Genomic DNA, 114,581 nt, shown 5'->3' on the forward strand with positions numbered 1-114,581 from the left:
GCGCCTCGTAGGCCATGGCGGGGCCGAGGTCGGAGCCGCCGATGCCGATGTTGACGACGTTGCGGATGCGCCTGCCGGTGTGGCCGGTCCACTCGCCGGCGCGGACCCGGTCGGCGAAGTCGGCCATCTTGTCGAGCACGGCGTGCACCCGGGGGACGACGTTCTCGCCGTCGACCTCGATCACCGCGTCCCTCGGGGCGCGCAGCGCGGTGTGCAGCACCGCCCGGTCCTCGGTGATGTTGATGCGCTCACCGCGGAACATCGCGTCGCGCAGTCCGAACACGTCGGTCGCGGCGGCCAGCTCCTGGAGCAGGGCGAGCGTCTCGTCGGTGACGAGGTGCTTGGAGTAGTCGATGTACAGGTCACCCACGCGGAGCGTCCAGCCGGCGCCGCGCCCCGGGTCCGCGGCGAACAGCTCACGCAGCCGCACCTCGCCGAGCTGCTCGCGGTGCTTGGCCAGCGCGGCCCATTCGGGCCTCTGGTGGAGCCTGGTACGGCCGTCTGCGTTCATGTCGGACGTCAGCCTTCTTCCTTGAGGTGTCCCAGCTGTCCCGGCTGTACAGCTGTTCCAACCTAAATGATCAGGAGTGAAGGCGTCCGACGGAGGCGGAACTAGATCTCGCCGCGCAGTTTCGCGAGTGCCTCGGCGAGGATCGCCTCGCCGTCCGCGTCGCTGCGGCGCTCGCGCACGTACGCGAGGTGGGTCTTGTAGGGCTCGGTGCGCGGCGGGTCCGGCGGGTTGTCCCGGTCCTGTCCGGCGGGGAAGCCGCAGCGCGGGCAGTCCCAGGTCTCCGGGACCTGGGCGTCGCTCGCGAAGCTCGGCTGTGTCTCGTGTCCGTTGGAGCACCAGAAGGAGATGCGCAGACGCGGTGCGGACTCGCCGCGCTCGGCCTCGCCCATCGGCCCCGCCCCGACCCGGCTTCCCCGGATCGCGTTGCCACTTGCCACGGTCGTAACTCCCTGCGTGATGGTGCCGCGAAGCGAGTCGGCGTTTCGCTTCACTGCGAGAGCGCCTCAGTCTACGTAAGGCCCAACGCACGTCCAGTATTTGGAGTTACAAGCTCCAGCGCACAGACGCAAGCCCCATGATAGGCGGCGCGCCGAGGCGCGTACCGGACATGGGGCTTTACGTGCACAAGTGCCGACGGAGCAGCGTGACGGCCGCAGGGACGCGTCAGCTGTTGGCCTTCATCAGCAGGCCGAGCACCATGATGCAGGCGAACCAGCACAGACCGACCACCACGGTGATCCGGTCGAGGTTGCGCTCGGCGACCGAGGAGCCGCCGACGGACGACTGCATGCCGCCACCGAACATGTCGGAGAGGCCGCCGCCCTTCCCCTTGTGCATCAGCACCAGCAGCATCAGCAGCAGGCTGAAGACGATCAGGGCGATCGAGAACCCCAAAACCACGGCTGGACCAACTTCCTCGGATTCGGATGAACGACGGGGGCACGGTGACAGCAGGCCACCATGCCCCCGCAAGGGTACGACGTATCGCCGCTAGCGCATACTCACTGGTCGATCTGCCTCTCGACCGGGCGCCTGCTACTGGTCGCGGAAGCGGACGATCTTGACGAACTCGTCCGAGTCCAGCGAGGCCCCGCCGACCAGGGCGCCGTCGATGTCGGGCTTCGCCATGATCTCGGCGACGTTGCCGGACTTGACGGAGCCGCCGTACTGGATGCGGACCCGGTCGGCCAGCTCCTGGGAGTACAGCTCGGCGAGCTTGCCGCGGATCGCCGCGCAGACCTCCTGGGCGTCGTCGGCGCCGCAGACCTTGCCGGTGCCGATGGCCCACACGGGCTCGTAGGCGATCACGACGGACTCGGCCTGCTCGGCCGCGAGGTCCTTCAGACCGCCCTCGACCTGGGTGAGGGTGTGCTCGACGTGGTTGCCCGCCTCGCGGACGTCCAGCTCCTCGCCGACGCACAGGATCGGGGTCAGGCCGTGCTTGTAGGCGGCCTTGACCTTGGCGTTCACGATCTCGTCGGTCTCGGCGTGGTACTGCCGGCGCTCGGAGTGGCCGACGGCCACGTACGTGCACTTCAGCTTGGCCAGCATGGGGCCGGAGATCTCGCCGGTGTAGGCGCCGCCGTCGTGCGCGGAGATGTCCTGGGCGCCGTACTTGATCTTGAGCTTGTCCCCGTCGACCAGGGTCTGCACGGAGCGCAGGTCGGTGAAGGGGGCGAGGACGGCGACCTCGACGGCGTCGTAGTCCTTGTCCGCGAGGGCGAAGGCGAGCTTCTGGACGTGGGCGATGGCCTCCAGGTGGTTGAGGTTCATCTTCCAGTTGCCCGCCATCAGCGGTGTGCGGGTGGTCATCGGGGTCAGTCCTCCAGTGCGGCGAGGCCGGGGAGCGTCTTGCCCTCGAGGTATTCGAGGGAGGCGCCGCCGCCGGTCGAGATGTGGCCGAATGCGTTCTCGTCGAAGCCGAGCGTGCGCACGGCCGCGGCGGAGTCGCCGCCGCCCACCACGGTGAAGCCCGGGGCGTCGACGAGGGCCTGGGCGACCGCTTTGGTGCCCTCGGCGTAGTCGGGGTGCTCGAAGACGCCCATGGGCCCGTTCCAGAAGACGGTGGCGGCGTCGGCGAGCTTCGATGCGTACAGCTTGCGGGTCTCGGGACCGATGTCCAGACCCTCCTGGTCGGCCGGGATGGCGTCCGCGGCGACGGTGGTGGGGTTGGCCGGGGCCTTGGTCTTCAGGTCCGGGAACTCGGGCGCGACCAGCACGTCGACGGGCAGGACCAGCTCGACGCCGTTCTTCTCGGCGCGCTCGATGTACTCCTGGACCGGCGGGATCTGGTCCTCCTGGAGCAGCGAGATGCCGACCTCGTACCCCTTGGCCTTGAGGAAGGTGTACGCCATGCCGCCGCCGATGAGGAGCCGGTCGGCCTTGCCGAGCAGCTGGTCGATGACGGCGAGCTTGTCGGAGACCTTGGCGCCGCCGAGGGCGACCACGTACGGGCGCCGCACGTCGTCGGTGAGCTTCTTGAGCACGCCGACCTCGGTGGCGATGAGGTACCCGGCGTAGTGCGGGAGCCGCTTCGGCAGGTCGAAGACGGACGCGTGCCCCCGGTGCACCGCGCCGAAGCCGTCGCCGACGTAGACGTCCGCGAGGCCGGCCAGCCGGTCGGCGAAGGCGGCGCGCTCGGCGTCGTCCTTGCTGGTCTCGCCCGCGTTGAAGCGCAGGTTCTCGATGACGGCCACCCGGCCGTCGGCGAGGCCCGAGACGGCGGCCTCGGCGGCGGGGCCGACCGTGTCCTCGGCGAAGGAGACGTCGGCGCCGAGCAGTTCACCGAGGCGGGCGGCGGCCGGGGCGAGGGAGAAGGCGGGGTCCGGGGCGCCCTTGGGGCGGCCCAGGTGCGAGGCGACGATCACGCGGGCGCCCGCGTCGGCCAGCGCCTTGACGGTGGGCACCACGGCGCGGATGCGGCCGTCGTCGGTGATGGTGGTGCCGTCCAGCGGGACGTTCAGGTCGGCGCGGACGAAGACGCGCTTTCCCGCGACGCCTTCGGAGAGCAGTTCGTCGATCGTCTTCAAGAGGGCTCCTGGGTTCTCGGATCGCTCGTGATCCTACGAGGGCTGGTGGCGGTGGACGCGACGCAGGGCCCGGGCAGCGCGACCTTGCGCTGTCCGAGCCCTGCTACCGCATCGAGGTGCCTTGCTGAACTCGATCAGAGCTGGTTGCCGACGAAGACCGTGAGGTCGACGAGGCGGTTCGAGTAGCCCCACTCGTTGTCGTACCAGCCGAGGATCTTCACCGACTTGCCGTCCTGGACCATGGTCAGGGACGAGTCGAAGGTGCAGGAGGCCGGGTCGCCGACGATGTCCGAGGAGACGATCGCGTCCTCGGTGTAGAACAGGTAGCCCTTGAGGTCGCCGTCGTCGGCGGCCTTCTTGAACGCGGCGTTGACCTCGTCCTTGGTGACCTCGCGCTGGAGCTCCACGACCAGGTCGGTGGCCGAGCCGGTCGGGACCGGGACGCGCATCGCGATGCCGTCGAGCTTGCCCTTGAGCTGCGGCAGGACCAGCGCGGTGGCCTTGGCGGCACCCGTGGTGGTCGGGATGATGTTCTCCGCGGCGGCACGGGCGCGGCGCAGGTCCTTGTGCGGGAAGTCCAGGATGCGCTGGTCGTTCGTGTACGCGTGGACCGTCGTCATCAGGCCCTTGACGATGCCGAAGTTCTCGTCGAGGACCTTGGCCATCGGCGCCACGCAGTTGGTGGTGCAGGAGGCGTTGGAGATGACGTGGTGGTTCGCCGGGTCGTACTTGTCCTGGTTGACGCCCATCACGATGGTGATGTCCTCGTCCTTGGCCGGAGCCGAGATGAGGACCTTCTTCGCGCCACCGGCGATGTGCTTCTCCGCGTCGGCCTTCTTGGTGAAGATGCCGGTCGACTCGATCACGATGTCGACGCCCAGCTCGCCCCACGGGATGTCGGCCGGGTTGCGCTCGGAGAGGACCTTGATGGTCTTCCCGTCGACGGTGATGGTGTCCTCGGTGTGCGAGACCTCCGCCTTGAGGCGGCCGAGAATGGTGTCGTACTTCAGCAGATGGGCGGTGGTCGCGGTGTCACCCAGGTCGTTGACAGCCACGATCTCGATGTCCGCACCCTGCTCCAGCAGCGCGCGGAAGTAGTTGCGACCGATGCGGCCAAAGCCGTTGATGCCTACGCGGATCGTCACGAACCGATCTCCTCGTTGGTACGCCGGCCCGATGTGCCGGCGAGCTGTATTTGGGATGTCCCCGACCACCTCCGACCCTACCTCCCTACGGCGTCGGGGGTGACATCGAGACGGCCCATACCCGGCAGGGCGGTCCGTACCCGCCAGTAGGGGTACGGACCGCCCTGGGCGACGGGGACCGATCACCCGATCTCGCTACACCGGGTCAGTCCCCCGCACACCGGAGTTCACTCGTCCAGGGCATGCAGCGCCTGCCGGACCAGTGCCGCGCGGGCGGCCGGTTCGGCGAGGTGCTCCAGGCCGAAGCCGAGCAGCACGGTGTCGTCCGTGGTGACCGCGCCGTAGGTCTGGAACAGCGTCCCGGTGCGGGTCCAGTCCTTCAGGACGGCGGGGCTGCCCGCGGGCGGTCCGGAGACCTGCCAGGCGCCCAGCGAGCTCTCGAAGCCCTCGGTCTGCGCCGCCGTGCCCCCGACGACCAGGGAGGCCTCGTCGGCGAGGACGCCGCGGCCGCCGCTGCCGGGGTCGGTGACGTAGGCGATCGACAGCTCGACGGACTTCCCGGCGTAGGCGCTCAGGTCGAACTCGACCTGCTTCCAGCCGCCGGAGGAGCCGGTGAGGCTGTTCCACTGCCCGGTGGTGCCGGTGGCGGCGCAGCCGTCGTCGGAGAGGGTCAGGTAGTGCGCCAGCCAGGGGTGCTCGCCCATGTAGAACCCGGCCGCGCACTCGGCGGGCACGGCGGTGGAGGTGGCACCGTTCGCCTCGGGCAGCGTGGTCCAGTCCTCGGCGCCGGTGGTGTGCGCCTCGACGAGGGCGTGGTCGTAGCCGCGCTCGGTGTCCCACAGCAGCTGGGTGCGGAGCGTGGGACGGTCGGCGGCGGTGACCTGGGTGAGGTCGACGGTGCGGGTGAGGCGCTTGTAGGCGTCGTCGGTGTGGACGGCGGCTGCCATCCGTTCCCCCGCGTAGGGCCCGTACGGGTTGACGGTCCCGGCGAACTTCCCGGCCCCCTCGCTCGCGAACTGCGGGTAGGTGCCGGGGTCCAGCTCGTCGGAGGTCACGCTGTAGGTGCCCGCGGCGTCCAGCGGGTTGCCGGGGGCGTCGCCGAGGGTGCCGCCCGCCTTGTCGAGCCTGCCGGAGCCGGTGAAGCCGGTGGCGCCGGAGGTGGAGGTGCGGGTGTAGGCGCCCAGGTAGTACTGGCTGAAGTCGTCGGAGAGGGTGCCGCCACCGAGGTCGACGTCGCCGCCGGCCTGCTCGCCGGCCTCGATCAGCTTGCCGCCCTCGTTGAGGAAGGCGCGCAACTGGAGCTGGGTGGCGTTGCCGGGCACCGCGGCGCCCGTGTAGTGGACGACGGTGCCGAAGTGGCCGAGGACGCCGAGCGCGTCGGGAGCGCCCTGCGTGGCGACGTCCCAGACGGCCGCGCGCCGGCCGTTGGCCTTGAGCGCGTCCACGTACGTCTGGGTCTGCGTGGCCTTCGCGCCCTCCTCGGCGACGACGAGGACGTCGGCGCGGGGCCGCTCGGCGACCGTGTACGTGAAGTGCCCGCTCTCGGTGCGCTTGCCGTGCCGGTCGTGGCCGCCGCGCGGCGTCTGGCCGGTGAACCAGACCTCGACGCGGTCGCCGGGGCCGGCGCCCTCGACCTCGGCCCGGTACTCGTCGAAGTAGAGGTTGTCCTCACCGCCGTACGTCTCGCCGCCCCGCCAGGGCCGCAGCGCCACGTCGTGGGTGCGTCCGCCGTTGACGCGGTACTTCAGCTCCTTGTCGCGCATGGACTTGCGGACGACGACGGAGACCTCCTGGTCCGCGCCGCGCGCGTAGGAGGTGGTGAAGGGGGCCGGGGTGAAGTCGGCGGCGTCCAGACCGACCGAGGAGGACGGCCGGTCGGGGTGGGCGGCGGACTCGGCGACGGAGAGCGCGAAGGGGACGTTCTTGGCGAACTCCTCCTGGATCAGCTTCTCGTCGTCGGGGAAGTTGAAGCCCGACTGACAGTCGCGCGCGTTCCACTGGTCGTCGGGGTCCACGTCGGAGGCCGTCTGGCAGGTCGACATCTCCGGGGTGAACATCGCCATGCCGTTGACGTTGGCCGCGTGCCCGTCGGCCTCGCCGTTGGTGGTGTACAGCTCCGAGGAGACCTGCGGGTGGTAACCGGGGATCGCGGAGTTGTCGGGCGTGCCGGCCAGCGCCTTGTAGAGGACGTCGTCCGGGGTGTTGGTGGCCACCTGCCAGCCGACGCCGTAGAGGAGGAGCTCGGCGGCGGAGTGGTAGTTGATGCCGTAGGTGAAGCCGATCCGCTTCTGGAAGGCGTCGAGCGCCTTGGTCTCGGGCTCGGAGCCGGGGCTCGCGCCGCGGTAGGTCTCGCTGGTGGGGTTGGGGGACGAGCCCTCGTCGTCGTAGCCCCACTTGTAGGCGAAGTTGCGGTTCAGGTCGACGCCGTCGCCGGTGCTGATGGTGCCGTCGCCGTTGACGTCGCGCAGGTTCTTGCGCCAGAGGCGGTTGTCGGTGCTCTCGAAGGTGTAGTCGTAGCCGTCGGGGTTGGCCGACAGGACGAACCACAGCTCGGTGGAGTCGACGATCCCCCTGATCCGCCGGTCCTTCTTGTAGTTGTCCAGGTAGTGGTGCATCAGCCGCCGGGTCATCTCCGGGGTGATCCACTCGCGCGCGTGCTGGTTGGACATGTAGAGGACGGACGGCTTGGAGCCGTCCCTCGACGTCTTCGCGTGCCTGGTGAGCTTGAGCGCCAGGATGTCCTGGCCGTTCACCGTCTTGCCGATGGAGACGACCTTGGTGAGGCCGGGGTTCTCCTGGGCGGTCCGCAGGATCTCCTCGCGCAGTCCGCCGCTGCCGCTGTAGGGGCGGAAGACGCCGTCGGCGGCGGTCTCGACCCGCTTCTCGGCCTGGGCGGACAGGGTGCGCTCGGTGAGGTCGACGCCCTGCTTCTCCAGCGTGCCGGCCTGTTTCCCGGTGAGGTACAGCTCGACGGCCGCCGTGCCGCGGTCGGGAACCCGCTCGCCGAGTTCGTGGCCGTCCTGCCCGGCGGCCAGCAGCAGGGGGACCTGCTCCCGGCTGACGTCGGCGCGGTAGACCTTCACTTCGTTCGCGTCCGGGGTCCCCGGGTCCGCGGGTCGTGCCTGGGCGACGGGCGTGACGCTCGCTCCGCCGATCAGGAGCGCGCCGACGGCGAGGATCGATCTCGCTCTTCGTCTCATGAACCCCCCTAGATGGGGCCTGTCCGACAGGCCTGGGTTCGCCACAGCAGCGAACAGATGCCAGGCTCATGACAGCTCATGATCGAGTCAAGAGTGCGGCACGGACACGCGAAAGCCGGTGCCGGTCACCCAAGTGGGCGACGGCACCGGCTCGTTGGCGCTCCCGCCGGAACGGTCAGCCGACCAGGTTGTCGGCCAGCTCCTCGCCGAGGTTGGCATCCGTGCCGGCGATGCCGAGGTCCGAGGCCCGCTTGTCGGCCATGGCCAGCAGGCGGCGGATGCGCCCTGCGACGGCGTCCTTGGTCAGCGGCGGGTCGGCGAGGGCACCCAGCTCCTCCAGGGAGGCCTGCTTGTGCTCCATGCGCAGGCGGCCCGCGGCGGCGAGGTGCTCGGGCACGTCGTCGGCGAGGATCTCCAGGGCGCGCTGCACCCGGGCGCCGGCGGCGACGGCCGCGCGGGCGGAGCGGCGCAGGTTGGCGTCGTCGAAGTTGGCGAGCCGGTTGGCGGTGGCGCGGACCTCGCGCCGCAGCCGGCGCTCCTCCCAGGCCAGCACCGAGTCGTGGGCGCCGAGCCGGGTGAGCAGGGCGCCGATCGCGTCCCCGTCGCGGACCACGACGCGGTCCACGCCGCGCACCTCGCGGGCCTTGGCGGGGATCGACAGCCGCCGGGCGGCACCGACCAGGGCGAGCGCCGCCTCGGGGCCGGGGCAGGTCACCTCCAGAGAGGAGGACCGGCCGGGCTCGGTGAGCGAGCCGTGCGCCAGGAAGGCCCCGCGCCAGGCGGCCTCGGCATCACAGGTGGCCCCCGAGACCACCTGCGGCGGCAGGCCCCGGATCGGGCGGCCCCGGCCGTCCACCAGACCGGTCTGCCGGGCCAGCTGGTCACCGCCCGCGACCACCCGGACCACGAAACGCGAACCGCGGCGCAGCCCGCCCGGCGCCATCACGATCAGCTCCGAGCTGTGCCCGAAGATCTCCAGGATGTCCCGCTTGAGCCGTCGCGCCGCGTTCCCGGTGTCCAGCTCCGCCTCGATCACGATGCGTCCGCTCACCAGGTGGAGGCCGCCGGCGAACCGCAGGACGGCGGAGACCTCCGCCTTTCTGCAGCAGGTCCGGGTGACGGGGAGCTGGGAGATCTCGCTCTTCACCGCTGCCGTCATCGCCATGGGCCGATCCTTCCATGCATCCGAAAAATACGGTCGTACGCGGCGGCCAGCAGCTCCGGGTCGTGCCTCGGGGTCCCGTCGGTCCGGGCGACCGGAGCCAGCTCGACCGCGGCGCCGAACCGTTTCGCGGCGTCGGTGAGCGAGTCACGGTCGGGCACGGCGGCCTCGTCGGCCAGCACCACGTCCAGGGCGAGTTTAGGGGCGTGTCGTCCCAAAACCTCCAAATGACGCTGCGGGGAGAAGCCCTCAGTTTCTCCGGGCTGCGGGGCCAGGTTCAGCGAGAGCACCCGGCGCGCCTTCGTCTCGACCAGCGCGTCCAGCAGATCCGGCACGAGCAGGTGCGGGATGACCGAGGAGAACCAGGAGCCGGGGCCGAGCACCACCCAGTCGGCGTCCAGGACGGCGTCGACCGCCTCGTGGACGGCCGGCGGGTCGCTGGGCACCAGGTGCACGGACTGCACCTCGCCGGGGGTGAGCGCCACGGTCGCCTGCCCCCGTACGGTGTCCACCTCGTCGGGCCGCTCCGGGTCGTGGCCCCTGACCAGGGCCTGGAGCTCCAGCGGGACGGCGGACATGGGCAGCACCCGCCCGTGCGCGCCGAGCAGCTTGCCCACCAGGTCCAGTGCCTGGACGTGATCGCCGAGCTGCTCCCACAGGGCGACGATCAGCAGATTGCCGACCGCGTGTTCGTGCAGGTCGCCCTGGGACTGGAAGCGGTGCTGGATGACGCGGGCCCAGGTCTGGCCCCAGTCGTCGTCGCCGCACAGTGCGGCGAGCGCCTTGCGCAGGTCGCCGGGAGGCAGGACACCCAGCTCGTCGCGCAGCCGCCCGCTGGAGCCGCCGTCGTCGGCGACGGTGACGACGGCGGTGAGGTCGCCGGTGATCCGGCGCAGCGCGGCGAGCGAGGCGGACAGGCCCATGCCGCCGCCGAGCGCGACGACCTTGGGCTGGGCGCCCCGGCGGCGCGGCTTGCCGCCGCGCGCCTGTTCGGGCCGGGCGGCGCGGGCGTCGGCGGGTCTGCCGCCGCGCCCCTCGGGCACCACCCGGCGCAGCCTGCTCAGCCGCGGAGTACGTCCTGTCATTCCCGTCCCATGTCCCGGTGGACGACCACCGTCTCCACGCCCTCGGCGGCGAGCCGGGCGGCGAGCTTCTCCGACATGGCCACGGACCGGTGCTTGCCGCCGGTGCAACCGACGGCGACGGTCACGTAGCGCTTGCCCTCCCGACGGTAGCCCGCGGCGATCAGCTGGAGCAGCTCGGCGTAGCGGTCGAGGAACTCCTTGGCCCCGGGCTGGTTGAGGACGTAGCTCGACACCTCCTCGTTGAGGCCGGTGAAGGGGCGCAGCTCCGGGACCCAGTGCGGGTTGGGCAGGAAGCGCATGTCGACGACGAGGTCGGCGTCGACCGGGAGGCCGTACTTGAAGCCGAAGGACATCACCGTGGCCCGCAGCTCGGGCTCCTCCTCGCCGGCGAACTGGGCGTCCATCTTGGCGCGCAGCTCGTGCACGTTGAGGCTGGAGGTGTCGATCACCAGGTCGGCGTCGCCGCGCAGCTCGCGCAGGAGCTCGCGCTCGGCGGCGATGCCGTCGACGATCCGGCCGTCGCCCTGGAGGGGGTGCGGGCGGCGCACCGACTCGAAGCGGCGCACCAGGGCGTCGTCGGAGGACTCCAGGAAGACGATCCGGCGGGTGACGCCGCGGGCGTCGAGGTCCGCGAGGGATTCGCGCAGGTTGTCGAAGAAGCGCCGGCCGCGGACGTCGACGACCACCGCGATGCGGGCCACGTTGCCCTGGGAGCGGGCTCCCAGCTCGACCATGGTGGGGATCAGCGCGGGCGGGAGGTTGTCGACGACGAACCAGCCCAGGTCCTCCAGACACTTCGCGGCGGTCGAGCGGCCGGCTCCGGACATGCCGGAGATGATCACCAGCTCGGGGATGGCCGCCTCGTGCGCCCCTGCTGTTTCCTTGCCCGTACTCACCTGTGCTCCGTCGTCGCGGGTCTGTTCCCGTTCGGCCGCGGGCCCGGTAGGTTCCCGTCCCGTCGCGGGCTGTGCCTGTTCTCGTCCGGCCGCGGGCCTCGCCTGTTCTCGCTCCGCTGCGGGCTGTGCCTCGTGCTCGGTCATCTCTCCTGCCCCCGTCGTTCGTCCGGGGTGCCCGCGGACACGGGCTCCCCCGGGGCATCCGCGGTCGTCTCGGGTGCCCCGTCGTCGTCATCCATGATCTCTCCGGTCGCCGTGTTCACGGCGGGCGCGGCCGGGGTGGCCCGGGCGAGGGCCACGGCGACCGTCTCGGCCGTCTTGCGGCCTATGCCGGGCACCTCGCAGATCTGGTCGATCGTCGCCGACCGCAGCTTCTTCACCGAACCGAAGTGCTTGATCAGCGCCTGTTTACGGGTCTCCCCCAGGCCGGGCACGTCGTCCAGCGGGCTGGAGCGGAAGCGCTTGGCGCGCTTGGCGCGCTGGTAGGTGATCGCGAAGCGGTGCGCCTCGTCGCGGACCCGCTGCAGCAGGTAGAGGCCCTCGCTGGTGCGGGGCAGGACGACCGGGTCGTCCTCCCCGGGCAGCCAGACCTCCTCCAGGCGCTTGGCGAGCCCGCACACGGCGATGTCGTCGATGCCCAGCTCGTCCAGCGCCCGCTGGGCCGCCGCGACCTGCGGCTGCCCGCCGTCGACGACGACGAGCTGGGGCGGGTAGGCGAAGCGCTTGGGCCGGCCGTCGTCGTCCTTGAGCGCCGGGGCCTCGATGAGGGCCGGGCCGTCCGCGAGGACCGGGCCGTCGCCCGCGGCGGCCCCGCTGCCGGTGTGCCGGTCGCCGTCGGTCGGCTCCTCGCCCTCCGCCCACTCGCCGGTCTTCTCCTTCTCGGCGAGGTAGCGGCGGAAGCGGCGCGTGATCACCTCGTGCATGGAACGGACGTCGTCCTGTCCCGCGAAGCCCTTGATCTGGAACCGTCGGTATTCGCTCTTCCGGGCCAGCCCGTCCTCGAAGACGACCATGGAGGCCACGACGTCGTCGCCCTGGAGGTGCGAGATGTCGTAGCACTCGATCCTGAGCGGGGCACTGTCCAGGCCGAGGGCCTCGGCGATCTCCTCCAGCGCGCGCGAGCGTGTCGTCAGGTCGGAGGCGCGCTTGGTCTTGTGCAGGACGAGGGCCTGCTGGGCGTTGCGCTGGACGGTCTCCATCAGCGCCTTCTTGTCGCCGCGCTGCGGGATGCGCAGCGACACTCCCGAGCCGCGGCGCTCGGTCAGCCACTCCTGGACCGGGTCGACCGGGTCGGGCAGCGCAGGGACCAGGACCTCCTTGGGGACGGCGTCGCCCCTCTCCTCGCCGTACAGCTGCTGGAGGGCGTGCTCGACGAGGGCGCCGGTGGTGATCTCCTCCACCTTGTCGGTGACCCAGCCGCGCTGCCCGCGCACGCGTCCGCCGCGCACGTGGAAGATCTGGACGGCCGCCTCCAGCTCGTCCTCGGCGACCGCGATCAGGTCGGCGTCGGTGGCGTCGGCGAGTACCACCGCGCTCTTCTCCATCGCCTTCTTCAGGGCCCCGATGTCGTCCCGCAGGCGCGCCGCCCGCTCGTACTCCATGTCCTCGGCCGCCTCGGCCATCTGCCGCTCCAGGCGGCGCAGGTAGGTACCGGTGCGGCCGGCCATGAAGTCGCAGAACTCGTCGGCCAGGTCCCAGTGGTCGTCGGGGTCGATGCGGCCGACGCAGGGCGCCGAGCACTTGCCGATGTACCCGAGCAGGCAGGGGCGGCCCGTGCGGGCGGCGTTCTTGAAGACACCCGCCGAGCAGGTACGCACCGGGAAGACGCGCAGCAAGAGGTCGACCGTGTCGCGGATCGCCCAGGCGTGCCCGTACGGCCCGAAGTAGCGCACGCCCTTCTTCTTCTGGCCGCGCATCACCTGGACGCGCGGAAACTCCTCGTTCATCGTCACCGCGAGGTACGGGTAGCTCTTGTCGTCGCGGTACTTGACGTTGAACCGGGGGTCGTACTCCTTGATCCAGGAGTACTCCAGCTGAAGCGCCTCGACCTCCGTGGACACCACCGTCCATTCCACGGACGCGGCCGTCGTGACCATGGTGCGGGTGCGCGGGTGCAGGTTCGCCAGGTCCTGGAAGTAGTTCGCCAGGCGCTGGCGCAGGCTCTTCGCCTTTCCGACGTAGATCACCCGGCGGTGCTCGTCACGGAACCTGTACACCCCCGGGGAGTCCGGGATCTCTCCCGGCCTGGGGCGGTAGCTGGAGGGGTCGGCCATGACTCACACCCTACTGGCGCGGACCGACACTTCGGCGGGGCTGTGGACGACGGCCGGACCCCTGTGGACAACCCGCGGGGAGGGTCGGCGAGGACGGTGCGGGTCCGCCCGGTCACACCGGGTGGCCGTCGGGAGGCGGGCCGGTGCGTTCTCGGCCAGGAGCACACGGCGGTCGGGTGTCAGGTGTTGTCGGGGCTAGGTCAACACGCTTCAATGCGGGGGGACTCGGGGCCCTGGAGCGCGGCGTACGGATGTGAAGACCTCTGCGTCGCGACGGGGGTGGCGGCCCCGGCCGATCCGTGTCGCCGGCCTGACCAGCCGTCGTGAACTTCACAGAAGGGCCCCTGCATGCCGCACGCCACACAGCACGCGGACGTCGCCACCGCGCAACTCGACTCCGCCCTGCGCGGTGGCCCCTTCCACGTCGCCCTGCGGGCGGCGATCGCCGCCCGCGGCCTGCCGCTGCAGCGGGTGCAGCACCACCTGTCGCGCCACGGGGTGAAGGTGGGCGTCACGAGTCTGAGCTACTGGCAGCAGGGCGCCCGCCGTCCGCAGCGTCCGGAGTCCCTGCGGGCCGTACGGGCCCTGGAGGAGATACTCCAGCTGCCCGAGGAGTCGCTGATACGCCTGCTCTCCGAGGCCGACGAGGACACCTCGCAGCGTCGGCCCGCGGGCCGCTCCTACCGCGCCCACCTGGCGGCCTCGGGCGTCCTGGACCGGCTGCTGGCCGAGCTGGGGCACCCGGATCCGGACGGCGGGGTGCACACCCTCGGGCACCACGAACAGGTCCGGATCGGTCCCGGCCGGGAGCTGACCGGACGCGAGTCGCACCTCATCGTCCGCGCCCACCGCGACGGCGTCGACCGATTCGTCGCCGTCCATTACGGCGATCCGGGTTGCGTCCCCGCGCGGATGACCGTCCACGCGCTGGAGAACTGCCGCACAGGACGCGTCCGCACCCACGACGAGACCGGTGTCCTCGTGGCGGAGCTGCTCTTCGACACGCGACTGCGGACGGGCGACACCCACCTCTTCCACTACCGCGTCGAGGACGGCACCGCCGGTGTGTCGCGCGAGTACGTCCGCGGGTTCGGCACGACGGGCGGGCAGTACGCGCTCCAGGTGCGCTTCGACACCTCGGCCCTTCCGGTGCGCTGCCACCGGTTCACGCAGCACTCTCCGGCCGCCCCGCGCGGCGGTCGGCAGGATCTGGCGCTCAGCGGTCGGCACCACTCGGTGCACCTCGTGGAGCCGCGGGTCAGGTCGGGGATGCTGGGGATCGGCTGGGACTGGGAGTAGGAGGACGAGTCCGGGCCCGTCGGCCGCTTGGGCCCGGTCAGGTCCCCGGGCTCGCGACGATCCGGCCCTGCTTCACCTCGACGGGCAGTTCGATGAGCGGCGCGGTCGCGGGGGCGTGCAGCACCTCGCCGGTACGGGCGTCGAACTCGCTGCCGTGGCAGTTGCAGACGAGCTTGGTCCCCTCCAGCTTCTTGATGGGACACCCCGCGTGCGTGCACACCGTGCTGAACGCCTTCAGGGAACCGTCCGCGGCCCGGCTGACCACCACGTTCCCGTCCGGGAAGAGCTTGGTCGCGCCCTTGGCGACCTCTCCGTCCGCGCCGAGGTCCACGGGCGCGGTCGGCCTGGCCGGCGCGGCGCCGTCGTCACCCGGGGAGCAGGCGGCCAGGCCGAGGCCGACGACGGGCGTGGCGGCCGCCGAACGCAGGACGGTACGGCGGCTCGGGGCGGGACGGCCGGACATGGAATCTCCACTGGTCGGGACGGGCAGGACCGCGATTGCGCGGGTGCGCGGGTGCGCGGGTGCGCGATTGCGCGGGTGCGCGGGTGCGCGGGTGCGCGGGTGCGCGGGTGCGCGGGTGCGCGGGTGCAGGGCGACGATATCCGGCGGGCCGGGCCGTTCCGTGGGCCGGGTGGCCCGGGCGCGAGAGAGCGCGGCCAGGTCTCCCCCGAGAACCGCGTAAACGCTTGCGCAAGCGTTTACGCCGCCCGGGGCCATGGGGTACGGTCCGGCCACAGCGACCAGACGGGAGGGGGTACGCCGGTGGTGACCATGGCCGACGTCGCACGGAGCGCCGGGGTCTCCGTGGCGACCGTCTCGCACGTCCTCAACGACACCCGCCCGGTGCTGCCGCACACCCGTCAGGCGGTGCTGGACGCCGTCGAGGAGCTGGGGTACACCCCGAACGGCCTGGCCCGATCCCTGGTGACCTCCCGCACCCGCTCCATCGGACTCGCGGTGTCGGCGATCAGCAACCCGTACGTCACGGAGATCCTTCAGGGCGTCGAGGCCGGCGCCCTGGAGCACGGTTACAGCCTGCTCATCGCCGATCCGCACGACGACCCCGGGCACGAGCGCAAAGTGGTCCAGCTGCTGCACGAACGCCGGGTGGACGGCATGATCGTCGCGCCCTCCGCCGACCCCCGGGACCTCGTCGCCTACCTCACGCGCCACCGGGTGCCGACCGTGTTCCTCGACCGGGTCCTCGACGTGCCGGAGGGCGAGGACGCCCCGCGCTTCGACCAGGTCTGCGCCGAGGGCGCCGAGCCGACGACCCGGCTGGTGGGCCATCTCGCCGGGCTGGGCCACCGCCGCATCGGGCTGGTCGCGGGCCGCCCGGGGCTCAGCACGACCCGCGAGCGGATCACCGGGTACCGGCACGGCCTCGCCGCCGCCGGGCTGCCGTTCGACGAGCGGCTGCTGGTCCACGGCGACTCCGAGGTGGCCGGCGGCGAACGGGCCACGGCGGAGCTGCTCTCCCTGGCGGTGCCGCCCACCGCACTGGTCACCGCCAACAACGCCATGACCCTCGGCGCCCTGCGCGCCCTGCGGTGCCGGGGCCTGTCCGTGCCCGGTGACCTCGCGCTGTGCTGTTTCGACGACTTCGCCTGGGCGGACCTCTTCTCGCCGCGGCTCACCGCCGTCGCCCAGCCCAGCAGGGACATCGGGGCGCGAGCCGTCCGGCTGCTCCTCGATCGACTCGCCGCGCCGGACCGGCCCGCGCAGACCCTGCGGCTGCCCTGCTCCTTCGTCCACCGCGACTCCTGCGGCTGCGCCGAGCAGCCCGCAACGCCCTTCAGCCCGTCCGGAAAAGCCCGTGCCAAGGCCAACGAAAGGACCCTCCCGTGATCGTCGTCGCCGGTGAGGCACTGATCGACCTGGTACCGCAGGGCACGGGCGCCCTCGCCGCGCTGCGGCCCGCGCTCGGCGGCGGTCCCTACAACACGGCCGTCGCACTGGGCCGCCTCGGCTCACCCGTCGCTTTCTGCTCCCGGGTGTCGTACGACGGCTTCGGCGAGGCGCTGCTCGACCGGCTGCGCGAGACCGGCGTGGACGTCTCGCCGGTGCAGCGCGGGACCGAGCCCACGACCCTCGCCGTGGCCTCGCTCGACGCGGACGGCTCGGCCGCGTACTCCTTCTACGTGGACGGGACGGCCGACCGGCTGTTCTCGCTGCCCGCCGGTCTGCCGCCCGGCACCCGGGCCGTCTCCTTCGGGACCTGTTCCCTGGTGCTGGAGCCGGGCGCGAGCGCCTACGAGGAACTGCTGCGCGAGACGGCCGCTCGGGGCGTGTTCACGGCGCTGGACCCGAACATCCGGGCCGGGCTGATCCCGGACCCGGACGCCTACCGGGCCCGGTTCAAGAGCTGGCTGCCGTCGGTGTCGCTGCTGAAGCTGTCCGCCGAGGACGCCGAGTGGCTCGGCGGCACGCCCCGTGAGTGGCTCGCGGCGGGGCCGGCCGCGGTCGTGGTCACCCGGGGCGGCGACGGCCTGACGGCGTTCACCCGGGACGGGGGCGAGTACACGGTGCCGGGCGAGCGCGTCGAGGTGGTGGACACGATCGGCGCGGGTGACACGGTGAACGCGGCCCTCCTGCACGGCCTCGCGGCACGGGACGCCCTCGGCGACGCGGCGGTGGCGGCTCTGGGAGCGGACGGCTGGGCGGGGCTGCTGGGCTTCGCCGCCCGCGCGGCGGCGGTCACCTGTTCCCGCGCGGGCGCGGAACCGCCGTACGCCCACGAAGTCGCCGTCTGACGGCGCGGGGCGGGAGCGGGTAGCCGGTACGGCAACGGCCGTGGCTGAGCGGACGGCGACGGGGCCCCACGGATGATCCCGTGAGGCCCCGGTGCCGTCGGGACTCAGGCCTTGCTCGTCCGCGTGGTCTTCTTCGCGGCGGGCTTGGCGGTCTTCTTGGCCGCCGTCCTGGCCGTCTTGGCGGCGGTCGTCTTCTTGACGGCCGTGCCGGTGACCGTCTTCGTGGCGGTCTTCTTGACGGCCGTGCCGGTGACTGTCTTCGTGGCGGTCTTCTTGGCGGCGGCCTTGGCCGCCACGGTCTTCTGCGCCTTGCGCGGCCTGGTCACCGGGGCCGCGTCGCTGACCCGGTCGGCACCGAGGACGTCCCGCAGGAACTTGCCGGTGTGGCTGGCGGGTACGCCCGCGACCTGCTCGGGCGTGCCCTCGGCGACCACCAGGCCACCACCGGCGCCGCCCTCGGGACCCATGTCGACCACCCAGTCGGCGGTCTTGATCACGTCGAGGTTGTGCTCGATGACGATGACCGTGTTGCCCTTGTCGACCAGTCCGCCGAGGACCGTCAGCAGCTTGCTGATGTCCTCGAAGTGCAGACCGGTGGTCGGCTCGTCCAGGACGTAGACCGTGCGCCCGGTGGAGCGGCGCTGCAGCTCGCTGGCAAGCTTGACGCGCTGGGCCTCGCCGCCGGACAGGGTGGTCGCGGACTGGCCGAGCCGGACGTAGCCGAGGCCGACGTCCTTCAGGGTCTTCATGTGCCGGGAGATGGCGGGCACCGCCTCGAAGAAGTCGGTCGCCTCCTCGATCGGCATGTTCAGGACGTCGGCGATGGACTTGCCCTTGTAGTGGACCTCCAGGGTCTCCCGGTTGTACCGGGCGCCGTGGCAGACCTCGCACGGGACGTAGACGTCCGGGAGGAAGTTCATCTCGATCTTGATCGTGCCGTCGCCCGCGCAGTTCTCGCAGCGGCCGCCCTTGACGTTGAAGGAGAACCTGCCGGGCAGGTAGCCCCGCACCTTCGCCTCCGTCGTCTCCGCGAACAGCTTGCGGATGTGGTCGAAGACCCCGGTGTACGTCGCCGGGTTCGACCGCGGGGTGCGGCCGATGGGCGACTGGTCGACGTGGACGACCTTGTCGACGAGGTCGTCGCCGTCCACGCGCGTGTGCCTGCCCGGGACGTTCCGCGCGCCGTTCAGCTCGCGGGCCAGGTGGGTGTACAGGATGTCGTTGACCAGCGTCGACTTGCCGGATCCCGAGACGCCGGTGACGGCCGTGAACACGCCCAGCGGGAAGGACACGTCGATGTCCTGGAGGTTGTTCTCCCGGGCGCCGTGCACGGTCAGCCGCCGGGAGGGGTCGTGCGGGCGCCTGATGTCGGGCAGCGGGATGGCCTTCCGCCCGGACAGGTACAGGCCGGTCTGCGACTCGGCGTTGTCGAGCAGCTCCTTGACGGAGCCGCTGTGCACCACCTTGCCGCCGTGCTCACCGGCGCCGGGGCCGATGTCGACGATCCAGTCGGCGACCTTGATGGTGTCCTCGTCGTGCTCGACGACGATGAGCGTGTTGCCCATGTCCCGGAGTCGGACGAGCGTCTCGATGAGCCGGTGGTTGTCGCGCTGGTGCAGGCCGATGGACGGCTCGTCGAGGACGTACAGCACGCCGACGAGTCCGGAGCCGATCTGGGTCGCCAGCCGGATGCGCTGGGCCTCGCCGCCGGAGAGGGTGCCCGCCGCGCGGTTGAGCGAGAGGTAGTCCAGGCCGACGTCGACCAGGAACCGCAGCCGTTCGTTGACCTCCTTCAGCACGCGCTCGGCGATCTTCTTGTCGCGGGCGTTGAGCTTCAGCTCGCCCAGGAAGTCGGCGCAGTCGCTGATGGACATCGCCGAGACCTCGGCGATCGACTTGTCCATGACGGTGACCGCGAGGACGAGCGGCTTGAGGCGGGTGCCCTCGCAGGTGGGGCAGGGCACCTCGCGCATGTAGCCCTCGAAGCGCTCGCGGCTGGAGTCGCTCTCGGCCTCGCTGTGGCGGCGCTTGACGAAGGGAATGGCTCCCTCGAAGGCCGTGGTGTACCGGCGCTCGCGCCCGTACCGGTTGCGGTAGCGGACCTCGACCTGGGTCTTGTGGCCGTTCAGCAGGGCCTTGCGGGCGCGCAGCGGCAGGCCCGCGAAGGGGATGTCCGTACGGAAGCCGAGCGCGTCCGCGAGGGCACCGATCAGGCGGCCGAAGTAGTCCTTGGTGTGCCCGTGCGACCAGGGGTGGATGGCGCCCTCGTCGAGGGACTTGTCCTCGTCGGGGACGATCAGCTCCGGGTCGACCTCCATGCGCGTGCCAATGCCGGAGCAGTCGGGGCAGGCGCCGAAGGGCGAGTTGAAGGAGAAGGAACGGGGCTCCAGCTCCTCGAAGGACAGGTCGTCGTACGGGCAGTACAGGTGCTCCGAGAACATGCGCTCGCGCTCGGGGTCGTCCTCGGGGAGGTCGACGAAGTCGAGCACGACCATGCCGCCGGACAGGCCGAGCGCGGTCTCCACGGAGTCGGTCAGGCGCCGCTTGGCGGAGTCCTTCACGGTGAGGCGGTCGACGACCACCTCGATGGTGTGCTTCTCCTGCTTCTTCAGCGTGGGCGGGTTGGACAGCTGGACGGTCTCGCCGTCCACCCGCGCGCGGGAGTAGCCCTTGGTCTGGAGGTCGGCGAAGAGGTCGACGAACTCGCCCTTGCGCTCGCGCACCAGCGGCGACAGCACCTGGAAGCGGCTGCCCTCCGGCAGCTCCAGGACCCTGTCCACGATGGCCTGCGGCGACTGGCGCGAGATCGGCCGGCCGCACTCGGGACAGTGCGGCTTGCCGATGCGGGCGAAGAGCAGGCGCAGGTAGTCGTAGACCTCGGTGATGGTGCCGACCGTGGAGCGCGGGTTGCGCGAGGTCGACTTCTGGTCGATGGAGACCGCCGGGGAGAGGCCCTCGATGAAGTCGACGTCCGGCTTGTCCATCTGACCGAGGAACTGCCGGGCGTAGGACGAGAGGGACTCCACGTAGCGCCGCTGGCCCTCGGCGAAGATCGTGTCGAAGGCCAGGGAGGACTTGCCCGACCCGGACAGGCCCGTGAAGACGATGAGCGAGTCGCGAGGCAGGTCGAGCGAGACGTTCTTCAGGTTGTGCTCGCGCGCGCCACGGACGATGAGACGGTCGGCCACGCCGGTCCGCACCTTTCTTGAGAGAAGTGACAGGGGCGGGGCCCCCGTCCTTCTCAGACTAGGGGGAGCCACTGACAACGCCGGTCGGATTCACCAGTTGTCAACAAACCCCGACTTCCCAGCATGCCCGACGCCGCTGTCGACCTTATAGCACGTGCATTCGAATTGAGGGGGTCGTCCATCACCTTCACCCGAAGGTGTGGTGCGGTTTAGGGTCAGCACCATGATTGATCACGCGCATGACCTGGCGTCTGTACGTGACGCGACCGAACGGCTGCTCACCGCGCTCGGGAAACTGGACAACGCGTCCGTGACGCAGTCGTCACGGCTTCCCGGCTGGAGCCGCGGCCATGTCCTCGCCCACATCGCCCGCAACGCCGACGCCCTCGTGAACGTCCTCGAAGGACGCCCCATGTACGTCTCCGGCGAGGCCCGGGACGCCGACATCGAGCGGGACGCCCCTCGCCCCCTGGCGGCACAGCTCGCGGACGTGCGCGAGAGCGCCGCCCGGTTCCAGGACGCCTCGGCCCTCCCCGCGGACTGGTCGCGCACCGTGGAATTGCGCAACGGGATCACGGACTCGGCCTCCAGGGTGCCCTTCCGGCGGTGGGCCGAGGTGGAGCTGCACCACGTGGACCTGGGCATCGGCTACGAGCTGGAGGATCTTCCGGCGGCGTTCACCGAACGGGAGACCGACTTCCTCGCCACCCGGTTCGCCGGTCACCCCGAGGTGCCGCCGACCCGGCTCACGGACGGCACGCGCGTGTGGCGCACGGGAAGGGAGGCGGACGTCCCCGAGGTGACCGTCACCGGTCCCCCGGCCGATCTGCTGGGCTGGCTCGCCGGTCGCCGGGAGGGCTCCGCACTCGCGGTGGAGGGCGGTCCCCTGCCGGTGCCGCCTCCCCTGTAGACGGGCGCACGCGTACGGCCCGCGACCTCCCGGCGCTAGGCTGGCGGTCATGACGTACAGCGGAGAGGTGTCGGTCGGCGGACCCGCCGACGTGCACGAGCTCAAGGACCTGATGATCACCAAGGTCGCGATCGGCCCGATGGACAACAACGCCTATCTGCTGCGCTGCCGGGCCACCGACGAGCAGCTGCTGATCGACGCCGCCAACGACGCGCACACCCTGCTCGGCACGATCGGTGACGACGGCATCGCGTCCGTCGTCACCACCCACCGGCACGGCGACCACTGGCAGGCGCTCGCCGAGATCGTCGCGGCGACCGGCGCGCGCACCCACGCCGGACGGCACGACGCCGAGGGCATCCCGGTGCCGACCGACGTCCTGGTCGACGACGGCGACACGATCAGGGTGGGCCAGGTGGAGCTCACCGCACGCCACCTCGTGGGACACACCCCGGGCTCCATCGTCCTCGTCTACGACGACCCGCACGGGCATCCCCACGTGTTCACCGGGGACTGCCTGTTCCCGGGCGGTGTGGGGAACACCTTCAAGGACCCCGAGGCCTTCGCCAGCCTCATCCACGACGTGGAGACCAAGATCTTCGACACGCTCCCGGACGAGACGTGGGTCTACCCCGGGCACGGCAACGACACGACGCTCGGCGCGGAGCGGCCGCACCTGCCGCAATGGCAGGCGCGCGGCTGGTGACGACCGGGGGCGCCGGCCGCGGGCCCGCGCCCTCGCGTCCGCGTACGCGCCCCGTGTGAAGCGTTCGCACACACCCGCGGTCCGCGCGCGCTCCCCGCGCACCGGTGCGGCGCGGTCGACTGGTGGCGGCCCCGCGCGGGAACGACGGCTCCTGGGCGGTACGGGCCGCCGGCCTCCCGATCCCCGCCCCCCGGTCGGCGGCCCCGGCTTCTCAGGCCTTGGCCGAGCCCGCCCCGGCCAGGGCCGCGATCCGCTCCACGCCGAAGACGTACCCCTGCACACCGCACCCCGCGACGACTCCGTCGGCGCGCTGCGAGACGTAGGAGTGGTGCCGGAACGGCTCACGCTGGTGGATGTTGGAGATGTGGACCTCCACCACCGGCAGTCCGTCGCATGTGTTGAGCGCATCCAGGATGGCGACGGACGTGTGCGAGTAGGCGGCGGGGTTGATCACGATGCCGCAGTGGTGCAGCCGGGCCTCGTGGATCCAGTCGACCAGTTCGCCCTCGTGGTTGGACTGCCGGAAGTCCACGGTGCCGCCGTGCGTGGCCGCCGCCTTCACGCACAGCGCCTCGACGTCGGCGAGGGTGTCGGAGCCGTAGATCTCCGGCTGGCGCTGGCCGAGCAGGTTCAGGTTGGGCCCGTTCAGGATCATGATCGGGGCGTTGGCCAGGGTGCGGGGCACGGTTCCTCCGGTCCGTGAGGGGTGCGGCGGCCCATGCGCGACCGCTGCTCGGTCCCCGGTCTATCACGGTGCGCCGAGGGCCCGGCCCCGGCCTACGGGTTGACGGCCAGTTCCAGGTAGGCCGCGAACAGCACCAGGTGGACGCCTCCTTGCAGGGGCGTGGCCCGGCCCGGCACGACCGTCAGGGAGGCCACCACCACGGTCAGGGCGAGCAGCACCATGTGGACGGAGCCGAGGCCGAGGACCAGCGGCCCGCTCAGCCACACGGAGGCCAGGGCGACCGCGGGGATGGTCAGTCCGATGCTGGCCATGGCCGAGCCGAGCGCCAGGTTCAGGCTCGTCTGCACCCGGTCACGGCGCGCGGAACGCACCGCGGCGATGGTCTCGGGGAGCAGGACCAGCAACGCGATGATGACGCCGACGACGGCGTGGTGGAGCCCGGCGGCGGCCACCCCGTCCTCGATGGTCGGCGACACGCCCTTGGCGAGGCCGACGACCCCGATCAGGGCCAGGCACAGCATCCCCAGGCTGATCAGGGCCGTGCGCGAGGACGGTGCGCGGGCGTGTTCCTCGGCCGTGATCACTTCGCCCTGTCGGGTGATCGGCAGGAAGTAGTCCCGGTGCCGCACGGTCAGGGTCGCGATGAACAGGCCGTAGAGGACGAGCGAGGACAGCGCCGCGAAGGTCAGCTGCACGGTCGAGAACTCCGGGCCGGGCGCGCTGGTGGTGAAGGTCGGCAGGACCAGGCTGAGGGTGGCCAGGGTCGCCACCGTGGCGAGGGCGGCGCCGGTGCCCTCCGGGTTGAACACCGCGATCCCGTGCCGCAGGGAGGCGACCAGGAGGCTGATGCCGACGACTCCGTTGCAGGTGATCATGACGGCCGCGAAGACCGTGTCCCGGGCCAGGGTCGCGCTCTTGTCGCCGCCGTCCGCCATCAGGGTCACGATGAGCGCGACCTCGATGACCGTGACCGCGATGGCGAGGACCAGGGAGCCGAAGGGTTCGCCGACCCGGTGGGCGACCACCTCGGCGTGGTGCACCGCGGCCAGGACGGACGCCGCCAGGACGAATCGTGAGCAGCGCGACGACCGCGCCGGGCAGCGAACGGCCCCAGGTGAGGGCCAGCAGGACGACCGCGATCACGGGGGTGGCGGTCGTCCAGTGAACGAGGAGCGCCCTGGGACCGGTGAGCATGCGGTGATCGTCGCAGAGGGCGACGGGCGCCGCATTCCGGATCTCCGGCACCGCACACGCGGGGAGCGGCGAACGGCTGGAGCCGTTCGCCGCTCCTGGGCCAGGTGGATCAGGCCTCGACGCTGTCCTTCGACGTGTCGCCGCTCTCGGCCGCCGCCGCCTCCGCCTCGGCCTGCTTCTTCGAGGCGCGGAGGCTGGTGATCGTGGTGACGATCAGGACGGAGCAGATCACGCCGAGGGAGACCGGGATGCTGATCTCCGGGACATGGACGCCGGACTCGTGCAGGGCGTGCAGCACCAGCTTGACACCGATGAAGCCCAGGATCACGGACAGGCCGTAGGACAGGTGGACCAGCTTCTTCAGCAGACCCCCGATGAGGAAGTACAGCTGACGCAGGCCCATCAGGGCGAACGCGTTGGCCGTGAACACGATGTACGGGTCCTGCGTCAGGCCGAAGATCGCCGGGATGGAGTCGAGCGCGAAGAGCACGTCGGTGGTGCCGATGGCGAGCATCACGACCAGCATCGGGGTCATGATCCGCTTGCCGTTCTCCTCGATCCACAGCTTGGTGCCGTGGTACCGGTCGGCGACACCGAAGCGTCGCTCGGCGGCCTTGAGGAGCTTGTTCTCCTCGAACTCCTCGTCCTCCTCGTCGGCCCGGGCCTCCTGGATGAGCTTCCAGGCGGTGTAGATGAGGAAGGCACCGAAGAGGTAGAAGACCCAGGCGAAGCTGGCGAGGATCGCGGCACCCGCGGCGATGAAGACGGCCCTCAGGACCAGGGCTATGAGGACACCGATGAGCAGAACCCGCTGCTGGTACTGCGAGGGCACCGCGAACTTCGCCATGATCAGGACGAAGACGAAGAGGTTGTCCACGCTCAGCGACTTCTCGGTGATGAAGCCCGCGAAGAACTCGCCGGCGGGTTCACCGCCCCCGAAGAGGAGCAGGCCGAGCCCGAAGAGGCCCGCCAGGGCGATCCAGACGCCGGTCCAGATGCCGGCTTCCTTGATCGATACGTCATGCGGTTTGCGGCCGATGAAGAAATCGACCGCGATGAGGGCGGCAAGGCCCACGATGGTCAGGACCCACAGGGTCACCGAAACGTCCACTACGCCTCCGGCAGTACGTCACACGGCAGATGTCAGCGTCGTCGCTGCCGGAGGTCTCTTCCACCCGGGAGTCCGGGACGCGCGATGCGCCCGGAACCACGGGCCGACGCCCCGGGATCTGGCCTGATCCGTATTGACGGGTACGCCGCACAGACGGGGAGTACTCCCCTCCGTACGAACGACAGTACCCCAATCACCAAGGAAAGGTAAAGAGATTTGCAAATTAAGCTCAAAAGCCCAGCTCGGAGACGGTCACCGGCCCCATGAACGGCGGGCGGCGGCAACCTGGGCGAGTACCTGCTGGAGCACCTGGCTGCCGGGCGGCACGAGCGGGGGCTCGTACGTCCAGGCGTGCCCGACCCACGGGTCGGCGAGGTGGTCGTCGGCCACCGGCGTCAGCCGGAGCAGCGAGCGCCACAGCGGGTCCAGCAGCGGCCCGAACCCGGCGGACTCCTCGCGGTCGGCGACCATCATCAGGTGGACCCCGACGGCCGGCCCCTCGTCCGCGAGGTAGCGCAGCTGGTTGACGGCCCGGTCGTCGAAACCGTGGGGGAAGTCGTTGACGACCAGCAGCTGCTGCGAGGTGTCGACGCCGGGCGGGAGCGCGTCCGGAGCCCCTGCGCGCAACGCCATCTGGACCAGGTCGACGCGCTGGGTGAGACGGGCCAGTACCTCCGCCACCCCCGCGGCGCCCTGGGCGGGCGGCGCGGCGAGCACCCCGCTCTGCACCAGCGGCGCCAGGGCCTGCGCCCCGGATCCGGCCGGATCGACGACGTGCACGGTGAACTCGCCCGCCGGGTAGACGGCGAGCAGCCGAGCCGCATGGGCGACGGCCGTCTCCAGGCCCAGCCGCCGCATCTCGTGGGAGTCGGCGAACGAACCGTCGAGCGAGGCGGAGCGCCCGCTGTCGATCCACAGGCCGCGCTCGAGCGGCAGCCTGATCAGCATCGGAATGCGTATGCGGTCGGCCTCCGGCAGATGGAGATCGCCCAGCCGCAGGGCCATCGGAATCTCCATGGGGACGCGGTAGGCGTGCCAGACGGGGTTGTCCCAGCGCGCGAAGGCCGTCGGCAGCGCGGGCTCGACGACCTCGGCCTCGGCGACGAGCTGGGCGACGTCCCGGTCCAGGACCTCCCGGGCCTGGGACACGAGCAGGCCGTGCCGGGAGCGCGCCGCTTCCCGGGCGGCGTCACCCTGCCCGCCGATCCTGCTGCGGGGATCGGACAGTGCCTGGTCGAGTTCCTTCTCCCTGCGGGACTCGGCGAAGTCGACGGCGCTGCGGTAGGCGGCCGTGGTGCGGGCCAGGTCCTCGAACATGCCCCACACCTGGTTGTAGAGCCGCTCCTCCATGGACCAGCCGGAGGCGTCGCCCGCGACGGGCCGGGCGGGCCGGCCGGGCTCGGCGGGGGGCACGGCCGGCGGCGGCGGGGGCGGCGCCGCGTTCTGCCGGCGCGGGTGGCTGTAGTCGATCGGGCCGCCCGCGGTGGGCGCGGACGGCCGGCCGGAGTCGGCCGGTTCCCCCGGCCCGTCCTGGTAAGGCCGCGGCACCCCGGGCGTCTGCGGGCCGGGAACGGAAGCGCCCTGGGGGTCGTACGCGGACACCGGCGGTACGGGAGTGCCGGGGCCGCCCTGGGGCGCGGTGCCCTGGTCCGGGCGGTGCGCCGGGGCGGCTGCCGGAGGGGCCGGTACCGAACGGGCCAGGCCGCTCGCCACCGCCTCGTGGATGCTCGCCGCGAGCTGGTGGGCCTGGGACAGCTTCTGGTCGGCGAGAAGCTCGGCGAGCCCGCCCGCGTAGCCCTGGCCTACGGCGCGGACCTTCCAGGCGCCCTGGCGCCGGTAGAGCTCCAGGGCGACGACGGCGGTCTCGGCCTCCAGGCCGGTGATGGTGTAACGGGCGACCTCGTCGCCGTCGAGGTCGGTGACGGCCACGAAGGGGGCGGCGACGGCACCGAACCGGGCCGGGCCTGTCCCGCCGACGGGGAGCGCGAGCAGCACACTGACGCGGTGCACCGCGTCGGGCACGGCGTCCAGGTCCACCGCGAGGCGGTGGTCGGCGGCGGCCTGCCGGGAGACCTCCAGGCCCGGCAGGGTGGGCGCGCCCGGGTGGGCCACCCGGTCGACGCCGTGGATGGTGCCTTTCTCGTCGCCGAGCGTGGCCCCGGCCACGACCGGCGTGCCGGCCGAGACGCGGATCTCGAGACGAGCCCGGGGAAGCGGATGGTTCTGTCCCCGCGTCAGCTCGGCCGTCATCGCCTCTCCCCCTGTGTCATTCGTGTGTCACCCGCGAGGCGCCATGCGGGTCTGGCCGGTCCCGCGAACGGGACCGGCCGGTTGGCGTCGGACTGCCGCGGCCGGACTGCCGCGGACCGGCCGCTAGAGGACCGGCAGGATCGCCGGCATCAGGTCCTGGAAGGTGCGGCCGTTGGCCGGGGTGCCGATGGCGGTCATCGCCCAGCCCTGGCCCGCGCGGTTCACCTTGGCCATGATCTGGGCCGTGAAGGCTCCGCCGCCGGCCAGCGTGTAGCGGGCGAGCTCCTGGCCGTTGGTCTCGTCGACCAGGCGGCAGAAGGCGTTCTGCACCTCCTGGAAGGTCTGGCCGGTGAAGGAGTTCACCGTGAAGACGATCTGGTCGATGTGGACCGGAACGCGCTGGAGGTCGACGAGGATCGCCTCGTCGTCGCCGCCCTGGCCGACCCCGCCGACCAGGTTGTCCCCGGTGTGGCGCACCGAGCCGTCGTCACTCACCAGGTGGCGGAAGAAGACGACGTCGACCGGCTGCTTGTCCGCGAAGAGGACCGCGGAGGCGTCCAGGTCGATCTCCCGGGTGCGCGAACCGAACAGGCCGCGCCGGGGAGCCGCCTGCCAGCCGAGACCCATGCGCACCGACGTCAGGCTGCCGCCGTCGCTCTTCTGCAGACTGATGGCCTGACCCTTGGTCATGTTGACGGTCACGCGCTGATCCCCTCTCGAACTGTCCCCTGTTGCCGCGGTCTCCGCGGTTGACCAGAACCCTACGCAGGGGCACTGACAGCGCCCCACCCCGGTTCGTGCTTTGTGTCGGTCTTGCAACACAGCGCGTGCCCGGGACGGGCCGTCAGGCCAGGCCCGCCTCCTTCATCTGGCGCAGTTCCTTCTTCATCTCGGAGACCTCGTCGCGCAGCCGGGCCGCGATCTCGAACTGGAGGTCGGCCGCGGCCGCCCGCATACGGGTGGTCAGGTCCTCGATCTGCTCGGCCAGCTCCGCCGCGGGACGGTCGGTCACCGCCGTCTCCTTGGCCCTGCCCCGGGCCGCCTTGGCTCCGCCCGTCGCCTGGCCGCCCAGTGCGGGCACGGGGGCCTTGGCGCCCTTGCCCTCCTTCGCCTGGCGGTAGCCCGAGCCGAGGAGCTGCTCGGTGTCGACGTCCTCGCGGGCGATCTGCGCGACGATGTCGTTGATCTTCTTGCGGAGCGGCTGCGGGTCGATGCCGTTCGCCTTGTTGAACGCGACCTGCTTCTCGCGCCGGCGGTTGGTCTCGTCGATGGCTCTCTCCATCGCCGGTGTGATCTTGTCCGCGTACATGTGGACCTGACCGGAGACGTTGCGCGCCGCGCGGCCGATGGTCTGGATCAGGGAGGTGCCGGAGCGCAGGAAGCCCTCCTTGTCGGCGTCGAGGATCGCCACCAGGGACACCTCCGGCAGGTCGAGACCCTCGCGCAGCAGGTTGATGCCGACCAGGACGTCGTACTCGCCGGCGCGCAGCTCGCGCAGCAGCTCGACGCGGCGCAGCGTGTCGACGTCGCTGTGGAGGTAGCGGACCTGGATGCCGAGCTCCAGGAAGTAGTCGGTGAGGTCCTCGGCCATCTTCTTGGTGAGGGTGGTGACCAGGACGCGCTCGTCCTTCTCGGTCCGCTTGCGGATCTCGTGCACCAGGTCGTCGATCTGGCCCTCGGTGGGCTTGACGACGACCTCCGGGTCGACCAGGCCGGTGGGGCGGATGATCTGCTCGACGGCGCCGTCCGAGCGGGAGAGCTCGTAGGTGCCCGGGGTGGCCGACAGGTACACGGTCTGCCCGATGCGCTCCTGGAACTCCTCCCACTTCAGTGGGCGGTTGTCCAGCGCGGAGGGCAGCCGGAAGCCGTGGTCGACCAGGGTCCGCTTGCGGGACGCGTCGCCCTCGTACATGGCGCCGATCTGCGGGACGGTGACGTGCGACTCGTCGATGACGAGCAGGAAGTCGTCCGGGAAGTAGTCCAGCAGGGTGTTCGGAGGAGAGCCCGGCGAGCGGCCGTCGAAGTGCATCGAGTAGTTCTCCACGCCGGAGCAGGAACCGATCTGGCGGAGCATCTCGATGTCGTACGTGGTGCGCATCCGCAGCCGCTGGGCCTCCAGGAGCTTGCCCTGCTTCTCCAGCTCGGTCAGGCGCTCGGCCAGCTCCTTCTCGATGTCGTTGACCGCCCGCTCCAGGCGCTCGGGGCCGGCGACGTAGTGGGAGGCCGGGAAGACGTACAGCTGCTGGTCGTCGCTGATGATCTCGCCGGTGACCGGGTGGAGGGTGGAGAGGGCCTCGATCTCGTCGCCGAACATCTCGATGCGGACGGCCAGCTCCTCGTAGACCGGGAAGATCTCGATGGTGTCGCCGCGCACCCGGAAGGTGCCGCGGGCGAAGGCCATGTCGTTGCGCGTGTACTGGATGTCGACGAAGCGGCGCAGCAGCTCGTCCCGGTCGTGCTCCTCGCCGACCCGCAACGGGACCATGCGGTCGACGTACTCCTGCGGAGTGCCGAGGCCGTAGATGCAGGACACGGAGGCGACCACGACGACGTCGCGTCGGGTGAGCAGCGAGTTGGTGGCGGAGTGGCGCAGCCGCTCCACCTCCTCGTTGATCGAGGAGTCCTTCTCGATGTAGGTGTCCGACTGGGGGACGTAGGCCTCGGGCTGGTAGTAGTCGTAGTACGAGACGAAGTACTCGACGGCGTTGTTGGGCAGCAGCTCGCGGAACTCGTTCGCCAGCTGGGCGGCCAGGGTCTTGTTCGGCGCCATCACCAGGGTGGGGCGCTGGAGCTTCTCGATCATCCACGCGGTGGTGGCGGACTTGCCGGTGCCGGTCGCGCCGAGCAGGACGACGTCCTTCTCGCCTGCCTGGACGCGCCGGGCCAGCTCGGCGATGGCCGCCGGCTGGTCGCCGTTGGGCTGGTACGGGCTGACGACCTCGAAGGGCGCCACCGTGCGTTCGATCTGGGAAACGGGCCGCATGGGTTCCACCGTACGACCCCGCACTGACAACGGGTCCCGGTCAGCGGTTCTGCGGGGTGCGGGGGCGCCGGTGGACGAGGGGGCGGCGGGCGCGGCGCGCGGGGTGGCGGGTCGTGCGCGTGCCATCGGTGTGTGCGGGGATGCCCGGCTTCCGCTCGACGGGCGCCGCGGTGGGCCCGCCCATGACCATCAGCGGGTCGAGCACCACGACGACGCCGGCGAGGAGGAGGAAGGCGAGGGGACCGATCAGCATGGGGGCGAGCAGTTCGGCGGGCGAGCCGCCCGTGGAGGGCTCGGCCGTGCCGCTGACGTGGACCTCGACGGCGGCCATCCCCGTGTAGTGCATGCCGGTGACGGCCAGTCCCATGATCAGGGCGGCGCCCACGCTCCACAGGAAGCCCCGGACCTGTCCGGCCGCCCACAGGGCGGCGGTGGCGGCGGCCATGGCTATGACCACGGACACGGCGACGGTGAGGGTGTTGTACGTCAGCTGCCCGTCCAGGTGCATCCCGGCCATTCCCAGGTAGTGCATCGAGGCGATGCCCAGGCCGGTGATGGTGCCGCCGGTGAACAGAGCTGTCCCGCTCGCGCCCCGGTAGCCGACGATGAAGATCCCGACGCCCACCATGACGACGGCGACGGCGAGGCTGGCGAAGGTCATCAGCCAGTCGTAGCGGATCGGCGTGTGCTCGATCGTGAAGCCCATCATCGCGACGAAGTGCATGGTCCAGATGCCGGAGCCGATGGCCGCCGAGCCGAGGGCGAGCCATCCGGGGCGCCAGGAACGGGTGACCAGCATGGCCCTGGCGGTGCAGCGCAGGCCGAGGGCGCCGCCGAGGCACGCCATGAGGTAGGCGGCCAGCGGTGTGACGAGTCCGTAGCCGAATCCGTGGACCGTGGTGTGCATGTGCGGCTGCCCTTCCGCCTTCTTACGCCCCGGTGATGTCCCGGATTCTCCTGATGTGCGCCCCTCCCAGGACCGCGCGAACGATCAGGGTCGAGGCAGAGAGTATGGCTTCCACCGGAATGGTCGAACGATTCTCCGGCAAAGAATCACGGTCTCGCCCCACTTGTGCCGCCCCCGTGAGCGTAGTTGAGCAACTCCATTCAGCCTGTGGCCACTCCGCACCCCTCTTTTGTTGACTCTCTGATGTCACAGTGGTGCTTTCCGTGATCGTTCGACGCGAGGAGTACGCATGCACGTGCGCGCAGTAGCCGTCACGACCACCGCCCTTCTTGGAGTCGCCCTCACGGCTCCCCTCTCGCACGCCCGGGCCGACGGGGCGGGCGACGACGGGCCCACGGTCGTCGCCCACCGGGGCGCTTCCGGATACGCGCCGGAGAACACGCTGGCCGCTGTCGACCGGGCGGCCGAGCTGGGGATCCGCTGGGTGGAGAACGACGTCCAGCGCACCCGGGACGGGGAACTCGTCGTCCTGCACGACGAGACCCTGGACCGTACGACCGACGTGGAGCAGGTCTTCCCGGACCGGTCGCCGTGGAAGGTGAAGGACTTCACGGCCGCCGAGATCGCGCGGCTGGACGCGGGGAGCTGGTTCGGGCCGGAGTACGCGGGCGCGCGCGTGCCGACGCTGGAGCAGTACGTGGACCGGCTGGAGCTCCACCACCAGAAGCTGCTGCTGGAGCTGAAGAGCCCCGGCCTCTACCCGGGCATCGAGCGGCAGACCCTCAAGGTCCTGGCCAACGAGGGCTGGCTCGACCGGCGGCACGTGGCGGGGCGGCTGGTCGTGCAGAGCTTCGACGCCGACAGCATCCGGACGGTCCACGACCTCAAGCCCGCCGTGAAGACCGGGCTCCTCGGCACCCCGGCCGTCTCGGACCTGCCGGCGTACGCGGAGTTCGCCGACCAGATCAACCCGTCCCACGGCTCGCTCTCCCTGAGCTACGTGTCCGCGGTCCACGCGTTCACCGGGCCGCACGGCAGGCCGCTGGAGGTCCTCACCTGGACGGTGAACGACGCGGACACCGCACGCCGGGTCACCGGGTACGACGTCGACGGCATCATCACCAACAAGCCCGACGTGGTGCGCGACGCCGTGGACTGACCCGGCGTTGTCAGTGGCGGGCCGTACGGTGGGCGCATGGACAGCCCTGGGCAGGACGAAGAGCGGGTCGTGTGGACGGTGGTCGGGACCGACATCGGTCCGCTGCTGCTGGCCGCCACCCGCGAGGGTCTGGTCAACGTGGTGTTCCACGCCACCGACGCCACCCGTGACCGGGCGCTCGAAAGACTCGCGGCCCGGCTGGGCACGGAGCCCGTCGAGGCGCCCGGTTCGCCGCTGCTGGCCGAGGCGATACGCCAGGTGGAGGCGTACTTCGCGGGCCGCAGGCGCGACTTCGAGCTGCCGTTGGACTGGTCGCTGATCTCGGGCTTCAACCGGCAGGTGCTGCGCGAGCTGGCGTCCGGCGTGCCCTACGGCCAGGTCGTCGGCTACGGCGACCTGGCCGGCCGGGTGGGGCAGCCGGGCGCCGCGCAGGCGGTGGGCACGGCCATGGGGGCCAATCCACTGCCGGTCGTGGTGCCGTGCCACCGGGTCGTGGAGAGCCACGGCGGCATCGGGGGGTTCGGCGGCGGCGTGGACACCAAGCGGCGGCTGCTCGCGCTGGAGGGTGTGCTGCCCGAGCCGTTGTTCTGAGCGGCGGAGAGCGGCCGGGCGGGGTCACTCGTAGTGCCGGGCCTCGATGACGTTGCCGTCCGGGTCGGCGAAGTAGAAGCTTCGCCTGGCCATGCCGCGGGCGCCGTAGGAGTCGTGGGAGAGGTCGGATACAGGGACGGACCGCTCCTCCAGCCGGGTGCGCAGGTCATCGAAGTCGTGCGGGGACAGGGACACGCAGATGTGGTTGACGGGATGCCCCGCACTGGCGTCGGCGCCGGGCACCATCCGCATGCGGTCCGCCATGGCGCGCGGAGCGAGGTCGAGGATGGTCTCGTCGTTGAGACGCACGGAGGGGAAGCTCACGGTCCCCGCGGCGTATTCGGTGACGCGCAGTGGTTCGAGGCCCAGGTACTTCTCGTAGAAGCCGGCCGCGGCCACCGGATCGCGCACCCAGAGGACGACGTGGTCGAGGCGTTTCGTGTTGTCCGTCATGGCTCCCAGGCTCGTGGCCCGTTCGGGGAGCCGCAAGGGGCCCGTTCGGGCACCGTCGGGGGGTTTGACCCGGCCCTGCGCCCGCCAGGGATGAGGGAGACCGGAGCCGAGGGAGACCGTCGACAGGGAGGCAGGCGCGTGATGCTGGTGGTGTCGCAAGAGGTACGGGAGGCGCTGGACGCCCGCCGCCCCGTGGTGGCCCTGGAGTCCACGATCATCGCGCACGGCTTGCCGCGCCCGCGCAACCTGATGGTCGCGAGGGAGCTGGAGGAGGCGGTGCGGCGGGAGGGCGCCGTACCGGCGACGATCGCCGTGCTGGACGGGCGGCCGCATGTCGGCCTGGACAAGGAGCAGCTGGAGCGGGTCGCCAACGAGGACGGCATCCGCAAGCTGGGGCACCGGGACCTGCCGCTCGCGGTGGCCTCCGGCGCGAGCGGGGCGACCACCGTGTCGGCCACCGCCCTGCTGGCCGCCCTCGCGGGCGTGCGGGTGTTCGCGACCGGTGGGCTGGGCGGCGTCCACCGGGAGTGGGCGGTGACGCAGGACGAGTCGGCCGACCTCGGCCTGCTGGCCCGCACCCGGATCACGGTGGTCTGCGCGGGCGTGAAGTCCATCCTGGACGTACCGGCGACCCTGCAGCGGCTGGAGACGCTGGGGGTCGCCGTGGCCGGGTACCGGACGGACCGCTTCCCCGGCTTCTACCTGTCCGACTCGGGACATCCGGTGGACTGGACGCTGGACGACCCGGAGCAGGTGGCGGCGGTCATGCGGGCACAGGACGCGCTGGACGGGCCGCCGTCCGCCCTCGTGGTCGCCAACCCCGTGCCCGAGGAGGAGCAGCTCGATCCCGCGCTCCACGCGCGCGTGCTCGCCGACGCGCTGCACGCCTGCGAGGCGGAGGGGGTCACGGGCCAGGCGGTCACACCGTTCCTCCTCGATCGCCTGGTACGGCTCACGGACGGCGCCTCGCTCAGCGCCAACCTGGCGGCCGTGCGGGGGAACGTACGGCTGGCGGCCCGGATCGCCGCGGCCTGGACCGGGGCGTGACCGTGGCGTCGGGCGGTGCGCTGCTGGTCGTCGGGGACGTGGTCACGGACGTCGTCGCCCGGCACCGGGGACCGCTGGCCGCCGGCACCGACACCGCCGCGTCGGTCCGGCGGCTGCCCGGCGGGGCGGGTGCCAACGTGGCCTGCTGGGCCGCGCACGCGGGGTACGGGGAGGTACGGCTGCTGGGCCGGGTGGGCACCGACGCCTTCGCCTGGCACGAACGGGAGCTGGCGGCGTGCGGGGTGCGGCCGCTCCTCGTCGTCGACGCGGCGGCGCCCACGGGGACGGTGATCTGCCTGGTCGACACCGCCGACTCGGCCGAGCGGACGTTCCTCACCGACAGCGGGGCGTCGCTGCGGATCGGGCCGGACGACTGGTCGGACACGCTGCTCGACGGCGTGGGCCGGCTGCACCTCTCGGGCTACCTGCTGTTCTCGGAACCGAGCCGCGCCCTGGTGTCGGTCGCGCTGTCGGCGGCCCGCGCGCGCGGGGTGCCGGTCAGCCTGGACCCGGCGTCGACCGGTTTCCTCGCCGAGCTGGGCGTCGACCGCTTCCTCGGTCTCGTCGAGGGCGTGGACGTGCTGCTGCCCAACAGGGACGAGGCGTGTCTGCTCACCGGCCTGCCCGACGCGGCGGACGCGGCCGCGAAGCTCAGCCGCCACGTTCCGCTGGTGATCGTCAAGCAGGGGGCGGAAGGGGCCCTGGTGGCCGGGTCCGGCACCGTGCGCGCGCGGGTCGCCGCGGTCACGGCGACGCCCCGGGACAGTACGGGAGCCGGTGACGCCTTCACCGGCGCCTTCCTCGCCGCGCTGCTCGCGGGCGCGGAGCCCGAGGCGGCGGCGGCCGCCGGATGCCGGGCGGGAGCACGGGCGGTCGAACGGGTGGGCGGGAGACCGCCGGGAACAGCCGACCGGCGAAAGGGCGGCAAGTAGCCGGGGTCAGGCCTTGCGCCCCCACGCCGAGATCATCGGGGCGGTCGCGAGGTCCATGCCGCCGGCCGCGACGTTCGCGAGGTGGCGGTCGATGTCGTCGTGGGTGGCGACCTTGGCGGCGACCAGCTGGTCGCGGATCTGTCGTACCGTCGCGGACTCCAGCACGGCGCACGCCGGCGAGGTGAGGGGGAAGTGGGCGTCGGCCTCCACGCGGCGCAGCCCCGCCTCGCGGAGCAGCCGGGGCAGCCGGCGGCCGTAGGAGAGGTCCGCGCCGCGGTCGGACAGCAGTTGGCGGAAGCCGTGCCGGAGCCTGTTCGCCAGCTGCTGCTCGGGTCCGTGCTCTTCGGGGCAGATCAGGGGCTGGAGCGCCGGGTCGGCGTCCTCGACCAGGAGGCGGCCACCGGGACGCAGGGCCCTGATCATCGACCGCAACGCCCTGTCCCGGTCGGGGACGTGGACGAGGACGAGCCGTGCGTGCACCAGGTCGAAGCCCTCCCCCGGCGGTTCCTCCGCACCCACGTCGTGCACGCGCACCTCCACCGGCGGCCGGCCCGCCGGGGCGACCCGTGAGGTGTCGATGTCCGTCGCGAGGACCTTGCCGGTCGGCCCGACCCGCTTGGCCAGCCACGACACCACGGAGGTGCCTCCGGCTCCGACCTCCCAGCAGCGCCAGCCGGGGCCGACACCGAGTGCCTCGAGGTGCCGGAACGTCGTGGGGTCGAAGAGCGTGGCGAAGGCGTCGAAGCGCTCCGCCGCCTCGGACCGGCCGTTGTCGAGGAGGTATGCGTCGGTTCGCGTCATGCGGCGATCATCCCAGTTGTACCGCTTGTGCGAAGGGGGCGACGCTCCGGCACGAGGGGCACCCTCCGGGCGGCCGGGGCCGTCGGGGCGGGGGCGGGGCGGGCACCGAGCGAGCTGTCCACAGGCGGGAACAAAGCGGAACCCGCCGTTTCCACAGGCCCGTTCACCCCGCCCGCCGGGCTGGCAAACTGGCGTGCCAAGGCGCGGGAAGCACGGCGCGAGGGGATCCACGCGAGGAGATCCGGATGACCATGGCGGGGAATCTGCGGAAGGTCACAGGGCTGGGAAGGGCAGGCGGCCTGCGGAAGGTGGCACGGCTGGCCCGCCGACGGCCGCGGGTGGACCTGAGCCACCACGCCCGTTCCCCGCTGGGTTCCTCGGTGGTGAACTGCGTGACCTACCGGGACGGTGTCCGCACGCCCGAGGGCGGCGATCCGGCCGAGGCCGTGGCCCGGATGCGCAGGCGCGGAGGGGGTTTCGTCTGGCTCGGCCTGCACGAGCCGACGAACCTGGAGTTCGCGGGGGTCGCGGAGCTCTTCGAGCTGCATCCCCTCGCGGTCGAGGACGCGGTCGAGGCGCATCAGCGGCCCAAGGTGGAGCGGTACGGAGAGACGCTCTTCGCCGTGTTCAAGACGGTCTGCTACGTGGAGCACGAGGAACTCACGGCCACGAGCGAGGTGGTGAGCACCGGCGAGATCATGGTGTTCGCCGGGCCCGACTTCGTGATCACCGTGCGGCACGGACGGCACGGCTCACTGGGTCCGCTGCGGGAAGGGCTGGAGGCCGATCCGGCGCAGCTCGCCAAGGGGCCGTCGGCGGTGCTGCACGCGATCGCGGACCATGTGGTGGACGACTTCCTGAGCGTCATCGAGTCGGTCCAGGAGGACATCGACCACGTCGAGACGGAGGTGTTCGCGGAGAACGGCGCGCGGGTCGACCCCGGCCGCATCTACCAGCTCAAGCGCGAACTCCTGGAGCTGCGGCGGGCCGTGGTGCCGCTCGGTCGGCCGCTGGAGGAACTGGCCACGCGGCCCTTCCGTGTGGTCGAGCCGGAGATACGGGCCTACTTCCGCGATGTCGCCGACCACCTGCTGCGGGCCACCGAGCAGATCGCCGCGTTCGACGAACTCCTCAACTCGATCCTCCAGGCGCACCTCGCCCGGGTGACGGTCGCGCAGAACGAGGACATGCGGAAGATCACCGCCTGGGCCGCCATCATCGCGGTGCCCACGATGGTCTGCGGGGTGTACGGCATGAACTTCGACCACATGCCGGAGCTGGGCTGGCGGTACGGCTACGGCCTGGTCATAGGCGTGATAGCCGTCGGCTGCCTGGCGCTGCACCGGGGCTTCAGGCGCAACGGCTGGCTCTGAGGAGCAGGCCGCTCCAGGTCAGCCGTGCCCTGCCGGCCGCTCCAGGTCAGCCGTTCCAGGCGGGATGCCGCGGGTCGTCGGCGCGGACCAGGACGTCGGCGGTGCCCGACGGGTCGGTCTCCTCGTCGTAGCGCTCGAAGGCGGGCAGGGTCCACTGCTCGGTCTCGGGGGTGCGGCGGCGCAGGGCGCCGGGGGTGAGGACGAGATGGACGCTCAGGTCGAGGGGGAACCAGTGGCGCAGCAGGAAGGGCCCGTGGAGCAGCAGCGCACCGCCGGGAGGGAGTGGGACGTAGGAGCTGCGGGTGGCTCGGTCGGTGACCGGGTCCCAGAGGTCGGGCAGTACCCGTCCGTCGCCGCCGGGGCCGACGGGGTCGAAGACCTCGCGCCACAGTGCGCCGGTGTCGTACCAGCCGTTGTAGTAGGACTCGACGTCCTGGTGGCCGTACTCCAGACGGAGCGAGGCGGGTCGCAGGAAGCCCTCCGTTCCGACGACGAGGGAGGGGCGGCCGCGGACGCGCAACGCCTCGGCGACCCGTTGGGCGAGGTCGCCGGGGCGGGCGGCCGGGGCACCGTCGAGGGCGACGCGCGTCCAGGCACTGCCGTCGGCGGGTTCCAGTTCGAGCAGTCGCTCGGCGAGCCGGTCGCCGAGCCGGTCCCAGGTGATCGCTTCCAGTCGCACCCGCCCATGATGCGTCAGTTCCCGCGGCGGTCGGCACGACGGTCGCGCCGCCGGCCGCCGGCCTGCCCACCTGGACGCTCGCGCATGGGTCCGCGCCGCTCGGCCATGGTCACCGTGCCGGTGCCGGGGTTGACTTGGGGTGATCGACGGGCGGTGGCGCCGGGAGGGCGGTCACTCGACGGGTGGGAGTTGACAGGACATGATCGACGGACCGTACTTCGTGCTGACGGTGCTGGGCGTGCTCGGGACCGGTGTGATGGCCGGTGTCTTCTGCGCCTTCTCCAGCTTCGTCGTGCGGGGACTCGCCGCACTCCCGCCCGCACAGGGGATCGCCGCCATGAACGCGATCAACAGGGCCGCGGTACGGCCGGCCTTCATGTCCGTGTTCCTCGGGACGGCGGTGCTGGCCGTGGTGATCGCCGTGGTCACGTCGGTGCGGTGGCCGCAGGATGCGGCGGTGGAGCTGCTGCTGGGCAGTGGGCTGTACCTGGTCGGGGCGTTCGCGGTCACCGCGGCGGCCAACGTGCCGCGCAACGACGCGCTGCTCCGGCTCGACCCGGGTTCGGCGGAGGCGGCCGACCGCTGGACCGCGTACGTGCGCGAGTGGACCTCCTGGAACCACGTGCGTACGGGCGCCTCGGCCGCCGCGGCGGTGGCGTACGTGCTGGCCCTCGGCTGAGCGGGGCATGGCGTGGCGGCGGCCCGGGCCGGAGGGACTTTGTCCGGCCCCGGCGAGGGGCAGCGCGGGCGAGGGGGCTTTTTCCGGCGTTCTGCGCGCGGGGCGGGCCGGTCGTATCGTGGAGCGGGAGAGCGCCGCGTCACGGCGCACGGCCAGCCCCCGCACGCAAGGAAGTCGGCCATGGCCGATCCCAAGGGTTTTCTGACGACGCCCCGCGAGGAGTGGCCCCGCAGGCCATCCGGGGAGCGGACCCGGGACTGGGACGAGGTGTACGTGCCGGGGGCGCTGCTGCCGATCGTCGGCCGGCAGGCCGACCGCTGCATGGACTGCGGCGTCCCCTTCTGCCACGAGGCCTGTCCCCTGGGCAATCTGATCCCGGAGTGGAACGACCTGGTCTCGCGGTCGGACTGGCGGGCGGCGAGCGACCGGCTGCACGCCACGAACAACTTCCCGGAGTTCACCGGCCGGTTGTGCCCGGCACCGTGCGAGGCGGGCTGTGTGCTCGCCATCAACCAGCCGGCCGTCACCATCAAGAACGTCGAGTGCGCCATCGCCGACCTGGCCTGGGAGGAGGGTTTCACCCCGCCGCGGCCACCGGAGCGGCTGTCCGGGCGGACGGTGGCGGTGGTCGGCTCGGGGCCCGCGGGGCTCGCGGCGGCGCAGCAGCTGACCCGGGCGGGGCACACGGTCGCCGTGTACGAGCGGGACGACCGGATCGGCGGTCTGCTGCGGTACGGGATCCCCGAGTTCAAGATGGAGAAGCAGCACCTGGAGCGGCGCATCGGCCAGATGCGGGCGGAGGGGACGCTGTTCCGTACGTCGACGGCGGTCGGACGGGACGTGGACGTCGCCGGGCTGCGGGCCCGTTACGACGCGGTGGTGATCGCCAGCGGGGCGACCGCGTGGCACGAGCTGGCCGTGCCCGGCCGGGAGCTGGCGGGGATCCACCAGGCGATGGAGTACCTGCCGCTGGCCAACCGGGTGTGCGAGGGCGACCTCGAGCACTCTCCGCTGTCCGCCGCCGGGCGGCATGTCGTCATCGTCGGCGGTGGCGACACGGGCGCGGACTGTCTCGGTACGGCGGTGCGGGAGCGGGCGGCGTCCGTGACGCAGCTGGACATCTACGCGCAGCCGGGTGCGGAACGCGACGAGGAGGCCGAACCCTGGCCGACGTATCCGCGCCTGTACCGGCTGTCGGCGGCGCACGAGGAGGCCCGCGAGCTGCGGTCCGCGCCCGCCGCGGACGCGGACGCCCGGCTGTTCGCGGCGTCCACGCTCCGCTTCACCGGCGACGAGCGGGGCCATGTGCGTGCGCTGCACCTGGTCGGGGTGGACGCCGGCCGCCGGCCGAAGCCCGGCACCGAGCGGTCGCTCCCCGCGGATCTGGTCCTCCTCGCGCTCGGCTTCTCGGGACCCGACCGGCGGGACGGGCTAGTCGACGGTCTCGGACTGGAGCTGGAGCCGCGCGGCACGATCGCCCGGGACCGGGACTTCGCGACCAACGTCCCGGGGGTGTTCGCCGCCGGGGACGCGGCACGCGGACAGTCCCTCGTCGTCTGGGCGATAGCGGAGGGGCGGGCGGTGGCGGCGGCCGTCGACCGCCATCTGTCCGGCGGCACCACCCGGCTGCCGGCGCCGGTCGGCCCGTATGACCGGCCGATGACGGCCTGATTCCTCCGGCCCCTCGGAACGTCCGGCCACTCAGAACGTCTGGCCACTACGTCCGGCGGCCCGCTCCCGCCGCCCTCGCCCGCCGCGTGCGGCGGGCGAGGGCGCCGCACCTCTACGGCTTACTACGGCTCGCTACGGCTTACGGGCCACCGCCCCGTATCCGGGGATGACGCCGTCGTCCTGACCGGCGACCGGATCGCCCAGTTCGGGGTGCCACAGGTGCGGCACCCCGACTCCGGGCTCCACCAGTTCGAGGCCGGTGAAGAAGCGGGCGAACTCCTCGCGCGAGCGCAGCGCCAGGGTGACCCCCGCGGCACGGAGCTTCTCAGTGGCCGCCCGCGACTCCTCCGGGGTGAAGTCGGCCGTCGCGTGGGTCATCACCAGGTGGCTGCCGGAGGGCAGCGCGTCCAGCAGCCGGCGGACCAGGTCGTGCGCCCCGTCCTCGTCCGGGACGAAGTGCAGCAGCGCGACCAGGGACAGCGCGACGGGCCGGTCGAAGTCCAGGATCTTCCTGGCCCCCTCCAGGACGGCGTCCGGATCCCGGACGTCGGCCTGGAGGTACTCGGTCTCCCCCTCGGGCGTACCGCGCAGCAGGGCCGCCGCGTGGGCCAGCACGATGGGGTCGTTGTCGCAGTAGACGACGCGGGCGTCGGGCACGATCTCCTGGGCGACCTGGTGCAGGTTGGGCTCGGTCGGTATACCGGTGCCGACGTCCAGGAACTGCCGTGTGCCGTGGCCCGCCAGCCATCGGGTGGCACGGTGCATGAAAGCGCGGTTGACCCGCGCCATCACCGGCACCCTCGGGTCGAGGGTGAGCATCTGCCGGCCCATCGCCTCGTCGACCGGGTAGTTGTCCTTTCCGCCGAGATACCAGTCGTACATCCGCGCGGGGTGCGGCTTGCTCGTGTCGATCCCGGCGGGGCCGTGCTGCCCGGTCATGACGCACTCCCAGGTGTCGGGTCCTCGTTGCGACGGGTGATCAACTCAGTGCCAAACAGCTTAAAAAGAACAAGCAAACGGGGTACGTGTTTCAGGACAGAAGAAAGTCCGCCTCTCCCGCCTTCGCTCCCTCGATGAACGCCGTCATCTCGGCCGAGGTGTAGATGAGCGCCGGCCCGTCGGGGTCGGTGGACTGCCGTACCGCGATCCGGCCGTCGGCGAGCTTCATGGCCTCCAGGCAGTTGCCTCCGTTTCCGCCGCTCCACGGCTTGTGCCAGCCCTCGCTGCCCAGTTCGCGGGCGGGCATGCCGTTGTAGATCCGCGCACCGCGGGTGAGGGGCGGACGCTGGGCCTTGATGCGGTTCATTCACAGCTCCTTGCGGAGATCCCGGAGGATCTCCTTCGTGCGATGTGCCGTGGCGGCCTGCGCCGCCATGCGGTCCATGACCTCGAGGTGGGTCGCCACCTCGGCACGCGCGTCGAGGTAGACGGCGCCGGTCAGGTACTCGCTGTAGACCATGTCCGGCAGTTCCGGCATGGCGAATCGGAACAGCACGAAGGGCCCGTACGTGCCGGGGTGCGGCCCGCTGGAGAACGGCGCGATCTGCAGCGTCACGTTGGGCAGCTTCGTGGCCTCGAGCAGCCGGTCGATCTGGGCACGCATCACCTCCGGCCCACCGACGGGGCGGCGCAGCGCGGTTTCGTCCATCACGACCCACAGCCGGGGTGCGTCCTCACGGGTGAGCAGTTCCTGGCGCTGCATGCGCAGGTCGACGTGGCGCTCGATGTCGTCGGGGCGGGTCTGCCCGATGGCGCCCGAGCGCAGTACGCCGCGCGCGTAGTCCTCGGTCTGCAGCACTCCGGGGACGAAGTGGGGCTCGTAGGCGCGGATCAGGGCGGCCGCGCCCTCCAGGCTGACGTACAGCGAGAACCAGCCGGGGAGGATGTCGTGGAAGCGCTGCCACCACCCGGGCTTGTTGGCGTCCTCGGCCAGCCGGACGAAGGCCTCGGCCTCCTCGTCGCCGACGCCGTAGGCCTTCAACAGGAGCTGGAGGTACGGGATCTTGAGGGCGACCTCGGCCATCTCCATGCGGCGGACCGTGGCGGGGGCGACGCGCAGGATGCGGGCGGCTTCCTCGCGCTTGAGACCGGCACGTTCCCGCAGGTCCAGCAGGCGCCGGCCGAGTACGACCTGGCCGACCGTCGGCGCGGACCGCGGCTCGCTCACCGCCCACCTCCTGAAGAGTCCGAAAGAGTCCTTGCGTCCCGTTCCCCTGTACGGACAGCCGCGGCGAATCCCGGCGTGTCCCGGTGCGGACAGCCCGGCGGCGCCATTCGAAGGTCTGTTCGAAAACCTGGAAAGGCCTTATAGGACCCGAAGTGGCGCCGCTCGACGTGCTGTTGCGAGCAGTGTGCCACGGCCGCCCAGAACGTCACACAGCACTCTGCATTTTTCAGAGTGACACTTGCCAAGTGTTCACGGCGGGGCGATAGTGGCAAGCGTGATTCCGTCCGCGCCCTTAGGAACAGACGCCACCGCGGGCTCCCTGGGCCTCGGTGCCGCCATGGGAGCCGGCTCCTCGGGAGCCTCCGCCGCCGAGCGCCGGTTCCGTTTCGAGCTGGCCGCTCATCCGGGCTCTCCCTCGCAGGCCAGACGCCTGACACGGGCCCGCCTGAGCGGCTGGGCGGTGTGCGAGGACACCTGCGACACCGCGGCCCTGGTGGTCTCCGAGCTGGTGACCAACGCGATCGTGCACACGGCGAGCAGACACATAGTGTGCGAGCTGCACGACGGCGACGACCTGGTCCGCATAGCCGTGCGCGACGAGGGCTGCGCCCCGGGCCAGCCCCACCCCTCGGCGGATCAGCAGCCCGAGGACGAGCACGGCAGGGGCCTGCTCCTCGTCGACGCCCTGTGCGACGCCTGGGGCGCCCACGAGCACGGTCCCGGACTCCTGGTCTGGGCCGAACTGCCGCGCGGGGCCGAGGGACCGCTCGACCTCGCGGAGCCCCGCAACGACCTGGGCTGGGGCGCCCGGCCGAAGCCCGCCCCCACGGACGACAGGGGGGACGAGGACGAGGTCGAGTCCCGCCGCAGGGGAGACCGGGAGCCACGGGGCGCCCGGCAGGTCCGGGTGACCGAACAGAGCCGCAAGAGCCTGGAGACACTGCGCGGAACGGGGACCGAATGGCTATGAGGGCCGCGTCCGGCGTCCGACCACTCGGTCTGGACACGATGGTCCGCCTCCAGCGCGGACGGCACACCGCCGGGACGCCTCTGAGACTGACCGTGCCGGACGGCATGACGGCACCGCTGGGCTTCGACGCGGTGGCGGTCCCCTCCCTCCTCGGCCAGCAGGTGCTGCCCCGGCTGCCCCGCGTGGGGTGCGTCTACGCCGATGAGACGCACTGGTGGTGGATCGTTCCGTCCGACTCCGACTACGCCCTGGAGTGGCCCGCGCCCGCGCGCTACGCCACCGGCGCGGTCGTGCCCGGCGGCGCGGACCTGCCCGCCCTCCTCCACCGCTCGGACGGCACGGTTCCCTACACGCCGCCCATCCCGCTGTACCTGGCCGTGTGCCGGCTGACGAACACGACGCCGACCTGGTCGCGGGCGGTCAGCGCGTAGGCGCCGGCCCCCGGGGGCGTCAGGCCGCCGCGTCCCGCGCGGCGTCGCCGCCGCGCACGACCACCAGGAACATGTCCGTGGCGAGGTCCATCACGACCTCGGCGGGCAGCCCTTCCAGGCGCCGCGCCTGGGCGAACTCCTCCGCCGGCCAGGATCCTCGTGGTCCACCGGCGGGAAAGCGTTCGAGCACCGTTCGCCCGTTCACTCCGCACCTCCATGTAGCGCTGTACTCGTAGAGTTAAACGCCAACCATGGAGCGAACGCCTTGCCGGGTGATGGTACTGAGACATAGTTGACACCCGTTCACCGCAAAGTGTGAGCGGCGCCTCGGCCGTTCGGCCGTTTTCGCCACTGAGGGTCTCAGTCCGGGTACTCGTCGTGATAGCGCACTCTCCCGCTGCCCGCGGGCGCCCCGAGCGCCGACGCGCGCCCCTCGGGTTTCTCCCACGGCTCCTGCCGGCCGAGCGCGGTCAGGTCGAGCAGGCTGGTGGTCGAGCCGAGCCCGTCCAGGCCGCGCTCGTACGTCGAGTAGGTGTGGAAGACCCGTTCGCGGTCCCGCAGGAAGCAGCTGAGCCCCGGCCGCTCCACCAGCTCGCCCTCGTGCTCCAGGGTCACCTCGAAGTCGGTGTTGAAGTCGCTGACGTACGACGAGTACCAGGGCAGCGTCCAGCCCATCCGGGCCTTGAACGGCAGGATCCTCGGATACGGCGCCCGGGAGACGGCCGCGAACGAGGTGCCGCGGACCCTGAGGTGCGCGAGGTGCCCGATCTGGTCCAGGAACGCCGAGCAGCTGCGGCAGCCGGCGTCCCACTCGGGCGCGAACATGAAGTGGTAGACGACGAGCTGTTCGCGGCCCTCGAAGAGGTCGAGCAGCGTGGCCTTGCCGTCGCCGCCCTCGAACACGTACTCCTTGTCGACCTCCACCATGGGCAGCCCGCGCCGCTCGGCGTTGAGCGCGTCACGCGCACGGGTGGCCGCCTTCTCCTTGGCCAGTAAGGCCTCGCGCGCCGCGCGCCACTGGGCGCGGGTGACGATCTCGGGCAGCGACATGGCTCCAGCCTCCTGTGCGACGTGTCTCGTGCGTCGTGCTTCGGTCCGACGGCCGTCGGTCCGAGGTCCGAGGTCCGAGGTCCGAAGCGGTCGGGCCCGGGCCGTCCAGGTGGTGACCGAAGGCCGGGGCGGAACTCATCGCTGCCCGGCAAGATTCTTTTCAGCAGGTCGCTGAGCAGCCTCTGAACAGGCCTTTCAGGTGTCGTACTCCCGGACGCGCCGACCGTGTCCCCGCTCGGTCAGGGCGGGCAGCCGCTCCCCCGGCTCCCGCACCACCGCGAGCAGGTCGGCGGAGCGCGCACTGCGCGCCAGGGTGGCGGCGAGGCCGTCCCCGTGGGCGCTCTGCACGGCGAACTTGATCAGCCGCGGGGCGCGGTCGCCACCGCCGTACGGCCGCCCGCGCGCGCGAGGAGCCGCAGGTCGCCCTCGGTGATGACGGTGCCGTGGGCGATGAGCACGTCGGTGTCGAGGACGCCGGTGCGTTCCAGGACCTCGATGGGGTGAGCCCGTGCCGGGCGAGGCTGGTGTCGGTCTGGTCGCGGTTCTCGGCGGCGTGCAGGTGCACGGGCAGGCCGTGGTCGCGGGCGGTACCCACCGCCGACCGCATCGACGCCCGCGGCCAGGTCGCCCTTCCCGGGCTGATCAACTGCCACACGCACGCGCCCGTGGTCGCCCTGCGCGGCCTCGCCGAGGACCTGCCGACCCAGGAGTCCACTCGGACGCCGCGGCGGCACCGGCGGCGGCCGTGGTCACCGAGTCGACGACGCCGTCGCGTACGACGACGGCCGCGTCCTGCTCGAAGCCGATCCGTTCGCGGTCGTCGTGCACGAGGACGGTGCAGCCGGTGACGACGAGGTCGGCGGGCCCGGCGGAGGAAGGCGTCATCCGGCCAACGTACGGTGCCGTCCCACCCGCCCGCGCCGCTCGGCGAGTTCGTCCCGCAGGGCGGCGAGCCGCTCGGTGTGGCGGGCAGTGAGCCGCCCGGTGTCGTCGAGGTGCACGGCGCAGGCGGTGGTGGTGTCGACGAGCCGTTCGAGGACCGCGGCCACCTCGTCGGTGCCCCGGGAGTGCCGGGCGAGGGCGGGCAGTTCGGCCGCGGCGCGGGCGCCGGCGGCGCGGGCCTCGGCGAGCGTGCGGTAGGCCTCCCGGCGCAGCGTCCACCGGGTGGTGCGGTCGTCGGACTCGCCCAGCACGTGCGTGAGGTAGGCCTGTGCGGCGGCGTCGGCGGCGTCGATGCCCGCCCGGATGCCGGCGCCCCGCTGCCCCGGCAGCGGCAGGTGCCCGACCACCAGCACGATCGCGCAGGCCAGCAGCGTCTCCCCGATGCGGCCCGCGGATGCCTGCGGTTCGCCGCCGACCATGACCAGGGCGAGGACCAGGACGGTGACGACGGTGGTCTGGGCGGCGAAGTGCCGCGCGGCGACCGGCACCAGGGCACCGCAGACGGCGACCAGCGCCACGAGCCCCTCCGGCCGGGGCAGCACGGACGCGAACCCGGCGAGGAGCAGCGCACCGAGCACCGTCCCGGCCGCCCGGCACAGCACCCGGGACACGAGCGGGCCGAGGTCGGGCTTGACGAGGAACACGGCGGTGGCGGGCAGCCAGTACCAGTGCTGGTGGGAGCCGTGCCAGTGACCGTGGTGCAACGCCTGGGCGACGGCGGCACTGGCGCCGAAGCACAGCGCGACCCGCAGCCCGTACTCCCGCCCGGCCGGACCGAGCACGGCGCGCGCCGAGGAGCGGGGCGATCGCCTGCGGACGTGCAGGTCGGGGCCCTTGCCCCGGTCGAAGGCGTCCGCCGCGTGCAGCAGGGCGTCGTCCAGGGCGCGCAGGGCGGGATCGGTGCGGCTGGGCGCGGGCAGCGGCCCGGCGGGGGTGTTGGCGCGGACGGCCGCCGCGAGCCGCCGGGGCCCTTCGACGGCCCGCGCGGGCACGGCCCGCTCCGCCCACGCGAGCGCGGTCGCGGCCTCACCGAGGGGCAGCGCGGCGGCGTACTGGGCGTGCAGCCGGCGTTCGGCGGCGGTGGAGGCACGGCGCCGCAGCCTGGGTCCGGCGAGCGCGTCCTGCGCGTGGTCGAGGGCGGCGGTGAGCGCGGCCCGGCGGGCCACGGCCTGCTCCGTGCCGACGGCGTCGAGCAGCGCGGCGACGGCCTCGTAGACGTCGGCGACGGCCGCCCGTTCCCCGTCGAAGCGGAAGTCGAGACGGAGGTCGCCGGCCAGCGAGGTGGGCGTCGGCAGCACCAGCCGCAGCAGGAGCAGCCAGCCGGCCCCGGCGAGGAAGGCGAGCACGCGCAGCCACCCGGGGTCGGGCAGCGGCATCCCGGCGCCCACCGCCGCGGTGACCAGCAGCTGCGTCCCCGCCCCGGACGCCACGGGCCCGACGGCGCTGACGGACCCGGCGACCAGTCCGAGCCCGGTCAGCACCAGGGTCAGCGCCACGGCTGCGAGATGCTGCCCGGCGTACGTCCCGACGAGCAGCCCGACCGCCCCCGCGAGCGCGGGTACGCCGATCCTGCGCACGGAGGTACGGCGGCTGCCCGGCCGGTCGTTGATGCCGGCCAGCATGGCGGCGATCGCGGCGACGGCTCCGAGGGAGGACCGCCCGGCGGCCAGGGACACGATCAGCAGCGGCCCGCCGGCCAGGGCGCCCCGGACCACCGCGTTCCAGGGCACGGGACCGCGCTGGGCGTTCAGGGCGTGGCCGAGCCAGGGCGGGAGCGCGTGGGCTGCGGTGCGGAACACGGGGTGCGGGCTCCTGTCGTCCGGTCGAGGCGGTGGTGAGCCTTCGGGCGACGGTGGCCGGGCTGTGCGGTGCGCTGTCAAGCGTACGACGGGTTTTCGAAGGCGCGGAAACGGGCCTGTTTCGGGAGGATGACGCCCCCGGCCACCGTGGAGCACCGTGGCGCGGTGCGCTCGCTCAGGAGCGGGCGGCCTCCAGACACTCGCGCACCAGGGTCCCGGCCCGCGCCACCGCGTCGGCCAGGGACCGCGGCTCCGGCGTCAGACGGGCGAGCAGCGCGTCCATCGCGTCGAGTCCGGCCCGCGCGAGCAGCCCCTTCTCGTTCGTCACCCACTCCCCCCGCGCCGCCGGCACCGCGTGTGCCGTCTGGGTCGCGGCGAGGGCGAGGGCGCCGGCGACCTGGGTGAGGGCGCCCCTGGGGGCGTGGCCGAGCCTGGCATGGGCGAGGGTGGCGGTGGCCGCTCCGTACCATCGTTCGGGCGCGGTGGTGCGCAGGGCCTCCGGATAGCCGGCGGGGCGGGGCAGGTCGCCGCGCAGCACCTGGTTGACCGCCGGCTCGGCGAGAACGAGGCAGGTCGGGATGCCCGCGAGGTGGAAATCAGCGGCTCGATGCCGAAGCGGCACGCCTGAGCCCGCGTCACCTCCTGCTCGACCACGTCGAGGTCGCGGTAGTGCGCGTCGACCCGGCGCTCGTCGACGGTCAGCCAGGCGCCCCCGTTGAAGACGCCGCCGCCCCAGGCGCCGAGCTCCGAGACCTCGCCCTCCCAGCCGATGGCGCGCAGGTCCGCCGGACTCCCAGCCGACGGCGCGCAGGTCCGCCGGGTCGAACGCGCCCCGGTAGTAGACCGCCAGATCCCAGTCGCTGTCCGGTCCGTGGGTGCCCTGGGCCCGGGAGCCGCCGAGGGTGACCGCGCGGACCGCGGGCAGGGCGGCGAGCCGGTCGGCCGTGGTGTCGAGGAAGGCCTGGTCGGTGAGGGTGGGCGTGGGCACGGGCGCGGGCGCGGGCTCCAGAACGGTGCGGCGGGCGGGGTGCGGCCGACACGGGGAGCCTGGGCGGCCGGGGGCGCGGGCCGCGAGCGAAATTCGGGTGCGCGACGCGGGCGGAGAACCGACCATCAGGAGGTTGCCCGCCCGCCTTCCAGGAGTCCGCATGATCCAGCGCGTCACCGTGCCCGGTCTCTTCCCGCCGCCGGTCTACTCGCACGCCTCCGTCGTCGAGGCCGGGACCAGGATCGCGTTCCTCGCCGGTTCCGTCCCGCTCGACGCGGAGGGGAAGCTGGTCGGCGAGGGCGATCCGGTCCGGCAGGCCGGCAGGTGATCGCGAACCTCACGGAGCAGCTGCGCGCCGTGGGGAGCGGGCTGGAGCAGGTGCTGTCGACCGATGTGTACGTCGTGAGCACCGAGACCGCCGCGCTGTCCGCCGTCTGGGACGTCGTCGAGGCGTCGGGGCTCAGCACCGGGCCGCACTCCTCGACGCTGCTCGGGGTGAGCTGCCTCGGCTACCCGGGACAGCTGGTCGAGATCACCGCCACCGCGGTCGTGCCGCAGACCGGCCGCGCGTGAACCGGGAGGCGGGAGCCGGCGCGGGTGCTGGGGCCGGTGCCGGGGCGGTCGTCCTGCGGCGGGCCCGCGCCGCCGACGCGCGTGCGGCGGCCGACGTCTGGCTGCGTTCCTTCGCCGCCGCGCTGCCGACCGTGGTCCGGCCCCGTTCCGACACCGAGGTCCGTGCGTACTTCCGGCACGTGGTGGTGGAGCGGTACGAGACCTGGGTGGCGGAGGAGGCCGACGGTGCGGTGGCCGGTGTGATGGTGCTGGAGGGCGAGGAGCTGTCCCAGCTCTACCTCGCCCCCGAGCGGCGCGGGTGCGGGATCGGGGACCGGTTCGTCGCCCTGGCCAAGGAGCGCCGGGCGGCCGGGCTGTCGCTGTGGACCTTCCAGGTCAACGCGCCCGCGAGGCGCTTCTACGAGCGGCACGGCTTCACGCCCGTGGAGTGGACGGACGGCGACCGGAACGAGGAGCGGGAGCCGGACGTGCGCTACCGGTGGCGTCCTTAGTCCGTTACGCCCGGGGTGTCGCCGCGGGCGTACTGGTCCGTTGCCGCGATCAGCGCGTCGTCACCGCCCTCCCCGGCGTCGTGCCCGGCCTCGTCCACGACCACCAGCTCGCTGTCCGGCCAGGCATGGTGCAGCCGCCAGACGATGCCGAGGAGGTTGCCGAAGTCGAGGCTGCCCTGGACCAGGGTGCCGGGGATGCCCTTCAGCAGGTGCGCGTCCCTGAGAACCACGCCGTCGCCGCCGTCGCCGTCCGCGTCGCCGCCGTCGCCGTCCGCGCCGTCGCCGTCCGCGCCGTCGCCGTCGCCCAGGAAGTGGCCGTTGCCCCAGTAGTGCGTGACGGTGCGGGCGAACCCCATCCGGAACTCCGGGTCCTGGAACCGGGCGACCGAGCCGGGCGGTGCCGGGATCGTCGCCGTCTCCCAGTCGGTCCAGGCCCGCGCGGCCCGCTCGCGCACCGCCTCGTCCGGGGACTCCAGCAGGCGGTTGTACGCGGCGGCCAGGTTCCCCTCGCGTTCCTCCGGCGGCAGCTCGGCGAGGAACCGCGCGTGCGCCTCGGGGAAGATGTTCCCCAGCCCTCGCGTCAGGAGGCCCACCTCGGCGTCGGAGCCGGTGGCGACCCCGGTCAGCACCAGCTCGGTCACCACGCCCGGGTGCGTCTGCGCGTACCGCAGGCCCAGGACCGAGCCCCAGGACACGCCCCACACGAGCCAGCGCCCGATGCCCAGGTGGGCGCGGAGCAGCTCCAGGTCGGCCAGGAGGTGGGCGGTCGTGTTGACGCTCATGTCGGTGTCGTAGGCACTCGCGCGGGGCCGTGAGCGTCCGGCGCCGCGCTGGTCGAGGAGGACGATCCGGTAGGCGGCGGGGTCGAAGTAGCGCCGGAGCCCCGGACTCGCCCGGCTGCCGGGTCCGCCGTGCAGTACCAGCGCGGGCTTGCCGTGCGGGTTTCCGCAGGTCTCCCAGTACACGTGGTTGCCGTCGCCGACGTCGAGCATGCCGTGGTCGTACGGTTCGATCTCCGGATACAGGCCCATCGGAGCACCGTAGCCGCGGCGCCCCCGGGCGCTCATCCCTTTTTGCGGCCGGGGCCTCGTCCGGCGGGCAGTCCCGCCGTGTCCGCCGCCGTGCGCAGCACGTCGCGCAGCATCTCGGGGGTGAGGCGGCCGGTGAAGGTGTTGCGCTGGCTGACGTGGAAGCAGCCGTAGAGGTGCAGGCCCGGCCCGCCGGCGGCGTCCAGCCTCACGTGCCCGCCGTGCGCGAAGGCCGGACGGGGGCGGGGCACGCTCCAGCCCGCCCCGGCGAACGCGGGCAGCGCGGCCTGCCAGCCGAAGGCGCCGAGGACGACCACCGCCCGCAGCGTCGGCCTCAGCAGCTCCAGCTCCTGGACGAGCCAGGGACGGCAGGTGTCCCGTTCGCCGGGGGTGGGCTTGTTGGCGGGCGGGGCGCAGTGCACCGGCGAGGTGACGCGCACGCCGTACAGCTCCAGGCCGTCGTCGACCCGGACCGCGGTGGGCTGCGAGGCGAGGCCCACGTCGTACAGCGCCTGGTACAGGACGTCTCCGGAGCGGTCGCCGGTGAACATCCGGCCGGTGCGGTTGCCTCCGTGGGCGGCGGGGGCGAGCCCGACGATCAGCAGGCGGGCGTCCGGCGGGCCGAAACCGGGCACCGGCCTCCCCCAGTACGTCCAGTCGGCGAAGGCGGCCCGCTTCGTGACCGCGACCTCCTCGCGCCACTCGACCAGCCGTGGGCAGGCCCGGCACCCCGCGATGCGCTGGTCGAGTACGGAGAGGCCGCCGGTGTCCATGCCTCCACCGTAAGACCCCGCCGGCGCATGCCTCTCGCGCGAGGGGCCGGGTGCTCGAAGGGTTCGGACGGGCCGACGGCGAAATTGCGGTCCGTAGCGCCGCTCCGGGCGGTTAGGGTCGAAGCATGGCTTCCGAGCATGACGAAGGCGGGAGCGGCCGGGTGGCCGCCCCGCAGGACGGCTCCGCCGCCTCGGCCGGGGCGCCCGACCCGAAGACGGCGGCGGCGACCGCCGCCGCCGAGGCGGCCGGGCCGCAGCACGGCGAGAGCGTCCGCGTGGACAGCTGGATCTGGGCCGTCCGCCTGATCAAGACCCGTTCCCTGGGCGCGACCGCCTGCCGCGGCGGCCATGTCCGGGTGAACGGCGAGCGGGTGAAGCCCGCCCACTCGCTCCGCGTCGGCGACGAGGTGCGCCTGCGGCAGGAGGGCGTGGAGCGGATCGTCGTGGTGAAGCGGCTGATCCGCAAGCGCGTCGGTGCCCCGGTCGCCGTGCAGTGCTACGTCGACAACTCCCCGCCGCCCCCGCCCCGCGAGGCCGTCGCCCCGGCCGGCATCCGCGACCGCGGTGCCGGGCGCCCGACCAAGCGGGACCGTCGCGAGATGGACCGGCTGCGCGGGCTGGAGGCCCTGAGCAGCTCCCGGAGGGACGCCTCGACCAGGCACTGAGCACACCGAGCGGTCCAGGGGCGGGGCCCGCTCGGTCAGCCGCGCCGGACCCCGTCCCGCACCAGCCGGCGCAGCTCCTGGTTGGACCCGCGCCGGGCCCGGGCGAGGACCAGGAGCGGCACCATCAGGACGAGCGGCGTCGCCGCGTTCGCACCGTCGAAGTAGGTGAGCTGGACGACGAACGCGCCCACCATCAACGCGCTCAGCGCCGTCGCCGCCACCGACTGAAGCACCGGGACGACCAGGGCGACCGCGCCCGCCAGCTCCAGGACACCGATCGCGTACACGCCCGCCTCGCCCCAGCCCATCTCCGCGAAGGTGTCGGCCGCCGAGGAGTGCTCGATCAGCTTGGGCAAGGCGCTCGCGAGGGCGAAGAACAGCGCGAGGAGCACCTGCACCACACGCAGGGCGACGCGGAGACCACGTCCACGGGCCGACAGGGTGGAGGCGGGGGAAGCGGTGGTCTCGGACATGGCGGTGGTCTCGGACATGGCGGTCTCCTCGGCTGGGCGGTCCGTGCCGCTGTCGGGGATACAGACCGCTCCTTCCTCCGGAACTCATCGCCGGTCCCCGGCCCGTCCTGCCGCTACCCCTGCCGCCGCACGGGCACGGCCCTCACCCACGTCCCGTCCTCGGTGAGATACCGGTCCACCGCCAGCCCCGCCTCCCCCAGCGCCTCCTCGAACTGCTCCCTGGTCAGGGGCCGGGCCCGGAAGGTCTGGGTCCACACGGCGTCCGGGAACTCGTACTCCGCCCGGACCGAGTTGACGCCGTGGCCCACCGGGTCCGCCGACAGGATCCGGACGGTGAAGCCGCTGGGGTCCACCCGCTCCCTGGGCAGGTCCGTGTGGTAGTCCGCCCCCTCGCGCTGGATCAGTACGCAGCCCTCGTCCTCGACATGCCTGGCACAGGTGCGCAGCAGCCCACGCCGCACCTCGACGTCCCCGGTGTGCACGAGGAACGACGCCAACAGCACCGCGTCGAAGCGCTCGCCGAGGTCGAGAGTCTCGATCGGGCTGCACAGGGTGCGCGCCCCGCGCACGCGCTCCAGCATCTGTGCGGACTCGTCCACCGCGGTGACGGTGAACCCGCGCTCCAGCAGCGGGTGGGTCATGCGCCCCACCCCGCTGCCCAGCTCCAGCACCCGCGCGCCCTCGGGCACGGCGGCGGCGACGATGTCCGGCTCGGCCCCGGCGGGCAGCCGCGAATAGAGCTCGACCGCGCAGCCGTCCGGCGTGATGGCTCCGGGTCCCGTCCCCTGGTGTCCCTCTCGCATTCTCAGCTCCATGCCCGTCCAACGGGCCGCCCCCGCACACCCGTTCCCCCTCGACGTCGTTTCACCCGACCGAGTGAACGCGCCCGATCCCGGCTGTTCGCCGGTCCGGCGGTACGGCTCGCTTCCCCCTCCGTGTCCGCCGCAGTACGTTCGATAGAGGAGTGGTGAACGGATGCGTACGGGCAGTGAACCGGCGACCGCGCGCAGTGCCCTGCGGGCGCGGTTCTGGCTGAGCCTGTGGGGGCTCGTCTGGGCCGTCTTCGGCACGGCAGTCTTCGCGCTCACGGGGCGGTTCGGCTGGGCGCTCGCCTGCGGGGTGCTGTGGCTCGTCATCACGGTCGACCTGACCGTGATCCTCCGGCACATCCGCCAGGGCCCGCACTACCAGCCGGGCCGGAACATTCCGCCGTACCCGCCGCCGAGACGCTGACCGTCAGGAGTCGAAGCGCGCCTGCTGGAGGTACTCCGGGTTCGGGTCCAGCGCCGCCGCCAGCCGGAAGTGACGGCGGGCCTGGTCGGGACAGCCCCGGCGCTCGTAGGTGCGGGCGAGGGCGAAGTGCGCGAACGCGTTGTCGGGCTCGCGCTCCAGGACGATGGTGAACTCCAGCTCGGCCGACCGCAGTTGCGCCGCCGCGAAGAAGGCACGCGCGCGCAGCAGCCGCGCTGCGGTGTTCTCGGGGTGGGCGCCGATGACCTTGTCGAGAAGCTTCACCGCGCCGCGCGGGTCCCGCGCCGCGAGCAACTGCTCGGCGGCACGGAAGTCGATGACATCCGTCTCCGGGGTACGTCCGGTGGGACTGCTTGTCTCGGGCACGGCTGAGTCCTTCCCTCGCTGGAAGGGATCAACGCCCGCGCGGGATCCGCTATTCCGTGTGCGCCCTGCGCACCAGTTCGTCCCAGACCTCCTCGACGCGGCGCCGCAGCTCCGTGAGCGGTACGTCGTTGTCGACGACCACGTCCGCGATCTCCCGGCGCTGCTCGCGCGTCGCCTGGGCTGCCATGCGGGCCCGGGCGTCCTGCTCGGTCATGCCGCGCAGCCGGACCAGCCGGTCGAGCCGGGTGGCCGGGTCGGCGTCCACGACGACCACGAGGTCGTACAGCGGGGCCAGGCCGTTCTCCGTGAGCAGCGGGACGTCGTGGACGACGACGGCGTCCTCGGCCGCGGCCTCCTCCAGCGCGCGGGAGCGCTCACCGACCAGGGGGTGCACGATGCCGTTCAGGACGGCCAGCTTCTCCGGGTCGGCGAACACGATCGAGCCCAGCTTTGGCCGGTCCAGACTGCCGTCCCCGGCCAGGACGTCCTCGCCGAACGCCTTCACGACCGCGGCGAGCCCCGGTGTCCCCGGGGCGACGACCTCGCGGGCGATCCGGTCGGCGTCGATCAGTACGGCGCCGTGCTCGACGAGGAGCCGGGACACCTCGCTCTTGCCGGCGCCGATCCCGCCGGTCAGGCCCACCTTCAGCATGGCGGAAGCTTAGAGGGTGCGGCTCAGGGCGTCAGTTGTCGCCCTCCCGCTCGGCGAGGAACCGTTCGAACTCGAGGCCGATCTCGTCGGCGGAGGGGATCTCGACGGGCTCGGCGAGCATGTTCCCCCGGGTCTCGGCGCCGGCCGCCGCGTCGTACTGGTGCTCGAGGCCCTGGACGAGGGCGGTGAGCTCCTCGTCGCCCTCCTGGATCTGCCGGTCGATCTCCGTCTGGGTGCGGTGGGCGTCCGTGCGCAGGGAGTGCGCGATGCCCGGCAGGACCAGGCCGGTCGCCGCGGTGATCGCCTCCAGGACGGTCAGCGCCGCGTCCGGGTAGGCCGAGCGGGCGATGTAGTGCGGGACGTGCGCGGCGACGCCGAGCACGTCGTGGCCGGCCTGCGCGAGGCGGTACTCGACGAGCGCCTCCGCGCTTCCGGGGACCTGCGCCTCCTCGAAGGGGCTGCGATGACCCGGCACGAGGTCGGTGCGGCTGCCGTGCGGGGTGATGCCGACGGGACGGGTGTGCGGGACGCCCATCGGGATGCCGTGGAAGCTCACCGACAGGCGGACGCCGAGCCGCTCCACGATCTGCCGTACGGCGGCGGCGAAGCGCTCCCACTCGACGTCCGGCTCGGGGCCCGACAGGAGCAGGAAGGGCGCCCCGGTGGCGTCCTGGACGAGCCGCACCTCGATGGTGGGCTCCTCGTAGTCCGCCCAGGTGTCCCGCTTGAAGGTGAGCAGCGGCCGACGCGCCCGGTAGTCCACGAGCCGGTCGTGGTCGAAGCGGGCGACGACCTGGTGGGGCAGCGAGTCGAGCACCTGGTCGACGATCTGGTCGCCGGTCTCCCCGGCGTCGATGTATCCGTCGAAGTGGTACAGCATGACCAGTCCGGCCGATTCCTGGGCGAGTGCCATGTCGACGACGGCAAGGCCCTTCGGCTCCCAGGCGTACAAATCCTGCGGATCAAGCACGGTGACCGCTCCCCTCCTCGTGTTCATAGGTCACAACGCCCTTGCGGGGTGGGGCATTCCCGCCCGGACACACCGAAGGGGCCGCACCTCGGAAGGTGCGGCCCCTCGGCTACCGCTGTACTTCAACCGCCGTGTGTCGGCGGCCGGTGTTCAGAGCGTCAGCTCTGGCCGCCGGCCAGCTTCTCGCGCAGCGCGGCCAGCGCCTCGTCCGACGCGAGGGCGCCGGAGTTGTCGCCACCCTCGGAGGAGTAGGAGCCGCCACCACCGCCACCGGAGGTGGTCTGAGCCGCACCCGCGGTGTCGACACCCTCGGCAGCGGCCTTCTCGTCCGCCTCGCGGGACTTGATGACCTGCGCCTGGTGCTGCTCGAAGCGCTGCTGGGCCTCGGCGTACTGCGTCTCCCAGGCCTCGCGCTGGGTCTCGTAGCCCTCGAGCCAGTCGTTGGTCTCGGGGTCGAAGCCCTCGGGGTAGATGTAGTTGCCCTGGTCGTCGTAGGACGCGGCCATGCCGTACAGGGTCGGGTCGAACTCGACCGTGGACGGGTCGGCACCGAAGGCCTCGTTGGCCTGCTTCAGCGAGAGGCTGATGCGGCGACGCTCGAGGTCGATGTCGATGACCTTGACGAAGATCTCGTCGTTGACCTGGACGACCTGCTCCGGGATCTCCACGTGGCGCTCGGCCAGCTCGGAGATGTGGACCAGACCCTCGATGCCCTCGTCCACGCGGACGAACGCACCGAACGGAACCAGCTTCGTGACCTTGCCGGGGACGACCTGGCCGATCTGGTGGGTGCGGGCGAACTGCTGCCACGGGTCTTCCTGGGTCGCCTTCAGCGACAGGGAGACACGCTCGCGGTCCATGTCGACGTCGAGGACCTCGACGGTGACCTCCTGGCCGACCTCGACGACCTCGGACGGGTGGTCGATGTGCTTCCAGGACAGCTCGGAGACGTGGACCAGACCGTCGACGCCACCCAGGTCCACGAAGGCACCGAAGTTGACGATCGAGGAGACGACGCCGGAACGGACCTGACCCTTCTGGAGGGTGGTGAGGAACGTCTGGCGGACCTCGGACTGGGTCTGCTCCAGCCAGGCACGGCGGGACAGGACCACGTTGTTGCGGTTCTTGTCCAGCTCGATGATCTTGGCCTCGAGCTCCTTGCCCACGTAGGGCTGGAGGTCGCGGACGCGGCGCATCTCGACCAGGGAGGCCGGGAGGAAGCCGCGGAGGCCGATGTCGAGGATGAGACCACCCTTGACGACCTCGATGACGGTACCGGTGACGATCCCGTCCTCTTCCTTGATCTTCTCGATGGTGCCCCAGGCACGCTCGTACTGGGCGCGCTTCTTCGAGAGGATCAGGCGGCCTTCCTTGTCCTCCTTCTGGAGGACAAGGGCCTCGATCTCGTCACCGACGGCGACGACCTCGTTGGGGTCGACGTCGTGCTTGATGGAGAGCTCGCGGCTCGGGATAACGCCTTCGGTCTTGTAACCGATGTCGAGCAGGACCTCGTCCCGGTCGACCTTCACGATGACGCCGTCGACGATGTCGCCGTCGTTGAAGTACTTGATCGTCTCGTCGATCGCGGCGAGGAAGGCTTCCTCGTTACCGATGTCGTTGACCGCTACCTGCGGGGTGGTGGCGGTGGTCTCGGTGCTGCTCGTCATGTGGGAAAGGGCTCCGGTACGGACATTGAAGTCGTAGGTACTGCTTACGCCGGGAGCCCGTTTCGCTCTGCCGAAGCCGGACAGCCAAGGAAGCGACACCGAAATCCACTGGTGACGCCTCGAGAACCGAGGGGACATACAACAGATGCGAGCGCGACCTGCTACGTCTGAGGTGCGCAGGCCCGCAGCGCAACTTGTAGCATACGGGGGCGGCCGGGCAGGGTCAATGCGCGAAGCCGCACACCCGGGGCGGATCGCCGCATACCCGGCACAAGAGCCGTCTCCCGAGGCCCCATGGACCCCTGGACGCCCCTTGCGCGACACGCGGGGCGGGCGGCACGGAAGAGCCCGCAGACTAGTACGAGGGAGCCGGTCATCCAAGAGCCCGTAACGTCCGAGGCCGAGGGAACCGACGGACCAGAGCCCGAGGCCACCCGGCGTGCCGCCGGTGTCACGGAGAGTTCCCGCGCCAACCGCGGCTGGTGGGACCGGAACGCGGACGAGTACCAGACCGAGCACGGCACCTTCCTCGGCGACGACCGCTTCGTGTGGTGTCCCGAGGGGCTGGACGAGGTGGAGGCCGAGCTGCTCGGCCCGGCGGAGGAGCTGAAGGGCAAGGACGTCCTGGAGATCGGCGCCGGCGCCGCGCAGTGCGCGCGCTGGCTGACCGCCCAGGGGGCCCGTCCGGTGGCCCTGGACCTCTCCCACCGCCAGCTCCAGCACGCCCTGCGCATCGGCGTCTCCTTCCCCCTGGTGTGCGCCGACGCGTCGGTGCTGCCCTTCGCGGACGCCTCCTTCGACCTGGCGTGCTCGGCCTACGGGGCGCTGCCCTTCGTCGCCGACCCGCGGCTGGTGCTGCGGGAGGTGCGCCGGGTGCTGCGGCCCGGCGGCCGCTTCGTCTTCTCCGTCACGCACCCGGTGCGCTGGGCGTTCCCGGACGAGCCGGGCCCGGAGGGGCTGTCGGTGTCCGCGTCGTACTTCGACCGCACGCCCTACGTCGAGCAGGACGACGAGGGTCTCGCGGTGTACGTCGAGCACCACAGGACGCTCGGTGACCGCGTGCGGGACGTGGTGACGTCGGGGTTCCGGCTGGTGGACCTCGTCGAGCCGGAGTGGCCGGACTGGAACACCTCGGAGTGGGGCGGCTGGTCGCCGCTGCGCGGGCACCTGATCCCGGGGACGGCGATCTTCGTCTGCGAGCGCGACTGAGCCGTACCCGGGGCGCGGGGCCCCGTGCGCGCGGAGGGCGGTTTCCGGGACGTACGACACTGGGGGCGTGATCCGTTACGACGCTCTGGACGCGCTGCCCGTGCGCGGTGCCCTGCCCGCCCTGCACGAGGCCCTGGAGGGGCACGGCACGGCGGTGCTGGTCGCGCCGCCCGGTACCGGCAAGACGACGCTGGTGCCGCTGGCCCTGGCGGGGCTGCTCGGCGGGGAGGAGGCTCCCGCGCGGCGCGTGGTCGTGGCCGAGCCGCGGCGGATCGCGGCGCGGGCGGCGGCCCGGCGGATGGCGTGGCTGCTGGGTGAGAGGCCGGGCGCGAGTGTCGGGTACACCGTGCGCGGGGAGCGGGTCGTCGGGCGCCGCACGCGCGTGGAGGTCGTCACGACCGGTGTGCTGCTGCAGCGGCTCCAGCGGGACCAGGAGCTGACGGGCGTGGACGCGGTGGTGCTGGACGAGTGCCACGAGCGGCATCTGGACGCGGACACGTCGGCGGCGTTCCTGTGGGACGTGCGGCAGACCCTGCGGCCGGACCTGCGGCTGGTGGCCGCGTCCGCCACGACCGACGCGGAGGGCTGGTCGCGGCTGCTGGGCGACGCGCCGGTCGTCGAGGCGCACGGTGTGTCCCACCCCGTCGAGGTCGTGTGGGCGCCGCCGGTGCGCCCGCTGCGCCCGCCGCACGGGATGCGGGTGGACCCGGCGCTGCCGGCGCACGTGGCCTCGGTGGTACGGCGGGCGCTGGCCGAGCGGGACGGGGACGTCCTGTGCTTCCTGCCGGGGGTCGGGGAGATCTCGCGCGTGGCGGGCCGGTTGGCGGGCCTCGGGGACGTGGACGTGCTCCAGGTGCACGGGCGGGCGCCCGCGGCCGTGCAGGACGAGGTGCTGGCGCCCGGGGCGCGGCGCAGGGTGGTGCTGGCGACCTCGGTGGCCGAGTCGTCGCTGACGGTCCCGGGCGTCCGGGTGGTCGTGGACGCGGGGCTGGCGCGGGAGCCGCGGGTGGACCACGCGCGCGGGCTCAGCGCGCTGACGACGGTACGGGCCTCCCGCGCGGCGGCGCGTCAGCGGGCCGGCCGGGCGGGCCGCGAGGCACCGGGGGTGGTGTACCGCTGCTGGGCACAGGCGGAGGACGCCCGTCTGCCGCGGTTCCCGGCGCCGGAGATCAAGGTGGCCGACCTGACGGCGTTCGCGTTGCAGGCGGCCTGCTGGGGCGATCCGGACGCCTCCGGTCTGGCGCTGCTCGATCCGCCGCCGGGCGGGGCGATGGCGGCGGCCCGATCGGTGCTGGAGGCGGTCGGCGCGGTGGACTCGGCCGGCCGGGCGACGGAGCGAGGCGCACGACTGGCCCGCCTCGGTCTGCACCCCAGGCTGGGCCGCGCCCTCCTGGACGCGGCCCGGCCGGGCGCGGCCCTCCCGCCCCGGGCCGGCTCGGCAGCGGCGGCGCCCCCGGAACACTCCGGCGCACGCCCCCCGGCGACGGGTGACTTCCCGGCGAGGAGCACGGCCCCCGGCGTTCCCGGGACGGACGGGGCCCGGGCCGGTGGGCCCGGAGGCGGGGGGCGCGGGGGCGAGGTGGTGGCCGAGGTGGCGGGCCTGTTGAGCGAGGAGGCGCCGCGGGAGTACGGGGACGACCTCGTGTCCGTACTGCGGGCGGCTCGTCGGGGCGGGGACGCGTACAGGGCGCGGTGGCGGGCGGAGGTGCGGCGGCTGCGGGCCGCCGTGGAGGGCGGGGGCGGCGGGCCGGGAGGGCCGGTCGGCGACGCCGCCGTCGCCGGGCTGGTGGCCGCTCTGGCGTTTCCCGAGCGGGTGGCCAGGAAGGACGGCGGTTCGTACCTGATGGTCTCCGGTACGCGGGCGGAGCTGCCGGAGGCGTCCGCGCTGCGGGGAGCGCCGTGGATCGCCGTCGCCGTGGCCGACCGGCCCGTGGGCCGGGGGCACGCGCGCGTGCAGCTCGGCGCGGCCGTCGACGAGGAGGTCGCCCGGCTCGCGGCCGGAGCGCTGCTGACCGAGCGGGACGAGGTGCACTGGGCCGACGGTGACGTGGTGGCCCGGCGGGTCGAACGGCTCGGGGCGGTGGAACTGGCGGTGCGGCCCCTCACCGACGCCGACCCCGTTCTCGTACGGCGTGCGCTGCTGGAGGGGTTGCGGCGGGAGGGGTTCGGGCTGCTGGGCCGCTCGGCCGAGGCCGAACTGCTGCGCAGGCGGCTCGCGTTCCTGCGGCAGCACCTCGGTGAGCCCTGGCCGGAGGTCACCGACGAGGCGCTGCTCGCGCGCGCGGACGAGTGGCTGGAACCCGAGCTGAGCCGGGCCCGGCGTCGGGCCGATCTGGGGCGGATCGACGCCGGGCAGGCGCTGACGCGGCTGCTGCCCTGGGCGTCCGGGCAAGCGGCGCGGCTCGACGAGCTGGCCCCCGAGCGGATCCTCGTCCCCAGCGGGTCCAGGGTCCGGATCGACTACGGCGACCCCGGACAGCCCGTCCTCGCCGTGAAGTTGCAGGAGATGTTCGGGCTCCAGCGGTCACCCGAGATCGCCGGGGTGCCGCTCCTCGTGCATCTGCTGTCCCCGGCGGGCCGCCCCGCGGCGGTCACGGCCGACCTGGCCTCGTTCTGGAAGGACGGCTACAAGGGCGTACGCGCGGAACTGCGCGGCCGGTACCCGAAGCACCCGTGGCCCGAGGACCCGGCCACGGCGGAGCCGACGCGGTACACGAAGGCCCGGCTCGGCAGGTGACCGTCGGCCCGGCGGGGAACACCCCGCCGGGCGGGACGGTGCCTACGCCGCCGGTTGCGTCGACGGCTCGGTCGACGTCTCCGGCGTCGGTTCGGCCGCCTTGGCCACCTTCAGGGTGATGTCGAGCTGGGCGCCGCCCGGCGTGGTGAGGCGGAGGACGTAGGAGCCCTCGGCGTCGTCGGCGTACAGCTTCGGCAGCTCCAGCAGACCGTCGGCGCCGGTCTTCAGGCCGGTCAGGGTACGGACGGCCTTGCCGTCGGCGTCCTTGAAGTAGGGGCCCTTGTCGTTCTCGGCCGGGTCGGCCTCGGACTTGATGAGCGTGGCGGTGACGGCGACCTTGTCCGCGACGGCGCCCTTGAGCGTGGCCTTCACCCCGACCGGGTCGGCGAACTCGCCGCCCGGCGTGCACGTCAGCTCGGTCGCGGTGGTGCGGGTGAGGGTGTCGGCGACGCGCTCGGTGACGGTGGCCCGGTAGTCGAGGCCCGGGACGGTACGGCCGACCACGGTGGCGCGGACGGTGAACTCGCCGGTCTGCTCGCCCGCCACCAGTGCGGGCGCGACGGCCACCCCGGAGGCGTTGGTGGTGACCGCGGCGACCTTCTCGCCGCCGGTGAAGGTGGCGTCCGTGTCGCCCAGGACGGTGAAGCGGATGCGCACCTTGCCGACGGCGGCCCCTGCCGTGGTCTCGGCACGGGTGCTGATCTGCTCGGCGAAGGTGTCGCCCGCGGTCGCCGTGAGCCCGGTGGTGCCGGCGTTCTCCAGGTGGTGCACCGTGTCGGTGGGCGTGGGGCTGGGCGTGGGGCTGCCGGTGGGCGGTGCCGGGTCCGTCGGGGGCTTGGTGCCCGGGCCGCCGGAGTTGCCGGGCTTGCCCGGGGCCGGCGGCTTGCTCGGGGACGGCTTCGGGCCGGGCGTCGACGTCGCCGGGGCCTGGGAGCCCGGGTACGCGCCCGTGCCGCCCGGCGAGGGACTGGCGCCGGCGCCCGGGTCGTCGCTGCGGCCGACCGGGAGGCTGCCGGTGCCGTCCGGGATCTCGTGGGTGCCCTTGCGGTAGTGCTCCAGCCACGACAGGACCGTGTTCAGGTAGTCCTGCGAGTTGTTGTAGCTGAGGATCGCGCGGTTGAGGTCGGCCTGGACGGACAGGTCCCAGTCGTTGCGGCACAGGTAGTGGCCGGCGGCGAGCGCGGCGTCGTAGACGTTGTTGGGGTCGGCCTTGCCGTCGCCGTTGCCGTCGCGGCCGGCCCACGCCCAGGTGGACGGGATGAACTGCATGGGTCCGACGGCGTTGTCGTACTTGCTGTTGCCGTCGTAGACGCCGTTGTCGGTGTCCTGGATGAGCGCGAAGCCGTTGCCGTCGAGCTGCGGGCCGATGATCCTGCCGATCGTCGTGCCGTTGGCGTCGACGCGGCCGCCGCGGGCCTGACCGGACTCCACCTTGCCGATGGCGGCGAGCAGTTGCCACGGCAGGTTGCAGCCGGGCTTGGACAGGCGCAGCTCCGACTCGGCCTTCTTGTAGGCGTCGAGAACGGTCGCGGGAATGCCGGCCTCGGACGTGCCCGGGGACGTGGGGGTGCCCGCGGTCGGGGCGGGTTTGGGGCTGTTGAGCGGCGGCAGGTCGGTGTAGTAGGGCGAGTTGCCGGTGGCGCTCTCCGCGGCGGGCGTCTCCGACGCCGGCACGTTGTCGGCGGTGGTCTGTCTGCCGTTGCCGTCGGCCGTCACGCCGGGAGCCTGGGAGGCGGACAGGGCCGCGACCGCGAGCGCCGCGACGGTGGTGGTGACCGCCGCCTTGCGGAGCCTCCTGTCGAAATGCGCCACCATAGAGTGAACCCCTCCCGTGGACGCCCGCGCGTCCGTCTCCGTCCGTCTTCTGCTGTCGTACTCGCCCGCTGTGCCCGCCCTGTTGTGACGATCCACCGGCGCAGACGGTTGCACGGCGTTCCCCCCCGGGCACCGTGGCCACCTGTTCGACCAGTACGGTGCCGCAGGCGACCCTACGACAACTTGCTTTGCACGGGCACCCGTTCCTGCCCGATATTCACCACTTGGCCATATGAGGAGTTTTGCTGTCGCCCGCTCCCGGTCGCGACGGCCGCGCGGACGCCGTGCTGTGCGGGGGCGTCGTCAGTACCGCGCCGGACCTCCGGGTCGCGCGCCGAGGGTGTCGGCGGACGCGACGAACACGGTGAAGGTGTGGGCGGGCCGGGTGCGCGGCAGCAGGGTGAGGGCCAGCGCGAGGTAGCCGCGGGCCAGGTCGGCCCACAACCGCCAGGCGGGTGGCTCGTGCGGGGCGGCGGTCGCCGGGGCCCGGCGGGCGAGTCCGCGGCGGAGGCCGGTCGCCGTGCGGCGCAGGAGCGTCGTGAGGGTGGCGGGGGTGCGGCCGGTACTTGCGCCCGGTGCGAAGACCGGGACCGGGAGGAATGGCACGCGGGCGGGTCCGTCGGTGCGTGCCCGTGCCGGTGTCGTCCGGTGGTGGAGCATGCGTATACCCATGCCCGCATCCTCACGGGAGACCGGGGCCGGGGCGTTTCCTCGGGGGCCACCGGAGTGATGAGGTCCCTCCCGCCCCCGCTCCACCGGCACGACCGCCCGCAGCGGCGGCGGGGGCGGGGCAGCCCCCTGCCGCCGACTGCCGCAGGCTAGTGCGCCGCCGACTCCCAGTCCGGGCCCACCCCCACGGAGACGCCCAGGGGGACGCTGAGTCGCACCGCGTCCGCCATCTCGCGGCGTACGAGTTCCTCCGCCGCCGCGCGCTCGCCCGGGGCGATCTCCAGGACGATTTCGTCGTGGACCTGGAGGAGCATGCGGGACTTGAGGCCGGCCTCGTTCAGCGCCCTGTCCACGTTGAGCATGGCGATCTTGACGATGTCGGCCGCCGTGCCCTGGATCGGCGCGTTCAGGGCCATCCGCTCGGCCGCCTCGCGACGCTGGCGGTTGTCGCTGTTGAGGTCGGGCAGATAGCGGCGGCGGCCGAAGAGGGTCGCCGTGTATCCGGTGGCCCGCGCCTCGTCGACGACCCGGCGCAGATAGTCCCGCACGCCGCCGAAGCGCTCGAAGTAGGCGTCCATCAGGCCGCGGGCCTCGGCCGCCTCGATGTTCAGCTGCTGGGAGAGGCCGAAGGCGGACAGTCCGTACGCCAGGCCGTAGGACATGGCCTTGATCTTGCGGCGCATCTCGGCGTCCACGGCGGACTGCTCGACGGAGAAGACCTGGGCGGCCGCGGTGGTGTGCAGGTCCTCGCCGGAGGTGAAGGCCTCGGTCAGGCCCGCGTCCTCGGAGAGGTGGGCCATCACCCGCAGCTCGATCTGGCTGTAGTCGGCCGTCATCAGGGACTCGAAGCCCTCGCCGACCACGAAGCCCCGGCGGATCGCCCGGCCCTCGTCGGTGCGGACCGGGATGTTCTGCAGGTTCGGGTCGGTGGAGGAGAGGCGGCCGGTCGCGGCGACCGTCTGGTTGAACGTGGTGTGGATGCGGCCGTCCGCGGCGATCGTCTTGATCAGGCCCTCCACCGTGACGCGCAGCTTGGCCTGCTCGCGGTGGCGGAGCATGATCACCGGCAGTTCGTTGTCCGTCTGCGCGGCGAGCCAGGCCAGGGCGTCGGCGTCGGTGGTGTAGCCGGTCTTGGTCTTCTTGGTCTTCGGCAGGTTCAGCTCGCCGAAGAGGACCTCCTGGAGCTGCTTGGGCGAGCCCAGGTTGAACTCCCGTCCGGCCGCCGCGTGCGCCTCCTTCACGGCTTGCTGGACGGCGCCCGCGAACATCTGCTCCATGGCCTGGAGGTGCTCCCGGTCGGCCGCGATGCCGTGCCGCTCCATGCGGGCGAGCAGCGCGGAGGTGGGCAGCTCCATGTCGCGCAGCAGGTCGGCGGCGCCGACGTCGGCCAGGCGGCTCTCGAAGGTCTCGCCCAGGTCGAGGATGGCGCGGGCCTGCACCATCAGCACCTCGGCCTCGGCGCCCTCGTCCGCGCCGAAGGCGAGCTGGCCGTCGGCCGCGGCGGCGGGGGCCAGCTCGCGGTGCAGGTACTCCAGGGACAGCGCGTCCAGGTCGAAGGAGCGGCGGCCCGGCTTGACCAGGTAGGCGGCCAGCGCGGTGTCCATGCCCACGCCGGCGACGCTCCAGCCGTGCTCGGCGAAGACGCGCATCGCGCCCTTGGCGTTGTGGAAGACCTTCGGCCGGTCCGGGTCGCAGAGCCAGGAGCGCAGCGCCGCCTCGTCGGCCTCGTCGATCTCCGTCGGGTCGAACCAGGCGGCCCTCCCGTCGGACGCGGCCAGCGCGACCTCGGTCACCGAGCCGGTGCCCAGCGCCCAGGTGTCGACCGTGGCCACACCGAGCGGCGAGGTGCCGTGCTCGGCGAGCCAGCCGGCCAGCTCGCCCGTGCCCAGCACGGTGCCGTCCAGCTCCACGCCGTCCGCGACCACCGGGGTGGCCTCGGCCTCCTCGGCGCCGGGGTCGACCGCGTAGAGCCGCTCGCGCAGGGAGGGGTTGCGGATCTCCAGGGTGTCGAGGATCATCGCGACGCCCTTGCGGTCGTAGGCCGTCCGCTCCAGGTCGGTGACGGTCCTCGGCAGCTCGACCCGGCGCTCCAGCTCGGTGAGCCGGCGGTTGAGCTTCACGGACTCCAGGTGGTCGCGCAGGTTCTGCCCGGCCTTGCCCTTGACCTCGTCGACGCGCTCGACCAGCTCCGCGAAGGACCCGAACTGGTTGATCCACTTCGCGGCGGTCTTCTCGCCGACGCCCGGGATGCCGGGCAGGTTGTCGGACGGGTCGCCGCGCAGCGCCGCGAAGTCGGGGTACTGGGCGGGGGTCAGCCCGTACTTCTCGAAGACCTTCTCCGGGGTGAAGCGGGTCAGCTCGGAGACGCCCTTGGTCGGGTACAGGACCGTGGTGTGCTCGCTGACCAGCTGGAAGGAGTCCCGGTCGCCGGTGACGATCAGCACGTCGAAGCCCTCGGCCTCGGCCTGGGTGGCGAGGGTGGCGATGACGTCGTCCGCCTCGAAGCCCTCGACGGCGAAGCGGGGGACGTGCATGGAGTCGAGCAGCTCGCCGATCAGCTCCACCTGCCCCTTGAACTCGTCCGGGGTCTTGGAGCGGTTCGCCTTGTACTCGGTGAACTCCTCCGAGCGCCAGGTCTTGCGGGAGACGTCGAACGCCACCGCGAAGTGCGTGGGCGCCTCGTCACGCAGGGTGTTGGCCAGCATCGACGCGAACCCGTAGATCGCGTTGGTCGGCTGGCCCGTCGCGGTCGTGAAGTTCTCCGCGGGCAGCGCGAAGAACGCGCGGTACGCCAGCGAGTGCCCGTCCATGAGCATCAGCCGCGGTCGGCCGCCGGAGGTGCTGTCGGTCTTCTTCGATGCTGTCTTCGCCACGACACCGATCCTGCCACGTGCCACTGACAGTGCGTCCCGCCCTCGCCGTCCCGCGCCGTCGCGCACCGGCCGCGCGGCGGCGGCACCACGGGTCCCGCACTCCTCGCCCACCGCCTCCGCCCCTCCCGGACGGCCTCGCTGTCACCGGGGCGTGCGAGGATCGGAGACGTACTTCACAACGCGTAAGCGAAGGAGCGCGCGATGGCGACCAAGCCGCCCAAGGGTGATCCGGTTCAGGACGCGCCACAGGTCTCGCGGCCCCAGCACGCGGCGGCGGGCATCCCGGCCATCGGCCACACGCTGCGGGTCGCCCAGCGGCAGATGGGCGTGCGTCGGACGGCGCTGACGCTGCTGAGTGTCAACCAGAAGGACGGCTTCGACTGCCCGGGCTGCGCCTGGCCGGAGGGCGACCACCGGCACAAGGCGGAGTTCTGCGAGAACGGCGCGAAGGCCGTGGCCGAGGAGGCCACCCTGCGCCGCGTCACCCCGGAGTTCTTCGCCGCGCACTCCGTGACGGACCTCGCCGGACGCAGCGGCTACTGGCTGGGCCAGCAGGGCAGGCTGACGCACCCGGTGTACCTCCCCGAGGGCGGCGAGCACTACGAACCGGTCACCTGGGAGCGCGCCTTCGACATCGTCGCGGAGGAGATCGCCGCGCTGGACTCGCCCGACGAGGCGGTCTTCTACACCTCGGGGCGCACCAGCAACGAGGCGGCGTTCCTCTATCAGCTCTTCGCGCGCGAGCTGGGCACCAACAACCTGCCGGACTGCTCGAACATGTGCCACGAGTCGTCCGGCTCGGCCCTGTCCGAGACCATCGGCGTCGGCAAGGGCAGCGTCCTGCTGGAGGACCTGTACAGGTCCGACCTGATCATCGTGGCGGGTCAGAACCCGGGCACCAACCACCCGCGGATGCTCTCGGCCCTGGAGAAGGCCAAGGCGAACGGCGCGCGGATCATCAGCGTCAATCCGCTGCCCGAGGCCGGTCTGGAGCGCTTCAAGAACCCGCAGACCCCCAAGGGGCTCGCGGCGGGCGCCTCCCTCACCGACCTGTTCCTGCAGATCCGCCTCGGCGGCGACCAGGCGCTCTTCCGGCTCCTCAACAAGCTGATCCTTCAGACCGAGGGCGCGGTCGACGAGGCCTTCGTCGAGGAACACACCCACGGCTACGAGGAGTTCGCCGAGGCGGCCCGCGCCGCCGACTGGGACGAGACGCTCGCGGCGACGGGGCTCACGCGCGCGGAGATCGAGGCGGCGCTGCGCATGGTGCTCGCCTCGAAGCGCACCATCGTGTGCTGGGCGATGGGCCTGACCCAGCACAAGCACGCGGTGCCCACGATCCGCGAGGTGGTGAACTTCCTGCTGCTGCGCGGCAACATCGGCCGTCCGGGCGCCGGCGTCTGCCCGGTGCGCGGCCACTCCAACGTGCAGGGCGACCGCACGATGGGCATCTTCGAGCGGCCCGCGCCCGCCTTCCTGGACGCCCTGGAGCGGGAGTTCGGCTTCGCTGCGCCGCGCGAGCACGGCTACGACGTCGTACGGGCCATCCGCGCGCTGCGCGACGGCGACGCGAAGGTCTTCTTCGCCATGGGCGGCAACTTCGTCTCCGCCTCCCCCGACACGGAGGTCACCGAAGCGGCGATGCGCCGCGCCCGCCTGAGCGTGCACGTGTCGACGAAGCTGAACCGCTCGCACGCGGTCACGGGCGCGCGGGCGCTGATCCTGCCGACGCTGGGCCGCACGGAGCGCGATCTCCAGGGCGGCGGCGAGCAGTTCGTGACCGTCGAGGACTCCATGGGCATGGTGCACGCCTCGCGCGGGCGGCTGGAGCCCGCGAGCCGGCAGCTGCTGTCCGAGCCCGCGATCGTGTGCCGGCTGGCGCGCCGGGTGATCGGCGAGGAGAGCCGCACGCCGTGGGAGGAGTTCGAGAAGGACTACGCGACGATCCGCGACCGCATCGGGCGCGTCGTGCCGGGCTTCGAGGACTTCAACGCGCGCGTGGCGCACCCCGGCGGCTTCGCCCTCCCGCACGCCCCGCGCGACGAGCGGCGGTTCCCGACGACCACCGGGAAGGCCAACTTCACCGCCGCGCCGGTCGAGTTCCCCGAGCTGCCCGAGGGGCGGCTGCTGTTGCAGACGCTGCGCTCGCACGACCAGTACAACACCACGATCTACGGCCTGGACGACCGCTACCGGGGGATCAGGAACGGCCGCCGCGTCGTCCTGGTCAACCCGGAGGACGCCCGGAGGCTGGACGTCGCGGACGGCTCGTACGTCGACCTGGTGAGCGAGTGGCGGGACGGGGTGGAGCGGCGGGCGCCCGGTTTCCGCGTCGTGCACTACCCGACGGCCCGGGGCTGCGCGGCGGCGTACTACCCGGAGACCAACGTCCTGGTGCCGCTGGACGCCACCGCGGACACCAGCAACACCCCGGCCAGCAAGTCCGTGGTCGTCCGTCTGGAACAATCGGCGACCGACTGAGCGTTTGCTCAGCGAGGTGGAGCGGCCGGCCGGTCACGGCGACCGGTCGGCGGACCCGCAGAGGGATCGACGAAGGCGAAACGGAGCCGGCCATGGGCGAGCAGCAGCAGGCGCAGTTCCCGCAGGAGGTCATCGACGAGTACGCCGCGCTCGGCGTCGACCTGCCCGCACTGTTCTCCGCCGGACACCTGGGGAGGCGCATGGGCGTCCAGATCGTCGAGGCGTCGGCGGACCGGGTCGTCGGCACGATGCCGGTGGAGGGCAACACCCAGCCGTACGGGCTGCTGCACGGCGGCGCCTCGGCCGTGCTCGCCGAGACGCTGGGGTCGGTCGGCTCGATGCTGCACGGCGGCGCCTCCAAGATCGCCGTCGGTGTCGACCTGAACTGCACCCACCACCGCGGGGCCCGCTCCGGCCTGGTCACCGGGGTGGCCACGCCGGTGCACCGGGGCCGGTCGACGGCGACGTACGAGATCGTGATCAGCGACGAGCAGGACCGGCGGGTGTGCACGGCCCGGCTGACCTGTCTGCTGCGGGACGTGGACCTCGGCGGCGGGGCCGCGGCGGGCTGAGCACCGTCGCCGGACACCCGGGGGCGCGGTGCGTGCCGGTGTCGTCCCGCGGCGCCCGTGACCGAGGCGCCCGTGGCCGCGGCATTGCTCCCGGTCGTCCCGCGTCCTAGCGTCGGGGCATGGGACGGGGCGGAGCACTCCGGCGGGGACGGGCGGCGCTGACTCCGGTGACGGCCGTCGTGGTCGCCGGCTGTGGCAACTCCGGTGACGGGCCGGGCGGTTCCCCCGGCGCCGCGCGAGGCGCATCCGCGTCGTCCGCGTCGCCCCCGTCCCCGTCGTCCTCGTCCCCGCGGCCCCTGTCCGGCGCGGAGTTGTGCGTGAGCGCCGTCGGGTACTGGGCGCGCGAGATGCTGGACGGCGGCGAGCCCTACGGCGACTATCAGTCGATGGGACTGTCCAACCGGCAGTACGGCATCCTGCGGGAGGTCGTGGAGGCAGCGCGGGCCGCGCAGCGGGACCAAGGCACCAGGCAGGCACGGGAGTTGATCGACCGCCAGGTGCGGCGGGCGTGCGCCGAGGGGTACCGCGACGGCGCTCCGAGCCACGGCCCGTGGCAGTCGTGAGCGGCATCGGACCGGTCGAGCCGGGTGACGACACCCGCGCCCGGGAGGCCCCGCCGCCCCGGCCGCGCGGGCGCCTCCTCCTGCGCTACGAGCGTCACCGCCGGACGGTCCTCGCCTCCACCGCCGTCCTCGCCGTCATGGCGGGCGGCGGCTACCTGTACGCGAGTCGGCCGCAGCCGCGCCCCGCTTCCGCGCCTCCCTACCCGTCCCAGGCGATCGACCTCGTCTACGTGACCCCCGCGACCGGCTCGCCCGCCACCGCGGCCGGCGGCTTCGGCTTCACGGTGCTGCTGAGCGTACGGTCGGGACCGCCCGTCACCGTGACGCGGCTGACCCAGCCCTACGACGGCCTGTCGATGACCTCCTCCCCCGCGGCACCTTTCCAGACAAAATCGCATTCCGCCCGCAAGATCACCGTCACGCTACGGGTGACGGAATGTGAAAAAGCACCCAGGAATCCCGGGCTCCCTTTCCTGGACGTAACGCTGCGTAATACGCGAGCAATAGAAGCCCACAGTTTCATCCTCGGGGCGCGCTATGCGCAGGACCTCTCCCAGGCACTTGAGGTCGCCTGCGGCAACGATTCACGGTAACCACCAAAACGCCCGAGACGCCTGAACTCGGACCGCCCGTCCTGCGAGTTCTCACCATGTGGACAGGGCGAATCGGCCGGAATTCAGCCCTTCTTCCCAGCGAGTACCGCTCTGCAATACCCGATGTCATAACAAGAGAGTCACAGCCTCAGTCAGACCCTCCTCCACCTTCCCCACACCCGCTTAGAGTCACGGCCAGTCACCGCGCCGTCCGATAGTCATCTCGGTCCAGCGCTCGACTCGGCCGTTTCCACGGGGAGGCGGCTGTGCCAGGGAAAGGACTGATCGTGCGTCAACGTTCGCTCATCGCCATCACCGCCGCTCTGGCGGCGGGAGCGCTCACCCTCACCGCCTGCGGCTCGCGCGACGACGACGGCGGCTCGGACTCCGGCAACGGCGGCGGCGGTGGCACCACCGTCGTCATCGGCGTCGACGCCCCGCTGACCGGCGACCTGTCCGCGCTGGGCCTCGGCATCAAGAACTCGGTGGACCTCGCGGCCAAGACGGCCAACAAGGAGAAGACCGTCGACGGCATCACCTTCAAGGTCGAGGCCCTCGACGACCAGGGCCAGCCCTCCGTCGGCCAGCAGAACGCCACCAAGCTCGTCGCCGACGACGACGTCCTCGGTGTCGTCGGCCCGCTGAACTCCTCGGTCGGCGAGTCCATGCAGAAGGTCTTCGACACGGCCAAACTGGTCGAGGTCTCCCCGGCCAACACCAACCCCGCCCTCACCCAGGGCGTGGACTGGCAGAAGGAAAAGGTCCGGCCCTACAAGTCGTACTTCCGCACCGCGACCACGGACGCCATCCAGGGCCCGTTCGCCGCGCAGTACGTCTACAACGACGCCAAGAAGAAGAAGGTCTTCGTCATCGACGACAAGAAGACCTACGGCGCCGGTCTGGCCGCCACCTTCACCGACGAGTTCAAGAAGCTCGGCGGCCAGGTCGCCGGCACCGAGCACATCAACCCGGACACCAAGGACTTCAACGCGGTCGCCACCAAGGTCAAGAACTCCGGCGCCGACGTCGTCTACTACGGCGGCGAATACCCGCAGGCCGGCCCGCTCAGCAAGCAGATCAAGGCCGCCGGTGCCAAGATCCCGGTGGTCGGCGGTGACGGCATCTACAGCGCCGACTTCATCAAGCTCGCCGGCGCCAGCGGCACCGGGGACCTCGCGACCTCCGTCGGCGCCCCGGTCGAGGAGCTCCCCTCGGCCAAGGAGTTCGTCGCCAACTACAAGGCCGCCGGTTACAAGGAGGCCTACGAGGCGTACGGCGGCTACTCCTACGACTCCGCCTGGGCGATCATCGAGGCCGTCAAGAAGGTCGTCGAGGACAACGACGGGAAGCTTCCCGACGACGCCCGCGCCAAGGTCACCGAGGCCATGCAGAACGTCTCCTTCGACGGTGTGACCGGAAAGGTCTCCTTCGACGAGTTCGGTGACGCGACGAACAAGCAGCTCACCGTGTACGCCGTCAAGAACGGTGCCTGGGGGTCGGTGAAGTCCGGCACCTACACGGGCTGATCCACCTCCGCATCACTGATCACGTGATCACGAGCCGCGCGGGGCGCTGTTCCACAGGCGCCCCGCGCGGACTCGCATCCGGCCACATCCGTCGCAATTTCCGAACGTCTCGGAGGACATGCGGTGAACGAACTGCCGCAGCAGCTGGTCAACGGCCTGCTACTGGGATCCATGTACGGGCTGGTCGCCATCGGCTACACGATGGTCTATGGCATCGTCCAGCTCATCAACTTCGCCCACGGCGAGATCTTCATGACCGGCGCCTTCGGCGCGCTCACGGTCTACCTGTACATCCTGCCCGACGGCACCTCCATGCTGATCGCCCTTCCCCTCATGCTCATCGGCGCGATGGTGGTCTCCGTCACCGTGGCCGTCGGGGCGGAACGGTTCGCCTATCGCCCCCTGCGCGGGGCCCCCCGCCTCGCCCCCCTCATCACCGCCATCGGCCTCTCCCTCGCCCTCCAGCAGGCGGTGTGGGCCTGGTACCCGGGCGCCAAGTCGAAGATCAGCTTCCCGCAGATCGAGGGCGGGCCGTTCCACATCGGCAGCGTCACCATCCAGACCGGCGACATCTTCCTGCTCGTCGCGGCCCCGGTCAGCATGGCCATCCTCGCCTACTTCGTGATGCGCACCCGTACCGGACGCGGCATGCAGGCCACCGCGCAGGACCCCGACACCGCCAAGCTGATGGGTGTCAACACGGACCGCATCATCGTGGTCGCCTTCGCCCTCGGCGCCGTCTTCGCCGCCGTCGGAGGAGTCGCCAACGGCCTGAAGTACGGCGACATCGACTTCCGGATGGGCTTCATCCTCGGCCTCAAGGCCTTCACCGCCGCCGTCCTCGGCGGCATCGGCAACATCTACGGCGCCATGATCGGCGGCGTCGTCCTCGGTGTCGCCGAGACCCTGGCCACCGCCTACATCGCCGACGTGCCCGGCCTGGACAAGCTCGGCAGCCAGTCCTGGGCGGACGTCTGGGCCTTCATCCTCCTCATCCTCGTGCTGCTGTTCAGGCCACAGGGCCTGCTCGGCGAACGCGTTGCGGACAGGGCGTGACACCGATGACCACACAGACCACCGCTCCGAAGACGGCCGGCGCCTCCGCCGCGGCCGACACCTCCGGCCTCATCGGCATACCCGCGCCCCTCGGCCGCGCCCTCGCCACCGGGGGCGGCGTCCTCACCGTCGTCTCCACCTTCCTGGCCTGGACGTGGACCGCCGAGTTCCCCGGCGACCTCACCGTCTACGGCTACCCGGGCGGCCTCCAGGTGCTGGTGCTGGTCGCCGGCGCCCTCACCACCCTGTTCGGCCTCGCCTCGTACGGCGTCAAGGGGCTGCGCTGGCTCGTGCCCGCCGGCGCCGACGCGGCGCTGAAGTTCGCCGCCCTCGCCGCCTTCGCGGCCACCTGGTACACGATCGTCGCGATCAGCGCCCAGCTCGGCGGCCTGGTCAACCTGGAACCCGGCGGCTACGTCGCCGCGGCCGCCACCCTGATCGCCCTCGTCGGCTCCCTCGCGCTCCCCTTCGAGCGCCCCGAACCCGACCCCATCGACCCCGACGACGCGGGCTGGGAGCAGTTCAAGCACACCGCCTCCCACCACTGGCAGACCGTCAAGGCCGCCTTCGCCACCGGCACCCCGCGCCCCGTGCGCGCCCTGCCGTCCTACGCCGAGATCCTGATCATCGTCGCCGTCCTCGCGATCGCCCTGCTCGTCTTCACCTACGGCATCGGCACCGAGTACGACGAGCTCTTCGTCGGCTTCCTGATCGTCGCCGGACTCGGCTTCGCCGCCGTGCACCGGGCCGGCCTGATCGCCCAGGCCACGGAGATCACCTCCCGGCACCAGAACATCACCGTCTGCGGCGCGTTCGTCGCGGCGGCCTGCTTCCCCTTCACCCAGTCCGACGACCAGTACGCGACCCTCGGCGTCTACATCCTCATCTTCGCCACCGTCGCCCTGGGCCTGAACATCGTCGTCGGCCTCGCGGGCCTGCTCGACCTCGGTTACGTCGCCTTCCTCGGCGTCGGCGCCTACGCGGCCGCGCTGGTCTCCGGATCGCCCAGCTCCCCGTTCGACGTGCACTTCCCCTTCTGGGCCGCGGTCATCGTCGGTGCCCTCGCCTCGCTCGTCTTCGGTGTGCTCATCGGCGCCCCGACCCTGCGGCTGCGCGGCGACTACCTCGCCATCGTGACGCTCGGCTTCGGTGAGATCTTCCGCATCACCGCCAACAACCTGGACGGCACCTCGGGACCGGACCTCACCAACGGCTCCAACGGCGTCTCGTCCATCCCGGACCTCAAGATCCTCGGTCTGGACCTCGGCGTCCAGCACGACATCGGCGGCTTCACGATCGGCCGGTTCGCCAACTACTTCTTCCTGATGCTGATCATCACGGCCGTCGTCGTCCTCGTCTTCAGGCGCAGCGGCGACTCCCGCATCGGCCGGGCCTGGGTCGCCATCCGCGAGGACGAGACCGCCGCCCTGGCGATGGGCATCAACGGCTTCCGCGTCAAGCTCATCGCGTTCGCCGTCGGCGCCACCCTCGCGGGCCTGGCCGGCACCGTGCAGGCGCACGTGACCTACACGGTCACGCCCGAGCAGTACCTCTTCGCGGGCACCACCCCGCCCAACTCCGCCTTCCTGCTCGCCGCGGTCGTGCTCGGCGGCATGGGCACCATCGCGGGTCCGCTCATCGGCGCCTCGCTGCTCTTCCTGATCCCCAACAAGCTCCAGTTCCTCGGCGACTACCAGCTCTTCGCCTTCGGACTCGCGCTCGTCCTGCTCATGCGCTTCCGTCCCGAAGGCCTCATCGCCAACAGGCGCCGCAAGCTGGAATTCCACGAAGAGGCCGAAGCGCCCACCACCCTGAGCAAGACAGGGGCCTGACCACCATGACCACCGACACCACCACCAAGGACACCGCACCGGGCGCCCCGGCCCCCGGCACCACCATCCTCGACGCACGCGGTGTCACGATGCGCTTCGGCGGACTGACCGCCGTGAACGGCGTCGACCTCACCGTGGGCAGCGGCGAGATCGTCGGCCTCATCGGCCCCAACGGCGCCGGCAAGACAACCTTCTTCAACTGCCTCACCGGCCTCTACATCCCGACCGAGGGAGAGGTCCGCTACAAGGACAAGGTCCTGCCGGCCAAGTCCTTCAAAGTGACCGCCGCCGGCGTCGCCCGTACCTTCCAGAACATCCGACTGTTCGGCAACATGTCGGTCCTGGAGAACGTCCTGGTCGGCCGGCACACCCGGACCAAAGAAGGCTTCTGGTCAGCCGTGCTGCGCGGCCCCGGCTTCCACCGGGCGGAGAAAGCCTCCCGGGAACGCGCCCTGGAACTCCTGGAGTTCGTCGGCCTGGCCGCCAAGGCCGACCACCTCGCGCGCAACCTGCCCTACGGCGAACAGCGCAAACTGGAGATCGCCCGCGCCCTGGCCAGCGAGCCAGGACTGCTGCTCCTGGACGAACCCACGGCCGGCATGAACCCGCAGGAGACCCGGGCCACCGAGGAACTGGTCTTCGCCATCCGCGACAAGGGCATCGCCGTCCTCGTCATCGAGCACGACATGCGGTTCATCTTCAACCTCTGCGACCGCGTCGCCGTACTCGTCCAGGGCGAGAAACTCATCGAGGGCGACAGCGCCACGGTGCAGGGCGACGAACGCGTGGTCGCCGCCTACCTCGGCGAACCCCTCGCGAACGACCCCGGCGCCGCGGAGGCGGCCGAGGTGGAGGCCGCCGAAGCGGCACAGGCCTCCGGGGCCGACACCACCACGGACACCGCGGCCGGCAAGGAGAACGACCGATGACCGCACTGCTCGAGGTCGAGGACCTCCGCGTCGCCTACGGCAAGATCGAGGCCGTCAAAGGCATCTCCTTCACGGTCGACGCCGGCGAGGTGGTCACCCTCATCGGCACCAACGGCGCCGGCAAGACCACGACACTGCGCACCCTGTCCGGACTGCTGAAACCGGTCGGCGGCCAGATCAGGTTCGCCGGCAAGTCGCTGAAGAAGATCCCCGCGCACCAGATCGTCTCGCTGGGACTCGCCCACTCCCCCGAGGGGCGGCACATCTTCCCGCGCATGACCATCGAGGACAACCTGCGCCTCGGCGCCTTCCTGCGCAGCGACAGGCCGGGCATCGAGAAGGACATCCAGCGCGCCTACGACCTCTTCCCGATCCTCGGCGAACGCCGCAAGCAGGCCGCGGGCACCCTGTCCGGCGGTGAGCAGCAGATGCTCGCCATGGGCCGAGCCCTGATGTCCCAGCCCAAGCTGCTCATGCTCGACGAGCCCTCCATGGGCCTCTCACCGATCATGATGCAGAAGATCATGGCGACCATCGCCGAGCTGAAGTCCCAGGGCACCACCATCCTGCTCGTCGAGCAGAACGCCCAGGCCGCCCTCTCCCTGGCCGACCACGGCCACGTCATGGAGGTCGGCAACATCGTCCTGTCCGGCAGCGGCCAGGACCTGCTCCACGACGAGTCCGTCCGCAAGGCCTACCTCGGCGAGGACTGACACGCCCAGCGCACCGTACGAATGAGGCCCGCTCCCCCCGGTATGGGGGGGGAGCGGGCCTCACTTGCACGTGGAGGCTTCAGCCCTTGGCCGCCTTCTTCTCCTCGGCGTCCTGGATGACCGCCTCGGCCACCTGCTGCATCGACATCCGCCGGTCCATGGAGGTCTTCTGGATCCACCGGAAGGCGGCGGGCTCAGTCAGGCCGTACTCCGTCTGGAGCACCGACTTGGCCCGGTCCACCAGCTTGCGGGTCTCCAGCCGCTGGCTGAGGTCGGCGACCTCCTTCTCCAGCGCCTTCAGCTCCGTGAACCGCGAGACGGCCATCTCGATCGCCGGCACGACGTCGCTCTTGCTGAACGGCTTCACGAGGTACGCCATGGCCCCGGCGTCCCGGGCCCGCTCCACCAGGTCGCGCTGCGAGAAGGCGGTCAGCATGAGCACCGGCGCGATGCTCTCCTCGGCGATCCTCTCGGCCGCCGAGATGCCGTCGAGCTTGGGCATCTTGACGTCGAGGATCACCAGGTCGGGCCGGTGCTCGCGGGCCAGCTCCACGGCCTGCTCCCCGTCACCGGCCTCGCCGACGACGGAGTACCCCTCCTCCTCCAGCATCTCTTTGAGGTCCAGCCGGATGAGCGCCTCGTCCTCGGCGATGACGACTCGGGTCGTCAGCGGAGGAACGTGCGACTGGTCGTCGTCGGGCACGTCTACGGGCTGGGGCGACTCGGGGGCGGTCACGTGGCGCTCCTTGTTCCGGGGCGGGCGGTACTGCTTCTGAGAGCCTACCTAGCTGCGGCGGGCTGCGGTGAACCGGTACACTCCTCGAGGCTGACCGGCCGGGTTGGCGGAACTGGCATACGCGGATGTCTCAAACACATCTGTTCGAAAGGACATACGGGTTCGAGTCCCGTACCCGGCACCTATGAAACGGAGGTTCACCTTCTCGTGAACCTCCGCTTTTTGCTGCCCGGCGCACCGCTCGGTGACAGACAGTGTTCGCATGAGCTTCCACAGTACTGACGTACGACAGAAAGCCCTCACACTGCTGCGCGGCGGCGCGAAGAACGCGGACGTCGCCCGAGAGCTGAGTGTTCCGAAAGGAACGATCAGCTATTGGAAACACCTGGATCGCGCCAAGCGCGGCGAATGCTCAGCAAAGCGTGACCCAAGCTGCCCCAGGTGTGATGGACGGCATCTGGACGAGCCCGCCTACAGCTATCTACTGGGCCTCTACCTCGGCGATGGTCACATCAGCCACTGCTCCGGACACAGCGTGCCCAATCTCATGATCGCCTGTGCTGAATCGTGGCCCGGTCTCCTCAGCGACTGCGAGCGGGCCATGCGCCAGGTCTTCCCCGACAACTCGGTCTGCCGGGTGCGTAAGACCGGCTGCTACAACCTCAAGGTCTACTCGAAGCACCTGCCCTGCCTCTTCCCCCAGCACGGGCCCGGCAAGAAGCACAGCCGACGCATCGTCCTCGAGCCCTGGCAGCAGGCCGTCGTCAACACTCACCCCTGGGAGTTCATCCGTGGGCTGATCCACTCCGACGGCTGCCGTGTCACCAACTGGACCACGAAAACCGTCAGAGGCGTTCGCAAGCGTTACGAGTATCCGCGCTACTTCTTCTCCAACAAGTCGGATGACATCCGAGGACTTTTCACCTGCGCCCTCGACAAGGTCGGTGTCAAGTGGACCACTCTCGCGCGCGGCAGCGACCCCTTCAACATCTCCGTGGCCCGCAAGGCCTCCGTCGCCCTCATGGACGCCCACGTCGGCCCGAAGTACTGATTACTCGGGGCTGTCGTCCTCCCCGATGTGGTGCACCCGTACCAGGTTCGTCGTGCCGGAGACCCCCGGCGGGGAGCCGGCCGTGATGACCACGGTGTCCCCCTTCTCGCACCGCCCGTAGCGGGTGAGCAGTTCGTCCACCTGGTCGACCATCGCGTCCGTGGAGTCCACGTGCGGGCCGAGAAAGGTCTCCACGCCCCAGGTCAGGCTCAGTTGCGAGCGGGTCGCCGGTTCCGGGGTGAAGGCGAGCAGCGGAATGGGCGAGCGGTAGCGGGACAGGCGGCGGACGGTGTCGCCGGACTGGGTGAAGGCGACCAGGAACTTGGCGCCGAGGAAGTCGCCCATCTCGGCGGCCGCGCGGGCGACCGCGCCGCCCTGGGTGCGGGGCTTGTTGCGCTCGGTCAGCGGAGGCAGGCCCTTGGTCAGGATGTCCTCCTCGGCCGCTTCGACGATCCGGGCCATGGTGCGCACCGTGTCGGTGGCGTGCTTGCCGACGCTGGTCTCGCCGGAGAGCATCACCGCGTCGGTGCCGTCGATGACCGCGTTGGCGACGTCGGAGGCCTCCGCGCGGGTGGGGCGGGCGTTGTCGATCATGGAGTCGAGCATCTGGGTGGCGACGATGACGGGCTTGGCGTTGCGCTTGGCGAGCTTGATGGCCCGCTTCTGGACGATCGGCACCTGCTCCAGGGGCATCTCGACGCCGAGGTCGCCGCGGGCGACCATGATCCCGTCGAAGGCGGCGACGATGTCGTCGATGTTCTCGACGGCCTGCGGCTTCTCGACCTTGGCGATGACGGGCAGGCGGCGGCCCTCCTCGTCCATGATGCGGTGCACGTCGAGGACGTCCCGCCCGCTGCGCACGAAGGACAGTGCGACGACGTCGAAGCCGTTGCGCAGCGCCCAGCGCAGATCGTCCTCGTCCTTCTTCGACAGGGCGGGCACGGACACCGCGACGCCGGGCAGGTTGAGGCCCTTGTGGTCGGAGACCATGCCGCCCTCGATCACCCTGGTGCGCACGCGCGGCCCGTCGACGCCGGTCACCTCCAGGCAGACCTTGCCGTCGTCGACGAGGACGCGTTCGCCGGGGGTGACGTCCTCGGCGAGGCCCGCGTACGTCGTGCCGCAGATGTGGCGGTCGCCCTCCACGCCCTCCTCGACGGTGATGGTGAAGCTGTCGCCGCGTTCGAGGAGTACGGGGCCCTCACCGAAGTGGCCGAGGCGGATCTTCGGACCCTGAAGGTCGGCGAGGGTGCCGACGCTGCGGCCCGTCTCGTCGGAGGCCTTGCGGACCCGGCGGTACCGCTCTTCGTGTTCGGCATGGGTGCCGTGGCTGAAATTGAAGCGGGCGATGTCCATACCGGCGTCGACCAGGTCCTTGATCTGGTCGTACGAGTCGGTGGCGGGCCCAAGAGTACAGACGATCTTTGCTCGGCGCATGAGTCGAGCCTAAGACTTACTGCCGGGTAGCGAATTGGCCACGCATGACCACTCAACAACCTTTGAGTAAAGGGATATTGACAAGGGTTGAAGTGCGCGGCGGACCGCTCCGATGAGCGTTCGAGGGGAACTGCGCCTCTTGACAGGAGACATGTTCAGGACAGAATCTACGCGCGTTGCCACTGTCTGCACGGGTCCACCGAGGAGAGCCAGCCATGCCGTTGAACCGCCGTACGTTCCTGAGCAGGTCCGCCGTGACGGGGGCGGGGGTCGCCCTGGCCGGCGCGGCGGCTGCTCCGGCGGCCGAGGCCGCGGCGCCCGCGCCCGGGGGCGGCCGGAAGCCCAAGCGGTACGCGCTGACCGTGCTCGGCACCACCGACCTGCACGGACACGTCTTCAACTGGGACTACTTCAAGGACGCCGAGTACACGGACGCGGCGGGCAACGCCCAGGGCCTCGGCCGGATCTCCACCCTGGTGGACCAGGTCCGCGAGGAGAAGGGCCGCCACAACACCCTGCTGCTGGACGCGGGTGACACCATCCAGGGCACCCCGCTGACGTACTACTACGCGAAGGTGGACCCGATCACCGCCGAGGGCGGTCCGGTGCACCCGATGGCGCAGGCGATGAACGCCATCGGCTACGACGCGGTGGCCCTCGGCAACCACGAGTTCAACTACGGCATCGAGACCCTGCGCCGGTTCGAGGAGCAGTGCGACTTCCCGCTGCTCGGCGCGAACGCGGTCGACGCGAAGACCCTGAAGCCGGCCTTCCCGCCGTACTTCATGAAGACGTTCCGGGTGAAGGGCGCGCCGCCGGTGAAGGTGGCGGTGCTGGGGCTGACCAACCCCGGCATCGCGATCTGGGACAAGGCGTACGTGCAGGGGAAGCTGGCCTTCCCGGGGCTGGAGGAGCAGGCGGCCAAGTGGGTGCCGAAGCTGCGTTCGATGGGTGCGGACGTGGTGGTCGTCTCCGCCCACTCGGGCTCCTCGGGTACGTCCTCCTACGGCGACCAGGTCCCCTACGTCGAGAACGCGGCGGCCAACGTGGCCCGGCGGGTGCCGGGCATCGACGCCATCCTGGTCGGGCACGCGCACGAGGAGATCGCCGAGCTGAGGGTCGTCAACGAGCAGACCGGGAAGACGGTCGTGCTGTCGGAGCCGCTGTGCTACGCCGAGCGGCTCACCCTGTTCGACTTCGAGCTGGTCTTCGAGCGGGGCCGCTGGCACGTCGAGTCGGTGAAGGCCTCGCTGCGCAACTCCAACGCGGTCGGCGACGACCCGCGGATCACGAAGCTGCTGGCGGACGAGCACGCGAAGGTCGTGGCGTACGTCAACCAGGTCGTCGGCACCGCCACCGAGACGCTGACCACGGTCGAGGCGCGGTACAAGGACGCCCCGATCATCGACCTGATCACCAAGGTGCAGGAGGACGTGGTCAGGGAGGCGCTGGCGGGTACGGAGTACGCCGCGCTGCCGGTCCTCGCGCAGGCCTCGCCCTTCTCGCGGACCTCCGAGATCCCGGCCGGCGACGTGACCATCCGGGACCTGTCGAGCCTGTACGTGTACGACAACACGCTGGTCGCGAAGCTGCTGACGGGGGCGCAGCTGCGGGCGTACCTGGAGTACTCGGCGGAGTACTACGTGCGGACGGCCGCCGGTGCGCCGGTGGACGTGGACAAGCTGACCAACGCGAACGGCCGTCCGGACTACAACTACGACTACGTGTCGGGGCTGACGTACGAGATCGACGTGGCGCAGGCGGCCGGTTCGCGGATCAGGAACCTCGCCTACGGCGGTGCCCCGCTGGACGACGCCCAGCAGTTCGTGCTGGCCGTGAACAACTACCGGGCCAACGGCGGCGGCGCCTTCCCGCACGTGGCGTCGGCCAAGGAGCTGTGGTCGGAGTCTACGGAGATCCGCACCCGGATCGCGGAGTGGGCGACCGCGAAGGGTGTGCTGGACCCGAGGGACTTCGCGTCCTCGGACTGGTCGCTGACGCGCGACGGCACGCCGCTGTTCTGACCGGCGCCGCCCGGGGCGGCCTGCTCAGATCCCGTCCACGAGGGGGGTGAGCGCCCGGTGGGGGCGCGCGGACGGGATCTGGGGTCGGCCGCCCTGAAGGCCGAAGGTGGTGAAGGCGGTGCGGGCGGGCAGCGGGTACGGCTGGCGCCCGGTGAGGTCGTTGAGGATGGTCGCGCTGCGCCAGGCGGCGAGGCCCAGGTCGGGCGTGCCGACCCCGTGGGTGTGCGTCTCGGCGTTCTGGACGTAGACGTTGCCGGTGACGCAGGGGTCGAGGACGAGGCGGTGGCGGTCGTCGACGCGGGGGCGTTCGGAGCTGTCGCGCCGCATGTAGGGGTCGAGACCGGCCAGGAGGCGGCCGAGGGGGCGTTCCCGGTGGCCGGTGGCGAGGACCACGGCGTCGGTGGTGAGGCGGGAGCGGGTCTTCTGCTGCTCGTGCTCCAGGTGGAGCTCGACCTGGGTGGCGGCGATGCGTCCTGCGGTGCGGACGTGGACGCCGGGGGTGAGGGTGGTGTCGGGCCAGCCGCCGTCGAGGGTGCGCCGGTACAGCTCGTCGTGGATGGCGGCGGTGGTGTCGGCGTCGATGCCCTTGTGCAGCTGCCACTGGGCGGCGACGAGGCGGTCGCGGACCGGTTCGGCCAGGCCGTGGAAGTAGCGGGTGTAGTCCGGGGTGAAGTGTTCGAGGCCGAGCTTGGAGTACTCCATGGGCGCGAGGGCCTCGGTGCGGCCCAGCCAGTGCAGCCGCTCGCGCCCTGCCGGGCGGTGGCGGAGCAGGTCGAGGAAGACCTCCGCGCCGGACTGGCCGGTGCCGATGACGGTGACGTGCCCGGCGGCCAGGAGCGTGTCGCGGTGGCGGAGGTAGTCGGCGGCGTGCACGACGGGGACGGCGGGGTCGTCGACGAGGGGCCTGAGGGGGTCGGGTACGTGGGGTTCGGTGCCGATGCCGAGGACGACGTTCCTGGTGTGGGTGCGGCCGAGGGCCTCGGCTTCGCCGTCGGTGTCGAGTTGGGTGTAGTCGACCTCGAAGAGGCAGCGGTCGGGGTTCCAGCGCACCGCGTCGACCTGGTGGTGGAAGCGGAGCGCGGGCAGGTTCTCGGCGACCCAGCGGCAGTAGGCGTCGTACTCGGCGCGTTCGATGTGGAAGCGTTCGGCGAAGTAGAAGGGGAAGAGGCGTTCTCTGGCCTTGAGGTGGTTGAGGAAGGTCCAGGGGCTCGCGGGGTCGACGAGGGTGACGAGGTCGGCGAGGAAGGGCACCTGGACGCGGGCGCCGTCGAGGAGCAGGCCGGGGTGCCAGCGGAAGTCGGGGTGCTGGTCGTAGAAGACGGCGTCGAGGCCGGTGAGGGGGTCGGCGAGGGCCGCGAGGGAGAGGTTGAAGGGGCCGATGCCGATGCCGACGAGGTCGCGGGGGGCGGGGGTGTGGGGCGCGGGGGTGGTCATCGTGGGACGTGTCCTTCCACGAGGGTCAGGAGTGCTGCGAGGTCGTCCGGGCGGGTGTGGGGGTTCAGCAGGGTCGCCTTGAGCCAGAGCCGGCCGTCGGCGCGGGCGCGGCCGAGGACGGCGCGGCCGGTGTGGAGCAGCGTGCGGCGTACGGCGGCGACGGCGTCGTCGGTGGCGCCCGCGGGCCGGAACAGGACCGTGCTGATGGTGGGCGGGGCGTGCAGTTCGAACCCGGGGTGGGTCTCGATCAGCCCGGCGAACTCCTGGGCCAGCGCGCAGACGGTGTCGACGAGGGCGCCCAGTCCGGCGCGGCCCAGGGTCTTGAGGGTGACGGCGGTCTTCAGGACGTCGGGGCGGCGGCTGGTGCGCGGGGAGCGCCCGAGGAGGTCGGGGAGGCCTGCCTCGGTGTCGTCGTCGGCGTTGAGGTAGTCGGCGCGGTGGTGGAGGGCGGCGAGGTCGTCGGCGTCGGTGACGGTGAGGAGGCCGGCGGGGATCGGCTGCCAGCCGAGCTTGTGCAGGTCCAGGGCGACGGTGTCGGCGGCCTCCAGTCCCGCGAGCCGGGCGCGGTGCCGGGCGCTGAACAGGAGGCCGGCGCCGTAGGCGGCGTCGACGTGGAGGCGGGCGCCGTGGGCGGCGCAGCGGTCGGCGATCTCGGGCAGCGGGTCGATGAGCCCGGCGTCGGTGGTGCCCGCGGTGGCGGCGACGAGGTGCGGGCCGGGGACCTGGGTGAGGGCCTCGTCCAGGGCGGCGGGGTCGAGGGTGCCGGCGGGGGCCGGGACGACGACGGGTTCGGGCAGGCCGAGGAGCCAGGTGGCGCGGGGCAGTGAGTGGTGGGCGCCCGCCCCGTGGACCAGCCGCAGGCCCGCTCCGTGCCGCTCGCGGGCGAGCAGGACGGCGAGCTGGTTGGACTCGGTGCCGCCGGTGGTGACGACGGCGTCGGCGGCGCCGGTCTCCGGGGCGAGGGCGCCGATGACGAGGGCTTCCAGGGCGGAGGCGGCGGGTGCCTGGTCCCAGGAGTCGAGGGAGGGATTGAGGACGCTCGCGGCGAGGTCGGCGGCGGCCGCGACGGCGAGCGGCGGGGTGTGCAGGTGGGCTGCGCACAGGGGGTGGGCGGGGTCGGCGGCGCCCTCGGCGAGCGCGGTGACCAGGACGCGGAGCGCCTCGGGGTCGCCCCGGTCGGGCAGGATCTCACCGGCCGCCTCGGCCGTCCGGGCGGCGACGGCGCCGAGGCCGCCCGCGGGCAGTGGGCCGCCGCGTGCGGCGGTGCCGGCGCGCAGGGCGTCGAGCACGGTGTCGAGCAGGGGCCGCAGGGCGTCGGTGCCGTGCGGGCCCGAGGCGAGGGGCGGCATGCCCATGAGGTGTCCTCCGAGCACGGGGGCTGGGGTTCCAGCTTCCACGCCGAGGGGCGCGTACGCCCGGACAGCTCAGTGATCACAACCCGAAAGGGGTATCCCGGCGGCTCTCGCCCGGGAACGCGGCCGGTCCCCCCGCCCTGGGCACGCGGCCGGTCCCCCCGCCCCGGGGGGCGCACCGGCCGCGTCCGGTGGGTCAGTCCGTGCCCGCCTCCCGTACGCGCAGTGCGCGCGCCAGGTCGTCGAGCTGGTCGGCGAGCTTGCGGCGCAGGGCGGGGATCGGGTCGGCGTCGGCGAGGCACTCCTGGCCGAGGCGGAGGGTGTCGGCGTCGACGGCGTGGGCGGGGAAGGCCCAGCGGCCGGCGGCGTCGGCGATGGCGGGGCCGCGGCGGGCGGCGAGGGCGACGGCCTCGGTGTAGTAGCGCGGTACGTAGTCCCGCACGAGCTCGGCCTGTTCGGGCTGCCAGAAGCCCTGGGCGGTGGCGGTGAACAGGTAGTTGGAGAGGTCGTCGGAGGCGAACATGGCCTCCCAGGCGCGGGCCTTGGCCTCGGCGTCGGGCAGCGCGGCACGGCAGCGGGCGGCGCCCTCCTGGCCGGTGGCACTCGGGTCGGCCGCCAGCTCGGCGGCGATGGCGGCCTCGTCGGTGGCGCCGAGGACGGCGAGCCGGGTGAGGATGCGCCAGCGCAGCTCGGGGTCGAGTTCGGGGCCGCCGGGGACGGTGCCGTCGGCGAGCCAGGCGGCGATGGTGTCGGGGTGGGCGGCCGTGGCGATGCGGTGGCGCACGGCGATCAGGCGCAGGCCGGGGTGGTCGCCGTCCTCGGTGCGGCGGATGAGGTCGCGGCACAGCTCGGCGAGGGTGTGCAGGGCGGCGGGCCGCTGCTCGGCGGGGACGTAGCGGTCGGCGATCTGGCCGGCGGCGAAGGCGAGGACGCCGTCGACGAGGGCGAGGTCCGTCTCGTGCGGGAGGTGGGCGCGGGCGATGTCGAGGTAGGTGGCGGCGGGGAGTTCGCCGTCGCGGACGGCGTCCCTCAGGGCGTTCCAGACGACCGCCCGGGTGAGCGGGTCGGGCAGGCCGGACAGGCTCTCGCGCAGGGCCCGGAAGGAGTCGGCGTCGAAGCGGATCTTGGCGTAGGTGAGGTCGCCGTCGTTGAGGACGACGAGGGCGGGCTGTGCGCCCGCGGTGCCCAGGCCGATGTTCTGGCCGGCGAGGTCCGCCTCCAGGCGCCGGCGCGGGATGAGGCGGCCGGCGTCGTGGAGGTCGTGGTCGTAGACACCGATGGTGATGCGGTGCGGGCGGATGCCTCCGCCGGGCTGGAGGCTGCCGAGGTGTTTGAGGTCCTTGCGGCTCTTGGCGGGGTCGGGCCCGGTCCAGGTCCCCTGGCTGCCCCGGTGCGAGATGCCGAGGTGCCAGGTGCCGTTGTCGCCGCTGACGCTCGGGACGAGGGTGTCGACGCCGGTGGTGCGCAGCCAGGCGTCGGCCCAGGCGTGGACGTCGCGGTCGGTGGCGGCGGCCAGGGAGTCGATGAAGTCGGCGAGGGAGGCGTTGGCGAACTTGTGCCGCTCGAAGTGGGTGTTGATGCCGGCCAGGAAGTCCTTCTCGCCGAGCCAGGCGACGAGCTGGCGCAGGGCGGAGGCGCCCTTGGCGTAGGAGATGCCGTCGAAGTTGAGCAGCGCGGAGGCGGTGTCCCGGACGTTCTCGGGGGCGACGGGGTGGGTGGAGGGGCGCTGGTCGGCGTCGTAGCCCCAGGCTTTGCGGGTGACGCCGAAGTCGGTCCAGGTGTCGGTGAAGCGGGTGGCCTCGGCGGTGGTCTGGTAGCCCATGTACTCGGCGAAGGACTCGTTCAGCCAGATGTCGTCCCACCAGCGCAGGGTGACGAGGTCGCCGAACCACATGTGGGCCATCTCGTGGGCGATGACCATGGCGCGGGTCTGCCGCTGGGTCTCGGTGACGGCGGACCGGAAGACGAACTCGTCCCGGAAGGTGACCAGTCCGGGGTTCTCCATCGCGCCGGCGTTGAACTCGGGCACGAACGCCTGGTCGTAGGAGTCGAAGGGGTAGGGCTCGTCGAACTTCTCGTGGTAGCGGTCGAAGCAGGCCCGGGTGACCTCGAAGAGTTCCTCGGCGTCGGCGTCCAGGTGCGGGGCGAGCGAGCGGCGGCAGTGGATGCCGAAGGGCAGGCCGCGGTGCTCGGTGCGCACGGAGTGCCAGGGGCCGGCGGCGACGGCGACGAGGTAGGTGGAGATCAGCGGGGTGGTGGCGGCCTGCCAGCGGCCGTCGCCGGTGTGCTCGGTGATGCCGTTGGCGAGGACGTGCCAGCCCTCGGGGGCGGTCACGGTGAGGTCGAAGACGGCCTTGAGGTCGGGCTGGTCGAAGGCGGCGTAGACCCGCTGGACGTCGTCGAGGAAGAGCTGGGTGTAGACGTAGGTCTCGCCGTCGGCGGGGTCGGTGAAGCGGTGCATGCCCTCGCCGGTGCGGGAGTAGCGCATGGCGGCCTCGACGCGCAGCTCGTGCTCGCCGGGGGCGAGGTTCTTCAGCGCCAGCCGGTTCTCGTCCAGGGCGGCCGGGTCCAGGGGCCGTCCGTCCAGGGTGACGGCGCGCAGCTGTGCGGGCTTGACCTCGACGAACGTGTCCGTGCTGTCCGTGTCGCCCCGGACGGTGAACCGGATGTCGGTCCGGGAGTCGAAGGTCTCGTCCCCACGGGTCAGATCGAGGTCGATCGCGTAGTGGTGGACGTCGAGGAGCCGGGCACGGGTCTGCGCTTCGTCGCGCGTCAGTACGGACATGCACGACATGCTGCCTGATGCGGTGGGCAGGGCACAGAGGCGGTTCGGTACGCGCCGTATGTCCGGTCCGTCGCGGCGGCCGCGGCGCCCCCGCGGGCGTGCGCCCCCGCGGCCGGGGGCGCGGCCTGTCTCAGTCGGAGGCCGGCGCGCCGACGCCGTTGTCCTCCGCGATGCGTTCGTGGTGGTGGATCACCTCGGCGACGATGAAGTTCAGGAACTTCTCGGCGAACGCCGGGTCCAGCTTGGCGCTTTCGGCGAGGGTGCGCAGCCGGGCGATCTGCTGGGCCTCCCGGGCCGGGTCGGCGGGCGGCAGCCGGTGGCGGGCCTTGAGGTGGCCGACCTGCTGGGTGCACTTGAAGCGCTCGGCGAGCATGTGGACGACGGCCGCGTCGATGTTGTCGATGCTGTCCCGCAGCCGGGCCAGCTCCTCGCGGACGGCGGGTTCGACGGCACCGGTACCGGTGTTGCTGGTGGTCATGGGCGCACACCCTACGGGCGGGGGCCCCGCTCGCGCAGACCGTCTCAGGCGCTGAACGCCCTGCGGTCCTCGTACAGTGGGAGCAGGGTTCAGGAGGCAGGGTCCAGGCGTCTTGGGGGTCGGGCGTGGCGAACGGCGGACCGGTCGAGCACGGGTTCCCGCACCTGGAGACGGTGCGGGAGGCGGTCACGGCGCTGTACCGGCGGCTGTCGTACGACACCGTCCGGACGTTCTCGGCCAGCGTGGCCCCGGTGGACGTGGCGTTCTGCGACACGGACGACCTGTACCTGGGCACGCAGCGGGTGGCGCACGAGCTGGTGCGGCACTACCGGCTGCCCGACGCCCGCATGATCGTCTCCTTCCGCGAGATGACCCACGCGGCGAACGTGGAACTCACGGCGGGCCCGGAGTACTTCATCGAGTTGAACGACCGCTTCCGCACCCATCGCCGGGACATCGGCGCGGCGCTCGCGCACGAGGTGATGCACGTGTACCTGCACCGCCTCGACCTGTCCTTCCCCTCCACCCGGGCCAACGAGATCCTCACCGACACGGCGACGACGTACCTGGGCGCCGGCTGGCTGCTGCTCGACGCCTACCGCGAGGACGCGGCGTCCTCGCAGAAGCTGGGGTACCTGACGCCGGAGGAGTTCGGTTACGTGCTGGCCAAGCGGGCGCTGCTGTTCGGCGAGGACCCGTCGGTGTGGTTCACCAGCCCGCAGGCGTACACGGCATACGGCAGGGGCATGGCCCGGGCGCGCCGGGACGCGCAGCAGCCGCCGCTGACCGCGGCCGGCTGGGCGGGCCGCCGCCGCTACGCCCGGGACCGCCGGCACGCGCAGGACCCGCACGCCGCCGGGGCGGCCGCGGACGGCGATGCCTACTCCTTCTCCGCCCAGCCGCCCGGACAGCTCCGGGTGTCGTTCCCCTGCCCGACCTGCCACCAGCGGATCAGGGTGCCGGTGCGCGGGCGGGTGCGGGCGCGGTGCGGGCTGTGCCGGACGGTCCTGGAGTGCGACACGTGATGCGGCGCGCGGGGCGCGGCGGCGCTGCTTCAATGCCCCTATGACACAGGCCATCGAAGAACCCTGGGGCATCAGCGTGTTCGGCTCGGGCACGGTGCGGGCCGAGCCGTCGCTCGCCCGGGTGCGGCCCGCGGTGGACGTGCTGGAACCGTCGCCGGAGCTGGCCTTCCAGCGGGCCGGGGAGGCCGTGACCCGGCTGCGGGACGTACTGAGGCAGCACGGCGTGCCGGACGCCTCGGTCTCGGGCTCCCGGCTGGGCCTCAGCTCGGAGTACGGCCCGCACGACGGTGGCCGGACGCTGCTCGGGTACCGGTGCCAGGCCTCGTACACGGTGGAGACCGAGGCGCTGGACGGCCTCGAACTGCTGATCGCGGACGTGGTCGGGGCGGGCGCGCACCGGATCGACGGCGTGGAGTTCGACGTGCGGGACAGGCCGGCGCTGCTCGACGAGGCACGGCGGCGGGCGGTGGCGGCGGCCCGCCGCAAGGCCCAGGTGTACGCGGAGGCGGCGGACGCGCGGCTGGGGCCGGTCCTGCACATCCAGGACGTGGAGTCCGAGCCCGTCGCCGCGTTCCGAGTCGCCAGGAGCGGTGGCGCGCCCGGCGCGCTGGCTCCGGGCGCGGTGGAGGTGGCCGCCCGGGTCGTGCTGGGTTTCTCGCTGCGGCACTGACCGCGTGCTCAGGCGGGCCGCACGATCCCCTGGGCGCGTGCGGCCGCCAGCCACTGGGGGAACTCGCCCACGAGCCGGTCGTACAGCTCGGCGTCGGTCACCTTCCGCGGGTCGCGGCCCGCGTGGAAGAACCCGGCGTTGTCGATCACCCGCTTGCCGGGCACCGCGAGTTCGTCGAGTCTGCGCAGGTACTCGAACTGGCGGCTGTCGGGGTCGCCGAAGCCGACGAACTGCCAGAACAGCGGCAGCGGCGCCGCCTTGCACAGGTACCGCTCGGCGGCGAGCCGGTTGATCGGGCCGCCGTCGGTCTGGAAGACGACCAGGGCGGGGTGGCGGGAGCCGCTGTCCAGGTAGTGGTCGATGACGGCGTCCATGGCCAGGTGGTAGCTGGTCTTGCCCATGTGTCCGAGGCCGGCCACGATCCGCTCCACGCGCCCCTGGTGGTCGGCGAGCGCGATCTCGGTGACGGCGTCGACGTCGGTGGAGAAGAACACCACGGGCACGGTGCCGTCGTCGTCGAGGTGGGCCGACAGGCTCAGCACCCGGTCGGCGAGCGCCTGCACGCTGCCGTCCTTGTAGTACGGCTTCATGGAGCCGGAGTAGTCGACGACGAGGTAGACCGCCGCCCGGGTGTCCGCCATGCCGTGCTTGGTGAGCGACACTCCGGCGGTCTTGTACAGATCGACCAGCGCGGGCGCCGTCTCCCGCATCTTGGTGAGACTGATCGCGGCCATGCGGACTCCCCCGTTACTCCTGCCCTGCGGCATCCGGGTGCCGAGGTTACGGCAGGGCCGCACCCCGCCGCTCGGACGGTCCCCCGGCGTTCGCTATTTTGTTCGCCGCCGTCCCCACCGGCTCACCGTCCGTCCGTCCCGAGGAGCCGGCCGTGGATTCCGAGTCCACCGTCACCAGGTGCTACCGCCATCCGGCGGTGGAGTGCCACGTGCGCTGCACCCGCTGCGAGCGGTACGTCTGCCCGGACTGCGTGCGTGCGGCGCCCGTCGGCCACCAGTGCCCCGCGTGTGTGAAGGAGGGGGCGCGGTCGGCCCGGCGGGCCCGGACCCTCGCCGGTGGCCGGATGTCGACGACGCCGGTGGTGACGTACGTGCTGTTCGCGCTCACCGTGCTGGCGTATCTGGCGGAGGTGGTGCGGCCGGAGCTCGTGGACCGCTTCGCCATGGTGGGCGCGCGGCTGGTGGGTGCGGACGGCACCCACTACGCGGGCGAGGGAACGTTCCTCGTCCTCGGGCCCGTCCGCACGGAGGGTGTCGCCGGGGGCGAGTGGGAGCGGATGCTCACCAGCGCCTTCCTCCACCAGTCGCCCTTCGAGGGCATCTTCGGGATCCTGCACGTCACGCTGAACATGGTCGCGCTGTGGCAGTTGGGGCGGGTGGTGGAGCTGATGCTCGGCCGGGTCCGCTTCGCCGTCCTGTACCTGCTGTCGGCGCTCGGCGGTTCCGTCCTGGAGCTGGTCCTCGGCGACCCCGGGCGGGTCTTTGTCGGCGCGTCCGGTGCGGTCTTCGGCGTGGGGGCCGCGTACTACGTGCTGCACCGCCGACTGGGCGCCGATCCGGCCCGGGTCAACCGTTTCCTGGTCCCGCTGCTGCTGTGGCTGGTGGTCTCCGCCTGGTTCACCTCGTGGCAGGGGCACCTCGGCGGCCTGCTGGTGGGCGGCGCGCTGGCCCTGGGGTACGCGTACGCGCCCCGGGACGGCCGCCGGGTGGCGGTGCAGGCCGGTACGGGTGCCGCGCTGGTGGTGCTGCTGGCGGTGACGGCGGCGGTCAGGGTGTCCGAGCTGACGGGCGGGAGCATCCCGCTGTGAGAGGTTTCCCCGCTATGAGAGGTGTTCCCCTGTGAAACGTGCCGGAGTGCTGCTCCTCGGGGCCCTCCCCGTGATCGCCGCGGGCGTGTACTTCGTCGTGCCGGGGGACTCGGCCGACTCGTCGGACGGCTCGGCCGCGTCCGCGTCGTCCTCGGCGTCCGCCCGCTCGACCCGCGACGACGCCAAGGACCGGGCCGAGGAGGAGCGGGAGGCGGACGACGCGCTGATCGCCGACCTGCCGCCGGGTCTGGCCGCACCGGCGAAGAAGGAGCTGGCCCAGCAGCTCGTCTCCAGCGCCGAGAACTCGACCACGCGGTGGCGCACCGCCTACGGCAGCATCGAGGACGTCGGGGACGGCGACGGGTACACCGCGGGCATCATCGGCTTCTGCACCGGCACCCACGACCTGCTCACCCTGGTCGAGCGCTACACCGAGGCCCATCCGGACAACGGCCTGGCGGCGTACCTGCCCGCCCTGCGCGAGGTGGACGGCAGCGACTCCCACGAGGGCCTGGACCCGGGCTTCACGGCCGCCTGGAAGGCGGAGGCGGAGGTCCCGGCGTTCCGCGAGGCGCAGGAGGAGGAGCGCGACCGGGTCTACTTCGACCCGGCGGTGCGCCTGGCCAAGCTGGACGGCCTGGGCACGCTCGGCCAGTTCGTCTACTACGACGCGATGGTCTTCCACGGGCCCGACACGGACGCCGAGGGCTTCTACGGGCTGCGCGAGCGGGCCATGGGCGAGGCCAAGACGCCGGGGGAGGGCGGCTCCGAGAAGGACTACCTGGACACCTTCCTGGACGTCCGCAGGCAGGCCATGGAGGCCAAGCGCCCGGGCATCGACACCTCCCGCCTGGACACGGCGCAGCGCCGGTTCCTCGCGGCCGGGAACATGGAACTGGCGACGCCGCTGGCGTGGGAGATGTACGGGGACACCTACCGGGTGCCCTGAGCGTGCGACAGCGCCTGCCCTTGGTCCGGTCGGGGACGGGGCAGGCGCCATCAGTGTTCCGCACGCCTTTGTGCGGGACGTTCTTCGGTTGTTCCGTCCGTCGGGACGGTTGTTCCGTCCGTCAGACCGCGAGGGCGCGGTCGGTCGGGCGGATCGGGGCCGGCAGGTCGCTGGCCCCGGTCAGGAAGCGGTCGGCGCCGCGCGCCGCCGAGCGCCCCTCGGCGATCGCCCAGACGATGAGCGACTGGCCGCGGCCGGCGTCACCGGCGACGAACACACCCGGCACATTGGTCTGGAAGTCGGCGTCCCGGGCGATGTTACCGCGTTCGTCGAGCTCCAGGCCGAACTGGTCGACGAGGCCGTTGTCCTTGTCGGTGCCGGTGAAGCCCATGGCGAGGGTGACCAGCTGGGCCGGGATCTTGCGCTCGGTGCCCGGCTTCGGGGTCAGCCTGCCCTCGACGAACTCGACCTCGCTCATGTGCAGCCACTGGACGTTGCCGTCCTCGTCGCCCTCGAAGTGGGTGGTGGAGACGGCGTAGACCCGCTCGCCGCCCTCCTCGTGGGCGCTGGTGACCTTGTAGAGCATGGGGAAGGTCGGCCACGGCTGGCGCACCGCGTCCCGCTCCTCGCCCGGCCGGGGCATGATCTCCAGCTGGGTGACGGAGGCCGCGCCCTGGCGGTGGGCGGTGCCCACGCAGTCGGCGCCGGTGTCGCCGCCGCCGATGACGACGACGTGCTTGCCCTCGGCGGTGATCGGGGGCGCCACGTAGTCGCCCTCCTGGACCTTGTTGGCCAGCGGCAGGTACTCCATCGCCTGGTGGATGCCGTTCAGCTCGCGGCCGGGGACCGGCAGGTCGCGGGCGGTGGTGGAGCCGGCGGCGATGACGACGGCGTCGTAGCGCTTCTTCAGGTCGGTCGCCTTGAGGTCGCGGCCGATCTCGACGCCGGTGCGGAAGCGGGTGCCCTCCGCGCGCATCTGCTCTATGCGGCGGTTGATGTGCCGCTTCTCCATCTTGAACTCGGGGATGCCGTAGCGGAGGAGCCCTCCGATGCGGTCCGCGCGCTCGTAGACGGCGACGGTGTGGCCGGCCCGGGTGAGCTGCTGGGCGGCGGCCAGGCCCGCCGGGCCCGAGCCGATGACGGCGACGGTCTTGCCGGACAGGCGCTCGGGGACCTGCGGGGCGACGTCCCCGGTCTCCCACGCCTTGTCGATGATGGAGACCTCGACGTTCTTGATGGTGACCGGCGGCTGGTTGATGCCGAGCACGCACGCCGACTCGCACGGGGCCGGACACAGACGGCCGGTGAACTCCGGGAAGTTGTTGGTGGCGTGCAGGCGCTCGGACGCCGCCGACCAGTTCTCGCGGTAGGCGTAGTCGTTCCACTCCGGGATCAGGTTCCCGAGCGGGCAGCCGTTGTGGCAGAATGGGATGCCGCAGTCCATGCAGCGGCTGGCCTGCTTGCTGATGATCGGCAGCAGGGAGCCGGGGACGTAGACCTCGTTCCAGTCCTTGACGCGCTCCTCGACGGGGCGGGTCCTGGCGACCTCGCGTCCGTGGTTCAGAAAGCCCTTGGGATCAGCCATTGGTCGCCGCCTCCATCATCTTCTCGGTGGTCTCGGTCTCGGAGAGACCGGCTCGCTCGGCGGCGTCCTTGGCGGCGAGCACTGCCTGGTACGTGCTGGGGATGATCTTGCTGAAGCGCTCCACGGCGACGGGCCAGTCGGCGAGCAGCTTCTGGGCGACGGTGGACCCGGTCTCCTCGGCGTGGCGGCGCACCACGTCGTGCAGCCAGTCCTTGTCGGCGTCGTCCAGGGCCCGGATCGCGTCGACGTTGCCGACGTTGACGTTGTCGCGGTCGAGGTCGACGACGTAGGCGATGCCGCCGGACATGCCGGCCGCGAAGTTGCGCCCGGTCTCGCCGAGGACGACCGCGTGGCCGCCGGTCATGTACTCGCAGCCGTGGTCGCCGACGCCCTCGGAGACGACCAGTGCGCCGGAGTTGCGGACGCAGAAGCGCTCGCCGACCTTGCCCCGCAGGAACATCTCGCCGCCGGTGGCGCCGTAGCCGATGGTGTTGCCGGCGATGGTGGAGTACTCGGCGAGGTGGTCGGCGCCCCGGTCGGGGCGGACCACGATCCGGCCGCCGGACAGGCCCTTGCCGACGTAGTCGTTGGCGTCGCCCTCCAGGCGCAGGGTGACGCCGCGCGGGACGAAGGCGCCGAAGGACTGGCCGGCGGAGCCGGTGAAGGTGATGTCGACGGTGTCGTCGGGCAGTCCGGCGCCGCCGAACTTCTTGGTGACCTCGTGGCCGAGCATGGTGCCGACCGTGCGGTTGATGTTGCGGATCGCGACCTGGGCGCGCACCGGGGCGGCCTGGGTGGCGTCGGGGGCGGCCAGCGCGTCGGCGGCGAGCTTGATCAGCTGGTTGTCCAGCGCCTTCTCCAGGCCGTGGTCCTGGCCGACGGCCTGGTGGCGCACCGCGCCCTCGGCCAGCGCGGGCACGTGGAACAGCGGCTCCAGGTTCAGGCCCTGCGCCTTCCAGTGGTCGACCGCGCGGGTCACGTCGAGGGTCTCGGCGTGGCCGACGGCCTCCTCGATGGTGCGGAAGCCCAGCTCGGCGAGGATCTCGCGGACCTCTTCGGCGATGAACCTGAAGAAGTTCACGATGTACTCGGCCTTGCCGGAGAACCGCTCGCGCAGCACCGGGTTCTGGGTGGCGATGCCGACGGGGCAGGTGTCCAGGTGGCAGACGCGCATCATGACGCAGCCGGAGACGACGAGCGGCGCGGTCGCGAAACCGAACTCCTCGGCGCCCAGCAGCGCGGCGATGACGACGTCGCGGCCGGTCTTGAGCTGGCCGTCGGTCTGGACGACGATCCGGTCGCGCAGGCCGTTGAGCAGCAGGGTCTGCTGGGTCTCGGCGAGGCCCAGCTCCCAGGGGCCGCCCGCGTGCTTGAGCGAGGTGAGCGGGGAGGCGCCGGTGCCGCCGTCGTGGCCGGAGATCAGCACCACGTCGGCGTGCGCCTTGGACACGCCCGCCGCGACCGTGCCGACGCCGACCTCGGAGACCAGCTTCACGTGGATCCGCGCCTGCGGGTTCGCGTTCTTCAGGTCGTGGATCAGCTGGGCCAGGTCCTCGATGGAGTAGATGTCGTGGTGCGGCGGCGGGGAGATCAGGCCCACGCCCGGCGTCGAGTGCCGGGTCTTCGCCACCCACGGGTACACCTTGTGGCCGGGCAGCTGGCCGCCCTCGCCGGGCTTGGCGCCCTGGGCCATCTTGATCTGGATGTCGTCGGCGTTGACCAGGTACTCGGAGGTGACGCCGAAGCGGCCGGAGGCGACCTGCTTGATGCTGGACCGGCGCGCCGGGTCGTACAGGCGCTCCGGGTCCTCGCCGCCCTCACCGGTGTTGGACTTGCCGCCCAGCTGGTTCATGGCGATGGCGAGGGTCTCGTGCGCCTCCTGGGAGATGGAGCCGTACGACATGGCGCCGGTGGAGAAGCGCTTGACGATCTCGGAGACGGGCTCGACCTCGTCGACGGGGATCGGCTGCCGGTCCGACTTGAAGCCGAACAGGCCGCGCAGCGTCATCAGCCGCTCGGACTGCTCGTTCACCCGCTCGGTGTACTTCTTGAAGATCTCGTACGTGCCGGAGCGCGTGGAGTGCTGGAGGCGGAAGACCGTCTCCGGGTCGAACAGGTGCGGCTCGCCCTCGCGGCGCCACTGGTACTCGCCGCCGATCTCCAGGGCGCGGTGGGCCGGCGCGATGCCGCTGGCCGGGTACGCCTTGGCGTGGCGGGCGGCGACCTCCTTGGCGACGACGTCGATGCCGACACCGCCGATCTTGGTGGCCGTGCCGTTGAAGTACTTGGCGACGAAGGCCTCGTCCAGGCCGACGGCCTCGAAGACCTGGGCGCCGCGGTAGGAGGCGACGGTGGAGATGCCCATCTTCGACATGACCTTGAGGACGCCCTTGCCGAGGGCGTAGATCAGGTTGCGGATGGCCTGCTCGGTCTCGATGCCGGGCAGGAAGGTGCCCGCGCGGACCAGGTCCTCGACGGACTCCATCGCGAGGTACGGGTTGACCGCGGCGGCGCCGAAGCCGATGAGCAGGGCGACGTGGTGGACCTCGCGGACGTCGCCGGCCTCGACCAGCAGGCCCACCTGGGTGCGCTGCTTGGTGCGGATGAGGTGGTGGTGGACGGCCGCGGTGAGCAGCAGCGAGGGGATCGGGGCGTGCTCGGCGTCCGAGTGGCGGTCGGACAGGACGATGAGCCGGGCGCCGTTGTCGATGGCGGCGTCGGCCTCGGCGCAGATCTCCTCGATGCGCGCGGCCAGCGCGTCGCCGCCGCCGTGCACCCGGTAGAGGCCGGAGAGGGTCGCGGCCTTGAAGCCGGGCATGTCGCCGTCGGCGTTGATGTGGATGAGCTTGGCCAGCTCGTCGTTGTCGATCACCGGGAAGGGCAGCAGGACGCTGCGGCACGAGGCGGCCGTCGGGTCCAGCAGGTTGCCCTGGGGGCCGAGCGAGGAGCGCAGCGAGGTGACCAGTTCCTCGCGGATGGCGTCCAGCGGGGGGTTGGTGACCTGGGCGAAGAGCTGGGTGAAGTAGTCGAAGAGCAGGCGGGGGCGCTCGGAGAGCGCGGCGATGGGCGAGTCGGTGCCCATGGAGCCGATCGGCTCGGCGCCGGCCTTGGCCATCGGCGCGAGGATGACGCGCAGCTCCTCCTCGGTGTACCCGAAGGTCTGCTGGCGGCGGGTGACCGAGGCGTGGGTGTGCACGATGTGCTCGCGCTCGGGCAGGTCGGACAGCTCGATCTCGCCGGCTTCCATCCACTCGTTGTAGGGCTGCTCGGCGGCGAGCTGGGCCTTGATCTCGTCGTCCTCGATGATGCGGTGCTCGGCGGTGTCCACGAGGAACATGCGGCCGGGCTGGAGGCGGCCCTTGCGGACGACCTTGGCGGGGTCGATGTCGAGGACGCCGACCTCGGAGCCGAGGACGACGAGGCCGTCGTCGGTGACCCAGTAGCGGCCGGGGCGCAGACCGTTGCGGTCGAGCACGGCGCCGACCTGGGTGCCGTCGGTGAAGGTGACGCAGGCGGGGCCGTCCCAGGGCTCCATCATCGTGGAGTGGAACTGGTAGAAGGCGCGCCGGTCCGGCTGCATGGAGTCGTGGTTCTCCCACGCCTCCGGGATCATCATCAGCACGGAGTGCGGCAGCGAGCGCCCGCCCAGGTGGAGCAGTTCCAGGACCTCGTCGAAGGAGGCGGAGTCCGAGGCGTCCGGCGTGCAGATCGGGAAGATCCGCTCCAGGTCCGCGGAGGAGCCGAACAGGTCCGAGGCCAGCTGGGACTCGCGGGCGCGCATCCAGTTGCGGTTGCCCTTGACCGTGTTGATCTCGCCGTTGTGCGCGACGAAGCGGTACGGGTGGGCGAGCGGCCAGCTCGGGAAGGTGTTGGTGGAGAACCGGGAGTGCACCAGCGCGATCGCGGAGGCGAAGCGGCGGTCGGAGAGGTCCGGGAAGAACGGCTCCAGCTGGCCGGTGGTCAGCATGCCCTTGTAGACGATGGTCCGCGCGGACAGCGACGGGAAGTAGACGCCGGCCTCGCGCTCGGCGCGCTTGCGCAGCGCGAAGGCGTGCCGGTCCAGGGCGATGCCCTGCGAGGCGCCGTCGCTCACGAAGACCTGGCGGAAGACCGGCATGGTGGAGCGCGCGGTGGCACCGAGCATCTGCGGGGCGACCGGGACCTCGCGCCAGCCGAGGACGGTGAGGCCCTCCTCGTGGGCGATCGTCTCGATGCGCGAGACGGCGTCCTCGGTGCCGTCGACCGGCAGGAAGGCGATGCCGACGGCGTAGGCGCCGGCCTCGGGCAGCTGGAATCCGGCCACGTCGCGGAAGAACGCGTCGGGCACCTGGGAGAGGATGCCCGCGCCGTCGCCCGAGTCGGGCTCGGAGCCGGTCGCGCCGCGGTGTTCCAGGTTGCGCAGCACGGTGAGCGCCTGGTCGACCAGGGTGTGGGAGGCCTCGCCGGTGAGGGTGGCGACGAAACCGACGCCACAGGCGTCGTGTTCGTTGCGGGGGTCGTACATACCCTGGGCAGCAGGGCGAGCATCCATGAAGGACCAGTTCTGGCCACTCACGGAGTGCTGGGACGGCTGGCGCGGCGTACGCATCGGCTCTCCCGTCGTCGTCATCTGGCATGTGCAGGTGCCGAGGGACGACGTTGGCCCTCTGCGGTGGGTGCAAAATTTGGTGCAGGTTACATGATGGATTGGTTCTCGGTAAACGGGACAATCCGTTCCAGCATGCGGACACCGATGGGGTGCGGTGGGGGTTCCGTCCCTGCGGTGGAAGCTATGGAGACCGAGGCGGACAGATCGATGTCCGTCGGTCCGAGGAGGCGGAGGGGGCGTCGTCGCCCACTCCGCGCATGCACGGCAGGCTTCATTGCCCACAGCGCTTACGGCTCATGCCCGGAGATTACGTCCTCGAAACCAGCGAGTAACGGCTACTTATGCGGCCCGCCGCATAAGTACGAGCCGGACTATCCTACGGCCGTCCCGAACAGGCTGCCCAGGAGATACGTCACACCGGCCGCCGCGCCACCGAGGGCCAGCTGCCGCAGGCCGCTGTACCACCAGCTGCGGGCCGTGACCCTGGCGACCACCGCGCCGCACAGGAATAGCCCGGCCAGCGCGAGCAGCACGGCGGGCCACAGCGCGTCGGCGCCGAGCAGGAACGGCAGGACGGGAAGCAGGGCGCCCAGCGCGAAGGAACCGAACGAGGACACGGCCGCGACCGTCGGCGAGGGCAGGTCGGAGGGGTCGATGCCCAGCTCCTCGCGGGCGTGTATCTCCAGCGCCTGCTCGGGGTCGCTGGACAGCTGGCGGGCCACCTCGCGCGCCAGCTCGGGCTCGACGCCGCGCGCCTCGTAGAGCGCGGCCAGCTCGGCCTCCTCGTCCGCCGGGTGCTTGCGCAGCTCACGGCGCTCGACTTCCAGCTCGGCCTCGACCAGCTCGCGCTGGGAGGCGACGGAGGTGTACTCGCCGGCGGCCATGGAGAAGGCGCCGGCGGCCAGGCCGGCGAGTCCGCTGATCACCACGGTCTGCTGGCTCGCCGTACCGCCGGCGACACCGGTCATCAGGGCGAGGTTGGAGACCAGTCCGTCCATCGCGCCGAAGACGGCGGGGCGCAGCCAGCCGCCGTTCACATCGCGGTGCGTGTGGTTGTCGCGGTGCGCCTCGTGCAGCGCCGCCTCGGTTTCGATGATGGCCATAAGGGCTCCCCCGGGAGGCTAGTTTGGACTCATTCCATTTTTCTAACAACACCCAATCTACGCCGATCATTTCCGCCCCGCCAGCAAGGAAAGGCTGGGCTTACCTGCGGTTTTACCTCTCCGTACTCATTCGTGATCTTGCCCGCTCATATGTCGACCGGGTGACGCTGCGCCCGGTTCGGCTGCGCCGCGCACCGCACCGGGGACAGATGCGGGGAGGGAGAGGAGAGGCCGCATGGCATCCACCGCCTGCATTCCCCCGGTCCCCGCGCCGGGAGACGCCGTCGGGCTCCGCGACCGGGCCCGGGGCGCACTGCTCGGACTGGCCGTCGGGGACGCCCTCGGGGCGCCGGCCGAGAACATGAAGCCCTCGGAGATCCGCGCCCGGTGGGGCCGCATCACGGGGTACGTGGCCGACCGGCCCGCCGGTACCGACGACACGGAGTACGCGATCTTCTCGGGCCTGCTGCTCGCCCGCCACGGCGCCGCGCTCACCCCGGCCCATGTGGAGGCGGCCTGGCACGAGTGGATCGCGGACCGGGAGGAGGGCCCGTTCCGGGGCGCGGGCTTCAGCGAACGCGGCACCCTGGAGAACCTGCGCCGAGGACTCGCCGCACCGATCTCCGCCCAGCACCGGCACGCCTGGAGCGACGGACTGGCCATGCGGGCCGCGCCGCACGGCGTGTTCGCCGCCGGGCGCCCGGCCGAGGCGGCCCGGCTGGCGGCGATCGACGGCTCGGTCAGCCACGAGGGCGAGGGCATCTACGGCGGCCAGGCGGTGGCGGCGGGCGTCGCGGCGGCGATGGCCGGGGCGTCGACCGTCGCGGTCGTGGCCTCCGCGCTGGCCGTCGTGCCGGACGACTCCTGGACGGCGCGCTCTCTGCGCCGCGCGCTGACGGCGGCCCACCGGGGCGAACGGGCGGTGCGCTCGGCGGTGGTCATCGGCGGCTACCCGTGGACCGACCTGGCCCCCGAGGCCGTCGCCCTGGCCTTCGGCGCGTACGCGGCGGCCGACGGCGACTTCACGGACTCCGTGCTGACGGCCGTCAACATGGGCCGCGACGCCGACACCACGGCCGCGGTGGCCGGCGCCCTGGCCGGCGCGACCCGGGGCGTCCAGTCCATCCCCGCGGACTGGGCCGCCGCCATCGGCCCGGCCCGCGGCACCTGCCTGCCGACGATGGCCGGCCACCACGTACTGGAGGTGGCGGACCTGCTGACCCGCGCCGCACGTGCGGTCCCGGCGGGCCGGGGAGCACCCACGGGCCCGGAGCACGCGCCGGGCGACCCCGAGCGGGCGCCGGGGGCCACGGAGCCGGTACCGGAGTGCGCGGACGGACCGCCCGAGGGCTCGGAGCGGATGACGTCGGGCACCGAACACGCCCGGCCGCGCACGGAGACCGGGCCGACGCGCACACCACGAGCGCCCTCGGACCCGCGCGGCCTACCACCGGGCATCGCACACACCCCCCGGAACCCAGAACGGACGCCCCCGACCACACGGCGCGTACCGCCGGACACGGAACCCGCGCCCCCGGACGCGCTACCGGCGCCCTCGAACCCGCGGCACCTGCCACCAGAGGTCGCACAAACCCCCCGGAGCCCGGAGACGGTACCGCCGTGCACGGAGCGCGTGTCGCCCGGCGCGGGGCGGGTGGCCCTGGACGCGGAGCGGGCGGTGCGGGGATCGGGAGGGGCGCTGCCGCCCGAGGAGTCGGAGGGGGTGGCGCGCGGGCTCGGGCCGGCCTTCGTGCCCGTGCGGGGCGAACCGGCCGACGACACCCTCCCGTCCGGCGGCACCGCCGCCCGGACCGCGCCCTGCCCCGGGTCGCGGCCACCCGTGACGGAGGCCGACGCGGTGGCGGAGGTGTGGCCGTGAGCAGAGCGCGTGCCGGGGTGGTCGGGGCGACGGGTGTCACCGCGTACGTCGAAGGGCCCGGTGGGCCGGAGGGGACGGTGTCCAGCGGGAGCGGGCACCGCCCGGGAGCCGAACCGGGGACGGCGACGGCGTCCCGCGAGGTGCCGCTCTCCGACCGCGTCGAGGGGCTCCTGCTCGGGCTCGCCGCGGGGGATGCCGCCGGCTGGCCCGCCGCCCGGCACCGGGCCGCCCGGATGCCGGAGTGGACGCGCCGGCTCACCCGCGAGCTGGACACCTTCGCCGAGCAGAACGCGACCACCACCCTCCCCGTCCCCATCGCCCTGAACCAGCCCCCGGAGCCGCTGCGCCTCGGCCCCTCGGACGACGCCGAGTGGGCGGCGTTCGCGGCGGAGGCCGTGCTGCGGGCGGGCGACGACAGCGTGCTCGGGGACCTGAGCCGGGACCGCCGGATGCGGGCGGCGATCGACCTGACCTGGAACGCCGTCGCCAGCGAGGTCGCCGCCGCCGCCGACCGCGCCCCCGAGGTGGAGTCCGCGGTGCTGCCGCTGCGGGCCCGCATCTCGGTGCGGGCCGGGCTCGGCAACCTCGCCACCGGTCTGCGCCCACCCGCCACCGGTCACGACAACCCGCACTACTTCGACGACGCCGCCTGCGTACGGGCCTGCGTCCTCGCCGTCGCCCACCCCGGCGCCCCGCGCCCCGCCGCGGACCTCGCCGAGTTCGACGCCCGCTACACCCAGGACGGCGACGGTGTGCACGGCGCGCGGGCCATGGCCGCGGCGCTGGCGTGCGCCCTCGTCGGCGCCGACGTGGACGCCTGTGCGACGGCCGCGCTCGCCGAACTCCCCGAGGCGACGGAGATCGGCCGCAACGCCCGCCAGGCCCTGGCCCTCGCGGCGGACGCCGAGAGCACCTTCGCCCTCGTCCCGCTCCTCGAGCACCGCATCGTCGACCACGTCTACAGCTACGGCATCGCCGCCGCCGAGACCGTCCCGGTCGCCCTGGCCCTGGCCACCGCGGCCCGGGGCCGCATCGCGGAGGCGGTACCGGCGGCGGCCTGTCTGTCCCGGGTCGCGGACTCCGCCCCCGCGCTGGCCGGCGCCCTCACCGGCGCGCTCGGCGGCGGCACGTCGGTGCCCGGGTCCTGGCGGGACGCCTGCCGCACCCTGCCCGGCTGCGTACTGCCCCGGCTCACCGGTACCGACCTGGTCGAACTCGCCGCTCTCCTGCACGCCACGCGACCGTCCCCACCGGAAGGACGAGGCACCGCCCCATGACCCCCACGACCCCCGTCACCCCCCTGCCGCCGGACCACGGCACCACCGCACAGCTCGACGAGCGCGTCACCGGCGCCCTCGTGGGCGCGGCCGTCGGCGACGCGCTCGGCGGCCCCGTCGAGGGCTACTCCCCCGAGCAGATCCTCGAACGCCACGGCGGCCGCGTCCACGGCGTCGTCGGCCCCTGGAGCGGGGACGCCTGGCGCACCGCGCGCCCCCTCGCCCCGTACCACAAGGGCGACGGCCACGTCACCGACGACACCCTGATGACCCATGCGCTGGTCCGGGTCTACGGCACGGTCCGCGACCACCTCGACGCGTACGCGATCGCCGAGCACCTGGTCCCGGACCTGATCGGCAACCCGCGCTGGATCCCGGAGCTGGAGGCCGAGGCGCTCCCGCTCCAGCGGATCTTCCTCGCCGAGAAGTGGCTGGTCGCGCGGCTCCACTACGGCCATGTGGACCCGCGCGAGGCGGGCACCGGCAACATCGTCAACTGCGGTGCCGCGATGTACACGGCCCCGGTCGGCCTGGTCAACGCGGCGAACCCCGCCGCCGCCTACGCCGAGGCCCTGGACATCGCGGGCGCGCACCAGTCGTCGTACGGACGGGAGGCGGCCGGTGTCCTCGCGGCGGCGGTGGCCGCGGCCTGCGTGCCGGGCGCGACCCCCCAGTCGGTGGTGTCCGCCGCGCTGTCCCTGGCCAAGGACGGCACCCGGGCCGCGATCGAGGCCGTGTGCGACGTGGCCGCACGCCACTCGGAGTTCGAGTCGGCGCTCGCACCGCTGCGCGCGGCGGTGGCGCCCTACGACACGGTGGGCCCCGACTACCGCGCGCCCTCGCTCGGCGCCCGCCGCCCCTCGCGCCTGCACTCCATCGAGGAACTGCCCGTCGCCCTCGGCATGCTGCTCGTCTCCGGCGGCGACTTCCGGCACGCGGTCCTCGGCGCCGTCAACTACGGCCGCGACTGCGACTCCATCGCCACGATGGCGGGCGCCCTGGCCGGGGCGCTGGGGTCGCCGGTGCCGGAGGACTGGGCGAAGACCGTCGCGGAGGCGAGCCGCCTGGACCTGTGGGAACCGGCGGCCACGCTCACCGCGGTCGCGCGGGAGGTCTTCGAGCGGGACGTACGGCGCCGCCGCGCCCACGAGGAGGCGTTCGCCGCGATCGGGGGCGCGGGATGCTCCGGCTGACCTGGGTCCAGCCCGAGGACCTGGTCGGCCACGAGCTGCGCCAGGCACGGCTGGACGGCCGCGACGCGTCGGCGGTGGCGGACCGCTGGCGCGCGGCGGGCGGCGGCGAGGCCCCGCCCCGGGCGGGCGCCTCCGACCGGGCCGCCTCCCCCGGCCTCCGCGCCCTGGCCGAGAACCTCCTGGACGAACTGGCCGCCCTGCCCAGTGCCCTGGCCGACTCCGAGCCGACGGAACTCGACCGGATCAGGGCGCTCTGCCCCCACTGGCCGTCGCCGGGCCCCGCCGCACCGGTGTCCCCCGCCCGTCTGGAGGCCGCCTGGCTCGGCCGCGCCGTCGGGTGCCTCCTTGGAAAACCCGTCGAGAAGCTGCCCCTGACCGGCATCCGCCGCCTCGGCCGGGCCGTCGGCAACTGGCCCCCTACCAGGTACTTCACCGCCCGGGGCGTGCCCGACGACGTGCTCGCCGGGTATCCCTGGAACCGCCGCTCCGCGCCCACCTCCCTCGCCGAGAACATCGACGGCATGCCGGAGGACGACGACCTCAACTATCCCCTGCTGGGTCTGAGGCTCCTCCAGCGCCACGGCAGGGGCTTCGGCACGGACGACGTGGCCCGCATCTGGCTCGACGAGCTTCCGGCCGGCCGCGCCTTCACCGCCGAGCGCCTCGCCCTGCGCAACCTCCTCGCCGGCCTCGAACCCCCGGACACCGCCCGCCACCGCAACCCGTTCCGCGAGTGGATCGGCGCCCTGATCCGCGCCGACGTGCACGGCTGGACCAACCCCGGCGACCCGGCCGCCGCCGCCGAGCAGGCGCACCGCGACGCGACCCTCTCCCACACCGCGGGCGGCGTCCACGCGGCGATGTTCGCCGCCGCCGTCATCGCCACCGCCGCCACCGGCACGCACGACGTCCACGCCTGTCTGCGCTCCGGCCTCGCGGTCGTGCCGCCCGGCTCCCGCCTCGCCGGGGCCGTGCGCCACGCCGTGCGGCTCGCGGGCGCGCACGCCGACTTCGACACGGTCGTGGACGAGCTGCACGCCGTGCACTCCCCCGCCCACCACTGGGTGCACGCCGTCCCCAACACCGCTCTGATCGCCGCCGCTCTGACCCACGCGGACGGCGACTTCACCGGTTCCGTCTCGCGGGTCGTGTCGGGCGGCTGGGACACCGACTCCAACGGCGCCACCGTCGGCTCCGTCGCCGGGCTGCTGGCCGGTTCCCCCGCCGCGCTGCCCGCGCACTGGACGGCCCCGCTGAAGAACCGCCTGGCCACCTCCGTCGGCGACTTCGACGGCACCGGCTTCGACACCCTCGCCCACCTCACCCACCGGGAGGCCACCCGCCCATGCCCGAGCCCGACGTCACCTCCGTGACCCCCGTGCCCCCCGGCCCCGCCGCCCCGCTCACCGGCCTGCGCGTCCTCGACCTCGCCACCCTCTTCGCCGGACCGCTCGCCGCCACCATGCTCGGCGACTTCGGCGCCGAGGTGATCAAGGTCGAGCACCCCACCCGGCCCGACCCCTCCCGGGGGCACGGCCCGTCGAAGGACGGCGTGGGCCTGTGGTGGAAGCTGCTGGGCCGCAACAAGCACACGATCACCCTGGACCTGTCGAAACCCGCCGGGCGCACCACCCTGCTCCGGCTCGCCGCCACCGCCGACGTCGTCGTCGAGAACTTCCGGCCGGGCACCCTGGAGAAGTGGGACCTGGGCTGGGACGAGCTGTCCGCCGTCAACCCGCGCCTGGTCCTGACCCGGGTCACCGGCTTCGGCCAGTTCGGGCCCTACGCACGCCGCCCCGGCTTCGGCACCCTCGCCGAGGCCATGAGCGGTTTCGCCGCGATGACCGGCGAGCCGGACGCACCCCCGACGCTGCCGCCCTTCGGCCTCGCCGACTCGATCGCGGCGCTGGCGACGGCGTACGCCGTGATGACGGCGCTCGCGGCCCGGGAGCGCACCGGCGAGGGCCAGGTCGTCGACATGGCGATCATCGAGCCGATCCTGACCGTGCTGGGCCCGCAGCCGATCTGGTACGACCAGCTCGGCCACGTCCAGCCGCGCACCGGCAACCGCTCGCAGAACAACGCCCCGCGCAACACCTACCGCACCGCCGACGGCACCTGGGTCGCCGTCTCCACCTCGGCGCAGTCGGTCGCCGAGCGGGTGATGCGGCTGGTGGGCCGCCCGGAGCTGATCGACGAACCCTGGTTCGCGACGGGTGCCGACCGGGCCCGGCACGCCGAGGTGCTGGACGCGGCCGTCGGCGACTGGATCGCCCGGCACTCCCGCGCCGACGTGCTCGCCGCGTTCGAGAAGGCCGAGGCGGCCGTCGCGCCGGTCCAGGACGTGCGGGACGTGATGGCCGACCCGCAGTACCGGGCGCTCGACACGGTCACGACCGTCGACGATCCGGAGCTGGGCCCGCTGCGCATGCAGAACGTCCTCTTCCGGCTCTCCGCCACCCCGGGCGCGATCCGCTGGGCGGGCCGCCCGCACGGCGCGGACACCGAGGAGGTGCTCACCGGCCTCGGGCTCACCCCGGCGGACGTGAAGGAGTTGCGTGAGGAGGGCGTCGTATGACCGCACCGCCGCTGACCTGGCTGTACGCCCCCGGGGACCGGCCCCGGGTGGTGGCCAAGGCGCTGGCCGCCGGTGCCGACATCGTGGTGGTCGACCTGGAGGACGCGGTCGCCGCCGACCGCAAGGAGTACGCCCGCGACGCCACCGCCGAGCTGCTCCGCGAGCCGCAGCCGGTGCCGGTGCACGTCCGCGTCAACGCCCTGGACGGTCCGCTCGCCGCCGGCGACCTGGCGGCGCTGGCCGCGCTGCCGGGTCTGTCCGGGCTGCGGCTGCCCAAGGTCACGTCGCCGCAGCAGGTCACCGGCGTCGCCGCGGCCACCGGGGGGCCGCCGCTGTACGCCCTGCTGGAGACGGCCCTGGGGGTGGAGCGGGCGTACCGGATCGCCGCCGCGCACCCTGCGCTGCGCGGGATCGCCCTCGGTGAGGCGGACCTGAGAGCCGACCTGGGCGTGCGGGGGGACACCGGCCTGGACTGGTCGCGCTCGCGCGTGGTGGTGGCCGCGCGGGCGGCGGGGCTCGCTCCGCCGTCGCAGACGGTGCATCCGGACACCCGGGACCTGGAGGGGCTGGCGGCGTCCTGCGCCCACGGCCGCGCCCTCGGGTTCCTGGGGCGGGCCGCGATCCACCCGCGCCAGCTGCCGATCATCGAGCGGGCGTACCTGCCCACCGAGCGGGAGCTGGAGGAGGCGGAGACGATCGTCAAGGCGGCCACGGTCCAGCCGGGCGCGCAGGCGCTTCCCGACGGCCGGTTCATCGACGCGGCGGTGGTGGCGACGGCCCGGCGCACCCTGTCGCTGGCCCGGCGGCCGACCCTGTCCTGAGACCGGCCCGGCATACGCCGAGGGCGCCCGGGCGGTCCCGGGCGCCCTCGGCGGCGTACTGGCGGCGGGCGGGGTCAGCCCTTCTTCGCGGAGTCGGCGCCGTCCTTCACGGCCTCGGCGTCCTTCGCGTCCGGCCTGTCCGCCGGGTCGTGCGGGTCCTCGGTGGTCCCGGTCGCCTCGGTGGTGGCGGCGGCCTTGGTGGTCCCGGAGGCCTTGGTGAGGTCGGGGGCATCGCTCTTGCGCACGGGGTCCGCGGCGTTCGCGGGGTCCCCGTCGTCGGTTCCGGCTTCCGCGCCGACGGCCTCCGCGTCCTCCTTCGCTTCCTTCTCCCCTTCGGGCGCGGCGTCACCGGCGGCGGTCTCCGCACCCGGTTCCACCACGGCCTCGCGGCCCGGCCGCTTGCGCGCCGACAGCACGATGTACAGCACGGCGAGCAGGAACACGACGAGCGCGGTCCAGTTGTTCAGGCGCAGGCCGAGGATGTGGTGGGCGTCGTCGACGCGCAGGTACTCGATCCAGAACCGGCCCGCGCAGTACGCCGCCACGTACAGGGCGAAGGCCCGTCCGTGGCCCAGCGTGAAGCGGCGGTCGGCCCAGATGACGAGCAGCGCGACACCGATGCACCACAGCGACTCGTAGAGGAAGGTCGGGTGGTACGTGCCCGGCACCCGTCCGTCGGCCGTCGAGGTGATCTCCACGGCCCACGGCAGGTCGGTCGCCTTGCCGTACAGCTCCTGGTTGAACCAGTTGCCCCAGCGGCCGATGGCCTGCGCGAGGGCGATGCCGGGGGCGACGGCGTCGGCGTACGCGGGCATCGGGACGCCCCGGCGCCGGGCACCGATCCAGGCGCCCACCGCGCCGAAGGCGATCGCGCCCCAGATGCCGAGTCCGCCCTCCCAGATCTTGAAGGCGTCGACCCAGTCACGGCCCTCGCTGAAGTACAGCTGGTAGTCCGTGATCACGTGGTAGAGGCGTCCGCCGATCAGGCCGAAGGGAACGGCCCAGACCGCGATGTCGGCCACCGTGCCCGGCCGCCCGCCCCGGGCGATCCAGCGCCTGTTGCCGAGCCAGACGGCAACGAAGACGCCGATGATGATGCAGAACGCGTAGCCGCGCAGCGGGATGGGACCGAGGTGCAGCACCCCGCGCGACGGGCTGGGAATGAAGGCAAGTTCCATGGCAGGGTCGACGCTACCGTGTCGGACGGGGGGCGCGGCGGGCAGCCCGGCTACGGGTCCGTAACGAGCGGGCGCGCTACTTGTTGGCCTCCTCCACCATCTGCTTCAGCTTGGCCGGGGTCATGGAGCGGTCCTGGTAGATGTTCTTTCCGTCCAGGAGCACGGTCGGGGTGCCGCTGAAGCCGCCGTTCTGGAAGGCCTTGTTGGACTTCTCCACCCAGCTGTTGTGCTTGCCGTTCTTCACGCACTCCTGGAACAGGGTGGTGTCGAGGCCGTCGACCTTGCCGGCCAGGTCGAGGAGCTTGTTCTCGTCGGCGAAGGCGTCGTCGGTCTCCGGCGGCTGGTTGTCGTACAGCACGTCGTGGTACGGGGGGAACTTTCCGGCGTCCTGGGCGCAGGCCGCGGCGTTGGCCGCCTTGCGCGAGCCGGTGCCGCCCATGTTGCCGTCGATGATGGTCGCGAGGTGGTACTCGACCTTGAGCTGCCCGGCGCCGGTCAGCTCGTGGATGGTGTCGCGGTACGCCAGCTCGAAGGCCTTGCAGGCCGGGCAGCGGAAGTCCTCCCAGACGGTGAGCGTCGACTTGGCGCTCTCCTTGCCGACGGGGATCGCGAGTCCGTCCTTGCCCTGCGCCCCGGAGGGTGCCACGACCGGACCCGCCGACTCGCTGCCGTCGTCCTTGCCCGCGTTCGCCGCGACCACGCCGATCACCGCGGCCAGTCCCAGCACGCAGACCACGCTCGCGCCGACGATCAGCGCACGGCGGCGCTTGTCCCTGGACTTCTGCTTCTCGCGCTCGGCCGCCAGCTTCTCGCGGGCGCCGCGCTTTCCCTGTCGGTTCTTCTCGCTCACACCCCGCAGAACGAACCGGGGAGGCGCAACGCGCCTCCCCGGTCCCAGGTCCACCCGTACGAGGGACCTCCGTCCGTGCCCGTCCGTCACGGGCCCGGCGTCACGCCTGTCCGCGCACGCCCTTCGCCAGGTCGGCGGCGAGCGCGCGCACGCCCTCCAGACCGGCCGCGTCGTCGGGCGCGTCCAGCATGCGCTTGACGAACGCCGAGCCGACGATCACGCCGTCGGCGAACCGGGCGACCTCGGCGGCCTGGCCGGCGTTGGAGACGCCGAGGCCGACGCAGACCGGGATGTCCGTGGTGGCGCGGGTGCGCCGTACCAAGTCCTCGGCCTGCGCCCCGACCGACTCGCGGGTGCCGGTGACGCCCATGAGGGAGGCGGCGTAGACGAAGCCGCTGCCGACCGCGGTGATCTCGGCGAGCCGCGCGTCCTTGCTGCTGGGCGCGACCACGAAGACCGTGGCGAGCCCGTGCTTGTCGGCGTGCTCCCGCCACAGCGCCGACTCCTGGACCGGCAGGTCGGGCAGGATGCACCCGGCGCCGCCCGCCTCGGCCAGCTCGGCGGTGAAGCGCTCCACGCCGTAGCGGTCGATCGGGTTCCAGTACGTCATGACGAGGATCGGCTTGCCGGTGGCCTCGTGCGCCTCGCGGACCGTGCGCATCACGTCGGCGATCCTCACGCCGCCGCGCAGGGCGATGTCGTCGGCGGTCTGGATCACCGGGCCGTCGAGCACCGGGTCACTGTGCGGCAGGCCCACCTCGACGACGTCGGCGCCGCCGTCGAGCGCGGCCTTGACCGCCTCGACGCCGCCCTCGACGGTCGGGAACCCGGCCGGCAGGTAGGCGATCAGGGCGGCGCGGCCCTCGGACCTGGCGGCCGCGAGGGTCTCGCTCAGCAGCTGTACGTTCCCGCTCACTTGGCGTCCCCCTCGATCTCCGCGGCGCCGGCCTCGTCGGCGGCGACCTCGGCGTCGGTGTCGTACAGCCCGAAGTAGCGGGCGGCGGTGTCCATGTCCTTGTCGCCGCGGCCGGACAGGTTGACCACGATCAGCCCGTCCTTGCCCAGCTCCCTGCCGACCTCCAGGGCGCCGGCCAGCGCGTGGGCGCTCTCGATGGCCGGGATGATGCCCTCGGTGCGCGACAGCAGGCGCAGGGCCTGCATCGCGGCGTCGTCGGTGACCGCGCGGTACTCGCCGCGGCCGGAGTCCTTGAGGTAGGCGTGCTCGGGGCCGATACCGGGGTAGTCCAGGCCGGCCGAGATCGAGTAGGGCTCGGTGATCTGGCCCTCGTCGTCCTGGAGGACGTAGGACCGGGAGCCGTGCAGGATGCCGGGCTCGCCCGCGGTGAGGGTGGCCGCGTGCTCGCCGGTCTCGACGCCGTGCCCGGCGGGCTCGCAGCCGATGAGGCGGACGCCCGCGTCGGGGATGAAGGCGTGGAAGAGGCCGATGGCGTTGGAGCCGCCGCCGACGCAGGCGATCGCGGCGTCGGGCAGGCGTCCGGCCTGCTCCAGGAGCTGGCGGCGGGCCTCGACGCCGATGACGCGGTGGAAGTCGCGGACCATCGCCGGGAAGGGGTGGGGCCCGGCGACGGTGCCGAACAGGTAGTGGGTGCGGTCGACGTTGGCGACCCAGTCGCGGAACGCCTCGTTGATCGCGTCCTTCAGCGTGCGGCTGCCCGACTTCACGGCGATGACCTCGGCGCCGAGCATGCGCATGCGGGCCACGTTGAGCGCCTGGCGCCGGGTGTCGATCTCACCCATGTAGATGGTGCAGTCGAGGCCGAAGAGGGCGCAGGCGGTCGCCGTCGCCACGCCGTGCTGGCCGGCGCCGGTCTCGGCGATCACGCGGGTCTTGCCCATGCGCTTGGTGAGCAGGGCCTGGCCGAGCACGTTGTTGATCTTGTGCGAGCCGGTGTGGTTCAGGTCCTCGCGCTTGAGGAAGATCCTGGCTCCGCCGGCCTCGGCGGCGAAGCGGGGGACCTCGGTGAGGGACGAGGGGCGGCCGGTGTAGTGGACGAGGAGGTCGTCCAGCTCGCGGGCGAACTCGGGGTCCGACTTGGCCTTGTCGTACTCGACGGCGACCTCGTCGACCGCCGCGACGAGGGCCTCGGGGATGAACTTGCCCCCGAAGGCGCCGAAGTAGCCCTCGGCGGAGGGGACTTGCCCCTCCGGGTCGGGGATGAAGAAGTTGCTGGGCATGCGGGTACCTCACGGTGAGTGTCCGATGTGACTGATCGCCGTGGGGCGGGGACCCGTCCGTCGGCCGCGAGCCGGGTGTGGTTGCTCGCGCCCGCGCGACAAAGTCGCGCGCTCAGGACGGCCCCGCGCCCCTTACGGGGCGCTCGAGCCATCGCATGCCGTTGACCTGGCCCGGTTCGTCTCCGATGACGTACCGCACCCGGCGGCCGTGCACCCGGCGCGCGGGCGCGCGGCAGCCTCGGGGCCGGCAGCCGCGCGCGAGGCGGGCGTACGGGTCCCGGGGGGCCGGGTGGAGTGCGGGTGTCATCGGGGTCAGCCTACCGGCGGGTCAGCCCCGGCCGTGGCGGAGTGCGGGGTGCTCGCCCGCGGCCACCAGGTCGGAGACGGCCGTCTTCGGGTCGCGGCCGGTGACCAGGGACTCGCCGACCAGGACGGCGTCGGCGCCCTCGTTGGCGTAGGCGATCAGGTCGTGCGGGCCGCGGACGCCGGACTCGGCGACCTTGACGATGTGCGCGGGGATCTCCGGGGCGACCCGTTCGAACGTGCCCCGGTCGACCTCGAGCGTCTTCAGGTTGCGCGCGTTGACGCCGATGACCTTGGCGCCCGCGTCCACCGCGCGCTCGACCTCGTCCTCGTCGTGCACCTCGACCAGCGGGGTGAGTCCGATGGACTCGGCGCGCTCGATCAGCGACTCCAGGGCCGGCTGTTCGAGGGCCGCGACGATCAGCAGGACGAGGTCGGCGCCGTGGGCGCGGGCCTCCCACAGCTGGTACGAGGTGACGATGAAGTCCTTGCGCAGCACCGGGATGTCCACGCGCGCGCGGACCGCGTCCAGGTCGGCCAGCGAGCCGCCGAAGCGGCGCTCCTCGGTGAGGACGGAGATGACGGCGGCGCCGCCCGCCTCGTAGTCGGCGGCGAGACCGGCCGGGTCGGCGATGGCCGCGAGCGCGCCCTTGGAGGGGCTGGAGCGCTTGACCTCGCAGATGACCTTGACGCCGTCGCCGCGCAGCGCGGACACGCCGTCCTTGGCGGGGCGGGCCTTGGCCGCGCGCTCCTTGAGCTCGTCGAGGCCGACGCGCGCCTGCCGCTCCGCGAGGTCGGCACGGACTCCGTCGATGATCTCGTCGAGCACACTCACGCGAGGGGCCCCTTTCAGACGGCAAAACCTGTGGTCACTGTGATGGTATCCGGAGCCGGGCACCGGTCCCGCATCCGGCCTTCACCGGTCCCACTACCTGGACGCCCAGCAAATGATCAAGGGAGGAGCCAGCCGCCGAACGGCAGGTTCCGGACAACGGTGAAGACCAGCAGCAACGTCCCCAGCGTCCACAGGTGCGCCGGGCCGAGGTCGACGCGCACCGGACGGCCCCGGGCCGCGCGGATCACCCAGACGGTCCACAGGACGGCGAAGCCCAGGTAGGCGAGGACGGCGGGCGCGTTGGCGTGCAGCGCGGCGGTCAGGTCGCCGTGGACGAAGGAGTGGGCGCTGCGCAGGCCGCCGCAGCCGGGGCAGTAGACGCCGGTGAAACGCAGCAGGGGGCAGACGGGGTAGTGGCCGGGCTCGTAGGGGTCCACGCTCCCCACGTAGGCGAAGGCCCCGGCGACGGCCGCGAGCACTCCGACCGGGACGGCCAGGCGCAGGACCGTGCCGCGGGGCCGGAGGGTGCCGGTCCGGATGGGTTTCCCGCTCTCGACGTCCACGCCCGCATTCTGCCCCCGGCCGCCCCCGCGCGCACGTGAGGGGCGGTCCCCGGCACTCCTGTGCCGGTCCGCCCCTCAGGAGGTCCGTGACCGCCGTGCCCGGTGGTCAGCCCTTGGCGCCGGCCTGCGCGCGCTCGCCGCTGACCTGGTGCACGGAGTGGTTCTGCTTCGGCTGGCCGAGGCCCATCATCTTCATGATGTAGCCGACGACACCGCCGAGGAGCACGACCGCCATGCCGGCCCAGAAGCCCCACGGCTGGGCGGCCACCATGAACAGGCCCGCGATGCAGAAACCGATGAAGGCGATGATGACACCGGTCCAGGCGGCCGGGGTGTGACCGTGGCTGCTGCCCGCCATTGCTTGCTCCTCGT

At 72.3% G+C, this 114,581-nt stretch carries 97 protein-coding genes, 1 tRNA gene and 7 pseudogenes; 43 read left to right on the forward strand and 62 right to left on the reverse strand.

Features of this window, described 5'->3' with window-relative positions; translation table 11 throughout:
- The 11 genes and pseudogenes from IE94_RS0119065 to uvrC form a co-directional block, all read right to left on the reverse strand.
- A pseudogene (locus IE94_RS0119065) lies at positions 1-511 on the reverse strand (glucose-6-phosphate isomerase); the annotation flags it as partial.
- Between the two features lie 101 nt (positions 512-612).
- Positions 613-948 (reverse strand): RNA polymerase-binding protein RbpA, encoded by a 336-nt coding sequence (locus tag IE94_RS0119070; protein ID WP_003976875.1) that lies wholly within the window; start codon positions 946-948, stop codon positions 613-615.
- 226 nt (positions 949-1,174) lie between these two features.
- Positions 1,175-1,411 (reverse strand): preprotein translocase subunit SecG, encoded by a 237-nt coding sequence (gene secG, locus IE94_RS0119075; protein ID WP_078606522.1) that lies wholly within the window; start codon positions 1,409-1,411, stop codon positions 1,175-1,177.
- A gap of 135 nt (positions 1,412-1,546) precedes the next feature.
- Positions 1,547-2,323 (reverse strand): triose-phosphate isomerase, encoded by a 777-nt coding sequence (gene tpiA / locus IE94_RS0119080; protein WP_030185794.1) that lies wholly within the window; start codon positions 2,321-2,323, stop codon positions 1,547-1,549.
- Between the two features lie 5 nt (positions 2,324-2,328).
- Positions 2,329-3,540 carry a phosphoglycerate kinase gene (locus IE94_RS0119085; protein ID WP_030185796.1) on the reverse strand — a complete coding sequence of 404 codons (1,212 nt, stop codon included), beginning with the start codon at positions 3,538-3,540 and terminating at the stop codon, positions 2,329-2,331.
- A gap of 134 nt (positions 3,541-3,674) precedes the next feature.
- Positions 3,675-4,685 carry a type I glyceraldehyde-3-phosphate dehydrogenase gene (gene gap / locus IE94_RS0119090; protein ID WP_030185797.1) on the reverse strand — a complete coding sequence of 337 codons (1,011 nt, stop codon included), beginning with the start codon at positions 4,683-4,685 and terminating at the stop codon, positions 3,675-3,677.
- 227 nt (positions 4,686-4,912) lie between these two features.
- A complete protein-coding gene (locus tag IE94_RS0119095; RefSeq protein ID WP_030185800.1) occupies positions 4,913-7,885 on the reverse strand; it encodes a M14 family metallopeptidase in 2,973 nt (990 codons plus the stop codon).
- A gap of 175 nt (positions 7,886-8,060) precedes the next feature.
- Positions 8,061-9,050, reverse strand: a complete 990-nt coding sequence (whiA, locus tag IE94_RS0119100) for a DNA-binding protein WhiA (protein WP_030185801.1) — start codon at positions 9,048-9,050, stop codon at positions 8,061-8,063.
- A complete protein-coding gene (locus IE94_RS0119105) occupies positions 9,041-10,132 on the reverse strand; it encodes a gluconeogenesis factor YvcK family protein (protein ID WP_030185802.1) in 1,092 nt (363 codons plus the stop codon). The genes whiA and IE94_RS0119105 overlap by 10 nt, the downstream gene beginning before the upstream one ends.
- Positions 10,129-11,172 (reverse strand): RNase adapter RapZ, encoded by a 1,044-nt coding sequence (rapZ, locus tag IE94_RS0119110; protein WP_030185808.1) that lies wholly within the window; start codon positions 11,170-11,172, stop codon positions 10,129-10,131. Before rapZ ends, IE94_RS0119105 begins: the two co-directional genes overlap by 4 nt.
- Positions 11,169-13,301, reverse strand: a complete 2,133-nt coding sequence (gene uvrC / locus IE94_RS0119115) for an excinuclease ABC subunit UvrC (RefSeq protein WP_030185810.1) — start codon at positions 13,299-13,301, stop codon at positions 11,169-11,171. The genes rapZ and uvrC overlap by 4 nt, the downstream gene beginning before the upstream one ends.
- Positions 13,302-13,649: 348 nt before the next feature.
- Here uvrC and IE94_RS0119120 point away from each other — a divergent pair, with 348 nt between their 5' ends.
- Complete coding sequence (locus tag IE94_RS0119120) at positions 13,650-14,600, forward strand: hypothetical protein (protein WP_030185813.1); 951 nt, start codon at positions 13,650-13,652, stop codon at positions 14,598-14,600.
- A gap of 37 nt (positions 14,601-14,637) precedes the next feature.
- Here IE94_RS0119120 and IE94_RS0119125 read toward each other — a convergent pair whose 3' ends face one another.
- Entirely contained in the window at positions 14,638-15,063 is a 426-nt protein-coding gene (locus IE94_RS0119125) for a Rieske (2Fe-2S) protein (protein ID WP_030185816.1), read from the reverse strand.
- Positions 15,064-15,363: 300 nt separating this feature from the next.
- Here IE94_RS0119125 and IE94_RS0119130 point away from each other — a divergent pair, with 300 nt between their 5' ends.
- Together IE94_RS0119130 and IE94_RS0119135 are read left to right on the forward strand one after the other, a co-directional pair.
- Positions 15,364-16,449 carry a LacI family DNA-binding transcriptional regulator gene (locus IE94_RS0119130; protein WP_030185821.1) on the forward strand — a complete coding sequence of 362 codons (1,086 nt, stop codon included), beginning with the start codon at positions 15,364-15,366 and terminating at the stop codon, positions 16,447-16,449.
- A complete protein-coding gene (locus IE94_RS0119135) occupies positions 16,446-17,354 on the forward strand; it encodes a carbohydrate kinase family protein (protein WP_030185823.1) in 909 nt (302 codons plus the stop codon). Before IE94_RS0119130 ends, IE94_RS0119135 begins: the two co-directional genes overlap by 4 nt.
- Positions 17,355-17,458: 104 nt before the next feature.
- Here the strand turns inward: IE94_RS0119135 and uvrA are convergent, their stop codons facing one another.
- The gene (gene uvrA / locus IE94_RS0119140) at positions 17,459-20,542 is read right to left on the reverse strand and encodes an excinuclease ABC subunit UvrA (protein WP_030185825.1); all 3,084 of its coding nucleotides are present in this window, start codon (positions 20,540-20,542) and stop codon (positions 17,459-17,461) included.
- A gap of 223 nt (positions 20,543-20,765) precedes the next feature.
- Here uvrA and IE94_RS0119145 point away from each other — a divergent pair, with 223 nt between their 5' ends.
- The gene (locus IE94_RS0119145) at positions 20,766-21,452 is read left to right on the forward strand and encodes a maleylpyruvate isomerase family mycothiol-dependent enzyme (RefSeq protein WP_030185828.1); all 687 of its coding nucleotides are present in this window, start codon (positions 20,766-20,768) and stop codon (positions 21,450-21,452) included.
- 49 nt (positions 21,453-21,501) lie between these two features.
- Positions 21,502-22,158 carry an MBL fold metallo-hydrolase gene (locus IE94_RS0119150; protein ID WP_030185830.1) on the forward strand — a complete coding sequence of 219 codons (657 nt, stop codon included), beginning with the start codon at positions 21,502-21,504 and terminating at the stop codon, positions 22,156-22,158.
- Between the two features lie 211 nt (positions 22,159-22,369).
- Here IE94_RS0119150 and aroQ read toward each other — a convergent pair whose 3' ends face one another.
- The 7 genes and pseudogenes from aroQ to IE94_RS0119185 form a co-directional block, all read right to left on the reverse strand.
- Positions 22,370-22,843, reverse strand: a complete 474-nt coding sequence (gene aroQ, locus IE94_RS0119155) for a type II 3-dehydroquinate dehydratase (RefSeq protein WP_030185832.1) — start codon at positions 22,841-22,843, stop codon at positions 22,370-22,372.
- Positions 22,844-22,935: 92 nt separating this feature from the next.
- Positions 22,936-23,944 (reverse strand): annotated as a pseudogene (locus tag IE94_RS35800) (calcium:cation antiporter).
- A 202-nt stretch (positions 23,945-24,146) separates the two neighbouring features.
- A complete protein-coding gene (locus tag IE94_RS0119165; RefSeq protein ID WP_030185836.1) occupies positions 24,147-25,148 on the reverse strand; it encodes a TerC family protein in 1,002 nt (333 codons plus the stop codon).
- Between the two features lie 252 nt (positions 25,149-25,400).
- Positions 25,401-27,398: a TerD family protein gene (locus tag IE94_RS0119170; RefSeq protein WP_030185837.1), complete on the reverse strand. Its 1,998-nt coding sequence runs from the start codon at positions 27,396-27,398 to the stop codon at positions 25,401-25,403.
- 123 nt (positions 27,399-27,521) lie between these two features.
- Positions 27,522-28,100 carry a TerD family protein gene (locus IE94_RS0119175; RefSeq protein WP_030185838.1) on the reverse strand — a complete coding sequence of 193 codons (579 nt, stop codon included), beginning with the start codon at positions 28,098-28,100 and terminating at the stop codon, positions 27,522-27,524.
- A gap of 142 nt (positions 28,101-28,242) precedes the next feature.
- Entirely contained in the window at positions 28,243-30,381 is a 2,139-nt protein-coding gene (uvrB, locus tag IE94_RS0119180) for an excinuclease ABC subunit UvrB (RefSeq protein ID WP_030185840.1), read from the reverse strand.
- 40 nt (positions 30,382-30,421) lie between these two features.
- Positions 30,422-31,288, reverse strand: a complete 867-nt coding sequence (locus IE94_RS0119185; RefSeq protein WP_030185843.1) for an MHYT domain-containing protein — start codon at positions 31,286-31,288, stop codon at positions 30,422-30,424.
- A gap of 289 nt (positions 31,289-31,577) precedes the next feature.
- On the opposite strand from IE94_RS0119185, the gene IE94_RS0119190 reads away from it, so the two are divergent.
- Both IE94_RS0119190 and IE94_RS0119195 read left to right on the forward strand, forming a co-directional pair.
- Positions 31,578-32,447, forward strand: coding sequence for a glycerophosphodiester phosphodiesterase (locus tag IE94_RS0119190; RefSeq protein ID WP_030185845.1), 870 nt, complete (start codon positions 31,578-31,580; stop codon positions 32,445-32,447).
- A 36-nt stretch (positions 32,448-32,483) separates the two neighbouring features.
- Positions 32,484-33,038, forward strand: coding sequence for a methylated-DNA--[protein]-cysteine S-methyltransferase (locus tag IE94_RS0119195; protein WP_030185847.1), 555 nt, complete (start codon positions 32,484-32,486; stop codon positions 33,036-33,038).
- 24 nt (positions 33,039-33,062) lie between these two features.
- On the opposite strand, the gene IE94_RS0119200 is transcribed toward IE94_RS0119195, so the two are convergent.
- Positions 33,063-33,491, reverse strand: coding sequence for a VOC family protein (locus IE94_RS0119200; RefSeq protein WP_030185850.1), 429 nt, complete (start codon positions 33,489-33,491; stop codon positions 33,063-33,065).
- A gap of 138 nt (positions 33,492-33,629) precedes the next feature.
- On the opposite strand from IE94_RS0119200, the gene IE94_RS0119205 reads away from it, so the two are divergent.
- Together IE94_RS0119205 and IE94_RS0119210 are read left to right on the forward strand one after the other, a co-directional pair.
- Positions 33,630-34,538 (forward strand): pseudouridine-5'-phosphate glycosidase, encoded by a 909-nt coding sequence (locus tag IE94_RS0119205; protein ID WP_030185851.1) that lies wholly within the window; start codon positions 33,630-33,632, stop codon positions 34,536-34,538.
- Positions 34,535-35,470 (forward strand): carbohydrate kinase family protein, encoded by a 936-nt coding sequence (locus IE94_RS0119210; RefSeq protein WP_030185853.1) that lies wholly within the window; start codon positions 34,535-34,537, stop codon positions 35,468-35,470. The genes IE94_RS0119205 and IE94_RS0119210 overlap by 4 nt, the downstream gene beginning before the upstream one ends.
- A gap of 6 nt (positions 35,471-35,476) precedes the next feature.
- On the opposite strand, the gene IE94_RS0119215 is transcribed toward IE94_RS0119210, so the two are convergent.
- The gene (locus IE94_RS0119215; RefSeq protein ID WP_030185861.1) at positions 35,477-36,271 is read right to left on the reverse strand and encodes a methyltransferase domain-containing protein; all 795 of its coding nucleotides are present in this window, start codon (positions 36,269-36,271) and stop codon (positions 35,477-35,479) included.
- Positions 36,272-36,516: 245 nt separating this feature from the next.
- On the opposite strand from IE94_RS0119215, the gene IE94_RS0119220 reads away from it, so the two are divergent.
- Positions 36,517-37,644 carry a magnesium and cobalt transport protein CorA gene (locus tag IE94_RS0119220; RefSeq protein WP_030185862.1) on the forward strand — a complete coding sequence of 376 codons (1,128 nt, stop codon included), beginning with the start codon at positions 36,517-36,519 and terminating at the stop codon, positions 37,642-37,644.
- A 46-nt stretch (positions 37,645-37,690) separates the two neighbouring features.
- Here the strand turns inward: IE94_RS0119220 and IE94_RS0119225 are convergent, their stop codons facing one another.
- Positions 37,691-38,323, reverse strand: coding sequence for a nucleoside/nucleotide kinase family protein (locus tag IE94_RS0119225; RefSeq protein WP_030185864.1), 633 nt, complete (start codon positions 38,321-38,323; stop codon positions 37,691-37,693).
- A gap of 199 nt (positions 38,324-38,522) precedes the next feature.
- Between IE94_RS0119225 and IE94_RS0119230 the strand changes: the two genes are divergently transcribed.
- Both IE94_RS0119230 and IE94_RS0119235 read left to right on the forward strand, forming a co-directional pair.
- Positions 38,523-39,002 (forward strand): anthrone oxygenase family protein, encoded by a 480-nt coding sequence (locus tag IE94_RS0119230; RefSeq protein WP_030185866.1) that lies wholly within the window; start codon positions 38,523-38,525, stop codon positions 39,000-39,002.
- Between the two features lie 180 nt (positions 39,003-39,182).
- On the forward strand, positions 39,183-40,673 hold the full coding sequence (locus tag IE94_RS0119235; protein WP_030185869.1) for a glutamate synthase subunit beta: 1,491 nt from the start codon (positions 39,183-39,185) through the stop codon (positions 40,671-40,673).
- Positions 40,674-40,805: 132 nt separating this feature from the next.
- Here IE94_RS0119235 and IE94_RS0119240 read toward each other — a convergent pair whose 3' ends face one another.
- From IE94_RS0119240 to IE94_RS0119250, 3 genes are all read right to left on the reverse strand, one after another.
- The gene (locus IE94_RS0119240; protein WP_030185871.1) at positions 40,806-41,612 is read right to left on the reverse strand and encodes an SAM-dependent methyltransferase; all 807 of its coding nucleotides are present in this window, start codon (positions 41,610-41,612) and stop codon (positions 40,806-40,808) included.
- A gap of 91 nt (positions 41,613-41,703) precedes the next feature.
- A complete protein-coding gene (locus tag IE94_RS0119245) occupies positions 41,704-41,979 on the reverse strand; it encodes a DUF397 domain-containing protein (RefSeq protein WP_030185873.1) in 276 nt (91 codons plus the stop codon).
- Positions 41,980-42,840, reverse strand: coding sequence for a helix-turn-helix domain-containing protein (locus IE94_RS0119250; protein WP_030185875.1), 861 nt, complete (start codon positions 42,838-42,840; stop codon positions 41,980-41,982).
- A gap of 265 nt (positions 42,841-43,105) precedes the next feature.
- Here IE94_RS0119250 and IE94_RS0119255 point away from each other — a divergent pair, with 265 nt between their 5' ends.
- Together IE94_RS0119255 and IE94_RS0119260 are read left to right on the forward strand one after the other, a co-directional pair.
- Positions 43,106-43,810, forward strand: coding sequence for an ATP-binding protein (locus IE94_RS0119255; RefSeq protein ID WP_037922986.1), 705 nt, complete (start codon positions 43,106-43,108; stop codon positions 43,808-43,810).
- A complete protein-coding gene (locus IE94_RS0119260; RefSeq protein ID WP_078606524.1) occupies positions 43,801-44,241 on the forward strand; it encodes a hypothetical protein in 441 nt (146 codons plus the stop codon). Before IE94_RS0119255 ends, IE94_RS0119260 begins: the two co-directional genes overlap by 10 nt.
- Positions 44,242-44,260: 19 nt before the next feature.
- Here IE94_RS0119260 and IE94_RS0119265 read toward each other — a convergent pair whose 3' ends face one another.
- The 4 genes and pseudogenes from IE94_RS0119265 to IE94_RS41875 all read right to left on the reverse strand — a co-directional run.
- Entirely contained in the window at positions 44,261-44,446 is a 186-nt protein-coding gene (locus tag IE94_RS0119265; RefSeq protein WP_030185880.1) for a hypothetical protein, read from the reverse strand.
- 155 nt (positions 44,447-44,601) lie between these two features.
- A complete protein-coding gene (locus tag IE94_RS0119270) occupies positions 44,602-45,291 on the reverse strand; it encodes a DUF899 domain-containing protein (RefSeq protein ID WP_030185882.1) in 690 nt (229 codons plus the stop codon).
- A gap of 195 nt (positions 45,292-45,486) precedes the next feature.
- A complete protein-coding gene (locus IE94_RS41105) occupies positions 45,487-45,639 on the reverse strand; it encodes a hypothetical protein (protein WP_245235280.1) in 153 nt (50 codons plus the stop codon).
- Positions 45,640-45,653: 14 nt separating this feature from the next.
- Positions 45,654-45,877: pseudogene (locus tag IE94_RS41875) on the reverse strand (amidohydrolase family protein); the annotation flags it as partial.
- Here IE94_RS41875 and IE94_RS41880 point away from each other — a divergent pair.
- Positions 45,792-46,001 (forward strand): annotated as a pseudogene (locus tag IE94_RS41880) (hypothetical protein); the annotation flags it as partial. The pseudogenes IE94_RS41875 and IE94_RS41880 sit on opposite strands and share 86 nt — an antisense overlap.
- Here IE94_RS41880 and IE94_RS41110 read toward each other — a convergent pair.
- The 3 genes and pseudogenes from IE94_RS41110 to IE94_RS35805 all read right to left on the reverse strand — a co-directional run bounded on the left by IE94_RS41110 (position 45,934) and on the right by IE94_RS35805 (position 49,020).
- Positions 45,934-46,176, reverse strand: a complete 243-nt coding sequence (locus IE94_RS41110) for a hypothetical protein (protein WP_245235284.1) — start codon at positions 46,174-46,176, stop codon at positions 45,934-45,936. The pseudogene IE94_RS41880 and the gene IE94_RS41110 overlap by 68 nt on opposite strands.
- Positions 46,173-48,032 (reverse strand): FUSC family protein, encoded by a 1,860-nt coding sequence (locus IE94_RS0119285; RefSeq protein ID WP_030185883.1) that lies wholly within the window; start codon positions 48,030-48,032, stop codon positions 46,173-46,175. The genes IE94_RS41110 and IE94_RS0119285 overlap by 4 nt, the downstream gene beginning before the upstream one ends.
- A 175-nt stretch (positions 48,033-48,207) precedes the next feature.
- A pseudogene (locus IE94_RS35805) lies at positions 48,208-49,020 on the reverse strand (nucleotidyltransferase domain-containing protein).
- A 160-nt stretch (positions 49,021-49,180) separates the two neighbouring features.
- Between IE94_RS35805 and IE94_RS35810 the strand changes: the two are divergent.
- Positions 49,181-49,593: pseudogene (locus IE94_RS35810) on the forward strand (RidA family protein).
- On the forward strand, positions 49,590-50,084 hold the full coding sequence (locus tag IE94_RS0119300; RefSeq protein ID WP_051777553.1) for a GNAT family N-acetyltransferase: 495 nt from the start codon (positions 49,590-49,592) through the stop codon (positions 50,082-50,084). Before IE94_RS35810 ends, IE94_RS0119300 begins: the two are co-directional and overlap by 4 nt.
- Here IE94_RS0119300 and IE94_RS0119305 read toward each other — a convergent pair.
- Together IE94_RS0119305 and IE94_RS0119310 are read right to left on the reverse strand one after the other, a co-directional pair.
- Positions 50,081-51,115: an alpha/beta fold hydrolase gene (locus tag IE94_RS0119305; RefSeq protein WP_030185888.1), complete on the reverse strand. Its 1,035-nt coding sequence runs from the start codon at positions 51,113-51,115 to the stop codon at positions 50,081-50,083. The two genes, IE94_RS0119300 and IE94_RS0119305, sit on opposite strands and share 4 nt — an antisense overlap.
- Positions 51,116-51,147: 32 nt before the next feature.
- Complete coding sequence (locus IE94_RS0119310) at positions 51,148-51,885, reverse strand: uracil-DNA glycosylase (RefSeq protein ID WP_030185890.1); 738 nt, start codon at positions 51,883-51,885, stop codon at positions 51,148-51,150.
- A gap of 125 nt (positions 51,886-52,010) precedes the next feature.
- Between IE94_RS0119310 and IE94_RS0119315 the strand changes: the two genes are divergently transcribed.
- A complete protein-coding gene (locus tag IE94_RS0119315) occupies positions 52,011-52,550 on the forward strand; it encodes an RNA-binding S4 domain-containing protein (protein ID WP_030185892.1) in 540 nt (179 codons plus the stop codon).
- 35 nt (positions 52,551-52,585) lie between these two features.
- On the opposite strand, the gene IE94_RS0119320 is transcribed toward IE94_RS0119315, so the two are convergent.
- Both IE94_RS0119320 and IE94_RS0119325 read right to left on the reverse strand, forming a co-directional pair.
- Positions 52,586-53,041 carry a DoxX family protein gene (locus IE94_RS0119320; RefSeq protein ID WP_030185894.1) on the reverse strand — a complete coding sequence of 152 codons (456 nt, stop codon included), beginning with the start codon at positions 53,039-53,041 and terminating at the stop codon, positions 52,586-52,588.
- Between the two features lie 95 nt (positions 53,042-53,136).
- Positions 53,137-53,826, reverse strand: a complete 690-nt coding sequence (locus IE94_RS0119325; RefSeq protein ID WP_106977914.1) for a class I SAM-dependent methyltransferase — start codon at positions 53,824-53,826, stop codon at positions 53,137-53,139.
- Positions 53,827-53,998: 172 nt separating this feature from the next.
- Here IE94_RS0119325 and IE94_RS0119330 point away from each other — a divergent pair, with 172 nt between their 5' ends.
- Positions 53,999-54,256, forward strand: a complete 258-nt coding sequence (locus IE94_RS0119330; protein ID WP_030185902.1) for a DUF6343 family protein — start codon at positions 53,999-54,001, stop codon at positions 54,254-54,256.
- A gap of 3 nt (positions 54,257-54,259) precedes the next feature.
- On the opposite strand, the gene IE94_RS0119335 is transcribed toward IE94_RS0119330, so the two are convergent.
- The 4 genes from IE94_RS0119335 to rpsA all read right to left on the reverse strand — a co-directional run bounded on the left by IE94_RS0119335 (position 54,260) and on the right by rpsA (position 57,929).
- Positions 54,260-54,640: a tetratricopeptide repeat protein gene (locus tag IE94_RS0119335; RefSeq protein WP_030185906.1), complete on the reverse strand. Its 381-nt coding sequence runs from the start codon at positions 54,638-54,640 to the stop codon at positions 54,260-54,262.
- 49 nt (positions 54,641-54,689) lie between these two features.
- On the reverse strand, positions 54,690-55,292 hold the full coding sequence (gene coaE, locus IE94_RS0119340) for a dephospho-CoA kinase (RefSeq protein ID WP_030185909.1): 603 nt from the start codon (positions 55,290-55,292) through the stop codon (positions 54,690-54,692).
- Positions 55,293-55,323: 31 nt separating this feature from the next.
- Positions 55,324-56,262 carry a PAC2 family protein gene (locus IE94_RS0119345; protein ID WP_030185913.1) on the reverse strand — a complete coding sequence of 313 codons (939 nt, stop codon included), beginning with the start codon at positions 56,260-56,262 and terminating at the stop codon, positions 55,324-55,326.
- Between the two features lie 158 nt (positions 56,263-56,420).
- On the reverse strand, positions 56,421-57,929 hold the full coding sequence (gene rpsA, locus IE94_RS0119350; RefSeq protein WP_030185916.1) for a 30S ribosomal protein S1: 1,509 nt from the start codon (positions 57,927-57,929) through the stop codon (positions 56,421-56,423).
- Positions 57,930-58,223: 294 nt separating this feature from the next.
- Here rpsA and IE94_RS0119355 point away from each other — a divergent pair, with 294 nt between their 5' ends.
- The gene (locus tag IE94_RS0119355) at positions 58,224-59,138 is read left to right on the forward strand and encodes a class I SAM-dependent methyltransferase (protein WP_078606526.1); all 915 of its coding nucleotides are present in this window, start codon (positions 58,224-58,226) and stop codon (positions 59,136-59,138) included.
- Between the two features lie 67 nt (positions 59,139-59,205).
- Positions 59,206-61,875 carry an ATP-dependent RNA helicase gene (locus tag IE94_RS0119360; protein WP_030185919.1) on the forward strand — a complete coding sequence of 890 codons (2,670 nt, stop codon included), beginning with the start codon at positions 59,206-59,208 and terminating at the stop codon, positions 61,873-61,875.
- 42 nt (positions 61,876-61,917) lie between these two features.
- Here IE94_RS0119360 and IE94_RS0119365 read toward each other — a convergent pair whose 3' ends face one another.
- The 3 genes from IE94_RS0119365 to polA all read right to left on the reverse strand — a co-directional run bounded on the left by IE94_RS0119365 (position 61,918) and on the right by polA (position 67,232).
- Entirely contained in the window at positions 61,918-63,690 is a 1,773-nt protein-coding gene (locus IE94_RS0119365) for a lytic transglycosylase domain-containing protein (RefSeq protein WP_030185921.1), read from the reverse strand.
- Between the two features lie 303 nt (positions 63,691-63,993).
- Positions 63,994-64,296: a hypothetical protein gene (locus IE94_RS0119370; protein ID WP_342450761.1), complete on the reverse strand. Its 303-nt coding sequence runs from the start codon at positions 64,294-64,296 to the stop codon at positions 63,994-63,996.
- Between the two features lie 212 nt (positions 64,297-64,508).
- Complete coding sequence (gene polA / locus IE94_RS0119375; RefSeq protein WP_030185925.1) at positions 64,509-67,232, reverse strand: DNA polymerase I; 2,724 nt, start codon at positions 67,230-67,232, stop codon at positions 64,509-64,511.
- Between the two features lie 201 nt (positions 67,233-67,433).
- Between polA and IE94_RS0119380 the strand changes: the two genes are divergently transcribed.
- The 9 genes from IE94_RS0119380 to IE94_RS0119420 all read left to right on the forward strand — a co-directional run bounded on the left by IE94_RS0119380 (position 67,434) and on the right by IE94_RS0119420 (position 77,497).
- Positions 67,434-69,713 carry an FdhF/YdeP family oxidoreductase gene (locus IE94_RS0119380; RefSeq protein WP_030185927.1) on the forward strand — a complete coding sequence of 760 codons (2,280 nt, stop codon included), beginning with the start codon at positions 67,434-67,436 and terminating at the stop codon, positions 69,711-69,713.
- A 92-nt stretch (positions 69,714-69,805) separates the two neighbouring features.
- A complete protein-coding gene (locus IE94_RS0119385; RefSeq protein WP_030185929.1) occupies positions 69,806-70,285 on the forward strand; it encodes a PaaI family thioesterase in 480 nt (159 codons plus the stop codon).
- A 317-nt stretch (positions 70,286-70,602) separates the two neighbouring features.
- Entirely contained in the window at positions 70,603-70,848 is a 246-nt protein-coding gene (locus tag IE94_RS41115) for a hypothetical protein (RefSeq protein ID WP_245235281.1), read from the forward strand.
- Positions 70,845-71,441, forward strand: coding sequence for a hypothetical protein (locus tag IE94_RS0119395; RefSeq protein WP_030185935.1), 597 nt, complete (start codon positions 70,845-70,847; stop codon positions 71,439-71,441). Before IE94_RS41115 ends, IE94_RS0119395 begins: the two co-directional genes overlap by 4 nt.
- Positions 71,442-71,728: 287 nt before the next feature.
- The gene (locus tag IE94_RS0119400) at positions 71,729-72,967 is read left to right on the forward strand and encodes a branched-chain amino acid ABC transporter substrate-binding protein (protein ID WP_030185938.1); all 1,239 of its coding nucleotides are present in this window, start codon (positions 71,729-71,731) and stop codon (positions 72,965-72,967) included.
- Positions 72,968-73,090: 123 nt separating this feature from the next.
- The gene (locus IE94_RS0119405; protein WP_030185939.1) at positions 73,091-74,023 is read left to right on the forward strand and encodes a branched-chain amino acid ABC transporter permease; all 933 of its coding nucleotides are present in this window, start codon (positions 73,091-73,093) and stop codon (positions 74,021-74,023) included.
- Between the two features lie 5 nt (positions 74,024-74,028).
- On the forward strand, positions 74,029-75,855 hold the full coding sequence (locus IE94_RS0119410; RefSeq protein ID WP_030185943.1) for a branched-chain amino acid ABC transporter permease: 1,827 nt from the start codon (positions 74,029-74,031) through the stop codon (positions 75,853-75,855).
- A gap of 5 nt (positions 75,856-75,860) precedes the next feature.
- On the forward strand, positions 75,861-76,784 hold the full coding sequence (locus IE94_RS0119415) for an ABC transporter ATP-binding protein (protein WP_030185945.1): 924 nt from the start codon (positions 75,861-75,863) through the stop codon (positions 76,782-76,784).
- On the forward strand, positions 76,781-77,497 hold the full coding sequence (locus IE94_RS0119420) for an ABC transporter ATP-binding protein (protein WP_030185947.1): 717 nt from the start codon (positions 76,781-76,783) through the stop codon (positions 77,495-77,497). The genes IE94_RS0119415 and IE94_RS0119420 overlap by 4 nt, the downstream gene beginning before the upstream one ends.
- A 79-nt stretch (positions 77,498-77,576) precedes the next feature.
- Here the strand turns inward: IE94_RS0119420 and IE94_RS0119425 are convergent, their stop codons facing one another.
- Positions 77,577-78,233: an ANTAR domain-containing response regulator gene (locus tag IE94_RS0119425; protein ID WP_030185949.1), complete on the reverse strand. Its 657-nt coding sequence runs from the start codon at positions 78,231-78,233 to the stop codon at positions 77,577-77,579.
- A 97-nt stretch (positions 78,234-78,330) separates the two neighbouring features.
- On the opposite strand from IE94_RS0119425, the gene IE94_RS0119430 reads away from it, so the two are divergent.
- Both IE94_RS0119430 and IE94_RS0119435 read left to right on the forward strand, forming a co-directional pair.
- Positions 78,331-78,414, forward strand: a tRNA-Leu gene (locus tag IE94_RS0119430).
- A gap of 81 nt (positions 78,415-78,495) precedes the next feature.
- On the forward strand, positions 78,496-79,284 hold the full coding sequence (locus IE94_RS0119435; protein ID WP_030185951.1) for a hypothetical protein: 789 nt from the start codon (positions 78,496-78,498) through the stop codon (positions 79,282-79,284).
- On the opposite strand, the gene pyk is transcribed toward IE94_RS0119435, so the two are convergent.
- Complete coding sequence (pyk, locus tag IE94_RS0119440) at positions 79,285-80,721, reverse strand: pyruvate kinase (RefSeq protein WP_030185953.1); 1,437 nt, start codon at positions 80,719-80,721, stop codon at positions 79,285-79,287.
- 215 nt (positions 80,722-80,936) lie between these two features.
- Between pyk and IE94_RS0119445 the strand changes: the two genes are divergently transcribed.
- Entirely contained in the window at positions 80,937-82,745 is a 1,809-nt protein-coding gene (locus IE94_RS0119445) for a bifunctional metallophosphatase/5'-nucleotidase (protein WP_030185955.1), read from the forward strand.
- A gap of 24 nt (positions 82,746-82,769) precedes the next feature.
- On the opposite strand, the gene IE94_RS0119450 is transcribed toward IE94_RS0119445, so the two are convergent.
- From IE94_RS0119450 to IE94_RS0119465, 4 genes are all read right to left on the reverse strand, one after another.
- Entirely contained in the window at positions 82,770-84,179 is a 1,410-nt protein-coding gene (locus tag IE94_RS0119450) for a lysine N(6)-hydroxylase/L-ornithine N(5)-oxygenase family protein (protein WP_030185958.1), read from the reverse strand.
- The gene (locus IE94_RS0119455; RefSeq protein ID WP_030185961.1) at positions 84,176-85,534 is read right to left on the reverse strand and encodes a pyridoxal phosphate-dependent decarboxylase family protein; all 1,359 of its coding nucleotides are present in this window, start codon (positions 85,532-85,534) and stop codon (positions 84,176-84,178) included. The genes IE94_RS0119450 and IE94_RS0119455 overlap by 4 nt, the downstream gene beginning before the upstream one ends.
- A gap of 193 nt (positions 85,535-85,727) precedes the next feature.
- A complete protein-coding gene (pepN, locus tag IE94_RS0119460) occupies positions 85,728-88,325 on the reverse strand; it encodes an aminopeptidase N (protein WP_030185964.1) in 2,598 nt (865 codons plus the stop codon).
- Between the two features lie 121 nt (positions 88,326-88,446).
- Positions 88,447-88,794, reverse strand: a complete 348-nt coding sequence (locus IE94_RS0119465) for a chorismate mutase (protein WP_030185967.1) — start codon at positions 88,792-88,794, stop codon at positions 88,447-88,449.
- A 125-nt stretch (positions 88,795-88,919) separates the two neighbouring features.
- Between IE94_RS0119465 and IE94_RS0119470 the strand changes: the two genes are divergently transcribed.
- Together IE94_RS0119470 and IE94_RS0119475 are read left to right on the forward strand one after the other, a co-directional pair.
- A complete protein-coding gene (locus IE94_RS0119470) occupies positions 88,920-89,819 on the forward strand; it encodes a hypothetical protein (RefSeq protein WP_030185970.1) in 900 nt (299 codons plus the stop codon).
- A 40-nt stretch (positions 89,820-89,859) separates the two neighbouring features.
- Positions 89,860-90,489: an SIMPL domain-containing protein gene (locus tag IE94_RS0119475; RefSeq protein WP_030185973.1), complete on the forward strand. Its 630-nt coding sequence runs from the start codon at positions 89,860-89,862 to the stop codon at positions 90,487-90,489.
- 8 nt (positions 90,490-90,497) lie between these two features.
- Here IE94_RS0119475 and IE94_RS0119480 read toward each other — a convergent pair whose 3' ends face one another.
- A complete protein-coding gene (locus IE94_RS0119480; RefSeq protein ID WP_030185974.1) occupies positions 90,498-91,223 on the reverse strand; it encodes a vWA domain-containing protein in 726 nt (241 codons plus the stop codon).
- Between the two features lie 152 nt (positions 91,224-91,375).
- On the opposite strand from IE94_RS0119480, the gene IE94_RS0119485 reads away from it, so the two are divergent.
- Together IE94_RS0119485 and IE94_RS0119490 are read left to right on the forward strand one after the other, a co-directional pair.
- Entirely contained in the window at positions 91,376-92,311 is a 936-nt protein-coding gene (locus tag IE94_RS0119485; RefSeq protein WP_030185977.1) for a rhomboid family intramembrane serine protease, read from the forward strand.
- A 31-nt stretch (positions 92,312-92,342) separates the two neighbouring features.
- A complete protein-coding gene (locus IE94_RS0119490; RefSeq protein ID WP_030185979.1) occupies positions 92,343-93,260 on the forward strand; it encodes a chitosanase in 918 nt (305 codons plus the stop codon).
- A gap of 121 nt (positions 93,261-93,381) precedes the next feature.
- On the opposite strand, the gene IE94_RS0119495 is transcribed toward IE94_RS0119490, so the two are convergent.
- The 3 genes from IE94_RS0119495 to IE94_RS0119505 form a co-directional block, all read right to left on the reverse strand.
- The gene (locus IE94_RS0119495) at positions 93,382-94,845 is read right to left on the reverse strand and encodes a glutamate synthase subunit beta (RefSeq protein ID WP_030185981.1); all 1,464 of its coding nucleotides are present in this window, start codon (positions 94,843-94,845) and stop codon (positions 93,382-93,384) included.
- On the reverse strand, positions 94,838-99,376 hold the full coding sequence (gene gltB / locus IE94_RS0119500) for a glutamate synthase large subunit (RefSeq protein ID WP_030185983.1): 4,539 nt from the start codon (positions 99,374-99,376) through the stop codon (positions 94,838-94,840). Before gltB ends, IE94_RS0119495 begins: the two co-directional genes overlap by 8 nt.
- 428 nt (positions 99,377-99,804) lie before the next feature.
- The gene (locus IE94_RS0119505) at positions 99,805-100,536 is read right to left on the reverse strand and encodes a VIT1/CCC1 transporter family protein (protein ID WP_030185985.1); all 732 of its coding nucleotides are present in this window, start codon (positions 100,534-100,536) and stop codon (positions 99,805-99,807) included.
- Positions 100,537-100,771: 235 nt separating this feature from the next.
- Between IE94_RS0119505 and IE94_RS41885 the strand changes: the two are divergent.
- From IE94_RS41885 to IE94_RS0119535, 6 genes and pseudogenes are all read left to right on the forward strand, one after another.
- Positions 100,772-101,758, forward strand: a pseudogene (locus IE94_RS41885) (ADP-ribosylglycohydrolase family protein); the annotation flags it as partial.
- 653 nt (positions 101,759-102,411) lie between these two features.
- Positions 102,412-103,692, forward strand: coding sequence for an ADP-ribosylglycohydrolase family protein (locus IE94_RS0119515; RefSeq protein ID WP_030185988.1), 1,281 nt, complete (start codon positions 102,412-102,414; stop codon positions 103,690-103,692).
- Positions 103,689-104,885 carry an ADP-ribosylglycohydrolase family protein gene (locus tag IE94_RS0119520; protein WP_030185990.1) on the forward strand — a complete coding sequence of 399 codons (1,197 nt, stop codon included), beginning with the start codon at positions 103,689-103,691 and terminating at the stop codon, positions 104,883-104,885. The genes IE94_RS0119515 and IE94_RS0119520 overlap by 4 nt, the downstream gene beginning before the upstream one ends.
- Positions 104,873-106,258, forward strand: coding sequence for an ADP-ribosylglycohydrolase family protein (locus tag IE94_RS0119525; protein WP_030185993.1), 1,386 nt, complete (start codon positions 104,873-104,875; stop codon positions 106,256-106,258). The genes IE94_RS0119520 and IE94_RS0119525 overlap by 13 nt, the downstream gene beginning before the upstream one ends.
- Positions 106,231-107,463 carry a CaiB/BaiF CoA transferase family protein gene (locus IE94_RS0119530; RefSeq protein WP_030185995.1) on the forward strand — a complete coding sequence of 411 codons (1,233 nt, stop codon included), beginning with the start codon at positions 106,231-106,233 and terminating at the stop codon, positions 107,461-107,463. The genes IE94_RS0119525 and IE94_RS0119530 overlap by 28 nt, the downstream gene beginning before the upstream one ends.
- Positions 107,460-108,284, forward strand: a complete 825-nt coding sequence (locus tag IE94_RS0119535) for an HpcH/HpaI aldolase/citrate lyase family protein (RefSeq protein WP_030185996.1) — start codon at positions 107,460-107,462, stop codon at positions 108,282-108,284. Before IE94_RS0119530 ends, IE94_RS0119535 begins: the two co-directional genes overlap by 4 nt.
- 74 nt (positions 108,285-108,358) lie before the next feature.
- Here IE94_RS0119535 and lgt read toward each other — a convergent pair whose 3' ends face one another.
- From lgt to IE94_RS0119570, 8 genes are all read right to left on the reverse strand, one after another.
- On the reverse strand, positions 108,359-109,462 hold the full coding sequence (gene lgt, locus IE94_RS0119540; protein WP_030185997.1) for a prolipoprotein diacylglyceryl transferase: 1,104 nt from the start codon (positions 109,460-109,462) through the stop codon (positions 108,359-108,361).
- Between the two features lie 76 nt (positions 109,463-109,538).
- Positions 109,539-110,312: a DsbA family protein gene (locus tag IE94_RS0119545; protein ID WP_030185999.1), complete on the reverse strand. Its 774-nt coding sequence runs from the start codon at positions 110,310-110,312 to the stop codon at positions 109,539-109,541.
- A 100-nt stretch (positions 110,313-110,412) separates the two neighbouring features.
- Entirely contained in the window at positions 110,413-111,228 is an 816-nt protein-coding gene (trpA, locus tag IE94_RS0119550; protein WP_030186002.1) for a tryptophan synthase subunit alpha, read from the reverse strand.
- On the reverse strand, positions 111,225-112,508 hold the full coding sequence (gene trpB / locus IE94_RS0119555; protein WP_030186004.1) for a tryptophan synthase subunit beta: 1,284 nt from the start codon (positions 112,506-112,508) through the stop codon (positions 111,225-111,227). Before trpB ends, trpA begins: the two co-directional genes overlap by 4 nt.
- A 112-nt stretch (positions 112,509-112,620) precedes the next feature.
- Complete coding sequence (trpM, locus tag IE94_RS41890; RefSeq protein ID WP_037922993.1) at positions 112,621-112,815, reverse strand: tryptophan biosynthesis modulator TrpM; 195 nt, start codon at positions 112,813-112,815, stop codon at positions 112,621-112,623.
- A gap of 21 nt (positions 112,816-112,836) precedes the next feature.
- Positions 112,837-113,646 (reverse strand): indole-3-glycerol phosphate synthase TrpC, encoded by an 810-nt coding sequence (gene trpC, locus IE94_RS0119560; protein ID WP_030186006.1) that lies wholly within the window; start codon positions 113,644-113,646, stop codon positions 112,837-112,839.
- A 116-nt stretch (positions 113,647-113,762) separates the two neighbouring features.
- Entirely contained in the window at positions 113,763-114,209 is a 447-nt protein-coding gene (locus IE94_RS0119565) for a DUF2752 domain-containing protein (RefSeq protein WP_030186007.1), read from the reverse strand.
- A 106-nt stretch (positions 114,210-114,315) separates the two neighbouring features.
- Positions 114,316-114,567: an HGxxPAAW family protein gene (locus IE94_RS0119570; RefSeq protein ID WP_030186009.1), complete on the reverse strand. Its 252-nt coding sequence runs from the start codon at positions 114,565-114,567 to the stop codon at positions 114,316-114,318.
- Between the last annotated feature and the right edge of the window lie 14 nt (positions 114,568-114,581).

This window comes from Streptomyces violaceorubidus, assembly GCF_000717995.1.
Classification (GTDB): Bacteria; Actinomycetota; Actinomycetes; order Streptomycetales; family Streptomycetaceae; genus Streptomyces; species Streptomyces violaceorubidus.

Coding starts and splice junctions, on each gene's coding strand:
- tpiA (WP_030185794.1), bottom strand. CDS start 2,323: ATGACCACCCGCACACCGCTGATGGCGGGCAACTGGAAGATGAACCTC.
- IE94_RS0119095 (WP_030185800.1), bottom strand. CDS start 7,885: ATGAGACGAAGAGCGAGATCGATCCTCGCCGTCGGCGCGCTCCTGATC.
- whiA (WP_030185801.1), bottom strand. CDS start 9,050: ATGGCGATGACGGCAGCGGTGAAGAGCGAGATCTCCCAGCTCCCCGTC.
- IE94_RS0119105 (WP_030185802.1), bottom strand. CDS start 10,132: ATGACAGGACGTACTCCGCGGCTGAGCAGGCTGCGCCGGGTGGTGCCC.
- rapZ (WP_030185808.1), bottom strand. CDS start 11,172: ATGACCGAGCACGAGGCACAGCCCGCAGCGGAGCGAGAACAGGCGAGG.
- uvrC (WP_030185810.1), bottom strand. CDS start 13,301: ATGGCCGACCCCTCCAGCTACCGCCCCAGGCCGGGAGAGATCCCGGAC.
- IE94_RS0119120 (WP_030185813.1), top strand. CDS start 13,650: ATGCCGCACGCCACACAGCACGCGGACGTCGCCACCGCGCAACTCGAC.
- IE94_RS0119125 (WP_030185816.1), bottom strand. CDS start 15,063: ATGTCCGGCCGTCCCGCCCCGAGCCGCCGTACCGTCCTGCGTTCGGCG.
- IE94_RS0119145 (WP_030185828.1), top strand. CDS start 20,766: ATGATTGATCACGCGCATGACCTGGCGTCTGTACGTGACGCGACCGAA.
- IE94_RS0119150 (WP_030185830.1), top strand. CDS start 21,502: ATGACGTACAGCGGAGAGGTGTCGGTCGGCGGACCCGCCGACGTGCAC.
- IE94_RS0119170 (WP_030185837.1), bottom strand. CDS start 27,398: ATGACGGCCGAGCTGACGCGGGGACAGAACCATCCGCTTCCCCGGGCT.
- uvrB (WP_030185840.1), bottom strand. CDS start 30,381: ATGCGGCCCGTTTCCCAGATCGAACGCACGGTGGCGCCCTTCGAGGTC.
- IE94_RS0119185 (WP_030185843.1), bottom strand. CDS start 31,288: ATGCACACCACGGTCCACGGATTCGGCTACGGACTCGTCACACCGCTG.
- IE94_RS0119190 (WP_030185845.1), top strand. CDS start 31,578: ATGCACGTGCGCGCAGTAGCCGTCACGACCACCGCCCTTCTTGGAGTC.
- IE94_RS0119195 (WP_030185847.1), top strand. CDS start 32,484: ATGGACAGCCCTGGGCAGGACGAAGAGCGGGTCGTGTGGACGGTGGTC.
- IE94_RS0119200 (WP_030185850.1), bottom strand. CDS start 33,491: ATGACGGACAACACGAAACGCCTCGACCACGTCGTCCTCTGGGTGCGC.
- IE94_RS0119215 (WP_030185861.1), bottom strand. CDS start 36,271: ATGACGCGAACCGACGCATACCTCCTCGACAACGGCCGGTCCGAGGCG.
- IE94_RS0119220 (WP_030185862.1), top strand. CDS start 36,517: ATGACCATGGCGGGGAATCTGCGGAAGGTCACAGGGCTGGGAAGGGCA.
- IE94_RS0119230 (WP_030185866.1), top strand. CDS start 38,523: ATGATCGACGGACCGTACTTCGTGCTGACGGTGCTGGGCGTGCTCGGG.
- IE94_RS0119235 (WP_030185869.1), top strand. CDS start 39,183: ATGGCCGATCCCAAGGGTTTTCTGACGACGCCCCGCGAGGAGTGGCCC.
- IE94_RS0119240 (WP_030185871.1), bottom strand. CDS start 41,612: ATGACCGGGCAGCACGGCCCCGCCGGGATCGACACGAGCAAGCCGCAC.
- IE94_RS0119245 (WP_030185873.1), bottom strand. CDS start 41,979: ATGAACCGCATCAAGGCCCAGCGTCCGCCCCTCACCCGCGGTGCGCGG.
- IE94_RS0119260 (WP_078606524.1), top strand. CDS start 43,801: ATGGCTATGAGGGCCGCGTCCGGCGTCCGACCACTCGGTCTGGACACG.
- IE94_RS0119270 (WP_030185882.1), bottom strand. CDS start 45,291: ATGTCGCTGCCCGAGATCGTCACCCGCGCCCAGTGGCGCGCGGCGCGC.
- IE94_RS41110 (WP_245235284.1), bottom strand. CDS start 46,176: ATGACGCCTTCCTCCGCCGGGCCCGCCGACCTCGTCGTCACCGGCTGC.
- IE94_RS0119305 (WP_030185888.1), bottom strand. CDS start 51,115: ATGGGCCTGTATCCGGAGATCGAACCGTACGACCACGGCATGCTCGAC.
- IE94_RS0119310 (WP_030185890.1), bottom strand. CDS start 51,885: ATGGACACCGGCGGCCTCTCCGTACTCGACCAGCGCATCGCGGGGTGC.
- IE94_RS0119315 (WP_030185892.1), top strand. CDS start 52,011: ATGGCTTCCGAGCATGACGAAGGCGGGAGCGGCCGGGTGGCCGCCCCG.
- IE94_RS0119320 (WP_030185894.1), bottom strand. CDS start 53,041: ATGTCCGAGACCACCGCCATGTCCGAGACCACCGCTTCCCCCGCCTCC.
- IE94_RS0119325 (WP_106977914.1), bottom strand. CDS start 53,826: ATGCGAGAGGGACACCAGGGGACGGGACCCGGAGCCATCACGCCGGAC.
- IE94_RS0119330 (WP_030185902.1), top strand. CDS start 53,999: ATGCGTACGGGCAGTGAACCGGCGACCGCGCGCAGTGCCCTGCGGGCG.
- coaE (WP_030185909.1), bottom strand. CDS start 55,292: ATGCTGAAGGTGGGCCTGACCGGCGGGATCGGCGCCGGCAAGAGCGAG.
- rpsA (WP_030185916.1), bottom strand. CDS start 57,929: ATGACGAGCAGCACCGAGACCACCGCCACCACCCCGCAGGTAGCGGTC.
- IE94_RS0119355 (WP_078606526.1), top strand. CDS start 58,224: ATGGACCCCTGGACGCCCCTTGCGCGACACGCGGGGCGGGCGGCACGG.
- IE94_RS0119365 (WP_030185921.1), bottom strand. CDS start 63,690: ATGGTGGCGCATTTCGACAGGAGGCTCCGCAAGGCGGCGGTCACCACC.
- IE94_RS0119380 (WP_030185927.1), top strand. CDS start 67,434: ATGGCGACCAAGCCGCCCAAGGGTGATCCGGTTCAGGACGCGCCACAG.
- IE94_RS0119385 (WP_030185929.1), top strand. CDS start 69,806: ATGGGCGAGCAGCAGCAGGCGCAGTTCCCGCAGGAGGTCATCGACGAG.
- IE94_RS0119410 (WP_030185943.1), top strand. CDS start 74,029: ATGACCACACAGACCACCGCTCCGAAGACGGCCGGCGCCTCCGCCGCG.
- IE94_RS0119415 (WP_030185945.1), top strand. CDS start 75,861: ATGACCACCGACACCACCACCAAGGACACCGCACCGGGCGCCCCGGCC.
- IE94_RS0119420 (WP_030185947.1), top strand. CDS start 76,781: ATGACCGCACTGCTCGAGGTCGAGGACCTCCGCGTCGCCTACGGCAAG.
- IE94_RS0119435 (WP_030185951.1), top strand. CDS start 78,496: ATGAGCTTCCACAGTACTGACGTACGACAGAAAGCCCTCACACTGCTG.
- pyk (WP_030185953.1), bottom strand. CDS start 80,721: ATGCGCCGAGCAAAGATCGTCTGTACTCTTGGGCCCGCCACCGACTCG.
- IE94_RS0119445 (WP_030185955.1), top strand. CDS start 80,937: ATGCCGTTGAACCGCCGTACGTTCCTGAGCAGGTCCGCCGTGACGGGG.
- IE94_RS0119450 (WP_030185958.1), bottom strand. CDS start 84,179: ATGACCACCCCCGCGCCCCACACCCCCGCCCCCCGCGACCTCGTCGGC.
- IE94_RS0119455 (WP_030185961.1), bottom strand. CDS start 85,534: ATGGGCATGCCGCCCCTCGCCTCGGGCCCGCACGGCACCGACGCCCTG.
- pepN (WP_030185964.1), bottom strand. CDS start 88,325: ATGTCGTGCATGTCCGTACTGACGCGCGACGAAGCGCAGACCCGTGCC.
- IE94_RS0119465 (WP_030185967.1), bottom strand. CDS start 88,794: ATGACCACCAGCAACACCGGTACCGGTGCCGTCGAACCCGCCGTCCGC.
- IE94_RS0119475 (WP_030185973.1), top strand. CDS start 89,860: ATGACACAGGCCATCGAAGAACCCTGGGGCATCAGCGTGTTCGGCTCG.
- IE94_RS0119480 (WP_030185974.1), bottom strand. CDS start 91,223: ATGGCCGCGATCAGTCTCACCAAGATGCGGGAGACGGCGCCCGCGCTG.
- IE94_RS0119495 (WP_030185981.1), bottom strand. CDS start 94,845: ATGGCTGATCCCAAGGGCTTTCTGAACCACGGACGCGAGGTCGCCAGG.
- gltB (WP_030185983.1), bottom strand. CDS start 99,376: ATGGATGCTCGCCCTGCTGCCCAGGGTATGTACGACCCCCGCAACGAA.
- IE94_RS0119505 (WP_030185985.1), bottom strand. CDS start 100,536: ATGGCCATCATCGAAACCGAGGCGGCGCTGCACGAGGCGCACCGCGAC.
- IE94_RS0119520 (WP_030185990.1), top strand. CDS start 103,689: ATGACCCCCACGACCCCCGTCACCCCCCTGCCGCCGGACCACGGCACC.
- IE94_RS0119525 (WP_030185993.1), top strand. CDS start 104,873: ATGCTCCGGCTGACCTGGGTCCAGCCCGAGGACCTGGTCGGCCACGAG.
- IE94_RS0119530 (WP_030185995.1), top strand. CDS start 106,231: ATGCCCGAGCCCGACGTCACCTCCGTGACCCCCGTGCCCCCCGGCCCC.
- IE94_RS0119535 (WP_030185996.1), top strand. CDS start 107,460: ATGACCGCACCGCCGCTGACCTGGCTGTACGCCCCCGGGGACCGGCCC.
- lgt (WP_030185997.1), bottom strand. CDS start 109,462: ATGGAACTTGCCTTCATTCCCAGCCCGTCGCGCGGGGTGCTGCACCTC.
- trpB (WP_030186004.1), bottom strand. CDS start 112,508: ATGCCCAGCAACTTCTTCATCCCCGACCCGGAGGGGCAAGTCCCCTCC.
- trpM (WP_037922993.1), bottom strand. CDS start 112,815: ATGACACCCGCACTCCACCCGGCCCCCCGGGACCCGTACGCCCGCCTC.
- IE94_RS0119570 (WP_030186009.1), bottom strand. CDS start 114,567: ATGGCGGGCAGCAGCCACGGTCACACCCCGGCCGCCTGGACCGGTGTC.